This window comes from Sorangium sp. So ce321 (assembly GCF_051530195.1).
Taxonomy (GTDB): domain Bacteria; phylum Myxococcota_A; class Polyangia; order Polyangiales; family Polyangiaceae; genus Sorangium.
Genome location: NZ_CP150329.1, coordinates 12,906,470 through 13,021,510, shown reverse-complemented (window position 1 = coordinate 13,021,510; position 115,041 = coordinate 12,906,470). Strand labels below are relative to the sequence as shown.

General features: G+C 71.4%; 95 protein-coding genes and 1 pseudogene (2 of these 96 only partly in view). 42 read left to right on the top strand and 54 right to left on the bottom strand.

The genetic code is table 11. The features are described 5' to 3' along the window. Together WME89_RS48425 and WME89_RS48420 are read left to right on the top strand one after the other, a co-directional pair. Positions 1 to 65, top strand: partial view of a MerR family transcriptional regulator gene (locus WME89_RS48425; RefSeq protein ID WP_436623253.1) — the 3' end only. 301 nt of this gene lie to the left of the window's left edge; the window shows 65 of its 366 coding nt (coding positions 302-366); the start codon falls outside the window, past its left edge; its stop codon occupies positions 63 to 65. Further along, complete coding sequence (locus WME89_RS48420) at positions 46 to 714, top strand: hypothetical protein (protein ID WP_438006287.1); 669 nt, start codon at positions 46 to 48, stop codon at positions 712 to 714. Before WME89_RS48425 ends, WME89_RS48420 begins: the two co-directional genes overlap by 20 nt. Before the next feature lie 163 nt (positions 715 to 877). Here the strand turns inward: WME89_RS48420 and WME89_RS48415 are convergent, their stop codons facing one another. Then, entirely contained in the window at positions 878 to 1,519 is a 642-nt protein-coding gene (locus tag WME89_RS48415; RefSeq protein WP_438006286.1) for a single-stranded DNA-binding protein, read from the bottom strand. A gap of 178 nt (positions 1,520 to 1,697) precedes the next feature. After that, on the bottom strand, positions 1,698 to 3,083 hold the full coding sequence (mgtE, locus tag WME89_RS48410) for a magnesium transporter (protein WP_438006285.1): 1,386 nt from the start codon (positions 3,081 to 3,083) through the stop codon (positions 1,698 to 1,700). A 649-nt stretch (positions 3,084 to 3,732) separates the two neighbouring features. Here mgtE and WME89_RS48405 point away from each other — a divergent pair. Further along, a complete protein-coding gene (locus tag WME89_RS48405) occupies positions 3,733 to 6,099 on the top strand; it encodes a hypothetical protein (protein WP_438006284.1) in 2,367 nt (788 codons plus the stop codon). A gap of 147 nt (positions 6,100 to 6,246) precedes the next feature. Beyond that, on the top strand, positions 6,247 to 6,939 hold the full coding sequence (locus WME89_RS48400) for a response regulator transcription factor (RefSeq protein ID WP_437305750.1): 693 nt from the start codon (positions 6,247 to 6,249) through the stop codon (positions 6,937 to 6,939). On the opposite strand, the gene WME89_RS48395 is transcribed toward WME89_RS48400, so the two are convergent. Further along, positions 6,921 to 7,853, bottom strand: a complete 933-nt coding sequence (locus WME89_RS48395; RefSeq protein WP_438006283.1) for a M23 family metallopeptidase — start codon at positions 7,851 to 7,853, stop codon at positions 6,921 to 6,923. The two genes, WME89_RS48400 and WME89_RS48395, sit on opposite strands and share 19 nt — an antisense overlap. Before the next feature lie 274 nt (positions 7,854 to 8,127). On the opposite strand from WME89_RS48395, the gene WME89_RS48390 reads away from it, so the two are divergent. Further along, entirely contained in the window at positions 8,128 to 8,811 is a 684-nt protein-coding gene (locus WME89_RS48390) for a HEAT repeat domain-containing protein (RefSeq protein WP_437621700.1), read from the top strand. After that, positions 8,811 to 9,638, top strand: a complete 828-nt coding sequence (locus tag WME89_RS48385; protein WP_437621699.1) for a class I SAM-dependent methyltransferase — start codon at positions 8,811 to 8,813, stop codon at positions 9,636 to 9,638. Before WME89_RS48390 ends, WME89_RS48385 begins: the two co-directional genes overlap by 1 nt. A 72-nt stretch (positions 9,639 to 9,710) precedes the next feature. Here WME89_RS48385 and WME89_RS48380 read toward each other — a convergent pair whose 3' ends face one another. Together WME89_RS48380 and queD are read right to left on the bottom strand one after the other, a co-directional pair. Beyond that, a complete protein-coding gene (locus WME89_RS48380; RefSeq protein ID WP_436623245.1) occupies positions 9,711 to 9,995 on the bottom strand; it encodes a (2Fe-2S)-binding protein in 285 nt (94 codons plus the stop codon). 4 nt (positions 9,996 to 9,999) lie between these two features. After that, a complete protein-coding gene (gene queD / locus WME89_RS48375; RefSeq protein WP_437621698.1) occupies positions 10,000 to 10,362 on the bottom strand; it encodes a 6-carboxytetrahydropterin synthase QueD in 363 nt (120 codons plus the stop codon). Positions 10,363 to 10,553: 191 nt separating this feature from the next. Between queD and WME89_RS48370 the strand changes: the two genes are divergently transcribed. Beyond that, positions 10,554 to 10,679, top strand: coding sequence for a hypothetical protein (locus WME89_RS48370; protein WP_436623243.1), 126 nt, complete (start codon positions 10,554 to 10,556; stop codon positions 10,677 to 10,679). Positions 10,680 to 10,707: 28 nt separating this feature from the next. On the opposite strand, the gene WME89_RS48365 is transcribed toward WME89_RS48370, so the two are convergent. From WME89_RS48365 to hemE, 7 genes are all read right to left on the bottom strand, one after another. Further along, complete coding sequence (locus tag WME89_RS48365; protein WP_438006282.1) at positions 10,708 to 12,282, bottom strand: GAF domain-containing protein; 1,575 nt, start codon at positions 12,280 to 12,282, stop codon at positions 10,708 to 10,710. Positions 12,283 to 12,508: 226 nt separating this feature from the next. Next, positions 12,509 to 13,615: an acyl-CoA reductase gene (locus WME89_RS48360; protein ID WP_438012067.1), complete on the bottom strand. Its 1,107-nt coding sequence runs from the start codon at positions 13,613 to 13,615 to the stop codon at positions 12,509 to 12,511. Then, positions 13,615 to 14,814, bottom strand: coding sequence for an acyl-protein synthetase (locus tag WME89_RS48355; RefSeq protein WP_438006281.1), 1,200 nt, complete (start codon positions 14,812 to 14,814; stop codon positions 13,615 to 13,617). Before WME89_RS48355 ends, WME89_RS48360 begins: the two co-directional genes overlap by 1 nt. A 152-nt stretch (positions 14,815 to 14,966) precedes the next feature. Next, positions 14,967 to 16,328: an aspartate aminotransferase family protein gene (locus WME89_RS48350; protein WP_438006280.1), complete on the bottom strand. Its 1,362-nt coding sequence runs from the start codon at positions 16,326 to 16,328 to the stop codon at positions 14,967 to 14,969. Between the two features lie 44 nt (positions 16,329 to 16,372). Then, the gene (locus tag WME89_RS48345; RefSeq protein ID WP_012241235.1) at positions 16,373 to 17,272 is read right to left on the bottom strand and encodes a GGDEF domain-containing protein; all 900 of its coding nucleotides are present in this window, start codon (positions 17,270 to 17,272) and stop codon (positions 16,373 to 16,375) included. Positions 17,273 to 18,317: 1,045 nt separating this feature from the next. Further along, the gene (locus WME89_RS48340) at positions 18,318 to 19,130 is read right to left on the bottom strand and encodes a class II glutamine amidotransferase (RefSeq protein ID WP_438006279.1); all 813 of its coding nucleotides are present in this window, start codon (positions 19,128 to 19,130) and stop codon (positions 18,318 to 18,320) included. Positions 19,131 to 19,321: 191 nt separating this feature from the next. Further along, on the bottom strand, positions 19,322 to 20,371 hold the full coding sequence (hemE, locus tag WME89_RS48335; protein ID WP_437621691.1) for a uroporphyrinogen decarboxylase: 1,050 nt from the start codon (positions 20,369 to 20,371) through the stop codon (positions 19,322 to 19,324). Positions 20,372 to 20,551: 180 nt separating this feature from the next. On the opposite strand from hemE, the gene WME89_RS48330 reads away from it, so the two are divergent. Continuing rightward, on the top strand, positions 20,552 to 21,181 hold the full coding sequence (locus tag WME89_RS48330) for a hypothetical protein (RefSeq protein WP_438006278.1): 630 nt from the start codon (positions 20,552 to 20,554) through the stop codon (positions 21,179 to 21,181). A 16-nt stretch (positions 21,182 to 21,197) separates the two neighbouring features. Here the strand turns inward: WME89_RS48330 and WME89_RS48325 are convergent, their stop codons facing one another. Then, positions 21,198 to 22,385: an amidohydrolase gene (locus WME89_RS48325; protein ID WP_438006277.1), complete on the bottom strand. Its 1,188-nt coding sequence runs from the start codon at positions 22,383 to 22,385 to the stop codon at positions 21,198 to 21,200. Positions 22,386 to 22,518: 133 nt separating this feature from the next. Between WME89_RS48325 and WME89_RS48320 the strand changes: the two genes are divergently transcribed. After that, positions 22,519 to 23,667, top strand: coding sequence for an FAD:protein FMN transferase (locus tag WME89_RS48320; RefSeq protein ID WP_438006276.1), 1,149 nt, complete (start codon positions 22,519 to 22,521; stop codon positions 23,665 to 23,667). Between the two features lie 467 nt (positions 23,668 to 24,134). Here the strand turns inward: WME89_RS48320 and WME89_RS48315 are convergent, their stop codons facing one another. From WME89_RS48315 to WME89_RS48305, 3 genes are all read right to left on the bottom strand, one after another. Next, the gene (locus tag WME89_RS48315) at positions 24,135 to 24,923 is read right to left on the bottom strand and encodes an enoyl-CoA hydratase-related protein (protein WP_436623232.1); all 789 of its coding nucleotides are present in this window, start codon (positions 24,921 to 24,923) and stop codon (positions 24,135 to 24,137) included. A gap of 67 nt (positions 24,924 to 24,990) precedes the next feature. After that, positions 24,991 to 27,612, bottom strand: a complete 2,622-nt coding sequence (locus WME89_RS48310) for a M1 family aminopeptidase (RefSeq protein ID WP_438006275.1) — start codon at positions 27,610 to 27,612, stop codon at positions 24,991 to 24,993. Between the two features lie 120 nt (positions 27,613 to 27,732). Further along, entirely contained in the window at positions 27,733 to 29,598 is a 1,866-nt protein-coding gene (locus WME89_RS48305; RefSeq protein ID WP_438006274.1) for a bifunctional homocysteine S-methyltransferase/methylenetetrahydrofolate reductase, read from the bottom strand. 91 nt (positions 29,599 to 29,689) lie between these two features. Between WME89_RS48305 and WME89_RS48300 the strand changes: the two genes are divergently transcribed. Beyond that, complete coding sequence (locus tag WME89_RS48300; RefSeq protein WP_438006273.1) at positions 29,690 to 30,571, top strand: hypothetical protein; 882 nt, start codon at positions 29,690 to 29,692, stop codon at positions 30,569 to 30,571. 84 nt (positions 30,572 to 30,655) lie between these two features. Beyond that, positions 30,656 to 31,237, top strand: coding sequence for a hypothetical protein (locus WME89_RS48295; protein WP_438006272.1), 582 nt, complete (start codon positions 30,656 to 30,658; stop codon positions 31,235 to 31,237). A gap of 541 nt (positions 31,238 to 31,778) precedes the next feature. Here WME89_RS48295 and WME89_RS48290 read toward each other — a convergent pair. From WME89_RS48290 to WME89_RS48270, 5 genes are all read right to left on the bottom strand, one after another. Continuing rightward, a complete protein-coding gene (locus WME89_RS48290; protein WP_438006271.1) occupies positions 31,779 to 31,937 on the bottom strand; it encodes a hypothetical protein in 159 nt (52 codons plus the stop codon). A gap of 33 nt (positions 31,938 to 31,970) precedes the next feature. Then, positions 31,971 to 32,315 (bottom strand): type II toxin-antitoxin system VapC family toxin, encoded by a 345-nt coding sequence (locus tag WME89_RS48285; RefSeq protein ID WP_438012066.1) that lies wholly within the window; start codon positions 32,313 to 32,315, stop codon positions 31,971 to 31,973. A gap of 70 nt (positions 32,316 to 32,385) precedes the next feature. Continuing rightward, entirely contained in the window at positions 32,386 to 32,571 is a 186-nt protein-coding gene (locus tag WME89_RS48280; RefSeq protein WP_438006270.1) for a hypothetical protein, read from the bottom strand. 154 nt (positions 32,572 to 32,725) lie between these two features. Further along, complete coding sequence (locus tag WME89_RS48275) at positions 32,726 to 33,952, bottom strand: aminotransferase class V-fold PLP-dependent enzyme (protein WP_438006269.1); 1,227 nt, start codon at positions 33,950 to 33,952, stop codon at positions 32,726 to 32,728. Further along, the gene (locus WME89_RS48270) at positions 33,927 to 35,873 is read right to left on the bottom strand and encodes a YgiQ family radical SAM protein (RefSeq protein WP_438006268.1); all 1,947 of its coding nucleotides are present in this window, start codon (positions 35,871 to 35,873) and stop codon (positions 33,927 to 33,929) included. The genes WME89_RS48275 and WME89_RS48270 overlap by 26 nt, the downstream gene beginning before the upstream one ends. Positions 35,874 to 36,420: 547 nt before the next feature. On the opposite strand from WME89_RS48270, the gene WME89_RS48265 reads away from it, so the two are divergent. Together WME89_RS48265 and WME89_RS48260 are read left to right on the top strand one after the other, a co-directional pair. Beyond that, positions 36,421 to 37,179, top strand: a complete 759-nt coding sequence (locus WME89_RS48265) for an RNA polymerase sigma factor (RefSeq protein ID WP_437656920.1) — start codon at positions 36,421 to 36,423, stop codon at positions 37,177 to 37,179. Positions 37,180 to 37,264: 85 nt separating this feature from the next. Next, positions 37,265 to 38,167 carry an alpha/beta fold hydrolase gene (locus WME89_RS48260; RefSeq protein WP_438006267.1) on the top strand — a complete coding sequence of 301 codons (903 nt, stop codon included), beginning with the start codon at positions 37,265 to 37,267 and terminating at the stop codon, positions 38,165 to 38,167. Positions 38,168 to 38,195: 28 nt separating this feature from the next. Here WME89_RS48260 and WME89_RS48255 read toward each other — a convergent pair whose 3' ends face one another. After that, the gene (locus WME89_RS48255) at positions 38,196 to 39,692 is read right to left on the bottom strand and encodes a PLP-dependent aminotransferase family protein (RefSeq protein ID WP_438006266.1); all 1,497 of its coding nucleotides are present in this window, start codon (positions 39,690 to 39,692) and stop codon (positions 38,196 to 38,198) included. 68 nt (positions 39,693 to 39,760) lie between these two features. Here WME89_RS48255 and WME89_RS48250 point away from each other — a divergent pair, with 68 nt between their 5' ends. The 3 genes from WME89_RS48250 (at position 39,761) to WME89_RS48240 (ending at position 41,764) form a co-directional block, all read left to right on the top strand. Further along, positions 39,761 to 40,237 carry a carboxymuconolactone decarboxylase family protein gene (locus tag WME89_RS48250; RefSeq protein ID WP_438006265.1) on the top strand — a complete coding sequence of 159 codons (477 nt, stop codon included), beginning with the start codon at positions 39,761 to 39,763 and terminating at the stop codon, positions 40,235 to 40,237. Beyond that, the gene (locus WME89_RS48245; RefSeq protein ID WP_438006264.1) at positions 40,234 to 41,043 is read left to right on the top strand and encodes an isocitrate lyase/PEP mutase family protein; all 810 of its coding nucleotides are present in this window, start codon (positions 40,234 to 40,236) and stop codon (positions 41,041 to 41,043) included. Before WME89_RS48250 ends, WME89_RS48245 begins: the two co-directional genes overlap by 4 nt. Before the next feature lie 133 nt (positions 41,044 to 41,176). Continuing rightward, positions 41,177 to 41,764, top strand: a complete 588-nt coding sequence (locus WME89_RS48240; RefSeq protein ID WP_438006263.1) for a carboxymuconolactone decarboxylase family protein — start codon at positions 41,177 to 41,179, stop codon at positions 41,762 to 41,764. 153 nt (positions 41,765 to 41,917) lie between these two features. Here WME89_RS48240 and WME89_RS48235 read toward each other — a convergent pair whose 3' ends face one another. The 7 genes from WME89_RS48235 to WME89_RS48205 all read right to left on the bottom strand — a co-directional run bounded on the left by WME89_RS48235 (position 41,918) and on the right by WME89_RS48205 (position 53,651). Further along, positions 41,918 to 43,084, bottom strand: coding sequence for a hypothetical protein (locus WME89_RS48235; RefSeq protein ID WP_438012065.1), 1,167 nt, complete (start codon positions 43,082 to 43,084; stop codon positions 41,918 to 41,920). A 176-nt stretch (positions 43,085 to 43,260) separates the two neighbouring features. Then, positions 43,261 to 46,671, bottom strand: a complete 3,411-nt coding sequence (locus WME89_RS48230; RefSeq protein WP_438006262.1) for a protein kinase domain-containing protein — start codon at positions 46,669 to 46,671, stop codon at positions 43,261 to 43,263. A gap of 23 nt (positions 46,672 to 46,694) precedes the next feature. Beyond that, a complete protein-coding gene (locus WME89_RS48225; RefSeq protein ID WP_438006261.1) occupies positions 46,695 to 48,266 on the bottom strand; it encodes a sigma 54-interacting transcriptional regulator in 1,572 nt (523 codons plus the stop codon). Between the two features lie 69 nt (positions 48,267 to 48,335). Then, positions 48,336 to 49,811: a hypothetical protein gene (locus WME89_RS48220; RefSeq protein WP_438006260.1), complete on the bottom strand. Its 1,476-nt coding sequence runs from the start codon at positions 49,809 to 49,811 to the stop codon at positions 48,336 to 48,338. A 640-nt stretch (positions 49,812 to 50,451) separates the two neighbouring features. After that, on the bottom strand, positions 50,452 to 51,045 hold the full coding sequence (locus WME89_RS48215; RefSeq protein ID WP_438006259.1) for a hypothetical protein: 594 nt from the start codon (positions 51,043 to 51,045) through the stop codon (positions 50,452 to 50,454). Positions 51,046 to 51,054: 9 nt separating this feature from the next. Continuing rightward, a complete protein-coding gene (locus WME89_RS48210) occupies positions 51,055 to 53,190 on the bottom strand; it encodes a molybdopterin cofactor-binding domain-containing protein (protein WP_438006258.1) in 2,136 nt (711 codons plus the stop codon). Then, positions 53,187 to 53,651 carry a (2Fe-2S)-binding protein gene (locus tag WME89_RS48205; protein WP_438006257.1) on the bottom strand — a complete coding sequence of 155 codons (465 nt, stop codon included), beginning with the start codon at positions 53,649 to 53,651 and terminating at the stop codon, positions 53,187 to 53,189. Before WME89_RS48205 ends, WME89_RS48210 begins: the two co-directional genes overlap by 4 nt. A 254-nt stretch (positions 53,652 to 53,905) precedes the next feature. On the opposite strand from WME89_RS48205, the gene WME89_RS48200 reads away from it, so the two are divergent. Next, a complete protein-coding gene (locus WME89_RS48200; RefSeq protein ID WP_438006256.1) occupies positions 53,906 to 55,576 on the top strand; it encodes an NTP transferase domain-containing protein in 1,671 nt (556 codons plus the stop codon). 275 nt (positions 55,577 to 55,851) lie between these two features. After that, a complete protein-coding gene (locus tag WME89_RS48195; RefSeq protein ID WP_438006255.1) occupies positions 55,852 to 58,287 on the top strand; it encodes a substrate-binding domain-containing protein in 2,436 nt (811 codons plus the stop codon). Between the two features lie 158 nt (positions 58,288 to 58,445). On the opposite strand, the gene WME89_RS48190 is transcribed toward WME89_RS48195, so the two are convergent. After that, positions 58,446 to 58,574, bottom strand: a complete 129-nt coding sequence (locus tag WME89_RS48190; protein ID WP_438006254.1) for a hypothetical protein — start codon at positions 58,572 to 58,574, stop codon at positions 58,446 to 58,448. A gap of 330 nt (positions 58,575 to 58,904) precedes the next feature. Between WME89_RS48190 and WME89_RS48185 the strand changes: the two genes are divergently transcribed. From WME89_RS48185 to WME89_RS48135, 11 genes are all read left to right on the top strand, one after another. Then, entirely contained in the window at positions 58,905 to 59,432 is a 528-nt protein-coding gene (locus tag WME89_RS48185) for a contractile injection system protein, VgrG/Pvc8 family (RefSeq protein WP_438006253.1), read from the top strand. Then, on the top strand, positions 59,429 to 60,706 hold the full coding sequence (locus WME89_RS48180; RefSeq protein WP_438006252.1) for a bacteriophage T4 gp5 trimerisation domain-containing protein: 1,278 nt from the start codon (positions 59,429 to 59,431) through the stop codon (positions 60,704 to 60,706). The genes WME89_RS48185 and WME89_RS48180 overlap by 4 nt, the downstream gene beginning before the upstream one ends. A gap of 11 nt (positions 60,707 to 60,717) precedes the next feature. Further along, positions 60,718 to 63,111 carry a hypothetical protein gene (locus WME89_RS48175; protein WP_438006251.1) on the top strand — a complete coding sequence of 798 codons (2,394 nt, stop codon included), beginning with the start codon at positions 60,718 to 60,720 and terminating at the stop codon, positions 63,109 to 63,111. Positions 63,112 to 63,127: 16 nt separating this feature from the next. After that, a complete protein-coding gene (locus WME89_RS48170) occupies positions 63,128 to 64,429 on the top strand; it encodes a hypothetical protein (protein WP_438006250.1) in 1,302 nt (433 codons plus the stop codon). A gap of 39 nt (positions 64,430 to 64,468) precedes the next feature. Continuing rightward, positions 64,469 to 65,194, top strand: coding sequence for a hypothetical protein (locus WME89_RS48165; RefSeq protein ID WP_438006249.1), 726 nt, complete (start codon positions 64,469 to 64,471; stop codon positions 65,192 to 65,194). 199 nt (positions 65,195 to 65,393) lie between these two features. Continuing rightward, the gene (locus tag WME89_RS48160; protein WP_438006248.1) at positions 65,394 to 65,810 is read left to right on the top strand and encodes a PAAR domain-containing protein; all 417 of its coding nucleotides are present in this window, start codon (positions 65,394 to 65,396) and stop codon (positions 65,808 to 65,810) included. A gap of 11 nt (positions 65,811 to 65,821) precedes the next feature. Further along, on the top strand, positions 65,822 to 66,958 hold the full coding sequence (locus WME89_RS48155; RefSeq protein WP_438006247.1) for a hypothetical protein: 1,137 nt from the start codon (positions 65,822 to 65,824) through the stop codon (positions 66,956 to 66,958). Between the two features lie 461 nt (positions 66,959 to 67,419). Then, complete coding sequence (locus WME89_RS48150) at positions 67,420 to 68,148, top strand: TIR domain-containing protein (protein WP_438012064.1); 729 nt, start codon at positions 67,420 to 67,422, stop codon at positions 68,146 to 68,148. 140 nt (positions 68,149 to 68,288) lie between these two features. Next, entirely contained in the window at positions 68,289 to 68,426 is a 138-nt protein-coding gene (locus WME89_RS48145; RefSeq protein ID WP_438006246.1) for a hypothetical protein, read from the top strand. A 396-nt stretch (positions 68,427 to 68,822) separates the two neighbouring features. Further along, entirely contained in the window at positions 68,823 to 69,653 is an 831-nt protein-coding gene (locus tag WME89_RS48140) for a hypothetical protein (RefSeq protein WP_438006245.1), read from the top strand. Between the two features lie 458 nt (positions 69,654 to 70,111). Then, complete coding sequence (locus WME89_RS48135; RefSeq protein ID WP_438006244.1) at positions 70,112 to 72,025, top strand: DUF4215 domain-containing protein; 1,914 nt, start codon at positions 70,112 to 70,114, stop codon at positions 72,023 to 72,025. Here the strand turns inward: WME89_RS48135 and WME89_RS48130 are convergent. The 6 genes from WME89_RS48130 to WME89_RS48105 all read right to left on the bottom strand — a co-directional run bounded on the left by WME89_RS48130 (position 72,012) and on the right by WME89_RS48105 (position 77,152). Further along, the gene (locus tag WME89_RS48130; RefSeq protein WP_438006243.1) at positions 72,012 to 72,188 is read right to left on the bottom strand and encodes a hypothetical protein; all 177 of its coding nucleotides are present in this window, start codon (positions 72,186 to 72,188) and stop codon (positions 72,012 to 72,014) included. The genes WME89_RS48135 and WME89_RS48130 overlap by 14 nt on opposite strands. A 32-nt stretch (positions 72,189 to 72,220) precedes the next feature. Beyond that, positions 72,221 to 72,628 (bottom strand): HNH endonuclease, encoded by a 408-nt coding sequence (locus tag WME89_RS48125; protein ID WP_438006242.1) that lies wholly within the window; start codon positions 72,626 to 72,628, stop codon positions 72,221 to 72,223. Next, positions 72,625 to 72,840 (bottom strand): hypothetical protein, encoded by a 216-nt coding sequence (locus tag WME89_RS48120; RefSeq protein ID WP_438006241.1) that lies wholly within the window; start codon positions 72,838 to 72,840, stop codon positions 72,625 to 72,627. The genes WME89_RS48125 and WME89_RS48120 overlap by 4 nt, the downstream gene beginning before the upstream one ends. 191 nt (positions 72,841 to 73,031) lie before the next feature. After that, the gene (locus WME89_RS48115) at positions 73,032 to 73,628 is read right to left on the bottom strand and encodes a hypothetical protein (protein ID WP_438006240.1); all 597 of its coding nucleotides are present in this window, start codon (positions 73,626 to 73,628) and stop codon (positions 73,032 to 73,034) included. Then, entirely contained in the window at positions 73,625 to 75,559 is a 1,935-nt protein-coding gene (locus tag WME89_RS48110; RefSeq protein ID WP_438006239.1) for a hypothetical protein, read from the bottom strand. Before WME89_RS48110 ends, WME89_RS48115 begins: the two co-directional genes overlap by 4 nt. 372 nt (positions 75,560 to 75,931) lie before the next feature. Beyond that, the gene (locus tag WME89_RS48105; protein WP_438006238.1) at positions 75,932 to 77,152 is read right to left on the bottom strand and encodes a hypothetical protein; all 1,221 of its coding nucleotides are present in this window, start codon (positions 77,150 to 77,152) and stop codon (positions 75,932 to 75,934) included. A 344-nt stretch (positions 77,153 to 77,496) separates the two neighbouring features. On the opposite strand from WME89_RS48105, the gene WME89_RS48100 reads away from it, so the two are divergent. Next, on the top strand, positions 77,497 to 77,952 hold the full coding sequence (locus WME89_RS48100; protein ID WP_438006237.1) for a hypothetical protein: 456 nt from the start codon (positions 77,497 to 77,499) through the stop codon (positions 77,950 to 77,952). 307 nt (positions 77,953 to 78,259) lie between these two features. Here WME89_RS48100 and WME89_RS48095 read toward each other — a convergent pair whose 3' ends face one another. The 3 genes from WME89_RS48095 to WME89_RS48085 all read right to left on the bottom strand — a co-directional run bounded on the left by WME89_RS48095 (position 78,260) and on the right by WME89_RS48085 (position 81,578). Continuing rightward, positions 78,260 to 79,288 (bottom strand): hypothetical protein, encoded by a 1,029-nt coding sequence (locus WME89_RS48095; RefSeq protein ID WP_438006236.1) that lies wholly within the window; start codon positions 79,286 to 79,288, stop codon positions 78,260 to 78,262. 270 nt (positions 79,289 to 79,558) lie between these two features. Beyond that, the gene (locus WME89_RS48090; protein ID WP_438006235.1) at positions 79,559 to 80,767 is read right to left on the bottom strand and encodes a hypothetical protein; all 1,209 of its coding nucleotides are present in this window, start codon (positions 80,765 to 80,767) and stop codon (positions 79,559 to 79,561) included. A 481-nt stretch (positions 80,768 to 81,248) separates the two neighbouring features. Then, entirely contained in the window at positions 81,249 to 81,578 is a 330-nt protein-coding gene (locus WME89_RS48085; RefSeq protein ID WP_438006234.1) for a hypothetical protein, read from the bottom strand. A gap of 328 nt (positions 81,579 to 81,906) precedes the next feature. Here WME89_RS48085 and WME89_RS48080 point away from each other — a divergent pair, with 328 nt between their 5' ends. Continuing rightward, positions 81,907 to 84,321: a TonB-dependent receptor domain-containing protein gene (locus tag WME89_RS48080; protein ID WP_438006233.1), complete on the top strand. Its 2,415-nt coding sequence runs from the start codon at positions 81,907 to 81,909 to the stop codon at positions 84,319 to 84,321. Positions 84,322 to 84,356: 35 nt separating this feature from the next. Here the strand turns inward: WME89_RS48080 and WME89_RS48075 are convergent, their stop codons facing one another. Both WME89_RS48075 and WME89_RS48070 read right to left on the bottom strand, forming a co-directional pair. After that, positions 84,357 to 86,438, bottom strand: coding sequence for a hypothetical protein (locus tag WME89_RS48075; RefSeq protein ID WP_438006232.1), 2,082 nt, complete (start codon positions 86,436 to 86,438; stop codon positions 84,357 to 84,359). A gap of 33 nt (positions 86,439 to 86,471) precedes the next feature. Then, on the bottom strand, positions 86,472 to 86,612 hold the full coding sequence (locus WME89_RS48070) for a hypothetical protein (protein ID WP_438006231.1): 141 nt from the start codon (positions 86,610 to 86,612) through the stop codon (positions 86,472 to 86,474). A gap of 156 nt (positions 86,613 to 86,768) precedes the next feature. On the opposite strand from WME89_RS48070, the gene WME89_RS48065 reads away from it, so the two are divergent. Beyond that, entirely contained in the window at positions 86,769 to 87,140 is a 372-nt protein-coding gene (locus WME89_RS48065) for a hypothetical protein (RefSeq protein ID WP_438006230.1), read from the top strand. Between the two features lie 16 nt (positions 87,141 to 87,156). Here WME89_RS48065 and aroE read toward each other — a convergent pair whose 3' ends face one another. Further along, positions 87,157 to 87,981, bottom strand: a complete 825-nt coding sequence (gene aroE / locus WME89_RS48060) for a shikimate dehydrogenase (RefSeq protein WP_438006229.1) — start codon at positions 87,979 to 87,981, stop codon at positions 87,157 to 87,159. Between the two features lie 368 nt (positions 87,982 to 88,349). Further along, on the bottom strand, positions 88,350 to 89,303 hold the full coding sequence (locus WME89_RS48055) for a GlxA family transcriptional regulator (RefSeq protein ID WP_438006228.1): 954 nt from the start codon (positions 89,301 to 89,303) through the stop codon (positions 88,350 to 88,352). A 320-nt stretch (positions 89,304 to 89,623) separates the two neighbouring features. Here WME89_RS48055 and WME89_RS48050 point away from each other — a divergent pair, with 320 nt between their 5' ends. After that, positions 89,624 to 90,361: a DJ-1/PfpI family protein gene (locus WME89_RS48050; RefSeq protein ID WP_438006227.1), complete on the top strand. Its 738-nt coding sequence runs from the start codon at positions 89,624 to 89,626 to the stop codon at positions 90,359 to 90,361. A 137-nt stretch (positions 90,362 to 90,498) separates the two neighbouring features. Here the strand turns inward: WME89_RS48050 and WME89_RS48045 are convergent, their stop codons facing one another. After that, entirely contained in the window at positions 90,499 to 92,577 is a 2,079-nt protein-coding gene (locus WME89_RS48045) for an FG-GAP repeat domain-containing protein (RefSeq protein WP_438006226.1), read from the bottom strand. 153 nt (positions 92,578 to 92,730) lie between these two features. Next, a complete protein-coding gene (locus WME89_RS48040) occupies positions 92,731 to 93,609 on the bottom strand; it encodes a hypothetical protein (RefSeq protein WP_438006225.1) in 879 nt (292 codons plus the stop codon). Positions 93,610 to 93,777: 168 nt separating this feature from the next. Between WME89_RS48040 and WME89_RS48035 the strand changes: the two genes are divergently transcribed. From WME89_RS48035 to trpS, 3 genes are all read left to right on the top strand, one after another. Then, the gene (locus WME89_RS48035; protein WP_438006224.1) at positions 93,778 to 94,533 is read left to right on the top strand and encodes a ferritin-like domain-containing protein; all 756 of its coding nucleotides are present in this window, start codon (positions 93,778 to 93,780) and stop codon (positions 94,531 to 94,533) included. Positions 94,534 to 94,672: 139 nt separating this feature from the next. After that, positions 94,673 to 95,188, top strand: a complete 516-nt coding sequence (locus tag WME89_RS48030) for a hypothetical protein (protein ID WP_438006223.1) — start codon at positions 94,673 to 94,675, stop codon at positions 95,186 to 95,188. Between the two features lie 151 nt (positions 95,189 to 95,339). Then, a complete protein-coding gene (gene trpS / locus WME89_RS48025) occupies positions 95,340 to 96,440 on the top strand; it encodes a tryptophan--tRNA ligase (RefSeq protein WP_438006222.1) in 1,101 nt (366 codons plus the stop codon). 144 nt (positions 96,441 to 96,584) lie between these two features. Here the strand turns inward: trpS and WME89_RS48020 are convergent, their stop codons facing one another. Then, positions 96,585 to 97,064 carry an SRPBCC domain-containing protein gene (locus tag WME89_RS48020; RefSeq protein WP_437621625.1) on the bottom strand — a complete coding sequence of 160 codons (480 nt, stop codon included), beginning with the start codon at positions 97,062 to 97,064 and terminating at the stop codon, positions 96,585 to 96,587. A gap of 150 nt (positions 97,065 to 97,214) precedes the next feature. Between WME89_RS48020 and WME89_RS48015 the strand changes: the two genes are divergently transcribed. Next, on the top strand, positions 97,215 to 97,538 hold the full coding sequence (locus tag WME89_RS48015) for an ArsR/SmtB family transcription factor (protein WP_437504896.1): 324 nt from the start codon (positions 97,215 to 97,217) through the stop codon (positions 97,536 to 97,538). 174 nt (positions 97,539 to 97,712) lie between these two features. Here WME89_RS48015 and WME89_RS48010 read toward each other — a convergent pair whose 3' ends face one another. The 3 genes from WME89_RS48010 to WME89_RS48000 form a co-directional block, all read right to left on the bottom strand. Continuing rightward, positions 97,713 to 100,127 (bottom strand): molybdopterin-dependent oxidoreductase, encoded by a 2,415-nt coding sequence (locus WME89_RS48010; protein WP_438006221.1) that lies wholly within the window; start codon positions 100,125 to 100,127, stop codon positions 97,713 to 97,715. A gap of 325 nt (positions 100,128 to 100,452) precedes the next feature. Further along, complete coding sequence (locus tag WME89_RS48005; protein ID WP_438006220.1) at positions 100,453 to 102,570, bottom strand: ABC transporter permease; 2,118 nt, start codon at positions 102,568 to 102,570, stop codon at positions 100,453 to 100,455. Beyond that, entirely contained in the window at positions 102,571 to 103,344 is a 774-nt protein-coding gene (locus WME89_RS48000) for an ABC transporter ATP-binding protein (RefSeq protein WP_438006219.1), read from the bottom strand. A 161-nt stretch (positions 103,345 to 103,505) separates the two neighbouring features. Here WME89_RS48000 and WME89_RS47995 point away from each other — a divergent pair, with 161 nt between their 5' ends. From WME89_RS47995 to WME89_RS47985, 3 genes are all read left to right on the top strand, one after another. Further along, the gene (locus tag WME89_RS47995; RefSeq protein ID WP_438006218.1) at positions 103,506 to 104,219 is read left to right on the top strand and encodes a helix-turn-helix transcriptional regulator; all 714 of its coding nucleotides are present in this window, start codon (positions 103,506 to 103,508) and stop codon (positions 104,217 to 104,219) included. Between the two features lie 242 nt (positions 104,220 to 104,461). Next, complete coding sequence (locus WME89_RS47990; RefSeq protein WP_438006217.1) at positions 104,462 to 105,295, top strand: NAD(P)H-binding protein; 834 nt, start codon at positions 104,462 to 104,464, stop codon at positions 105,293 to 105,295. 349 nt (positions 105,296 to 105,644) lie between these two features. Continuing rightward, positions 105,645 to 106,229, top strand: a complete 585-nt coding sequence (locus WME89_RS47985; RefSeq protein WP_438006216.1) for a beta-propeller fold lactonase family protein — start codon at positions 105,645 to 105,647, stop codon at positions 106,227 to 106,229. 300 nt (positions 106,230 to 106,529) lie between these two features. Here WME89_RS47985 and WME89_RS47980 read toward each other — a convergent pair whose 3' ends face one another. The 4 genes and pseudogenes from WME89_RS47980 to WME89_RS47965 form a co-directional block, all read right to left on the bottom strand. Continuing rightward, the gene (locus WME89_RS47980; protein WP_438006215.1) at positions 106,530 to 108,092 is read right to left on the bottom strand and encodes a DUF1566 domain-containing protein; all 1,563 of its coding nucleotides are present in this window, start codon (positions 108,090 to 108,092) and stop codon (positions 106,530 to 106,532) included. A 263-nt stretch (positions 108,093 to 108,355) separates the two neighbouring features. Next, positions 108,356 to 109,663 (bottom strand): RICIN domain-containing protein, encoded by a 1,308-nt coding sequence (locus WME89_RS47975; protein WP_438006214.1) that lies wholly within the window; start codon positions 109,661 to 109,663, stop codon positions 108,356 to 108,358. A gap of 1,260 nt (positions 109,664 to 110,923) precedes the next feature. Next, a pseudogene (locus WME89_RS47970) lies at positions 110,924 to 111,767 on the bottom strand (serine hydrolase domain-containing protein); the annotation flags it as partial. A gap of 86 nt (positions 111,768 to 111,853) precedes the next feature. Further along, positions 111,854 to 112,702, bottom strand: coding sequence for a class I SAM-dependent methyltransferase (locus WME89_RS47965; protein WP_438006213.1), 849 nt, complete (start codon positions 112,700 to 112,702; stop codon positions 111,854 to 111,856). A 331-nt stretch (positions 112,703 to 113,033) separates the two neighbouring features. On the opposite strand from WME89_RS47965, the gene WME89_RS47960 reads away from it, so the two are divergent. Continuing rightward, positions 113,034 to 113,345 carry a hypothetical protein gene (locus tag WME89_RS47960; RefSeq protein ID WP_438006212.1) on the top strand — a complete coding sequence of 104 codons (312 nt, stop codon included), beginning with the start codon at positions 113,034 to 113,036 and terminating at the stop codon, positions 113,343 to 113,345. A gap of 16 nt (positions 113,346 to 113,361) precedes the next feature. Here the strand turns inward: WME89_RS47960 and WME89_RS47955 are convergent, their stop codons facing one another. Beyond that, positions 113,362 to 113,628, bottom strand: coding sequence for a DUF6999 family protein (locus WME89_RS47955; RefSeq protein WP_438006211.1), 267 nt, complete (start codon positions 113,626 to 113,628; stop codon positions 113,362 to 113,364). Positions 113,629 to 114,426: 798 nt separating this feature from the next. On the opposite strand from WME89_RS47955, the gene WME89_RS47950 reads away from it, so the two are divergent. After that, positions 114,427 to 115,041, top strand: the 5' end (the start) of a protein-coding gene (locus tag WME89_RS47950; RefSeq protein ID WP_438006210.1) for a hypothetical protein. Its footprint extends 777 nt past the window's final position; 615 of the gene's 1,392 nt are visible here — the first part of the coding sequence; it begins with the start codon at positions 114,427 to 114,429; the stop codon falls past the right edge of the window.

Genomic DNA, 115,041 nt, shown 5'->3' with positions numbered 1-115,041 from the left:
GCGCCGCGCTCGTCGAGATCCGCAGCGAGGTGCTCGCGTTGATGGATGAGCTCGACCGCGTCTGAGCTCCACGGCGTCGCGCCGGGGCTCGGGTTGCGGCTCCCGCTCCCCGCCGGGGCGCGCGAGACGCCGCCGGAGGCGCTGCCGGCGATCGACGTCTCGGCGGTCGCGGGGGCGAGGGTGACGCTCCGTCGGGGCGTCGACGCGGACGGGCTCTCGCTGCGCGCGGTCTGCGCGACGGCCCCGTCACGGCAGTGGGCCACCGGCCTGGAGGAGCTGGTGCTCGACCGGGCCTCCGGGCTCGTGCGCGGGGCGCTCGGGGTGGCGATCGAGCGGTGGGAGGCAGGGCCGATCCGCGCGCTCTCGCAGCACGTCGAGCAGCGGTTCGAGGGGGCGGGGAGGGCGGGTGAGCGCGCCGTGGCGATCCGCGGGCGGCACGTGCTCGGCTTCACCGGGAGCGAGCGCGACGCGGCGCTCTGCAGCGTCGTGTGCCTGGAGCCGGCCGAGGAGGCGAACGAGCGCTGCGGCGCGCTGCTCGACGCTACGGAGGTCGAGGGCGCGTTCGTGGCGCCGCCGGAGCCGGGGCTGCTCGTGCGGACGATCTTCGCTGCGGCCGAGCACCCCGCCGCCGCGGCCGCGGCGCTCGGCGTGCTCGCCGCGGCCGGCGTGACCGTCCTGCTGGCGCGGCGGCCCCGACCCCGCCCCCTGGGGTAGTGGGCGGGCGGAGCGCTCGGCCGCGCCGCTGGGTCAGCGGCGGAAGAGCACCCGCCCTCCTGGGTAGTGGGCCGGGGGGAGCGCTCGGCCACGCCGCTGGGTCAGCGGCGGAAGAGGGAGAGTCGTTTACCGGTCCGAGAGCTCGCGCCGGCGGGCGGATCGATCAGAACGGGATGTCGTCGTCGTTGCCGCCGCCGTAGCCGCCGCCGAAGTCGTCCGGAGGGGGCCCGGGATCCGGTGCCGCCGGCGCCGGGCGGCCGCCACCAGCACCGCCGCCGCCGCCGCCGGCGCCGCCGCCGCGGTTGTTGTAACCGCCGCCGGCCGGACGCCCGCCGCTGCCACCGCCGCCACCGCCGTAACCACCGCCGCCGCCGCCGGCGCCGCCGCCGCCGTAACCGCCGCCACCGCCGCTGTAGCCGCCGCCAGGATCGGCGCCGAACGCGCCCGCGTCATCGCCGACCCCGCCGCGGCCTCGGCCGCCGGTCAGCAGGACGTTGTTCGCGACCACCTCGGTCTTGTAGCGCTTGTTGCCGTCCCGATCGTCGTAGCTCGACGTGCGGAGCGAGCCCTCGACGAAGAGCGAGGAGCCTTTGCTGAGGATCTTGCCCAGGGCTTCGGCGCGCTTCCCCCAGATCACGACATTGTGCCAGTCGGTCCGTTCTTTCCGGACCTTGTCGCGATCGAGGTACGATTCGGTCGTGGCGAGCCGCAGGTTCAAGACGGCCTGCCCTCCCTGAGTGAACCGGAGCTCCGGGTCGGCGCCCAGGTTGCCGAGCAGCATCACGCGATTCAAGCCTTCGGCCATCTTGACTCCTTCCCTAGGAGGGGCTCAGCGCGCCTCGCGCTGAGCGAAAGACGCCTGTTTCACTCCCCCATGGGGGCCGACGCGTCAAGGGTCGCGGCGCGCCGAGAGGCGCGTGGCGCGACCGCGCGGCGCGCCGGCGCCGCCTCGGTCGGGGCGGCGAGGCGTCGCTCGAGCCCGCTCACCCGCCCGCGCCGCCCTGCGCGAGGAGGTCGGACAGGAAGAGGCGGGCGATCGTGAAGTAGAGGAGGATCCCGAGGACGTCCACGAGGCTCGCGATGAACGGGGTGGAGCTGGTCGCCGGATCGAGGCCGATGCGCCGGAGCAGGAGGGGGAGCATCGCGCCCACGGTGCAGCCCATGAGGACGATCGCCATCAGCGTCACGCCGATCGTCAGGACGAAGCCGGTGCCGTCGCCCCACAGCCAGACGCGGAGCATGCCGATGGTCGAGAGGATGAGGCCGAGCACGACGGCCTGCCCGAGCTCGCGGGTGAGGACCTTCGCCCAGTCGCCGACGCGCAGATCGCCGACGGCGAGGCCGCGGATGATGAGCGACGAGGACTGCGAGCCGGAGTTGCCGCCGGTCGAGATGAGCAGCGGCACGTAGTAGGCGAGCGTCGCGACGGCCTCGAGGTCGTGCTCGAAGCGCCGGAGCACCTCGCCGGTCATGAACTCGCCGACGAACAGCACGGCGAGCCAGGGGGCGCGCTTCTGGATGAACGTCCAGAAGCTCGTCTTGAAGTAGCTGTCATCGATCGGGCCGACCGCGCCGAGCCGCTGCACGTCCTCGGTCTGCTCCTGCGTGAGGACGTCCATCACGTCGTCGACGGTGATGACGCCGAGCAGCTTCCGGTCGGCGGAGAGCACGGGCAGCGCGTTGAAGTCGTACTTCGCCATGGTCCGCGCGACCTCCTCCTGGTCGGTCTCGGGGCTGACGGCGAAGACGTTCTCGGTCATCACGTTCGCGAGCCTCTCGGACGGCGAGGCGAGCAGCAGGTCGCGCAGCGACACGACGCCGATGAGGTGCCCCCGCTCGGAGACGATGTAGACGTAGTAGATGGTCTCGGCGTCCTCGCCGACGGCGCGGATCCGCTCGATGACGTCGGCGACGGTGAGGTTGATGTTCACCGACACGTAGTCGGTGGTCATGAGGCCGCCGGCGCTGTCCTCGGGCCACTTGGCGAGCTCCTCGACCTCGGCCGCGGCCTCGGGGTCGACCTTCTCCAGCGTGGAGAGCAGGGTGCCGCTGACCTGGTCCGGGAGGGCCTCGATGAGGTCCGTGCGGTTGTCGGCCGCCATCTCGGAGACGATCGGCGCGATGCTCTCGACGCCCATCTGCTCGACGAGCGCCTCCTGGGTCTCGCCGTCGAGGCGCTCGAAGATGGGCGCGGCCTCCTCGGCCCTGAGCGCCATCAGGACCTCCGCCGCCTCGGCGTCGTCCAGCAGGCCGATGAGGTCGGCGAGGTCCTCGTCGTGGATCTCGTCCAGCAGGTCGGAGAGCTGCGCTGGATCCTCGGCGAGGAGCTGCCGTACCTCCGGGACCATGGCGAGGGCGACGCGCAACATGCTGGTCGGGCACTGACCACAACTCGGCCCTGCTGGGAAGCGGCATTCCCCCTGCCGGCGCCGGTCGCTCGACCAGGTCAGGCGGCTCTCCTTGGACCGAGGTTGAGCGGCCGCGGGCCGACCCGGGTTGGGCCGCGGCCGCGGGCCGACCCGGGTTGGGCCGCGGGCCGACCCGGGTTGGGCCGCGGGCCGACCCGGGTTGGGCCGCCGGGGCTGAGGTCCCCGACCCGGGTTGAGGTCCCCGAAGGTCCCCGACCCGGGTTGAGGTCCCCGAAGGTCCCCGACCCGGGTTGAGGTCCCCGACCCGGGTTGAGGCTTCCGCCTACTCAGTTGGCAGATCAGCAATCAGGTTGACGTGGCGATTGCCTGCGCAGAGGAAGCGCCTCGCATCTTGGCGGCGGCATCCCCTTTGCTTTGACGCCCTGTGCGGGCCATCCGGACGCCGGCGGGGCGAATTGACAGCGTTCGGCTGGGGTCCTTAGCATCGGGCTCCGTCGAGCCGCGGATCGCCTGCGGAAGTCGGTCATGAGCCCGTGCATGGCGGGCCTGTTCTGTGGCTTGACCGCCGCGCAACCGGATCGGTGGTCGAAAGGAAAGTCGAATGATGACGCGGATTGAGCGTGAGAGGAGGCGCCCATGGAGGGGCGCGGTGAGGCTCGCCCTGGCGGGCCTCCTGATCGCGGGCACAGGCAGCGCCTTCGGATGTCTGAACCGCCCCATCGCGACGAACGAGCCCCGCACGACGGCGACGATCGTCGAGCGGTTGACTCAGAGCTCGGTCGACAAGATCGACCTCCTCCTGGCCATCGACAACTCCGGCTCGATGGCCGACAAGCAGGACATCCTCGCCTTCGCGATCCCTGACCTCGTTCAGGGGCTCGTCAACCCGCGCTGCATCAACCAGGCCGGGGATTCGAGGACGGTCGGCTCGCCGAACGAGGACTGCCCGCAGGACTTCAAGCGCGAGTTCGAGCCGGTCAAGGACATCCATATCGGCATCATCAGCTCGAGCCTCGGCGGCCACGGCTCGGGCGCCTGCCCGGCGGGCACGAGCCCCTCGAACGTCGACATGGGGCACCTCCTCGCGCGCGAGAACGAGCGCGCCGAGAACAACAGCATCCCGACCTACCTCGGCAAGGGCTTCCTGGCCTGGGACCCCGATCAGAAGCTCGACGGCACGCCCGACATGCCCGGCGAGAACGACGGCGAGGCCGACATCACCGCCGACTCGCCCAACGACCTCAACACCACCTCGCTGGTCGGCCAGCTCACGGCGATGGTCAAAGGCACGGGGCAGGCCGGCTGCGGCTTCGAGGCGCAGCTCGAGAGCGTCTACCGCTTCCTCGTCGACCCGGAGCCCTACGCCACGATCGAGATCCAGGGCGACCTCGCGGTGCCGACCGGCCTCGATGAGGACGTCCTGCGGCAGCGCGCCGAGTTCCTCCGTCCGAGCTCGCTGCTGGCGATCATCATGCTCAGCGACGAGAACGACTGCTCGATCCGCGAGGAGGGACGCAACTACCTCGTCGCGGAGACCAGGAACGGCTTCCGCCTGTGGCGGCCCCGCCCCGAGTGCGCCACCGACCCGGGCAACAAGTGCTGCCGGTCGTGCAGCCAGGACCAGAAGGGCTGCGACCCGGCCCCGGAGTGCACGGGCGCTGACGGCTTCCCGGCGAGGCTGAGCATGGCCGAGGATCCGGTCAACTCCCGCTGCTGGGACCAGAAGCGTCGGTTCGGCTTCGACTTCCTCTACCCGATCGAGCGCTACCGGCGCGCCTTCACCGAGGCGCAGATCGAGAACCGAAAGGGCGAGCTGGTCCAGAACCCGATCTTCAGCGATCCGAACCCGGACGATCTCGACAAGAACATCCGCGACCCCGGGCTCGTCTTCTTCGCCGGCATCGTCGGCGTGCCGTGGCAGGACATCGCGCGCCAGAACGCGGAGGGCCAGCCTGACCTCCTGCGCGGCCTCAACCAGGACGGCGAGCCCGTCGGCGGGTTCAAGAACGCCGACGAGCTCAGCGCCTCGCTGCTCGACGGCGCGTTCAGCAGCACGTGGGAGCTCATCCTCGGCGATCCCGCGACCTACCAGGCGCCGAAGGATCCGTTCATGGTCGAGTCGACGGCGCCGCGCTCGGGCTCGAACCCGATCACCGGCGACACGATCATCCAGCCGACCGAGGCGGGCTGGAACGGCATCAACGGCCGCGAGTACACGATCCCGCAGGGGAGCACGGGCGACCTCCAGTACGCTTGCATCTTCGATCTCCCCGACTCGAAGACCTGCGACGGGATGTCCCAGAGCTGCGACTGCAGAGCGGTGCCCGGCCAGACGAACGACAACCCGCTGTGCGAGCCGGAAGCCGGGAGCGGTGAGGGGGATGCGCAGCCCAGGACGAACGTGCAGATCAAGGCGAAGGCCTACCCGGGCCTCCGCGAGCTGCAGCTCATCCGGGAGCTCGGCCCGCAGGGCATCGTCGGCTCGGTGTGCCCGAGACAGCTCGACGACGACGGCGCGGCCGACTACGGCTACCGCCCGGCGATCGGCGCCATCATCGATCGCCTGAAGACGGTGCTCGGCGGGCAGTGCCTGCCCCGCACCCTGACGCCCGACGCCGAGGGGCAGGTCTCCTGCCTGATCCTCGAGGCGCGCAACACACAGGGCGCGTGCAGCTGCGATACGGCGGCGCGCGCCCCGGTCGCGGCCAACCACAAGGCGGCCGAGGACAAGGTGCTCGACGATCCGATCGCGCAGGCCGCTGGCTGGGACTGCGTGTGCGAGATCCAGCAGCTCGCGGGCGAAGAGGCGAACGCGTGCCGGAACGACCCGAGCGACAACGTCAGGGTCGGCGGCAACCCCGTGAACGGCTGGTGCTACATCGACCCGTCGATCCGGATCGGCAGCGAGGACATCGTCGCGAGCTGCCCGCCCACCGAGCGGCGCATCATCCGGTTCACGAACGAGGGCGAGGCCCAGCAAGGGGCCACGCTGTTCATCACCTGCTCCGGCGAGTAGCCGGCGGCTGATATCACCCGGCGCGCGGGGCCCGATCGCGAGATCGCGCCCCGCGGCGCTTTTTGTGGCCCCGAGCAGGCCCGAGCGGCCCGTCCGGCGGGGCTCTGGCCGGTCCGGGCGGGTTTTGTGCTAGAACCGTGCCCGGTCGTGGCGGCACGCAAGAAGATTCTCATCATCGAGGACGAGCCCCACATCGTGCTGGGGCTGACGGACGCCCTCGAGTTCGAGGGCTTCTCGGTGGCGTCGGCCTCGAAGGGGAAGGACGGCGTGCTGCTCGCGCGGCAGGAGAAGCCGGACGCGATCCTCCTCGACCTCATGCTCCCCGACACCAACGGCTTCAAGGTCTGCGAGGACCTGCGGCGCTGGGACGCGTTCGTGCCGATCATCATGCTGACGGCCCGCGGCCAGGAGATCGACAAGATCCGCGGCCTCGACGCCGGCGCCGACGACTACGTGACCAAGCCGTTCAGCGTGGGCGAGCTCATCGCCCGGCTGCGCGCCCTCTTCCGCCGCGCCGCCCGGCCCGCCGAGGCGCCGGTCGAGGTGTTCACCATCGGCAACGTGCAGGTCAACATGACCGCCCACACGGTCTCGCGGGGCTCGCGCTCGGATCAGCTCTCGTTCTACGAGGTCGAGCTCCTGCGCCTCCTGCACGAGCGCCTGGGCCAGCCGGTCTCGCGCGAGGAGATCCTCCAGAAAATCTGGGGCATCGAGGCCGGGCCGTCGAACCGCACGGTCGACAACTTCATCGTCAAGCTGCGCAAGAAGGTCGAGCGCTCGCCCGACAAGCCGGAGCACATCCTCACGGTCTACGGCTTCGGCTACAAGCTCGCCCCCTGACGGAGCGGCAGCACGTTGCGCAGGTCGCACGGCACCGTCACGGCGGCGTCGGTGAGGCGCCTCGGATCGACGTCCGAGAGGCGCGCGCCCTCGCGGAGCTGCCGCGCCTCCAGGTGCAGCCGGACGAGGCCCGGGCTGCCCGTCTCGCCGGCGTACCCGATCACGTCGCCCGCATCGAGGCGCGCGCCCGCCACGACGCCCGGGCCAGGGCGGTCGAGGTGCCCGTGGAGCAGGACGTACCTGCGCACGCGATCCGCCTCGCGCACGTCGTGCGCCGTGGCGACCGTGATCCCGGACAGCTCGCCGACGAAGACGACCTCGGCCTTCCCCTCCTGGCCGTCGAGCTTCAGCGCCGCCACGCGCTCGCCCCGCGCCGCGGCGAGCTCGACCCCGCCGGCCCACGACGGCGGCTCGGGCCGCGCCGCGCCGACGGCGGCGACGGGGCCGGCCGGAAGCGGCGCGCCCGCCTGGGACGCGGCGTCCTCGACGAGGAGGAACGCCGGCGGCTGGTCCGGCGCGCCGAGCGGGAACGCGTACGCGGCGGCGCTCGCCGGACGTTCCGGGCGGCGGGGGATGCGCTCGTGGGCCTCGCTGCGCGCGCCCGCCCCGGCGGGACGCGCGCCGGCAGGGCCGTAGAGCGCCGCCGCGCCGCCCTCGGGGAGCGGCGCGCCCGGCGCGGGCAGCGGGACGCACGCGGCGCCCTCCGGCACGGTGCGGGGGCCGCAGAGCGCCGCCGCGCCCGCGCCGCCGCGCGCCGCCGCCGCCGGAGGGACGACCGCGGGCGGCGGCGGCCCGGGGTCGTCGAGGCCGCCGAGCGCAAGGACGAGGGCGGACGCCGCGGCGCCGCGCACGAGCGGGGAAGGGGAGACCGCCGCCCTCGTCGGGCGGGGTTGCGATGAGCTGGGCGCGCGCATGCCATGAACGGTCTACCGCATCGGGCGCGGCTGGCGAGGCGGCAGGTGAGCTCGTTGCGAGGGCGCCGCGCTCGCCCTCGCGCCGAGCCCGCGCGGCGATGTCGGCGCGATGTCGACGCGGTGTCGACGCGCCGGCGCCGCACCGACACCGCGCCGACACCGCTGCGCCCGCCGTGGACGGGAAAGGGACGCGAACTGGTCGGGAATTCGCGGGAGCGAGGCCCTTGCTGCCTGCCGGCTTGCGGAGGCGGCGCGCTGTTGATAGCTCCTCTTCGTGCAAAATCGCCAAGCCATCGAGACGACCCTGAACAAGCTGTTCGACGCGGAGCGCACGGCTCGCCGGCTCCACGACGACCTGGCAGCCATGCCCGGCGATGCGCTGCTGGACGTCCTCACCGACGCGATCGCGGGCGCGGGGCGCGAGAGCGACGAAGACGAGGCGGCGCTCCGGCTGGTGCGCATCGCGTCGCTGCTCGGGGAGCACGAGGGCCCGCGCGCGCTCGACGCGCTCATCGACGTGCTCGCGTCGGAGCACCCCGAGGCGCGGCAGGCCGCTGGCGAGGAGATCGAGACGCTCGCCTACGACCGGTTCAAGGAGGTCGCCCAGGCCATCGAGCGGGCGCTGAAGCGGCTGCCCGTCGGGTCGTCGGCGCTCCCGGAGCTGCCGTACCTCATCGCCGAGGTGCCGGAGCCGGGCGTGCCGAAGCTGCTCGGCCAGTTCCTGAGCCACAAGGACCCGGACGCGGTGGCGGCCGCGATCGAGACGCTGGTCGAGATCGGCGACCCGGCGCACGCGCCGCTGATCCAGCCGCTGCTCGACGACAAGCGCACGGTCGAGCTGGCGGACGACGGCGGCGACGACGCGACGTCGGAGGTCACGATCGGCGAGCTCGCCGAGGAGGCGCTCGGCCTCCTCGCGCCCTACGAGGACGAGGAAGAGGCGGACGGGGTCGCCTGATGATCGGCCCGCCGCTGAGCGCGGCGGACGCCGTGTTGTTCGAGCACGCGGTCGTCCCGCGCTACATCTCGTTCTTCGCCTCGCTGGCGGTGAACATGCTGCTGCCCTCCGAGGCGGCGCGGGTCGTCCATTTCGGCTGCCGGAACGGCTTCCCCGATCCGATCGTGGCCGACAAGCTGCCCGGCGCGACCCTCGTGGGCGTCGACGGCTCGGCCGCCGCGCTCGACCTCGCGCGCGCCAAGGCGGCGCTGTTCTCCGGGATGAACGCGAGCTACGTGCTCGCCGACGGCCTGCCGACGCCGCTGCCGGACGAGAGCTTCTCCCACGCGTTCACGCTGCACCCGGTCTGCCGCCCGAGCGAGCGGGCGCAGCTCCTCGCCGAGCTGCGCCGGGTCCTGGTCCCCGGCGGCCAGGCGCTCATCGCGCTGCCGCTGCGCGGCTCGTTCCCGGAGATCGCCGACATCGCGCGGGAGTGCGCGCTCAAGCAGGACCTCTCGGAGCTCGGCGCGGCGGTCGACGCCGCCGCCGTCAGCCGTCCGAACATCGAGACGATCGCCGAGGAGATCGAGGGCGCGGGGCTCGACGAGGTCGAGGTGGATGTCCAGCTCATCGCGGTGTCGTTCGACAGCGGGCGTGAGTTCCTCGAGGACCCCATCTCGAGGCTGCTGGTGATCCCCGAGGCGACGGCGATGCTCGACGTCGAGCCGCAGATCATCGACTCGATGCTCAAGTACCTGCACCACGCCGTCTCGAAGTACTGGTCCGAGGGGGTGTTCGAGCTGACCGTGAACGTCGGCTGCGTGAGCGCGCGGCGGCCGCTCGGCTGACGAGCCGCCGGAGGGCGGGGAGGGCTGTCTCGGGACGAGCGCCGGCGCTGGCCGCGTGGAGCGCGGCCGGCGCTAGCGCTCGTGTCCGCCGCCGCGGAGGCCGAGCTCATCGAGCCCGGCGAGGGCCGCGAGCGAGACCGGGTGGTACGGCGGCCGCGGCGTGATCGGCTTCTGGATGTCGCCCCCGCGCTCCTCGATGAGCCGCGCGCAGAGCGCGAGGCACCACTTGCCCTGGCACCAGCCGGTGCCGAAGCCCGTGTAGCGCTTGACGGACTCGATGTCCTTGTAGCCGCGCTCCATCGCGGCCTCGAGCTCGTGCAGGGTGACGTCCTCGCAGCGGCAGACGAGCGTCTTCATCGACCTAGTCGCCCTCGTACTCGCAGCGGGCGTCGCAGGTCTCGAAGACGGTGACCCGGTTCAAGGACGGCAGCGACGGCGCGAGGCGGTTCCAGATCCACCGGGCGAGCACCTCGCTGGTCGGGTTCTCCAGCCCGGGGACCTCGTTCATGTAGTTGTGATCCAGCAGGTCGTGGAGGGGAGCCCAGGCCTCGTAGAGGTGGCCGTAATCGATGAACCACCCCGTCTCCTCGTTCACGGGGCCGCGGATCGCGACCTCGACCTTGAAGCTGTGACCGTGGAGGCGCGCGCACTTGTGCCCCTGCGGCACCTTGGGCAGGCGGTGGGCGGCCTCGAAGCGGAACTCGTGCACGAGACGGACGTTCATTGGAACAGCGGTCATGGGGCGGGCGCCGTGAGGCGTCAACGCCCCGCGGCCTCGCGCAGGCTCACGCAGAACGCGCGCCGGTAGGCTGGGTAGCCGGGAGCAGAGCGCAGCGCGGCCGGTCGGCGTGCCGGACGGGGTTCCCTCGAGGAGCTCGAGCGGCTATACCCCCGGGCATGCCGCAGAAGCCCGCAGTGAGAGCCAAGAAGAAGCGTCGCGACACCAAGCGCCTGGCGAACTGGCGCGCCAAGAAGGAGCTGCAGAACGCCCAGGGGACGCCGGCGGCGGACCCGACCGCCGCCGCGCAGCCGAGCAGCTGAGCCCGCGAGCACCGGCCCCTGCCGGTGCTCAGCTCGTCGGCTCGTCCTCTCCGTCGTCGTCGCCTCTGTCGTCGCCTCTGTCGTCGCCAGACGCCGGCTCCTGCGGCGCCCACCCCTTGCGCCGCGCCGCGCGGACCGTCGCGACCTCGGCCCGGGAGGGGTTGATCACCAGAAAGCCGTGGTCCGCGTCGAGGAGCGCCACGTCGCCCGGCGACGCCCAGCGGAACGCGCCCGCCACATCGGCGATCGACGGGACGCCGAGGAGCTGCAGGAGCACGAGCGAGCGCGGTCCGGACCGGTCGCTGAGCGCGACGCCCACCGGGTTGGCCCGGGCGGAGATGAGCAGATCGAAGACGGTCAGCTGATCTCCCACGAGGACGGCCTTCGACGGGAGCTCGGCCCGGGCGTCCGGCGTCGCCAGCATCAGGATCGCGTCGCAGAGATCTTCGATGTCGCGGGCGCGATCCTGCAGGAACGGGTCGCCGACGATCCCGTTGGCGGCCCGCGCCACCTCGCGGGCGACCGTGCCGAGCGCCTGCGCGACGCTGCGCCCGTCGGCCACGAGCTCGAAGGCGCGCGCGCGCAGGCGGCCGTCGCCGATCATCAGGAGGTAGGCCGAGAGGAACGCCGCGTCCCGCGCGATCCCTCGCTCCGCGGCGCGGGTGTTGAGATCGACGAGCGCCTTCTCCGCGGTGTCGAAGGCGAACCGGAGGAGCTTCGGATCGCCGCGGCCCTGCTGCGCGCCGAGCGACGAGCTGGCCGGCCGCCGCAGGGCCGCGATGGCGCCGAGCGCGCGCCCCGGGATGACGGGCAGCCCCGGCAGCGTGACCTTGCGCGTGCCCCCGCCCGTGCGGCGCCGCCGCTCGCGCAGCTCGTCGAGCACCTGCGCGTGGCGCGCGCCCGCCGCGATCGGCGCCGTGAGGGCCATGAGGAGCTCGACGTCCCGCGCGGTGAAGGCATGCTCGCCCGCCCGCTGCACGACCAGGGCGCCGAGCGGGCGGCCGCTGCCCAGGATCGGGGCGGCGAGGAAGACCGGGAACCGCTCCTCGCGGAGCTCGGGGAACGCGCGGTAGCGCTCGTGCTCCGTCGCCTGGACGACCGAGATCGGGCGCAGGCACTCGACCGCCATGCCCGTGATGCCCTGCCCGACCGACAGCCGCACCGTGCCGCGCGCCTCGCGCGGGAAGCCCACGTTACCGCGCAGCACCAGCTCGTCGCCGTCGCCCTCGAGGAGGTAGAGCGAGGCCACGTCGGCGCCGAGGATCGCGGCGATCCGCTGCGGCGCCTCATCGAGGAGGAGCGACAGCGGCATCGGCTTCGCCACGAAGGCCAGGTACTCGATGACCAGATCCAGGCGCTCGTCGCGGCGCACCTGGATCCTGGCGGAGGCGACCGATGGCGGCGCGCCGTCGTCCTCCGGGTCCGCGCTGCCGGGCGGATCGCTCGGCGCGGCGGAGCCCCGGTCGGCATCGAGCCCCGCCGACGCGCCGTCCAGGAGCCTCTCCCGTGAGCCCTCCGCGCCGGGCGTGGCCGCGGACGGGCTCGCGATCGTCTCGAGCTCCGCGGGCGGATGGGTCGCCTTCGGATCGGTGCGCGACGACATACGACGATCGCTATCACACACGGTCGCTCGAGCGCACCTCGCACGCGCGAGGGCCCGGGTCCCTCCGCGATCCGGGCGGTACGGGCGGTATGGCGGCGCCGACGACGCCTCGGCGGCGCATGGTCGGCGCGTGGTCGGCGCGTGGTCGGCGCGTCGTCGGCGCGTCGTCGGCGCGTCGTCGGCGTTCCGTTGCGTTCCGGCGCAGGCCGGCAGCCGGACCCGGCCGTCAGAGCGCTCGCAGGTCGACGGGGCCGTCCAGGGGCGGGCGCTGCATGCACCCCAGCGCCGAGACCCGGGCGCGCGGGGCCATGGTCGACGCCGCGCGCGCGAGCTGCCCGCCCCCGCCGGCGCCGATGGCGGTGATCGCGCCGCGGATCGGCGCGAGCAGCGCCGGCGCGGCCTCGGCGCTGCTCGCGACCACGTGGACGACGCGCGCCGCGGGCGGCAGCAGCAGCGACCGCGGCGCCGGATCCAGGCCGATCCCGTGCCCTTCGCCTTCGTGGAACGAGCCCACGGCCTCGAGCGTCGCCCGGTACATGGCGATCTCGGCGCGCGCCGCGCCGTCGAGCGGCCCGCGCGGGACGCGCGCGCCGGCCCGCCCGAGCGCCTCGTGCAGGGCGCGCGCGAGCGCCTCCGCGCGCTCCGCCGGCCCCTCCACCAGCACGAAGCGCGGCGACAGACAGCCGCGCTGATCGAACGGCACGACGTCGCCCGCGATGTCCAGCGCCGCCTCGGCGAGGCGCGCGCCCGGGCCGACCAGGGCGAGCCCGAGCCCGGCGCCGTGCCCGCGCACGAGCACGCCCCGGCCAGCCCGGGCCCGCAGCGTCGCCACCGTCTCGTCCGCGCCGTAGACGTGCAGCTCGGCGCGCGGCTCCTCGCCGGACGCGACCTCGCCGCCGTCCTCGCGCTCGAGGTCCGCGATCAGCGCGATGGAGCCGCCGGCGCGAGCGAAGCCCTCGTCGGCCTGCAGCGCGCGCACGAGGAGCTCCGCGACCACGGGATCGCGGCGGGAAGGCCGCACGAGGACCTCCGGCGCCGTCGCCACCGCGACGGCGATGGCCCGCAGCGGCGCGGTGCAGACGTTCGCGGCCAGGACCACCTGGCAGCGGCGCGCGCGCCCCGCGGTCGCCACGAGGGCGTCGAGCTCGCCGCCGCTCGGGGCGACCTCGAGGTGGCGGCCGAGCGCGAGCTCCACGCCCTCGGGGGAGAGGCCGCTCGTGGAGGGCAGCCGCCGCCGCGCCTCCCCGCCGAGCGGATCGCGCGGATCTGCGATCCGCGCCGCCGCGGCGATCGCGCGCTCGACCCGGCCGCGCCGCGCCGCGCCGGCGTCCATCACGGGCCGCCGCCGAGCATCTGGTCGATCGCGATCGAGCAGCCGCGCGGCGGCGCCCCGGACGCGCGGCCGAGGAGCTCGACGCCCTCGTCGGTGACGCGCACGCGGTCGGCGGTCTGGATGGCGACGGCCGAGTCGACGTTCGCGAGATCGACGATCCGCGCGAGCCCGACCTCGCCCGCGGGGAGCGGCGCGAGGGTCTCGGGGTCCACCGCGGTGACGCGCGTCCAGGGCGGCGCGAGGTAGAGCCCTGGCGCGGTCGACCCTGGCCAGCCGAGCGCCGCCGCGAGCGTGCCCTCGTAGAGCTGGCTGGAGAGCTCCGTCATGCCGTACTCGCCCACGACGTGCGCGGGTGGCACCCCGAGCGACCGCGAGATCGCGGCGCGCAGCTCGTCCGCGGGCACCTCGCGCGAGCGGCCCTTGTAGCCGCCGGTCTGCATGACGCGGCTCCCCGAGGGCAGCAGCGTCGCGCCGCCGGGCAGCGCCGCCTCGAGCAGGTGCACGAACGCGAACGAGGTGCCGAGCACGATGGCCGGCTCGCCCGCGGCGCGCGCCTCGGCGCACGCGCGGGCGAACCCGTCGGCGTCGAGCTCGCCGCCGCGCACGTGCCAGCTCACCGGCCCCGACAGGCGCGCCGCGAAGCGATCGATCATGAAGCCGAGCGACGAGTCCGGCACCTCGTCGAGCGGCGGCGCGAGGACGATCACCCGGAGCCGCGCGCCGTCGGGCCACAGGAGGCGCTCCCCCCACGCGAGCGCCGCGAGCTCGTACGTCGCGGTCGTGCGGAACGGGTGCTCGCCACGGGACGCCGCGCCGAGGGAGGTCCCGCTCGTGCGGAAGACGCGCTCGTCCGCCTCCGGCGGGTGGGATGCGACGCGCGCGAACCGGAAGACGTCGCACGGCACCGCGGGGATCTGGTCCGCGCGCTCCATCGCGGCGGCGTCCGCGCCTCGCGCCTTGAAGAGGCGGGCGACCGGCGCGCACCGCGCGGCCTGGTGCCGGGCGAGGGCGACCGCGAGCTCGTCGAAGGCCTCCGGGAGCGCCGCGCCCTCGCCCTGCGGAGCGCGCGGCCGATGCGGGGGCAAGACCGCTGCGGCCCGGCCTTCGCCGGGCGGGGCCGCCCCGCCCGCAAGGAGCGACGCCTCGATGAGCGCCCGCGCGCGGCGGTGCAGCGCCTCGCTCTGGTCTATGGGTCCCACGGGGGACGGGGATAGCACGCGTCGCCGCGCGCGCGTGCTCCACCGCGAGCGGACGCGGGAGCGCGAGCCCTGCGCGCGGGCCAGGCCGCGAGCCTGCGCGCGGGTCAGGCCGCGAGCACGCGCGCGGGTCAGGCCGCGAGCACGCGCGCGGGCTAGGCCGCGAGCACGCGCGCGAGCGTGTCGGCCGCGGCCGAGAGCAGCGCCTCGGGGATGGTGAGCGCCGGCGTCAGCGTCAGCGTCTCGCCGCGCACCCCGCCCGTGAGGACCAGGTAGCCCTCGGCCAGCATCCCGCGCATGGCCCGGAGCCCGAGCTCGGCGCTCTCGAGCTCGACCCCGACCATGAGCCCGGCGCCCCGCACGTCGACGACACCAGGCACGCGCGCGAGCGCGCCCCGCAGCGTCGCCTGGAAGCGCGCGCCCACGTCGCGCGAGCGCGCGGCGAGCTGGCCTGCGTCCAGGGCGTCGAGCGTCGCGAGCGCGGCGCTCGAGGCGACGGGCGACCCGGAGTGCGTCGAGGTGTGCACCACCTCGGCCTCGCGCGCCCACGCGCGCATGATCGGCTCGGGCGCCACGCACGCGGAGATCGGCAGCCCACCGCCGAGCCCCTTGCCGAAGCAGAGGATGTCGACGGGCGCCCCGATCTCTCCCGTGCGCGTCATGGCCCCCGACCGACCGAGGCCGGTCCAGATCTCGTCCGCGATCACGAGCGCCCCGCGCCGGTGCGCCGCCTCGCACACCGCGCGCAGGAACCCTTCCGGCGGGACGACGCAGCCGCCGCGCCCGAGGATCGGCTCGAGGAGCACCGCGCCGACCTCGCCGCCGCGCAGCGCCGCCTCGATCGCGTCGACCGCCCGCGCGGCGCCGGCCCCGTCCCGCGGGTAAGGCGCGAACGTCACCCGCCGGTTGAGCTGCTCCGCGAACGGCGCCCGGTAGCTCTCACGCAGCCCGCACGCCGCGAGCGGCGCGTACCCGAGGCCGTGGTAGGCGCCCTCGAACGCGACGAGCCCCGGCCGCCCGGTCGCGAGCGCCGCCGTCTTGATGGCCGCCGTCACCGCATCGCTGCCGCTCTGGCCGAGCAGCGCCATGGGCGAGGGCCCGGGGTGCAGCGCCGCGAGCCGCTCGAGCAGCGCGATCTTCACGTCGGCCGAGTACACGTCGCCCAGGGCTAGCGTCAGCCGCGCCATCTGCGCCTCGGTCGCGCGCCGCACCGGCTCCGCCGCGTGGCCGAGCAGCAGCGCGCCGAAGCCCGCGCACAGGTCGACGTAGCGGTTGTCGTCGACGTCGCAGACGTTCGCGCCGCGCCCGCGCGACAGCACGATGGGCAGCATGTCGGCGCCGCTCTTCTGCGCGCGCGCCTCGCGCCGCCGGCCGAACGCCGGGCACTCGACGCGCTCGAGCCGCTCGAGGGCGCTCCGCGACAGGGGACCCGGCGGCGGCACCCGGACGTCGGGCATCTGGTCGCCGCCGTCGCCCGCGCCTTGCGCCGCCGTCAGCGGCAGGTCGCTGTTCGGCATCGTTCTTCCTCCGCGCGGACCCTAGCGCGCCCGGGGCCCCGAGCTCAGGCGCACACCCGGTTTCTTCCGCTGTTCTTCGCGTGGTAGAGGCGCTCGTCGGCGCGCTTGATGAGGTCGTTCGCGGTGCGATCGCCCTCCTGCAGCAGCGCCACGCCGACGCTGATCGTCACGCGGATGCTGTCGGCCTGGAACACGAAGAGGTGCTCCGCGACCTTCTGCCGCAGGGTCTCGCCGAGCGCCGCCGCGCCCTCGATCGACGTCTCCGGCAGGATGATGGCGAACTCCTCGCCGCCGTACCGCGCAAAGACCTCATCGCGGCGGATGCGGCTCTGCACGATGCGCGCGACCTCCTTCAACACGAAGTCGCCGGCCAGGTGGCCGTGGACGTCGTTGATGCGCTTGAAGTGGTCGATGTCGAACAGGAGGATCGCGAGGTCCCGCTCGTGGCGGCGGCCGCGGATGATCTCGCGCTCGAGCGCCTCGTAGAGGTAGCGCTTGTTGTGGATCTGCGTGAGACCATCGATGATGGTCATCCGGTAGATCTCTTCGTGGTATTGCGCCTCCACGTCGGCGCCGGACAGGAACTTGAAGATCGTGGGGCCGATCTTCACCCGGTCTCCGTTCTTCAGCACCACCTCGCGGGAGATCTGCTCATCGTTGCAGTACGTCCCGTTGGTGCTCCCGTCGTCGACGACCATCCAGGCGCTCGGCCGCTGCTCGAAATGGGCGTGGCGGCGTGACACGGAGTCGCCGTCGAGCACGATGTGGTTGTCGGCCCCACGGCCGACGCGCGTCGGGTTGTTCTCGAGCACGAACCGCTTGCCGAGCAGCGTGGGCTCCTTCGTGTAGATCACGACCAGGCAGTCGGTCGTGTTCTTGCTGCCGCCGCCCGGTGGGGGCTGGACCACCTGCGTTACACGAGTCTTTTCGTCGAAGTCGCTCACGCGCGCTCAGCCCAACCCGTCGTGCGACCTAGCCTCGACACGTTTCGAGCTCCTCCGGAGACGGAACCTACCCGGGCGCGGCGCTTCGGTCGCGATCCGACGGCTCGATATGCCCTAGCTCGCCCGAGATCAAAGCGTACTGACATGTACCGACTCCCGTCAAGACGCCCATCCGCGTGGAGCCGTCTTCGGTGCTTCCTCCGCCCTCCTGACCTGACAGCGGCATACGTCGCCCTCTGCGCTCCGTCGCACCCTTCCACGTTCTCGGCTTGTTCCCGCACGCTGTGTGCCCCCTGCCGCCGCTCACTCCGCACCAATCCCTGTGCTCGCTCACGCGCATTGTGGGGCAGTGTGCGTGTTCATCGCAGTTGACGCGTCGCCCCTTTTCACTCGTGCAGCCGGCGCTGCCGTCGATGCGGCTCTCTCTATGCGTTTCCCGGGCGCGCCGCCACCCGTCCGGCGAGCGGTTGCGCCGGCAAGATGGAGGATGGTTCGCTGGAGCACGATGTGTCTGTTCGGCCGGCATGCCCGCTGCGGGACGAGGCTCCGTGAGTTCTGCCTCAAAACCAGGGCGCATCACAACGCTGAACTGAGCGCTGCACACGCGCGCGCTGTGCGCGCCGCGACCGCGCGCCGCGCGCGGGGTTGTTGCCGAGCAGCGCCGGTTGGTTGACTTGGCATACGGGGTGCGTAGGATAGACCTGCGTCGCGGCGGAGACCTTCCCCCCCCAGGTCCGTCGCGACGTTTTTCATTTCAGCCGCCGGCGCTCGGCCTTCAGCCCGGTTCCAGCCCGGTACGGCCGCGTGCCTCGCCTTCTGGGATGATCCACGGAGCAAGTCGTTCCGCGGCCTGTATCGGCAGCTATGCTCCGTCGCTGCTGGAATCCTATGTCCCGGAGCGGGGCAACAAGGAGCCGAGCCCAGCCGCGCAGAGGCGACGAGATGCCGAGCCCAGCGGTGAAGAGGGCGTCGAGAGACCGAGCCGGATCGCGACAAGGGTATTGACGGCGGGCACCCGGGCGGGAGAGCCCGCGCTGGGCCTCGGTCACGCGCGCGAGGGGAGCGTCGCGCGCAGCTCGCCGCCGTCGAACACCCAGAGCTCGCCGGGCTGCCCCTGGGTCCATGTCTCGTTGGCGGTGAGCGGGGCCGTCGCGACCACCGCGACGCGGTCCTTCGGGGTCGTGACGGTGGAGAAGTCGACTCGGACATCGTCGTCGACGAGCGTCGCGACGCCGAACGGGGCTTTGCGGACGATGTAGCAGAGCCGGGTCGCACAGCGGGCGAAGAGGTGGCGCCCGTCGCCGAGCAGGAAGTTGAACGTGCCGTCCTGCCCGAGCTCGCCGCCGAGCGCCGCGATCGCCTCCCAGAGCTCGCTGGTCCGGCGCGGGTACCCGGGGAACGCGCTGCGCAGCCCCTCCATCAGGTAACAGAAGGCGTGCTCGCTGTCGGTCGTGCCGATGGGGTTGAAGCGGCCCAGCGCGCGGCGCCGCACGCGGGGCAGCGTGCCGTTGTGCGCGAAGACCCAGTGCCGCCCCCAGAGCTCCCGCACGAACGGGTGCGTGTTCGCGAGCAGGACGTCGCCGCGGGTGCGGCGCCGGATGTGGCCGATCGCGAGCAGCGTCTTGATCGGGGTCTCGCTCAGGAACCGCGCCAGCGGGCTCTCCGCGGCGGGGCTCGGGTCGAGGAAGACGCGCGCGGCGCGCCCCTCGAAGAACGCGAGGCCCCATCCGTCGCCGTGGGGGCCGGTGCGGCCGCCCCGGTGCCGCAGCCCGTTGAAGGAAAACACGACGTCGGTCGGGACGTTGCACTCCATGCCGAGGAGCTCGCACATGCTCGCGGCCGGACGATACCACCGCACGGGCGGCCTGAGGCCGCGACGTGGAGGCGCGGCCTTGCGATCGTGCGCGATCCCGGGCGCCAGCGCGGCGCGCGATCCCGGGCGCCAGCGCGGCGCGCGATCCCGGGCGCCAGCGCGGCGCGGGATCCCGAGCGCCAGCGCGGCGCGCGATCCCGGGCGCGAGCGCGCCGCGTCAGCGCCGAGGCGCCGCGTCAGCCGCCAGCGTCGGCCTGCAGCTGCGCGCGCGGGATGGAGTGGACGACGTCGATGACCGCCTTCACCGTGTCGACCGGCGTCTCGGGGATGATCCCGTGGCCGAGGTTGAAGATGTGACCCGGGCGCCCGCCGGCCTCGGCGAGCACCGCCCGCGCGCGGCGCTCGGCGACCTCGCGCGGCGCGCAGAGCAGCAGCGGATCGAGGTTGCCCTGCACCGCGCGGTCGTGGCCGATGCGCTGCCACGCCCGGTCGAGCGGCGTGCGCCAGTCGACGCCGATCACCGTCCCGCCGGCGTCGCGCTGCGCCTCGAGCAGCGCCCCCGTGTTCGTGCCGAAGTGGATCACCGGGACCCCGGTCGACTCGAGGTCGCGGAGGATGTACCGCACGTGCGGCTGCACGTGCTCGCGGTAGTCGTCGATCGAGAGCGCGCCGACCCACGAGTCGAACAGCTGCACCGCCTGGGCGCCCGCGGCGACCTGCGCGCGGAGCAGGCGGCGGACGACCTCGGAGATCTTGCCCATCAGCGCCGACCACGCCTCGGGATCGCTCCACATGATCTGCTTCGTGAGCCGGTAGTCGCTCGATTTGCCGCCCTCGACGAGGTAGCTCGCGATGGTGAACGGCGCGCCGGCGAAGCCGATGAGCGGCGTCTTGCCGTCGAGCTCCTTCCGGATGAGCCGCACGGCGTCGAGCACGTAGCCGAGGCCCTCCTCGGGCTCGAACACGCGGAGCCGCTCGATGCCGGCCCGGTCGCGCACGGGCTCGTGGATGACCGGGCCCTCGCCCTTCGCGAACTCGAAGGGGGCGCCCATCGGCTCGAGCGGCAGCAGGATGTCGGCGAAGAGGATCGCCGCGTCCATCCCGAGCCGCAGCGGCTGGAGCGTCACCTCGAGCGCGAGCTCGGGCGTCTTGCAGATCTCGAGGAGCGTGTGCTTCTTCCTGAGCTCGCGGTACTCGGCCATGTACCGGCCGGCCTGGCGCATGAACCACACGGGCGTGACATCGGTCGGCTCACGCCGGCAGGCGCGCAGGAAGCGATCGTGCATGGCTGGCTCCGGGATGGGTCGAGGGGGCGCCCTCGGGGCTTTCCTTCATGTCCGTTCAGCCATCGCCCGGCAATCTGTTTCTAGGAGCGCCCGGGGGCGCGGCGGCCGGCCCGGCGGCGCCGCGGCGGGGGCCCAGGGGGGACCCAAGCGCCGGCTCGTGTGCCGTGTAGACTTGGGAACATGGCGCGTCCTTCCAGACCTCCCGGCTTCGACATGACGTACAGGCCCGAGAAGCGCATCGCGTTCGGGCCGCCGCTGAAGGAGCGCATCCCGGCGCTGCTTTACTTCGGCTTCGCCATCGTCGTCACGGCGGTGATCCTCTACGGCCAGAACGCCCCCTCGAGCTCCTGGCTGTTCCAGTACGTGGTCGAGGGGGACCGGCACCGGATCGTCCCCTCGAGCGTGTGCGCCATCATCCTGTTCTTGAGCGCGCTCGCGGCGGTGCTGCGCGAGCAGATGCGCGGCGTCATCGTGCACCCGGACGGGATCGAGCTGCGCGAGCTGTTCGGGCTCGGGCTGCCGCGCGTGCGGCGCTTCGCGTGGTCGCAGATCGACCGGATGTCGGTGCCCTCCGCGCGCACGGGCGCCGGCGGCGCGGGCGGCGGCGGCGCGGGCGGGGAGGAGGGCAAGCCGCTCGGCAACATCCGGCTGGATCTCTGGGATGGGTCCCGCACCTGGCTGCCGGACGTTGGGGACAAGATCGCGCTCTCGGTGATGCTGGAGCGCGTGGCGCTGGCGCGGGCGATCCCGATCGAGGGGGGGAGCGGGCTGATGGACGACCTCGGGAACCCCCTGCAGGACGACGGCTGACGACGGCTGAGGCGCCTCAGGCGGCGCTCGCGCCGGCCTTCCGCTGCGCGAACTCCTCGCGCACGCCTCTGCGCAGCTCGGGGTCGAGCAGGAGATCCACGCACGTCATCGCCATCGCCTTGGCGGCGATCAGCATCGAATCCTGGCCGGCGTGGCTCGCGGCGCGCGCGGCGAACGCGTGCTGGTGACAGGTCGTCTCGCCCTTGCCGCAGATGGCGATCCACGGGTGGATGGCGGGGAGCGCGTGGGACACGTCGCCCATGTCGGTCGAGCCGGTGCCGACGAGGGGGTCCATCTCGACAGGCGAGCGGCCGAGGGCGCGCAGGTGCTCGCCGAAGCGGCGCGCCATCTTGCGGTTGTTGACCATGTTCTTGTAGCCGCCCTGGTCGACGAGCGTGAGCTCCACGCCGCTCGCCATGGCCGCGCCGCGGGCGCAGCGCTCGACGATCGCCCGCACGCGCGCGAGCTCCTCGGTCTCGAGGGCGCGGACCGAGAACTCGGCCACGGCGAGCTCGGGGATGATGTTGACCGCCTGGCCGCCGTTCTTGATGAACCCGTGCACCCGGACGCCGTCGCGGAAGTGGACCCGCTGGCCGTCGATGAGCCGGAAGGTGTCGAGGCAGGCGGTGAGCGCGCTGTTCCCGTCCCACGGCGCGAGGGCGGCGTGCGACGGCTTGCCGCGGAACTGGAGCTCGAGCCAGGTGCTGGCGAGCGTGTCGTGGGCGAGCAGGTCGCGGTCGAACGGGTGGAACATCATCGCGGCGTCGACGCCCTCGAACGCGCCGGCCTCGAGCAGCCTGATCTTGCCGCCGCCGCCCTCCTCGGCGGGCGTCCCGACCAGGTCGATGGTGCCGGCCACTGCGTCCTTCTGCCGCGCGAGCGCGAGGAAGGCGCCGAGCGCGCCCGCGGCGATGAGGTTGTGCCCGCAGGCGTGGCCGATCTCCGGGAGCGCGTCGTACTCGGCGAGGATGGCGAGGTGCGGGCCCTTGCCCTGGCCGATGCGCGCGCGCAGCGAGGTGGGCATGCCGGCGAGCCCGCGCTCGACCTGGATGCCGTGCTTCTCGACGGCCTCGGCGACCCACGCCGCGGCCTTGTGCTCCTCGAAGCGGAGCTCGGGGTTCGCGTGGATGCGCGCGGCGATGTCCCGGAGCTCGGGGGAGAGATCGTCGATGTCACGCTGGATGCGGCTCGGATCGAGGCTCATGGGCGGGCGATACTACCCTGGATCCCCGCGGTGCGCCTGGGCCATGGTGGCGCTGGCGGAGGCGCGCGGCCGGCCCGTACGTCTGCGACGCCGCCGCGCCTGCCAGGCCCTCTCACGGAGTCAGGATCCTCGAATGCACGGACCGCGCTGCCCCTCGCGCCCTCTCCTCTGCTTCTGTCTCGCGGCGCTGCTCGCGCCCGCCGCGTGCGACGTGCCCGGGTGCGCGCGAGCGCGCGAGGAGAGCGCGCCGGCCGCCTCGACCGGGACGTCTGCGCCTGCGGCGATCGCGGGCGCGGCGGCGCAGGCAGGGCCCGCCCGCGTCGTCGTCGAGGCGCGGGCGATGGGCACGAGCCTGGTCGTCGCCGCCTACACGAGCGAGGCGATGGATGAGGCGGCGATCAGGGGCAGGCTGGACAAGGCGATCGCCGAGATCCGCAGGCTCGAGGGGCTGATGACGACGTGGCGGCCGGAGAGCGAGCTGTCGAGGGTGAACGCGGCGGCGGGGAGGAGCGCGGTGGAGGTGAGCCCGGAGTCGCTCGAGGTGATCGAGAAGAGCCTCTGGATCGGCGAGCGCTCCGGGGGGGTCTTCGACATCACCTTCGAGGCGATGCACGGGCTCTGGAAGTTCGACGAGGACATCGACGACAACGTGCCGCCGAGGGACGACGTCGAGCGCGCGCGGGGGCTGATCGATTACCGGCAGATCGCGATCGACCGCGCGCGGCGGACGGTGATGCTGGCGAGGCCGGGGATGCGGATGAGCCTCGGCGGGATCGCGAAGGGGTACGCGGTCGACGCGGCGGCGCGGGTGCTGCGGGGGGAGGGGCTCGGGTCGTTCTTCGTGCAGGCGGGCGGCGACCTGTACATCGCGGGGAAGAAGCCGGACGGGTCGCGGTGGCGGGCGGGCATCCGGGATCCGCGGGGCAAGGACGCGAGCGACTACTTCGCGATGGTGGAGGTGGAGGACCACGCCTTCTCGACGGCGGGCGACTACGAGCGGAGCTTCATCAAGGAGGGCCGGCGCTATCACCACATCATCGATCCGCGGACCGGGTTCCCGGCGTCCGAGAGCCGGAGCGTGACCGTCTGGGCGAGGGACGCGCTGACAGCGGACGCCGTGGATGATGCGGTGTTCATCCTGGGGGCAGAGAAGGGGCTCGAGCTGATCGAGTCGATCGAGGACTGCGGGGCGGTGATCGTCGACAGGAACAACAAGGTGTGGGTGTCGAAGCGGCTGGAGGGGAAGGTCGAGGTGCTCCGGCAGCCGACGGACGGGGTGTAGAAGAGGGGCTGCCGCGCCGGGGGCGGAGCTGCACGCTCGATTGTGCAGGACGCTCGGCGCCACTTCGAGGGACGCAGGGTGAAGGGCGCGAGTCTTCGTGGGCGCCAACGTGCGTCGACTGACAGCGAGCTGGTGCAACTCGCAACCATCCTGCCATGGCGGGAGAGGTTCGTTGCCTCACGCCGGGGCTCCTTTGATGGGCTCAGTAGCTCGACGGCAAGCGAGGCTCTACGCCTGATGCGTACTCACCGTGTCGCTCGAGAGGCGACGGCGAAGCCAGCGCAGTGCGCCTGCGAAGTGACGTGATCTCGGAAGCTCGAGGCGCGACCGCGCGCTCTCTGAAGAGCTTTGGGCCATCAAGCATCAACATCACATCCATGCCGCGCTTGATGGCATCACCGAGGGAGGCAAGATCGACGCGCTCTTATCACCTCCGGCTCCACGAGCTGCTCCTCCGCTCGCGGCCCTCACCGCCCCTTGTACACCGGCCTCCGCTTCTCCGCGAACGCGCGCAGCGCCTCCAGCCGGTCCTCGCTGCGCAGCGTCTCGTCGTAGTGCACCCGCTCGATCTCCAGCCCGAGCTCCAGCGGCACGTCGTAGCCGTCCTCGATCGCCCGGAGCGCCGCGGCCTGCGCGATGGGCGCGCCGCTCGCGATCGGCTCGATCCACGCGATCGCGTCGTCGACCACCGGCGTCCCCTCGGGCGAGACCCGGTTCACGAGGCCCCAGGCGAGCGCCTCGGGCGCGGTGAGCCGCCGGCCGAGCAAGATCATCTCCTTCGCCCGCGCCTCGCCCACGACCCGCGGCAGCCGCTGCGTGCCGCCAGCGCCCGGGATGATCCCGAGCGACGTCTCCGGCAGCGCGAGCTCGGCGTGCGGCGCCGCCACCCGGAGATCACAGAGCAGCGCGAGCTCGAGGCCCCCGCCGAAGGCCACCCCGTTGATCGCCGCGATCACCGGCTTCGGGCTCCGCGCGAGCACGCCAAGCTCGGTCCGGTACAGGCCGACCTGACGGCGGACGTCGTCCGGGCTCATGCCCTGCCGCTCCTTCAGGTCGGCGCCGGCGCAGAACGCCTTGTCCCCGGCGCCCGTGACCACGATCGCCCGCACCTCCGGGTCGTCCGCGAGCTCGCGCCCGAGGCGCCCGAAGGCGAGCAGCGCGTCGCGAGAGAGCGCGTTGCGGCGATCCGCGCGATCGATGGTGAGCACCGCGACCGCGCCGCGCCGGTCGAGCTTCACAGGAGACGCTTCCGACATGCAGCTTCCTACCCGACCTCGCCGGCGCGGCAAGCCGGCGCGGCGGCCGGCGCGGTGAAGAGACCGCTCACCTGGCGTCGCCCGCCTTCTTGGCCTTGTTCCCCCCCGCCTCCAGCTTGCCGAGGCGCGACCTGATCTCCGCGTGGTCGCGCCGCAGCGCCTCGAGCTCGTCCCGCAGCCGGTCGAGCTCGCGCTTGCCCGCCCCGCCCAGATCGCGGAGCACCTCGCGGATCCGCCGCCGCACCCGGCCGTCGAGATCGCGGTCGAGCTGCCGCTGCAGCGCGCCGCGCGACCGGCCGTCGCCGAGGTCGCCCAGCGCGCGCGCGACGTCGACCCGGAGGTACGGATCCGGCTGGTCGAGCAGCTCCTCGAGGAGCTCGCGCGTCCGCCGGTCGCTGGAGAGCTTCGGCAACGCCATGATCGCCGCCCGGCGCCCCCGCGTCGGGACGCCGTAGCGCGTGCGCGCCGTCAGGTGCGGCACCGCGCGCTCGTCGCGCAGGTTCGCCAGCCCGTCGATCACGCCGCAGCGGAGCACCTCGCCCCACGAGGGGCGATCGAGGAGGTCGACCAGCGTCTCGAACCCCGAGCTCTGCCGCGTCGCCCCGAGCGCGCGGGCCGCCTCGGCCTGGACCAGGTAGCTCGCGTCGCGCAGCGCCAGCTTGCCGAGGATCTCCGCCGCCTTGGCCGACCTGAAATTGCCGAGCGCGCTCGCGACGGCGCGGCGCACCTTCGGGTGCTCCACGCCCGCGCTCCCCTCGAGCAGCGCGAACGCCGCGCTCGACTGGAGCGCGCCGAGCGCGCTCGCGGCCGCCGCGCGCACCCCCCAGAACTCGTTCGCGTCGGCGAGCGACTGCCCGAGCGCCCGCGCCGTCGGCGGGTCGTCGCGCCGCGAGAGCGGCTTCGCGGCGAGCATGCGGCCGCGCGCCGTCGGGGCGTGGGCGAGCTGCGCGCGCAGGAGATCGCCGGGCGCGTCGAGCTTGACCTCGCCCAGGATCCTGAGATCCGGATCGACCACCACGAAGCGAGGGCGCCGCGGGAGCGGGATGACGAAGGTGTGCGCCTGCTGGTCCACGCGCCGCACCTCGCGGCGCACGGTCGAGGCCTTGCCGTCCGCGAAGCCGAAATCGAGCACGAGGTCGAACGCGAAGACCGGCGGCGTCGAGGCGTCCGGCTGGAGCGCGTGCTCCCGGCTGGGGTGCTGCCCGGGCGCCTGCGTCTGCTTCACGGTCACGGTGCACTGGTCGCCCTCGAGCTCGATCTTCACGTCGAGCTCCGGGTGACCGGCGCGGAAGACCCACTGCTCGAAGAAGCGCTCCAGCGACTTGCCGCTCACGTCCTCGAGCGCGCGGGCGAGATCCCGCGTCTCCGCCACCCCGCGCGCGTGGCGCGTGAGGTAGGTGTTCACGCCGCGCCAGAAGAGCTCGTCGCCGAGCTCCCGCCGGAGCAGGTGGAGCACGAGCCCGCCCTTCTCGTAGAGGTGCCGATCGAAGACGTCGAGCGGCGCGTCGTAGTCCTGACAGACGATCGGGCGCCGGTAGCGCCCGCGCGCCTCGCCCAGATACGAGTCGAGATCGCCCTTCACGCTGTGGTCGTACTCGTCGGCGCCGAGGTGGTGCTCCCGGTAGACGTGCTCCATGAACGTCGCGAAGCCCTCGTTGAGCCACCCGTGCGACCAGTCGCGGCAGGTCACGAGATCGCCGAACCACTGGTGCGCGAGCTCGTGGGCGATGAGGTCATCCGACGAGATGTCGATCGCCGCCCGCTCGTCGAGCAGGATGTGCTCGTACATCGTCGTGGCGGTCGTGTTCTCCATCCCGCCGAAGATGAAGTCGCTCACCACCACCTGCGCGTAGCGGCGGAAGGGGTACTTGACGCCGAGCTTCTCGCTGAAGTGACGGACCATGTCCGGCGTGCGCGCGAACGTGCGGCGGCCGTCCTCCTCGCGCCCCTTCGGCACGAAGTACGCGAGCGGGATGTCGAGCGCCGCCTCGTCGATGCGGGCGAACTCGCCCGCGACCAGCGTGAACAGGTAGCTCGGGTGGGGCTCGTCGAGCCGGTAGCGGTAGACGCCCGCCTTCTGCGACTTCGCGTCGCTCTCGAGCTCGCCGTTCGACAGGCAGTACCAGCCCGGCGGCACCTCGGCCCGCAGCTCGGTCGTCTGCTTGATGTGCGGCTTGTCGATGCAGGGGAAGATGTGGCGCGCGTCCTCGTCCTGACACTGCGTCCAGACCTGGCGCGGGCGGTCGGGGACGTGCTCGTCCGGCTGGAGGAAGTAGAGCCCCCGCCGCGGCGTCGCCCGGTACCGGACCAGGATCGACGCCTCGGCCTCCTCGAGCGGCACGGCCACGCGGAGCGTCTCGCCGTCGTACGTGTACTCGGCCGGCTGGAACGCGCCGCCCGCCGCCTTGCCGGCGCCGCGCCGGGGCTTCGCGGCGCGCCCGGCGCCGGCGCTGATCTCGACCGCCTCCAGGTCGAAGCCGATGGCGTCGAGCGCGATCTCGCGCGCGGCGGGGTCGACGCGGACCGCCTCGAGCCGCGCCGTGCCCCGGATCGAGCGCTCCGCGACGTCGAGCGCGAGATCGAGGGCGATGTGCCGGATCGTGAAGGGGCGGGAGCGCTCGTAGACGCGCTTCGTCCCGGCGAGCGTGAAGGGCCGCGACGCGAGCGCGAACTCGGACGACGACAGCACGGAACCGCAAGCACAGCGCGAGTGAAGCCGGTACTCTAGGGACATCCCGGCCGAGTTTCCCCGCGCGGCGCCCGGCCCTGCAAGCGAGAACTGGCGCGCTGGAGCGAGCGGCCGTGCCGCTCAGCTCGTCTTGAGGCCGTCGAGCACCTCCAGCGCGAGCTCGTACTTGCCGAGCGGCGGCATCAGGTAGGCCCCCTGCACCCGGTCGCGCACCGAGAAGAGCATCTCGCGGGCGATCTTCACCCCCTCCTTGCGCGCCTCGGGGCCGGCCGGCACCTTGCGCATACGCTCGCGGATCTCCTCGGGGATCTGCATGCCGGGCACCTCGTTGTGGAGGAACTCGGCGTTCTTGTAGCTGACCAGCGGCAGCACGCCGACGAGCACCGGCATCCCCAGGTGCTCGATGCGCCGCAGCACCTTCTCGAGGAGGTCGTGGTGGAAGATCGGCTGCGTCATGATGATGTCGGCCCCCGCGGCGCGCTTGCGCTCCAGGCGCGCGATCTCCTTGTCGAGGTCCGGGGCGCCGGGCTCGAGCCCCGTGGCGAGCAGGAACGACGTCTTGCCGCCAGGGATCGGCTTGCCGGCCGGGTCGAGGCCGCGGTTCATCGTGCTCGCCATGTGGAGCAGCCCGATCGAGTCGAGGTCGTAGACCGCCGTCGCCTCCGGGTAGTCGCCGACCTTCGGCGGGTCGCCCGTGATGATGACGAGGTTCTTGAGGCCGATCGCGTGGGCGCCGAGCAGGTGCGCCATCTGGCCGATGAGGTTCCGGTCGCGGCCGCAGACGTGCAGGATCGGCTCGATGCCGAAGCGCTGGAGCAGGAGCGCGCAGAAGGCGAGGTTGGTCATGCGCGCGGTGGCGCGCGGGCCGTCGGCGACGTTCACGACGTCGACGCCGCTGTCGATGAGCATCTTCGCCGCGTTCAGCGCGCTCTCCGGGCTGAGGCCGGGCGCCGGGTTCACCTCGACCGAGACGACGAACTTGCCCGCCGCGATCTTCGCCGCGAGGGGGCTGCGCTCGCCGAGCGGCGTGGGCTCGATCCCCGTGGGCGCGTCCATCGTGATCTGCGGGCGCGAGGTGGCCTCGGGCGCGGCGGCGCCCCGGAGCATGCGGGCCGACTTGGCCATCCACTTGACGTGCTCCGGCGTGGTGCCGCAGCAGCCGCCGATCATCACGGCGCCCGCCTGGATCAGGCGGCGGGCGAAGACGTCGAAGTACTCGGGCGTGGCCATGTAGAGCAGGCGGCCGTCGACGGTGCGGGGCAGGCCCGCGTTCGGCTGCACGCAGAGCGGCAGCCCCGCGGTCGCCATCCGCTCGGCCATGGCGAGCGACAGCTGCGGGCCGTCGCCGCAGTTGACCCCGAGCAGGTCGACGCCCCAGTCCCGCAGCGCCCGGGCGACGCGCTCCGGCTCGCTGCCGTCGGCCACGACGCCGCTCGTGTCGAACGTCATCGACGCGAGGACCGGCAGCCCCGGCGCCGCCTTGCGCGCCGCCTCGATGGCGAGCTTGATCTCGTCGAGGTGGCGAAATGTCTCGAGGACCAGGACGTCGGCGCCGCCCTCGGCGAGGGCGGCGGCCTGCTCGGCGAACGTGGCGGCCGCGGCGGCGAGGTCGTCGCGCGTGGCCACGCCGGGCACGAGCCCGGTCGGGCCGATCGAGCCGGCGACGTACGCGTCGCCGCCCGCGATCTCGCGCGCGATGCGCGCGCCCGCGAGGTTGAAGTTGCGCACCTCGTTGACGAGCCCGTACCGCTCGAGCCGGAACCTGTTCGCGCCGAAGGTGTTGGTCTCGATGACGTTCGCGCCCGCGGCGACGTAGTCGGCGTGGACCTTCTTCACGAGGTCGGGGCGCGTGACGTTGAGCTGCTCGAAGTTCTGGGTGACGAACACCCCACGCTCGTAGAGCAGCGAGCCCATCGCGCCGTCGAACACGAGGACCGAGCGCTGGATCGCGTCGAGGAGCGGGGTTTCGGGTCTCGTGCGGGGCATGGGGCGCATCGTAGGGGCGCGCCGGCTTCTCAGGAAGGGGGGCGCGACGCGGTTGACGGCGCGGCCAGGATCTCGGTAGGCAGATCTCGAGATGAGCACGTCCCGATGGCTCCGCGCATTCGCCCTGGCGGTCTCCGCCGCTGCCCCTCTCCTCGCCGCCGCCCCCGCGGCGCACGCCTGGGATCCTCCGGTGCACCGCTCGGACGCGGGCGTGGATCTCTACCTCTGGAGCGCCGAGTACTACGGCACGTCGCTCGCCGCCGTGCCGTTCATCCAGTTCGAGCCGACGCCCGACCTGTTCATCAACCTGCAGTTCCCGGTCGCGCTCTCGATCGACAGCCGGCGCGGCGGCATCGACCTCAGGAGCGAGTCGCGCGCCGGCCTCGGCAACCCCACGTTCGCGCTCTACTACTCGGACATCGACGGCAAGCTCACGTGGTACGCGGGCGGCCGCCTCTCGCTGCCGCTCGGCGCGGTCGATGACGCCGACTGGCGCTGGGCCACCTCGTCCGCCGGGTGGGCGATGGCCCTGTACGACGCGCACCTCTGGGCGACGGACACGCTCCCGATCGGCGGGTTCGGCGGCATCGAGTACCGCTTCGGGCGCCCCTTCGTGCTCAGGGCGGGCGGCGATCTCACGTTCTTCCCTCCGCTCAGCGACGGGCCGCGCAGCATCGGCTACGTGCCCTCGGACGATCTCGACGTCGTCTTCCAGACGAAGGTGGAGCCCGAGTTCCAGAGCCGCGCCGGCTTCGGCGGCGGCGTCTCGCTGAGGATGGCGTGGATCCCGACGGCGCCGGATCTCGTCGACGACGCGCAGGTCTCGCTGATGCCGTACTTCGTGTACGACAGCCAGAAGACCTTCTTCATGCGGGCCGGCCTGCTCCTCGCGCTGGACGAGCCGGCGGGGCCTGCGTTCGACAGGGGGCAGGTCGCGTCGCTCTACCTGCAGTTCGGCGGCCACCTCGACTAGGCCCTCTCCTGGCGCCTCGGGCGCGCGAGCCACGCGCTCGGGCCTGCGCCGGGAGCTCGCCCTCGCGCTCATGGAGGCTCCAGCATGACCCGTCGCCGCGCCATCGCCTGGGGCGCCGCCGCCGTCGCCGTGGTGGCGCTCCTGCTCTTCTGGCGCAAGCTGAACCAGTTTCCGCCGGACACGACGCCCGAGGGCGCCTATCTCCGCATCGCGTACAACATCGGCGCGAGCGATCCGCGCGCGTGCTTCCCGTACCTCGAGGATCGGGCGCAGCACGCGGCCTACACGATCCGGGATTACCGCCGGAAGGCGTTCGAGCGGATCGAGGCGAGCTACCCGGAGCCGGAGCGCACGCGCCTGCTCGACCAGTACCGGGCGCACGCGATGGCCGAGGACGGGGCGGACGTGTGGGTCGACCTCGCCGCGAAGCAGGGCTTCATCGCGCGCCTCCGGCGCGACCTGTCCGGCATCGGCAAGGTGGAGGTGACGGGCGAGCGGGCGACGGTCGAGACGGCGCGCGGCACGCGGTACCCGTTCCGCCGGCGGGACAACGGCATCTGGGGGCTGACGCTGTTCACGGCGGACCTCGTGGCCGAGGCGGAGCGGGCGGCGAGGGACTGGGATGTCGTGGAGAAGGCCGCGCTCGATTATGAGCGGGGGCGGTGAGGGGGATCGAGGGATCGTCTCCGGAGCGGACGCCGGGTAGCTGGTCGCCAATGCGCCCCGCTCGCCATCCTCCGTAATTCGTCTCCCGTCTCCCGTCTCCCGTCTCCCGTCTCCCGTCTTCCCTCTGCGTGCGCGTGCGCGTGCGCGTGCGCGTGCGCGATGTGTCGAAGTGCTCTCGGCCCGGAAAACGCTTGTCAGGATGGTGACGACTCAGGCCTGAAGGCGATGAACCGATTCAACTGGGATGGAGCGCGCACGCGCACGCGCACGCGCACGCCAGACGAGCACGCCAGACGAGCACGAGAGACGGGAGACGAGAGACGAGAGAGATAAGACGGAAGACAGAGGAGGCAAGTCGGAAGAGGCAAGTCGGAAGAGGCAAGTCGGAAGAGGCAAGTCGGAAGAGGCAATTCGCAAGGACTGGCTCCTGCAGCCCGCTCGGCGTCACGATGAGCCAACGATCCCCGTCAATCAGCGGGATCCCCGCACTCCCCCATCAAGCCGCGTCCCGATCCCCTCTTCCGCCCTCCCGCCCCGCGACTCACCCCTTCCGAACCCTCGCCAGCGCCTCGTCCGTCGAGAGCAGCACCTGCTCCCACTCGTCCAGCGCGTTCGGCCAGTGCGGCGAGAAGCGCAGCACGCCGTCGGGGATCGCGCAGGCGATGCCGAGGTGCGTGAGCTCGCGGTGCAGTTCTACCACCTGGCAGCGCCCTCCAGCGCCGCCGAGGCGCGTTCAGGCGACGACCCGCTCCAGCTTGAAGTCGAGGACGGCTCGGATCGCATCGAAATGCTCGTCGGCCGTCAGGACGGTGGCGCCGAGAGAACGCGCCGAGAGCGCGATCAACACGTCATTGACCAGCGAGGCTCGGCGCACCTCACGCCCCGCCTCACGGAGCCGGCGCAATGTTCGTCCGGCATGGTCGAAGACCTCGGCGTCCGGGGCGACGATCCGCCCGGCGCTCCGGTACGCGCGGCCGAGATGATCGACGGCCCGCCGCGCCGGGAGGGTCGTGGCGCCGGCGCGGAGCTCCATCTGCACGACGGCGGAGAGATACCGGACCAGGCCCGGCCCTATCATCAGGTCCTCGTGCATCCCCGGTTCAGCCAGCCGATGTACAGGTTCGTATCGAGGAGCACCTTCCGGAGGATCATCGAAGAGCATCTTCGTAGCCGCCGACCGCCTTGACGCGCCGGTGGACCTTCAGGATCGGCTCCTCGCCGAGGACGAGATCGAGCGCCCGCTCGATCGTCTCCTGCTCCGTCTTCGCACCGAGGAGCTTCTTGGCTCGATCGATCTTGGACTGGTCCAACTTGAGGTGCTTGTGCCGCGTCATGTTCACGCTTCGGGCTAGCGTGAACATACCCAGTCCGCCAGCGCGCTAACATCGCAATGGAACCGTACAGAGCCATGCGTTGCGGAGTCTCCGCGCACAGCTCTCTCTGATCTCATCGCGATGGCTCGCCCGACGCGCCACGGGCGACGCCGACTCACCCCTTCCGTACCCTCGCCAGCGCCTCATCCGTCGAGAGCAGCACCTGCTCCCACTCGTCCAGCGCGTTCGGCCAGTGCGGCGAGAAGCGCAGCACGCCGTCCGGGATCGCGCAGGCGATGCCGAGGTGCGTGAGCTCGCGGTGCAGCTCCACCACCGAGGCGCCGCCCGGCGGCCTCACCCCGAGCGCGCACCCCCTCAAGGCCGGATCCTCCGCGCGCAGGCTCTCCCAGCCGCGCTCCCGGAGCGCCTCCTCGAGCGGATCCAGGAAGCGGTTCGCGTGCTCGTGGATCCGCTCGACCCCGATCTGCAGGATCAGATCCACCGCCGCCTCCAGCCCGGCGTAGCCCGCGGCGTTGAGGTTGCCCCCCTCCACGAAGTCGGCGCGCTGCCGGATCGGCCGGTCGTACCGGAGGTGCCCCGGACCCTGCAGCAGGAAGCTCACCCCGTCCTCGTGGCTCAGCCAGCCCGCCACCGCCGGCCGCAGCGCGGGCAGGCGCCCGCGGCGGATGTACAAAAACCCCGTGCCCTCCAGCCCCATCAGCCACTTGTGGCCGCCGCAGGCGAGGTAATCGATGCCCGCCGCCTCGACGTCCACCGGCGTCGCGCCGACCGCCTGGACGCCATCGACGCACAGCTCCGCCCCGTGCGCGCGACAGAGCGCCCCGATCGCGGCGAGCGGCATCTTGAGGCCCGTCTGGAACTGCACCGCGCTCACCGCGACGAGCCGCGCCCCGCGCCGGAGCTCGTCCGAAAGCCGCGCGAGGCCCGAGCCGCTGCCGTCCGCGAAGCCGCCGAGCGGCAGGAAGACGACCTCCAGATCGAACAGCGCGGCCGCGCGCTGCCACGGGGTCACGTTGGCCGGGAACTCCCCCTCGAACAGGACCACCCTGTCGCGCGGCCGCCACGGGTAGCACAGGGCGATGTCGCTCAGCCCCCGCGTCGTGCTCTGGACCAGCGCGATGTCCTCAGCCGCCGCCCCGACGAGCCGGCCGAGCTTCTCGCGCAGCCGGACCCGCTGCGCGTACCACGCCGGGAACGCGGCCGCCCCCTGCGCGGCGTAGGCGTCGAGCAGTGCGATCATCGCGAGGCGCACCGGCCGCGAGGGGGGCGAGATCCCCGCGTGGTTCACGTAGACGAGCGGCGCGAGGTGCGGGAACAGGCCGCGGTCGCCGAGCTTCGCGGCGAAGGACCGATCGCTATCGAGTTCGGCGGTGTGTCGCATCGGCTGGCTTCCCCCGGCGCTCGCCGCGGACCTTGGCGAGGTAGCGCGGCGGCGCCCCCTTGCCGGCCGCCGGCGGCACCAGGCAGTGCGGCTTCGTGCCGATGAGATCACCGCGGCCCGCCTTGATCAAGGCCTCGCGCGCCTCGTCGTGGTGCGCCGGATCCCAGTAGAGGAGCAGCGCCTTCTGCAGCTTCTTCTCCCGCAGGTCCTTCGCCGTGTACACCGGCTCGCGCGTGAGCGGGTCGATCCCCGTGTGGTACATGCACGCCGCCATCGACATCGGCGTCGGGATGAAGTCCTGCACCTGGCGCGGCCTCATCCCGCTCTTCTTCAGGTACACGGCGAGGTCGACCATGTCCCGCAGCGTCGAGCCGGGGTGCCCCGAGATGAAGTAAGGCACGAGGAACTGGTTCTTCCCCGCCTCCTCGCTCGCGCACCGGAACTGCTCGGCGAAGCGCTCGTAGCTCTCGATGCCCGGCTTCTTCATCTTGTCGAGCACGTCCTTCTTGTTGTGCTCGGGGGCGACCGAGAGCTGGCCGCCCGTGTGGTGCGCGGCGAGCTCCTCGATGAACTCGGGCGACCGCTCGGCGAGGTCATAACGCACGCCGGAGGCGATGAAGACCTTCTTGATCCCCTCCTCCTCGCGCACCGCCTTCATCAGCTTGAGCAGCGGGCCGTGGTCGGTGTTCAGGTTCTCGCAGACCTCGGGGAAGACGCAGGAGAGCCGCCGGCAGGCGTTCTCGATCGCCTCGTCCTTGCACCGCATCTGGTACATGTTCGCGGTCGGCCCGCCGAGGTCGCTGAGGACGCCGCGGAAGCCATCCATGCGCCGGAGCGCCCGCACCTCGCGCAGGATGCTGTCCGCCGAGCGCGACTGGATCACCCGGCCCTCGTGCTCCGTGATCGAGCAGAACGTGCAGCCGCCGAAGCAGCCGCGCATCGTGACCACCGAGTGCTTCACCGTCTCGTACGCGGGGATCGGCGCGTCGTACGACCAGTGCGGCACCCGCGTGAACGGCAGGTCGTAGAGCGCGTCCATCTGGGACGTCTCCAGCGGGAACGCGGGCGGGTTGAAGTAGACCGCCTCGGCGCCGTGCGCCTGGAGCAGCGGGCGGGCGTTGCCGGGGTTCGTCTCGAACTGGAAGGCGCGCGACATCTCGGCGAAGGCGCGCCTGTCCGCGGCCACCTCCTCGTAGCTCGGGAGGATCACCGCCTTGCCGTCGGCGACGTAGCGCGAGCCCTCGATCTGCTCCCACTCGCCCTTGCGCATCGGGAAGGCCGTGCCCCGGACGTCGCGGATCGAGCGGACGGGCTCGCCCCGCCGGAGCCGGTCGGCGACCTCCCAGACCGCCTTCTCGCCCATGCCGAAGAGGAGCAGGTCCGCCTTGGCGTCGAGCAGGACCGAGCGGCGGACCTGGTCGGACCAGTAGTCGTAGTGCGCGATGCGCCGGAGCGACGCCTCGATGCCGCCGAGGATGATGGGGACGCCGGGGAACGCCTGCCGGCAGAGGTTCGAGTAGACGATCGAGGCCCGGTTGGGGCGCAGGCCCACCTGCCCGCCCGGCGAGTACTGGTCCTCGCTGCGGACCTTCTTCTGGGCGGTGAGCTTGTTCAGCATCGAGTCGAGGTTGCCGGCGGTGACCCCGACCATGAGCCGGGGCACCCCCATCCGCAGGAGGTCGGTCGTGTCCTGGTAGCGGGGCTGGGAGATGATCCCGACACGAAAGCCGCGGCCTTCGAGGAAGCGGCCGATGATCGCCGCGCCGAACGCGGGGTGGTCGACGTAGGCGTCGCCGTTGACGAGCAGGATGTCGAGCGCGTCCCAGCCCCGCGCGCGCATCTCCTCCCGGGTCGTCGGCAGGAAAGCGGTGAGGTCGCGGGGGGCGGCGCCGGCGCTGCGGCGGAGCTGGAGGAGGGACACGGCGCCGTCACCCTACGGGCCGGGGGGGAGATCGGCAAGGGGGCGGCCCCGGCGGCGTCCGCCGGAGAAACCCCGCCGCCAAGACCGGGCACCGGGCCGAGGCGGGGCACCGGCGCGGCGCCGAGGCGGGGCACCGGCGCGGCGCCGAGGCGGGGCACCGGCGCGGCGCCGAGGCGGGGCACCGGCGCGGCGACCGAGGGCGGCGGCGCCGCGGAGCCCGGCGGGCGCCGCCAGGCGAGCGCCTGAAGGCCAGAGAGCGCACGGCCGAGGCCGGCGCCCGGGCGCGAGGGCGCCGGCCGCGTTTTCCGGGGCGAAACGCACAAATTGCACGACACCGCTCCAGCTGGTCACGAATTCGGGGAGTCGGAACATCGAATTTCAGGGTGCGACATGAGGGCTGGCGCGCCGAGGGCGGGTCCCGGCGGCCCGGGAGTCGCTCGGCGCGAGTCGCTGGTCAGCGCAAAAAAAAACGCGGCAAAAGCCGTGGGTTTTGGCGCATGGCCGCGGTTCCCAAACGACCCGGAATGAGCGTTCGTAAAAATTATATGTGGAATCACGATCAGATAATGCCCTCCGCGACCGACATCGCAGCTTCGCCGTGCTGCACGAGGTGGGTGTTCCTTTCCTTCGCAGGTTGCTCCGCGGGTATGGCGTCGGGCCGCACGACCTCGAGGACGTGCTGCACGACGTCCTCCTCGCCGCCTACCGCGGTCTGGAGAGCTTCGACGCGAACCGCCTGCTGCGCGCCGCGCAGGGGACGCGCGAGGAGGACGAGGCCGGCCCCCAGGAGCGGGTGTCGCTCAGCAAGGTGCTCCCCTACCTCGCCGGGCTGCCGGCGCGGCGGGCGTGGGACCCGCTTTACCGGTGGCTCTTCGGAATCGCGCGGCGGCAGGCGAGCCACTACCGCGACCGGGCCTTCCGGCGCCGCGAGATCCCGGTGGGCCTCCAGAGCAGCGCGATCTTCGCCGGGGTCGACCGGCGGCCCCGCCTGGAGCTGCAGGTGGAGGCGACGGAGCGGGCCGAGGTGATAGACCTGCTGCTCACGAGCCTCCTCCCGCAGCGGCGGGTGATGCTGGTGATGCACGACATGCTCGATATCCCGGTCGTCGAGATCGCCCGCGAGCTCCAGCTCAACGAGAACACGGCCCAGAACCGGCTCCGGCTGGCCCGGGAGGACTTCCGGGCGGCGGTGAAGCGGCTCGGCACGGAGCAGCGGAGCGCCCTGCGCCTCGGCGACAGGCCGTTCGCCGGCGAGGCGACCACGCGGCGCCGGCCGGCGCCCCGGCGGCGCGAGCCCGGGACGTGAGCCGCGCGGCCCCGCGCCGGGCCCCCCGTCGTGCCCGAGCGGAGCCGCGTTGACGACCGACCGGGAGGGCTCAAGGAGGAGAGCCATGAAGGCCGCTGGAAGCTCACCGAATGGCGCCCACGCGCGCGATCTCGAGGTCCGCCATCGCCACCTCGCGATCGACGGGGTCCGGATCTTCTACCGCGAGGCCGGTCCGGCGGACGCGCCGGTCGTCCTGCTGCCGCACGGGTACCCGTCGTCCTCGTTCCAGTACCGCAACTTCATGCCTGCCCTGGCCGACCGCTGGCGGCTGCTCGCGCCCGACTACCCGGGGTTCGGCTACAGCGACACGCCCGCGGGCTTCCCGTACACCTTCGACGGGTACGCCGACCTGCTCGAGCGATTCGCGCGGACGCTGGGGGTCGAGCGGTACGCCCTTTACCTGCACGACTACGGCTCTCAGATCGGCCTGCGCCTGGCCATCAAGGCGCCCGAGCGGGTCGCCGCCCTGATCATCCAGAACGGCGACATCTACGAGGACGAGCTCGGGCCCAAGTACGAGACCCTGAAGGCCTACTGGGCGAGCCCGACGCCGGAGGGCCGCGAGAAGCTGCGCGAGGCCGTCAGCGAGGAAGGCTTCCGCGACGAGTTCGTGGGCGAGATCGACGAGCGGCTCGTGGAGAGGGTCCCGCCCGACCTCTGGAAGCTCTCCTGGCCGCTCATGACCAGGGAGCGGCGCGAGATCATGGTCGGCCTGATGGAGGGGCTGAAGGAGAACCTCGCCTGGTTCCCGCGGTACCAGGCGTACCTGCGCGAGCACCGCCCGCCGGCGCTGATCGTCTGGGGGCCGCAGGACGGCTTCATGCCCGAGGGCGCGGCGCGCGCTTACCTCCGGGACCTTCCGGACGCCGAGCTTCACCTCCTCGACGGCGGACACTGGGCGCTCGAGACGAACCTCCCGGAGATCGTGGCGCTCTCGCGCGACTTCCTCGGGCGCGTGCACGCCTGAGCGCGCCAGCGCGGCCCCGCCGCGCCGCTCAGCGTCGCCCGACCCTGGCCGGCCCGGCCGGCGGCGGCTCCGGGGCGCAGGGCGGCGGCGCCTCGCGCGCCTGCTCGATCGCCTGCGCGAGGCGGGACACGGCCTTGCGCGCGCGGGGGGCGGGCAGCGCGGCGAACCCGAGCAGCAGCCCCTCGAGCCGGCCCCGCGCGGCGCGGACCTGGTAGCTCGACAGGGCGCCCGGCGCGAGGCCCAGCAGGGCCGCGCGCTCGACCACCTCGCCGTCGCGGGCGCCGGTCAGGCGCACGGTCAGGTGCAGCCCGCCCGCCCCGGGATCGAGCTGGAGGTGCGGCGACGCGAGCTCCTCCAGCGCGCGCGCGAGCGCGCCGCGCCGCTCTGCATAGAGCGCGCGCATGCGCCGCACGTGCCGCGCGAAGTGCCCCTCGCCGAGGAAGTCGGCGACGGCCCGCTGCACGGCCAGCGGCGGGGGCGGGTGCAGCAGGCCGGCCGCGCGAGCGAGCGCGCCGTGGGCGCCGTCCGGGACGACGAGGAAGCCGAGGCGCAGCGCGGGGAACATCGACTTGCTGAAGGTCCCCGCGTAGATCACCCGGCCCTGGTCATCGAGGCTCTTCAGGGCGGGCAGCGGCGCGGAGGCGTGCTGGAACTCCCCGTCGTAGTCGTCCTCGACGACCCACGCGCCGGCGCCCCGCGCCCAGGCCAGGAGGGCGAGCCGGCGCGGCAGCGAGAGCGCCATGCCCAGCGGCATCTGGTGGCTCGGCGTCACGAAGGCGAACCTGGCGCGCGGAGCGAGCGCGACGCCGCGGGCGACGACGAGCCCCTCGGCGTCCACCGGCACGGCCGCGAGCCGCAGCCCGGCGAGCTCGAGCGCGTCCCGCGTCCGGTGGTAGCCGGGGTCCTCGAGCCACGCCCGGTCCCCCGGCCGCGCGAGCGCGCGGGCGAGCAGGCCGAGCGCGCCGTGGTAGCCGCCGGTGATCATCACCTGCTCGGCGCGCGCGACGACGCCGCGCGAGACCGCGAGGTGCGCGGCGACGGCCGCGCGCAGGGCGCCGTCGCCGCACGGGTCGGAGCGCGCGAGGTCGGAGGCCCGCGCGCGCCGCGCGTGCCGCCCGAGCAGCCGCGACCACGTCGCGACGGGGAACGCGTCGACCGCGGGGACGCCGATCTGGAACGGCCGGAGCGCCGCGCGGCCGTGGGGCGCGGGGCGCGGGTCCTTCGCGGGCGCGGGCGGCGCGCCGCGCGGGGTGATGGGGAGCGGGCTCGTGACGAAGGTGCCGGCCGCGCCGCGCGTCACGAGGAACCCCTCGACCGCGAGGCGCGCGTACGCGACGTCCACCGTCCCGCGCGAGACGCCCGCCTCGAGCGCCATGGCGCGCGCCGAGGGGAGCCGGGCGCCCGGGGAGAGAGCGCCGGAGAGGACGGCCTTCCGGATCCGGTCGTACAGCTGCGCGTGCAGCGGCCTGTCGCTCCGCTGCCGCCCGCTGCCCACGGAGGGAAGCGCGGCGCCGCGCGCGCTCACGATGGCCCAGTCGGTTTCGCGGTTCTTGGCACTGTCGCTGGTCCATCATGAACGTATCCTGCCGGGGCATGGCAACCGAAATTCCCCGGCTCGACTTCCCTGCCTTTCAACAGCTCGCCCCGGAGACCGTCCGCGCGCTGCGCGCGGTCACGGCGGCCACGAAGCAGAGCGCCCTCGGCGCGGAGCTCATCGAGCTCGTCAAGATCCGCGCTTCCCTGGTGAACCGCTGCCCCTTCTGCGTCGCGCTCCACCGGCGCGAGGCGCGGGCGCTCGGGATCTCGGCGGAGCGGCTCGAGGCGCTCGCTGGCTGGCGCGAGTCGCCGCACTTCACGAAGGCCGAGCGCGCCGCGCTCGCCTGGACCGACGCGCTGACGCAGCTCAGGGACGGCGACGTGCCCGACGCGGTGCACAGCGAGGTATCGGCCGCGTTCTCCGGCGAGGACCTCGCGGCGCTGACGTCGGTGGTGGCGACGATCAACGCCTGGAACCGCATCGCCATGGCCTACAGGTTCCCGGCGGAGCCCGACGCCGAGGGCGGCCGATGAACCCGCCCCCGTCCACCGCCGCGCGGTTCCGGGCGCTGCACGCCCCGGGGCAGGTCCTCGTGCTGCTCAACGCGTGGGACGCCGTGAGCGCCAGGCTCGCCGAGGCGGCCGGGGGCGCCGCCGTCGCGACCAGCAGCGCCGCGGTGGCCTGGGCGCACGGCGTGGCCGACGGCGAGCGCCTGCCCCTCCACCGGCTGCTCGCCGCGACAGGCGACGTCCTCCGCGCCGTGCGGGTCCCGGTGAGCGTCGACCTCGAGCGAGGCTACGCCGCGAGCGCCGAGGACGTGGCCGACGTCGTGTGCCGCCTCGCGGAGGCCGGCGTGGCGGGCGTCAACCTCGAGGACGGCGCCGAGCCGCCCGAGGCGCTCGCCTCGAAGCTGCTCGCGGCGCGGGGGGCGCTCGAGCGCGCCGGGCTGGACCTGTTCCTGAATGCGCGCACGGACGTGCTCCTGCGCCGCGCGCTGTCCGGCGCCGAGGCCCTCGACGAGGTGGTGCGCCGCGCGAGGCGCTACGTCGACGCGGGCTGCGATGGCCTCTTCGTGCCGGGCCTCTCGGCGGCCGAGGGGCTCTCGCGCGTCGTCGCCGAGGTGCGCGTGCCGCTCAACGTGTGGGCGTCGCCGGCGCTGCCGTCGATCGAGCAGCTCCGCGCCCTCGGCGTGCGCCGGGTGAGCGTCGGGCCGCGCCTCGCCTTGACGGCCCTCTCGGCCGCGCGGCGCGACGCGGAGCAGGTCATCGCGGGCCGGTGGGCGCCGCCGTCCGACGGGGCGCCGCTGACCTACGCCGAGGTCAACGCGTGGTTCGCGTGAGGGCCCGCCATCTCTCCTGCGCATCCAGGACCTGACAATCCCAGGATAGGATCTGCCATGGTCGCCGCCCGGCGGCGTGCTTTCCTTCGTCCCGTCGACGGCGACGGGCGCCGTCGCTGGAGGAGCGCATCGCATGGGACAGTCGCAGAAGATCGGGTCACGGGGGCGCCGCGGCCGCGCGCGGCGGCTCGCGGCGGTGGCCCTCGCGATGGCCGGGGCGGCGCTGGCCGGGTGCGCCGCGCCCGGCCCCGCTCGCCCTGCGTCCCCGGCCACCGCGGCGCCAGCCACTGCGGCGCTAGCCATCGCGGCGCCGGCCACCGCGGTGCCAGCGCCCGCCGAGGCAGGTGACCGCTTCGCCCGAGGCAAGGCGGTGCTCGGCCGGCTCGACCCGGCGGCCCCGCAGCGCGTGATGGACGTGTATGCGGGCCTGGCGCCGGACTTCGGCCGTTACGTGATCGAGTATCCGTTCGGCGATATCTACGCTCGCCCGGGCCTCGACCTGCGGACTCGGTTGCTGACCGCCGTCGCCGCCCTGGCGGCCGTGGGCGACTCGGAGGTGCCGCTCGGGAATCACATCCGCTACGCGCTGAACGTCGGCTGCACGCGCGAGGAGATCGTCGAGACGATCATGCAGACATCGGTCTACGCGGGGTTCCCGCGCGCGGTGAAGGGGCTCGCCGTGGCCGAGGAGGTGCTGGCGGAGCAGGGCGGCGGGCAATAGCCGCTACGGCCGCGTCTCCAGTTGCCTGACTGCAGGTGATGGCTCCTCACCCGCAGTCCTTTCCTCGATGGGACCGCCGTGAGCGCGGGACTGACCGGATGCGCCGCCGGCCGCGCCAGGCCGCGCGCGACAGGCGCCCGCGGCCGGGCGCGCTCACTCGATGGTCGAGTCGGTCACCGAGATCGGCGTGTCGTCGTGGTTCGAGATCTGCGGGTAGGTCGGGTACCAGGAGCCGCCGACGTTGCCGGTGATCACCGACCTGTCGATCACGATGTTCCCCGTGTGGTCGTTGCTCACGAAGAAGATCGCGCTCCCGTGCGCGTTCACCTCGTTCCGCTCGATCCGGGTGCCGCAGAGCGTGAGCGTCATCGTGTCGCCGTCGTTGTAGATGGCCCCGCCGCTGCCGCCGCCCGGCGTCCCCGCCTCGGCGGGGTTGCCGCCGTTGCCGAGCGCGCGGTTGTGAGAGAAGAGGCTGTTGATGACCGTCCAGGAGACGCCGATGCTGCTGATGCCGCCGCCGTTCGCGCACGCGTTCCCGTACCCCTCGGCGCCGCCGAAGGTGCTGTTCACCACGTAGACCGGCAGGCCCTCGTACTGCATGAACGCCCGGATCCCGGCGCCCCCGAGGTCGGGGCCGGTCGGATCGCACGCGTTGTTGAAGAAGCGCGAGTTGACGACCTTCAGGCGCCCGCCCTGCGCGAAGATGGCGCCGCCGCCCTCGTCGTCGTCACCGGTCGAGTCGCCCTCGATGAACGTGAGGTTCTGGACCGTCAGCCGCGGATGGTCCTGGTTGTCGCAGCTCGGCGTCGTCCAGACCTGCGCCTCGTCGCAGGTGTTCATGTAGAGGATGCGCCGCGCGCCGCCGCCGCTCAGGGTCACGAGCCCGCCGCCGTCGATCACGATCTCGGGACCTGTGTCGTTGAAGATCTTCGCGGTCTCCTCGAGCGTGATGGTGATCGGGTCGGGGCCGCAGTCGAACGCGATGACGCCGCCGCCCGCGACAGCGGCGACGACCGCCTCCGACGTGCAGCTCTCCGGCGTGCCGTCTCCGATCACCGTGGTCGGCGAGGAGGTGTCGGCCGCCTGCGCCTCCGCCGGCACGGCGCAGCTCCCGTCGGGGTTGCCGGCCGCCGGGCCGCCGCCGGCGTGCGCGGGAGAGCCCGGGGTCGCGCCGCCCGAGCCCGCGCCGCCCCCCGAGGCGCTCGCCGCGCCGGCGCCGCCCGCGCCGGTCGTTTCCCCGCCCCCGCGCTCGTCGTCCCCGCAGGCCCCGAGCACGGCCGCCACCGACAAGCACAGGGTCAGCTCCAGCGATCGTCGCATCATGTCCTCCTCGCCCCGAAAGCAACCTCGCAGCGGCGCGGGCTGCTCTCGGGCCCCCTCGCCGCGAAGCGACGGCGACGTGCCGCGCTCCGGACCTCAGTATCGCGGGGAATCGCGGGAAAAGGAGCGAGACGGCGGCAGGTCGCAGGTCGCACACCCGGCGACCCGGGTCGCCCTCAACGGGGCCTCGCGAGCCGCCGCATCTCGTCGAGCACCGGCACCGGCTCGTCCGCGATGGCCCACGCGTCGAGCACCTGCCTCGCCAGCGCCCGCGCCTCGTCCACGGCGCCGCGCCGCGCGGCCCGGCGCGCCGCGCGCACCGTGGCGAGGCTCGCGCCGCCGAGGTGGCTCTCGCCCCCCGCAGCGGCCTGCTCCAGCCGCTCCGCGAGCTCCGACTCGCCGGCCCGCTCGAACACCGCCGCCATGCCGTCGGCCATCACCGCCGCGAAAGGCCCCGGGTCCCGCAAGAGCGGCCGCCACGCCCTCGCCGCCCCGGCGTGGTCCGCGCGCGCGTGGCGCTCGGCGCCGTCCGTGAACGCGTCCGTGCCCGGGAGGACGCCCGAGAGCTGCGGCCGCAGCGCGCGGAGCCGCGCGAAGCACCGCCGCGACGCCGCCGGCGTGGCGCGGGCGCAGATCGCCGCGACGCGCAGCGGGACGTCGATGTGGTGGGCGCCGGCGAGCGGCGGCGGCTCCGGATCGAGGAGGCGCTCCACGGCGAGATCGGCGACCTCGCCGGCCCGGCCCAGGATCAGGCCGAGCTCCAGCGCGCGCCACGCGATCTCGAGCCGCTGGACGCGCACCCACCCGGCGTCCTCGGCGGCGGGGACCATCGCCCGCCGCGCCCGCGCGAGCGCGGCGCCGAAGCGGACCTCGCTCGCCTCGACCCGCACGAGCAAGAGCTCGCCCTCGACCTTCTGGCTCGGGTATCCGCCCGCGGCGAGCGCGAGCGCGATGCCGCGCGCCTCGCTGCGCGCGCCGGCCGCGAGCAGCCGGCTCGCGAGCACGTCGGCCACGTAGGCGTCGAGCGGCGACAGCGCGTGAGCGCGCCGGGCGAACGCGAGCGCCCGCCCGGCGTCGCCGGGCCCTGCCTCCTCGAGCAGCCACGCATAGCCGTCCCAGGGCGCCCACGCCTGCATCGCGCGGAGCGCGCTCTCGGCGCTCGCCGTGCCCCGCGTCACCGTGGCGAGCTGCACCCACGGCGCGCAGAACTCCCCGGTCGGGTTCTTCGGCTCGACCTGCACCGAGAGGAGCGAGAGCTCGGCGGCGCGGCCAGGATCGAACGGCTGGAGCAGGCACGACGCTGTCGCCGCCAGCGTCGAGCGCCCCCACGACGACGGCTCGCGCTCGAGGCGCCGCACGAGCTCCTCGGCGAGCGCCGGGCTCTCCACGCGGTGGGCGAGCTGCTCGAGCCGCGCGCGCGCCGCGAGCGCGCCGGGCGAGGCCGCCTCGGAGGGCGGGAGCGCGACAGCGGGCGCGGGGAGGCCGAGGACGAAGGCGCACCGGGTGCGCTCCCCCGGCCCCATCTCCGCGAGCGCGCCGCCCAGCGCCTCGACGCGCGCGCACTCGTCCGGGACCCCGCCGGCGTTGTGCACCATGGCCATCGAGAGATCGAGCAGGGCGAGGGCCCCGTCGGCGTCCCCGGCCCGCGAGAACTCCGCGACCGCGGGGTCGAGGCGGGCCGCCCGGGGCAAGTGCCCGGCCTGCACCATCGGGGTCATGGCGTCGCGGACCGCCTCGAACAGCGCCCGTCCGGCGCCCTGCGCGCGGGTGAGCTCGGCGCCGTCCGGTCCGTGCAGCCGCAGGGCGACCCGGAAGGCCGCGCCGTCGCGGACCACCTCGCCGTCGACGTATGCGGCGGCGCGGCGGCGCGCCGCCGCGACGGAGCGCGCCCGGGCCTCCGGCGCGGCGTACGGGTCGAGCGGGAAGCGATCCACGGGCTGCCGCGGGAGCGAGAGCAGCTCGGCCGGCACCAGGGTGCGCGCCGTGCGGCCGCCGAGCAGGATCCGCGCTCGCTCGCACACGGTCGCCGCCGCAGCGGCGCCGAGCCAGCCTGCCGGCTCGTCGACGCCCGCTGCCTCGAGGACGGGGCAGGCGAGCACCGCGTCGGGCGCGGCGAGCGGCGAGGGGGGCGCGGTAAGGGGCGGCGCCGCGGGAGCTGCCGAAGGGGACGCCCCGGGGGGCGCCGCGCGCGGCGCGGCGAGCGAGGCTGCGAGGGCGAAGGCGCCGAGCGCCGCGGCGGCGCCGCCGAGCCCGAGCCGCCAGCGCGCCCGCGCGCCGGACCGAGGCGGCGCGGCAGGGGCGGCCTCCGGGGCGAGAGGAGCGGCTGACACGGCGAGAGGAGCGGCTGACGCGGCGAGAGGATCGGCTCCGGGCGCGAGAGGATCGGCCCGGGGCGCGAGAGGATCGGCCCCGGACGCGAGAGGATCGGCCCGGGGCGCGAGAGGATCGGCCCGGGGCGCGAGAGGATCGGCTCCGGGCGCGAGAGGATCGGCCCCGGACGCGAGAGGATCGGCCCGCGACGCGGCAGGATCGGCGCCCCATCCGCCTTTCTCGCCCCCGTCGGCGGTCCTTGTCGCGCCCTCGCCCTCCTCGCCCCCGTCGGCGGTCCTGGTCCCGACCTCGCGGCCCTCGCCCCCGTCGGCGGTCCTTGTCGCGCCCTCGCCCTCCTCGGCCACCGCCCGCGGGGCGGACGAGGCTCCCTCGAGCGGCAGCTCGACGCCGGGCTCCCCCAGCGCTCCGGCCAGCGCCGTCACCGCGGCGACCGCGCTCGCGAACCGGGCGGCGGGATCCACCGCCGTCGCTCGCGCGAACCACGCGTCCATCCCGGGCGGCAGCGCGACGCCGCGCCGCGCCGCGCGCGCCGTCGCCGGCTCCGCGGGGCCAGAGGAAGCGGCCAGCGCGAAAGCGATCGGGTCGTGGCCCCGCGTCGCCTCGTCCTGCCAGTAAGGGCTCCCGACGAGCAGCGTGAAGGCGATCATCCCGAGCGCATGGATGTCGGCGGCCGGCGTGAGCTTGCCGCCGCGGAACTGCTCCGGCGCCATGTAGACCGGCGTGCCCGCCGCGCCCGTCGACTCGAGGCCGGCGCCGGCGTCGAGGACCTTGGCGACGCCGAGATCGAGGATCTTGAGGCGCTGCGCGTCGTGCTCGCGCCGCTCCAGGAAGAGGTTGCTGGGCTTGAGGTCGCGGTGGACGACCCCGAGGCCGTGCATCTTGTCGAGCCCGAGCGCCGCCTGCCCGAGCCAGCGGAGCGCCTCGGCGGGCGCGCAGCGGCCCGCGCGCGCGAGCCGCTGGGCCAGCGTCTCGCCCTCCAGGAGCTCCATCACCAGGAAGGGCGTCGACGTCGCCCGGTCGACCCCGGCGTCGAGGACGTCGACGAGGAACGGGCTGTCGACACGGCCCGCGACCCGCGCCTCCAGCGCGAACCGCCGCCGGAGATCGGCGCGCTCGATCGCGTGCGCGTGCATCACCTTGAGCGCGCGCCGGCGGTCGGTCTCGATGTCGAGTGCCTCGTACACCGCGCCCATCGCGCCAGCGCCGAGGCGCCGCACGATGCGGTAGCGGTCGGCGATGAGCGTCCCCCGGACCACAGCACCTCCGTCCGGAACGCGGTCTAGCGCCGGAACTGCTCGGGGTCGATCCGGTATCGCTTGAGCCAGCGCTGGATCTGCATCCGGGCCTTGCCCGCGGCGCGCGCCACGGCGGTGATGTTCCCCCGGTGCTCGACGAGCAATGCCACGAGCTCGCGCCGGCGCGCGTCGTCCTCCGGCCGCGTATCGCCATCCCGGCGCGCGTCGCCCCCCGGGGCGTCGCCCTGCCGGCCCGCGCCGCCCTCGTCCCCGCTGTCGCCGCCGCCCTCGCCGCCGCCGCCCTCGTTCCCGCCGTCGCGGCCCTCGCGGGCGCCCTCGTTCCCGCCGTCGCGGCCCTCGCGGGCGCCGCCCTCGCTCCCGCCGCCCGCGCCATCGGCCGCGCGCGCGACCGCCTCGGGCAGGTGCGTCGGCTCGATCGTGCCACGCTGCGCGAGCACGACCGCGGTCGTCACGCACTGCGCGAGCTCGCGCACGTTGGCGGGCCAGCCATACATCAGCATCCCGCGCGCGGCGCGCGGGTGGAGCGCCACGCGCGCCGCATGCTCCGGCGCCGCGCGCTCGAGGAGCGCCCCGAGCAGCAGGCCGAGGTCCTCGCGGCGCTCCCGGAGCGGCGGCAGCTCGACGACGTAGCCCGAGAGCCGCGCGAGCAGATCGGCGCGGAACTCGCCCAGCGCAGCGAGGCGCTTGAGGGGGCGGTGCGTCGCCGCGACGACGCGCAGATCCACCCGGACGGGGCGCGTGGCGCCGACCGGGCGCACCTCCTGCTCCTGGAGCACGCGCAGCAGGGCCGCCTGGGCGGACGCGGGCAGGTCGCCGATCTCGTCGAGGAAGAGCGTCCCGTGATCGGCGCTGCGCACGAGCCCCGGGCGGTCCTCGGTGGCGCCCGAGAAGGCGCCCTTCCGGTGCCCGAACAGCTCCCCCTCGACGAGCTCGCGCGGCAGCGCGCCGCAGTTGACGGCGACGAGCTCCCCGGGCCGGCCCGACAGCGCGTGGATCGCGCGCGCCATGACCTCCTTGCCCGTCCCTGTCTCGCCCTGGAGCAGGACCGGGATCGCGGAGCGCGCCACGACGGCGAGCTGCTCGAAGAGGTCGAGCAGGGCGGGCAGGAGCGAGGCGAGGCCCGGCGCGGCCGCCGCCTCGGGCGAGGCCTCGAAGAGCGGCGGCGCGCCGGACGGGTAGGGCAGGGCGGCGCGAAAGAGGAAGAACGTGCGGCCGAGCTCGATGAGGTCGCCGTCCGCGAGCCCCGCGTGCCGCTGCGGGACCCCGTTGACGAGGCTGCCGTTCTTGGAGCCGCTGTCCTCGACGACCCAGCGGCCGAGGAGCCGGACCACGCGGGCGTGCCTCGAGGAGAGCCACGGATCATCGAGGCGGAGCTCGAGCCGCCGGACCCCCGCGCCCCGCGCTGGCTCGATCTTGCGGGCCGCGCCGCGCCCGATCGTCACCTCGTCGAGGTCGTCGAGCGCGATGCGCATCGGCGGCGCGAGCGGCCGGTGGCCCTCGAGGACCAGGAACAGGAACGGACCGCTGCGATCCCCGTCCGCCGCCTCCGGTCCCCGGCTGACGGAGAGGGTGCTGCTCTCGAGCCCGCCTGCCACCGATCCTGGGTACAGACCCGGGCCGGCGCGGTCAATCCTCGCGGCGCGACGCGACCCGCGCGGCGGGGCTCAAAGCCTGTTGGGCGAGAACTGCGCGTACGCCCTCTGGCATTCGTTCAAGTTGCTGGCGAGGTCGCACGGGTGGTTGAGGTACACGGTGACCACGTGCTTCGAGCGCGTCGGTGCCGCCGGGACGCCGCCTTCCTCGGGGGCGTCGTCTTCCTCCGGGGGAGGGGCGCAGCCATAATAGCTCCCGTCGAGCTTTCCCTGGCAGAGCCCGTCGGGAGGCACCACGCCGGTGTTCAGGCAGGGGCCGGGCGGGTTCGCGAAGCAGCCTTCGTCCGGACGGGCGCACAGCCGGTCGGCCATGTGAGCCAGCGGACGGGTCCAGACATCGCTGTAGCAGGCGTACTGGGCGCCCGAGAGCATCGCCGTCACTGAACCGCCCGAGATCGCATTCACGAAGAGATTCCCGTAGAACGCGCCTTCCCGGACGGTGAATACCTCCGCTTCGGACGCGGGGTATCGCCGGAACCCCCCGGCGGTGCGCAGGGCCACGTCCGCGGTCGCGGAAAGAGGCGTCGAGAGCGAGGGCGGAGCCACCATCACCGCGAACGACCACGGGCCGGCGCCGCCCGAGCTGGGACAGATGAAGCTCAGCTCGGCGGCAGCGCCGGAGGACGTCCTGACCAGTGGGTCCGAGCTCAGGATGCCCTCGGCGACGTGGCCCGCGTACCAGCGTCCCGTCGGGCTCGACGCGCTATCACAGCCGTGGATGCCCTTGCACACGCGCACCATGAGCGGGGCGGTGGTGGCGGGGCTCGGGTGCAACGTGACCCGCTCCCCGGGCGTGCATGTGCCGACGCTGCGCCCGCTCCAGCCACACTCGCGAGCGGAGCTCCACTCGGGGGTGCCTCCTGGGCAGGCGCTGAAGCTCCTGGCGCTACCGGCGCCACGCTCGCGGTACTCCTTCTCTACCGGGACGACCGCCGCGAGCTTGAAGAGCTCGCGGTCCCTTCCGTCTTGCGTGCTGCGCGCCGAGATGCGCACGCTCTTCCCGAGGGAGTTGACGCGCGCGAGGACGCAAGCCGTCACGGCCTCGTGGCAATCCCGGCTCGGCGCCGCCGTGAACCAGTTGCCGTGAGCGACACCCGACGCGCCGCACAGGCCGAACTCGCCCTTCGACCCCTGGACGCTCCGGCCTGGATCCAGCGCGCAGGAGACGACGTACTCCAGAAGCTCCTTCTCGCTGGCGCGCAGCGGCCGCCCCGCGAGGAAGCGGTTCAGCGAGTCGTTGTTGAGCGGGCTCGAGGCGAGGTGGCGGAGGAGGGCTTCGTTCTCCAGGAGCGCGCCGGCGGAGAGCACCGCGCTATGCAGGCTGTTCCGCGGCATCATCCGCTCGAGCGCCTCGGCGATGGGCTCCGGCGGCGCGCCGTCCTCGGTCCACCCGTCGTCGGGCCCCGCGGCGGCGCAGCCGGCCGCGCCGAGGGCGGCGCAGATCGGGAGCGGTGAGACGATCTTCATCCACGAAGCAGAGGTGTTCATCGCAGCTTCCATCTCGTCGATCCGGCGATGGGCGCGCCGGAGAAAAGGCCCGAGTAGCTCGCCATGACGCTGACACGCATCACCATCACACCACGGCGCTCACCGAACACTGAAACAGCTGAATTGCAATCGTTGCATATCGCAACACCCGTACCATGCGATGACGACCACGGAGCGGCGTGGTGGTCACGCCGGGCGAGCGCAGCGCAGCGATGGGCTCCGGGATCGATCCCGAGGCGTCGCCGTGCTGTCGCGGCGGCGCCGTGCGCGAGCAGCTCCGAGGCGGTGGGCTCGCCGGGGGTTGCCGGGAGCGGCCGCGCGAGGCCCGCCTGCAACAGGCGCCGAGCGCGCGAGAGGCGCTGTTGCAGGTGTTGCACCCTGTTGCACCCCGGGAGGCCTGTCGGCCCGGGACCTCCCGGAGCGGCTCGGTCCTCTCCGGATGCGTCATGTCAGCCGACGAGCCGGCGCCGAGCGAAGGCGAGATCGCGACCGCCGAGGCCGCGACGCTTCAGGCCGCATCACGTCGTCCCTGATCGACCTCGGGAGCTCGTTCCTGGAGAGGGTCGGCGTGAGGACCTACGTGCAGCGCTGCGAGTCGGCGTGGGCGGTGATCCGCTCGGTGACGTGTCTTCTGTTTCGATCACCCGCCCGGGCAGGGCGCGCCGGCGCGGGCCCAGGTCTCCCAGGCGGCGACGAACTCGGCATAAGGCGTCGGGATGGGCGTGCGGCCGGCGCCGGGGTTCCAGCCCCAGGTCACGAGGGGATCCTCGAGGTGGACGCGCAGCGCCGCCATGTCCTTGCCGCCGTTGCGCGCGGGGTCCTTGACCTGCTCGCACAGCGCGCGCGGGGCGACGCCGACGAACACCATGCGCATCTCGGGCGGCGGCATGTGCCAGCCCTTCAAGACGCCGGGCGGCACGTTCACGCCGAAGCTGTTGGGCGGGTTCGTCGGCCCGTGGCACGTCGTGCACTCGGCGCCGGCCATGCCGTGGCCGGTGGGGCCGCGGAGCACGAGCTGGTTGTGAAGACGGCCCTCTTCGCCCTGCAGCGGGACGTCGCCCGCGGGGTGACAGTTCTGGCAGCGGGGGTGCTGGAGGACGCCCCGCACCGTCTCGAACGCGGCGAGGCCTGCCTCGCGATTGGCTGGCGACGGCGAGGGCGCCTCCGGGGCGCCGGGCGCGTGCCCCCCGCACGCGGCGAGGAGCAAGGCGAGCACAAGAGAGGATCGGATCATGGTCAGCACCTAGGCGAGGCGAAGCGGGAGAGAGCGCAGCCGCTGCTTGGTCAAGGCGAACACCGCGTTCGCGACGGCGGGCGCGATCGGCGCGGTGGCGGGCTCCCCGATGCCGCCCATCTTGGCCTGGCTCGGGATGATGTGGACGGCGATGCGCGGCATGTCGAACATCCGGAGCATGGGATAGTCGTGGAAGTTGCTCTCCTGGACCACCCCGTCGGCGATGTTGAGCTTGCCATGGAGCGCCGCCGTGAGGCCGAAGGCGACGCTGCCCTGGATCTGCGCCTCGACGCCGAGCGGGTTCACCGCGGTGCCGCAGTCGACGCTGCAGGTGACCTCGTGGACGCGGATGCGCCCCCGCTCGATCGAGACCTCCGCGACCTCGGCGATGATGGAGCCGAACGACTCGTGCATTGCGAGCCCGCGCGCCCGCCCCGGCGCGGGCGCGGTGCCCCAGCCGGCCTTCTCGGCGGCGACCTTCAGCGCGTTGGCGTGACGCGGCTTGTCCTTGAGCAGCTCGAGGCGGTACGCGAGCGGGTCCTTGCCGGCGGCGTGCGCCAGCTCGTCGACCATGCTCTCCACCGCGAAGGCGGTGTGCGTGTTGCCGACCGAGCGCCACCACAGCACGGTGATCGGCGTCCTCGGCGAGTGCAGCGACACGCGGAGCGCGGGCGTCTTCTCGACATAGGGCGACTCGGCGACCCCCTCGACCGAGGTGTGGTCGATGCCGTTCTTCATGACGAGCGACTCGAGCGGCGTGCCGGCGATGATCGACTGGCCGACGACCGTCTGATCCCACGCCGCCGGCATGCCGCGCGCGTCGACGCCGACCTGGATCCTGTGGACGAACGCGGGGCGGTAGTAGCCGCCGCGCATGTCGTCCTCGCGCGTCCACACGACCTTGACCGGCACGCCGGCGGCCTTCGCCACGATCACGGCCTCGGCGACGAAGTCCGCCACGGGGCTGGCGCGCCGCCCGAAGGCGCCGCCGAGGAACATCGTGTGGATCTGGACCTTGTCCGGCGTCGTGCCGAGGATCTTCGCCGCGGCCATCTGGTCGCCGGTCTGGAACTGCGTGCCGGTCCAGATCTCGCAGCGATCGCCGTCGATCTTGGCCGTGCAGTTGAGCGGCTCCATCGGCGCGTGCGCGAGGTATGGCACGTCGTACTCCGCCTCGATCCGGGACTTGGCCGCGGCCATGGCCTCCTCGATCTTGCCGACCTGGGCGGAGACCGTGCCGGGCTTCCGCGCCTGGGCGCGGAAGTCGGCGAGCAGCTTGGCGCTGTCGGCGCCGCCGCCCTCGGGCTTCGTCCACTCGGCGCGGAGCGCGTCGCGCCCGAGCTTGGCGGCCCAGAAATGCGCGGCGACGACGGCGACGCCGTTCGCGGTGGGGACGACCTTCTCGACGCCGGGCACCTTGAGGGCGTCGGCGGCGTCGAACTTGACGAGCTTCGCGCCGAAGGCCGGCGGGCGGAGCACCACGGCGGTGCGCAGCCCGGGGAAGTGCACGTCCATCCCGAACTGCGCCTTGCCCGTGATCTTCTCCGGCGTGTCGATGCGGCGCACGACGGTGCCGATCAGCTTCCAGTCCTTGGGGTCCTTCAGCTTCACCTTCGCCGGCGGGGTCAGCTTCATCGCCTCCTCGGCGAGCTGGCCGTAGGTCAGCTGGTCCTTGCCGTGGGTGATGACCCCCTTCGCGGCGACGCACGTCGCGGGCGCGACCTTCCACCTGGCGGCCGCCGCGCGCACCAGCATGTCCTTCGCCATCGCGCCGACGGTGCGATACCGCTCGAACTCACTGCTCGTGGACATCGACCCCCCGGTCATCTGGAAGTGCATCACCGGATGGCCGTAGACGGGCGCGGCCGGCGCGTGCTCCGACCGCACCTTGGACCAGTCGCACTCGAGCTCCTCGGCGATCAGCATCGCGAGCCCGGTCCAGATGCCCTGGCCCATCTCGGAGTGCGCGAGCACCACGGTCACGGCGTCGTCCGTCCCGATGCGCACGAACGCGTTCGGCGAGAGCGGCGGCGGCTGCGCCGCCTTCGGCGCGGCGCGGACCCCCTGCGGAACGTAGAAGCTGAGCAGGAGCCCCGCCGCCGAGCCCGCGGCCGCCTGCAAGAAGTCACGCCGGGAGACGGTCACTTGCCACCTCGCTTGACGAGCCGCGACGCGAGGTGCACCGCCTCGCGCACACGCACATACGTGCCGCACCGACACACGTTTCCGGAAAGCGCAGCGTCGATGTCGGCGTCGGTCGGATCAGGCTTCTGCTCGAGCAAGGCGACCGCCGTCATGATCTGGCCGGACTGGCAGTACCCGCACTGGACTACGTCGGCCTGCGCCCACGCCTGCTGCACCGCGTGCGACCCGTCGGCGGAGAGGCCTTCGATCGTCGTCACCTTGCGCGCCCCGACGTTCGAGACCGGCAGGACGCAGGAGCGCGCGGGCTTGCCGTCGATGTGGACCGTGCAGGCGCCGCACTGGGCCATGCCACAGCCATATTTGGTGCCGGTCAGTCCCAGGAGGTCCCGGATCACCCAGAGCAGAGGCATCTCCGGAGTGGCCTCCACCTCGCGAACAACGCCGTTGATATGGAGCTTCATGGCCGTTCAGGGCATAGTTTTGGGCTGGCGCGCCGTCAAGCGACGGCACCTGGGTTTATTGTTTCTTCAACGTCGACTGGCGGCTCGCTGTCGCCGCCGCGTCGCCGCGCCGCCGCGAGGGCGACGCGTGTCGCCCGCCCTTGTGAGGGCGGCGCGTGTCGCCCGCACCCTTGTGCGGGCGAGGACGACACGCGCGTCCAGTCACAGCGAACGCCCTGGCGAGGGCGTCGTGAAACGATGATGATACCCGGCGCATGAACGAGCTTGAGCGGATCGTGCGAGAAGCGGCGACATTGGTGGCGGATCGGTCCCCGTTTCTGCTCGCGACCGTCGTGCGGGTTTCGGGGTCGTCGTACCGGCGCCCGGGCGCGCGGATGCTGGTCGCCGGCGATCGCTGGCTATCGGGGTGCGTGAGCGGCGGTTGCCTCGAGGGCGACGTGATGCTCCGGGGAGAGCACCGGTGCCGCGATGGCGCCGTGGTGGTCACCTACGACTCGACCACCGAGGACGGCGAGCCGTGGGGCGTGGGGCTCGGCTGCAACGGCGTCGTCGATGTCCTGCTCGAGCGCGTCGAGGTCGGGGCGGCCCACGACGCGCTCGCGTTCGCCGGCGCCTGCTTCGCCGGGGAGACCACGGGCACGCTGGTCACGGTGATCCGCTCGACGACCGGCGCGGTCCGGGTCGGCGCGCGCCTCGCCTTCGGTCCGCCGTGCGCCCTCGCGCACCCGGTGACCGACCCTGCCGCGCGCGCCGCGATCGAGCGCGCGGCGCGCGGGCCGGCCGGGGTCGTCGAGCTCGACGGGCCGGGGATCACCGTGCTCGTCGAGAAGATCGCGCCGTCGCCGCAGCTCTTCGTGCTCGGGGGCGGTCACGACGCGGTGCCCGTCGTCGCGCTCGCGAGGTCGGTCGGCTTCCGGGTCACGGTGGCTGGCCCGAGCATCCGCCAGGGGGCCCGGTTCGTCGCGGCGGAGCGCGTCGTCTCGACCGGCGGGGCGATGGATCGGCTCCGCGCGCTCATCGACGCCGCGGCCGAGCCGTACGTGGTGATCATGCACCACCAGCGCACGCCGGATCGCGACGCGCTCGAGGTCGCCCTCGCGTCGCGCGCCCGCTACATCGGCGTGCTCGGGCCCGCGCGCCGCACGCGGGAGCTCCTCGCCGAGCTCGGGCGCAGCGCCGGCGACGATCCGCGGCTCCACGCGCCGATCGGGCTCGATCTCGGCGCGGAGACGCCCGAGCAGATCGCGCTCTCGGTCGTGGGCGAGCTCCAGGCCGTCGCGCGCCGGGCGCAGGGGGGCAAGCTGCGCGACCGCGTCCGGCCCCTGCACGCCGGCCTGGCGATGGTCGTGCTCGCCGCCGGCGGCTCGCGCCGCCTCGGGCGCCCCAAGCAGCTGGTCGAGCTCGGCGGGACGCCGCTCGTCCGGCGCGTGGCGACGGCGTGCGTCGAGGCGCGGTCCGGGCCTGTCGGCGTGGTGCTCGGCGCCCACGCCGGCGCTGTCGCGCGCGCGCTCGGCGATCTCGCCGTCGCGCACATCGCGAACGACGAATGGGAAGAGGGGATCGCTTCCTCGATCCGCGCCGCGGTCCGGTGGGCGGAGGCCTCGAAGGCCGACGCGCTCCTGATCGCGCTCGCGGATCAGCCGCTGATCACGGTCGAGCACCTCACCGCCCTGCGGAATGCGTGGCTCGCGGGCGCGCCGGTCGCGGGGTCGCGGTTCAGCGGGGTCGTGGGCGCGCCGGCGGTCTTCGATAGATCGCGCTGGGAGGCGCTGTCGCGGCTCGAAGGGGACCAGGGCGCCGGCAGGCTGCTGCGCGCCGAGAGCGTCGCGGCGATCGACTGGGAGGGCGGGGCGATCGACGTGGACACGGCCGACGACGTGCGCGCGCTCGGCGGGCATGCGCCGGTGGAACAGCCGAGCTGCTGATCCCTTTTCGTGGCGCCGGCAACCTTCCACATCAACCAGCTCACCCGCGGCGCGGCTCCGCGATGGCGTCGAGCGGAAGCGAAGGCCGCGGCTGTCTGGCGCGGGAGCGTCGGATAGCTCAGGCGCTGACGCATGTGGGACTGCAATATCGTGTGAGGTCCTTGATGTCGCCGCCACCATGGCGATACGATCGCTTGCTCATTCGGCAGCGGAGCGGTATCCCCCGCCGCGTTGAGCGAGCGCCGCGCCCATGATGGAGGCTCGGAACGAACCGCATGCTCAAGGTGTCTGATGTCTCCTCCGCGCTGCAGCAGATCGTGCGGCGGGCGACAGCCATCCTCCCTCGCACGACGCGCGGCTGCCTGCTTGTCCGCGAGGGCGAACGCCTCGTGGCTCGAGCGCTGGTGGGGTTCGATGCTCCGCGGCGGCGATCCCAGGTCATGTCGGCAGCTGCAGCGCTCGGCGGCGAGCGCGCCCTGCTCGACCCCGAGGCGGCGCCCGGAGCGGGATGCGGGGTATACGTCGTCGCTGCGCACGCGTGGTACCGGGCGCACCTGCCACTCGCGCTCGAGGCCGACATCGCTGTTCCCGAAGGTGCCGGCATGCTGATCGCGCCCATCCATCGGCGCGGCGAGCCGGCTGGCTACCTCGCCCTCGAGCAGGCGACCATGGAGTCTCCGGACGAGGAACGCCGCGTGATGATCGAGGTCCTCGCGGACGCCGCCGGAGACGCGCTGGAGCGCCACAGGCTCCATGACGAGAAGGCGGGGGCAGCGCAGGAGATCCGCCTGTTCGAGCGGCTGGTGAGCGCGGTGGGTACGACCGTGGCGCTGCATCACCTCGTCGAGACCATCGCCCACGGCATCAGGAGCGTGCAGCTCGAGCCGGACTGGAAGGCGGTGGAGCTCTGGCTTTTCGAGGAAGAGAGCCTCGGGGACGGCTCGGCGCCTGCCCGGGGTGACCTGCGCGCCCGCGTGTACAGGACTCCGAGCTACGAGGCGACGACCTACTGGCAGAACATCCGCGCCGGCGCCGTGACCGCCGGGCGTACCCTCGGGATCGACGTGGAGTACCGGATCGGTGAGGGCGGCCGCGGCGAAGGCTCCCAGATCGACCTGCTCGACGAGGCGATCCGCCGCCGCATGTCCGGGATCGTCATCGCGCCGAGCAACCCCGAGAGCGCGGAGGAGGGGTTCCGGCGGGCAGAGGAGGCCAACATCCCGGTCATCGTGATCGACAGGCTGCCGATCCCGGGCACCCGGGCGCCGCTCTTCATCGGGACGGACAACGTGGCCTCGGGCAGGCTGGCGGCCGAGGTGATGAAGCGGTTGCTCCCGGGCGGCGGCGCCGTCGCGGTCCTCGGCGCCGTGGGGCTCGCGAGGAACGTCCGGGAGCGCGTCGAGAGCTTCCGCGATGCGGCCCTCGGGTCGAACCTCGCCGTCCTGCCGACCATCGCGTGCGACTGGGACCTGGAGGCCGCGACGAAGCTCGCCATGGCGGCGATCGGGGGGAGGCCCGACGTGGCCGGCGCCTTCGGGGCCGCCGCCGACCACGGGCAGTCGTTGGGCCGGTCCGCGCGGGCGCTCGGCAGGAGCGGGGAGCTCAAGATCGTCGGGTTCGACCTCCTGGCTGGCACGGTCGCCCTGCTCCGGCAGGGCGTGATCCACGCGACGATCGTCCAGCGCGAGTACGACATGGGCTTCCGCGCCGTCGAGGCGATGCATCGGATGATCGCACGGGGCATCGCGCCGACCGTCGCAGAGCTGCCGCCCTCGCGCATCCTCCACATCGGCGTCGACTGCGTCACCCTCGAGCCCACGCCCTGGTCCACGGCGCTGAGCGACTACCTTACGCTCGACGCGGTCCGCCAGGCCGCGAGCAGGCAGGTCGATGGGCGCGGGACCGCCCACCATCCGGCCGAGATCATGATGATCGCGCTCACGCCCCCCGCGCACACCGTCGTCGATGACCAGGTCGCGGTCCTGGCGCGCTCGCTCGTGGGCCGCGCGACCGAGGCAGGCGCGGCGCTCGTGATCGACCCGACCGAGGGCGAATGGCGCGCGGACGCCGCCCTGCCCCCGTGCCACGCGGGCGCGCGCACGGTCGTCGCCGTGCCCCTGCAGGCCCGGGGGAACACCCTCGGCGCCCTCGTCCTGAGCAGCGATCGCAGCGGAGCGTGCGGGCAAGGCGACGTGTCGTTTCTCGTCCGCGTCGCCGACACGGTGGCGGTCGGCATCGAGAACGCCCGGCTGTTCCGCCGGATCTCGGAGCGGAGCGCGGCGCTCGAGCGCGCCAACCAGCAACAGGCAGAGATGCTCCAGACGATCCGCGAGCTCGAGAGCCCCGTCGTGCCGATCGCGGACGGCATCCTGGTGATGCCCATCGTGGGCGTCATGGATGCCCAGCGCTCCCGCCACTTCATCGAGTCGATGCTCCGGGAGATCGACGCTCAGCGGGCGCAGGTCGTGCTGATCGACGTCACCGGGATGGCGAGCGTGGACGCGGCGGCGGCGTCGCAGCTCGTCCAGGCGGCGCGCGCGGCCGCGCTGCTCGGCGCCGAGGCGGTGCTCGTCGGCATGAGGCCGGATGCCGCGCGGATGCTGGTCGATCAAGGGCTGGACGTCGGTTCGATGGTGACGCGGGCCAACCTGGCGCGCGGCTTCAGCTATGCGCTGCAGAGGGTGCGCGGGCGCGCGTCGAAGCACGGCTGACCGCGACGGGGTTGTCTGACCTGCTCCGGCGGCGGGAGGGGATCGATCGGGAGGTGGGTGGTGAGGTCTCTTGATGGCCATCGCGGGCTGTTGTCGCTCAAGCTCGCTGACAGGTTCCCTTGGCGACCGGATGATGGCCATCGCTGGCGGTCGCCGGCTCACCGCAGCCAATCCTTGCTCTCCTCGAGGAGCTCTTCTTGCGTGGGGCCCTCGTAGTCGGGAGTGACCAGGATGAGCTGCGCCATGAGCCGCCCGACAGGGCTCTCGAAGCGCCCTGCCTTCGCCATCTCCGGGCTATTCGGCCGAGCGCGTCGGGCCGTCAACCGTCCGTGGTGGCGTGGTCTCACTCCGCCTCCGCCTGGCAGGAAGCGGTAACGCGCCGACAGGGCCAGCCGCGTGGAGTGGAGCCGGAACGCGTCGCCGTGGCGCTCCACCACGGCGCTCTCGAGATTGTAAGACAGCGTAGCGCTGGAGGAGAATTTCTACTGCCCCTCACCACGCGTCGATACGGCAGACATTCGGGGCCCGCGCGCGGGAAAGATGCTGAGAACAGAAGGACGCCCGCCACCTCGTGATAGAAGGGCTGCTCCATGTCGACCGAGGTGCCTCATCCATCCGTGTTCGAGCTTCGGGCTGGCGCTCTCGCCGCGCAGGACCTCACCGTGCTCGCGTTTCGCGGTCGCGAGTCCATCTCGCGCGGCTACCGGGTCGACATCGACGTTGCGGCGCCGATCGCCGATCCGGCGGCCTTCGCGTCGCAGATCCTCGAGCAGCCGATGCGCCTCGCGCTCCAGGGCGAGGGCGCCCCGCTTCGCGTCATCCATGGCGTCTGCACCCATGTGACGTGGCGCGCCGCCCTCGACGACGGCCGCAGCGTCTACCGACTCCGCCTCGCCTCGCGCCTCTCGCTGCTCGGCCGGCGCCGCACGAGCCGCATCTTCCAGGACAGGACCGTCGACGCCATCGTGGCCCTCGTCCTCGACGAGTGGCGCGTCCCCCGGCGCTTCGCGCTCGTCCGCGCCTCGCCGAAGCGCGCCTATTGCGTGCAGTACCGCGAGACCGACCGCGACTTCGTGACGCGCCTCCTCGCGGAGGAGGGGCTCTTCTACTACTTCGAGCACGACCCGGGCATCGTCCGCTCGTGACCGGCTGCGTCGCCAACGCGGTGAACCGCGCGCCGTTCCAGCTCCCCGAGGCCAGCACCCGGAGCGGCGTGAAGACGCGGAGCAGCCCGAACGGCGGCGGCCACAACGAGCTCAGCTTCGAGGACCGCAAGGGCAGCGAGCTCGTCCACCTGCGCGCCGAGCGCGAGCTGGACGTCCGCGTCGGGACCGATCAGCGGGTCGGCGTCGGAAACGACCGCTCCGTCATGGTGGCCGGGCGCGACGCGCTCGACACGGGCGACCGGCTCACGAAGGTCCGCCGCGACGACGACCTCGAGGTCGAGGGCCGGCGGAGCGCCCGCGTCTTCGGCGAGAGCGAGGAGCACGTCGTCGGCAATCGCGCGCTGCGCGTCGACGGCATGGACACGGCGAGCCTCCTCGGCGGCTCGGTGCTCACGGTCGAGGGGCCGTCCATCCTCCGGATCACGGGCGAGTACAGCGTCGACGTCGGCGCGGGCGACGACGCGGGCGCCGCGCAGATCAACGTCTCGGGCTCGCTGGTGCTCGGCGGCTCGAGGTCGCTGCGCCTGGTGACGCAGGGCAGCCTCACCCTCTCCGCGGGGGAGAGCTCGATCGAGATCGACCCGGAGGGGATCCGGATCACGGCCGGCAAGGTGGAGATTGCCGGCGCGCAGACGCTGTCGCTCTCGGGCAAGGGACCGACCCTGTCGCTCGGCGAAGAGGCCGAGATCGCCGCCAAGCAGGTCCGCATCCTCTCCAGCGACGCGGCGCTCGAGCTCGGCGAGGACGCCGCGCTGTGGGGCCGGCTGGTGAAGCTGAACTGCTCTCGCGACGAGCCGCCGCCCGGCGGCGGCGACGACGAGCCGAAGACGAAGCCGTTCAAGGTGCAGCTCACGGACGAGGAGCTCGAGCCGTACGGAGGCAAGCGCTACCAGCTCGTCGCCGAGGGCCGGCGGTTCGAGGGCGAGACCGACGTGGACGGGGCGATCGCGGTGGACATCCCCGAGACGACGCAGCTCGTCGAGATCACGATGTGGCCGGGGAAGTACCCGACGGGCCCGAAGAAGAAGTGGACAGTGCGCGTCGCCGCGCTGCCCGAGGCGACGAAGGTGGAAGGGGCGCTGCGGCGGCTGAAGAACCTCGGTTATTATGAGGGGGCGATCAAGGACGACGCTCCGGCGGACGAGGGGTTCCGGGCGGCGCTCGCGTGGTTCCAGAAGGATCACGAGCTCGGGGAGACGGGGGAGCTCGACGCGCAGACGGCGAGCGAGCTCGCGCGGGTACACGGCGGCTGAGGAGCATCGAGATGGCGGACGGGAACCAGGGCGGTGGTGGGCCGGCGCAGGCGCCGGCCGGCGATTTCCTGACGAAGCTCTCCGAGGCGTACCCCTACGGGGACGAGCCGCCGCGGCTGACGGTCGCGATCAACGACATGGCCGCGGGGGCGCCGGACGGCACCGTGTTCGGTGACGACGGGGTGCGCCCGGTGAGCCATGTGCTGCCGGACGACGCGATGAAGCGGCCGGAGACGATCGGCGATGTGCTCGCGTGGATCGACCAGCGGATCCGCGTCTTTCCGATGGATCAGGTGTGGCTCACGCAGGTCGGGCCGATGATGAACTGGTGCGCGGACCCGAAGGAGGAGCAATGGGCCCAGGCGGTCACGGAGATCCTCTTCGGCGCCACGTACGGCGGCCCCGGCGGCAGCTACGACATGGGGACGAAGAAGGGCGTGGCGCGGTTCCCCGCTTCGGAGAACTGGGAGACGTACATCTTCAGCCGGATCCAGCGGCGGTACCGGAGCACGCTCGCGCGGGAGTCGAAGAGGTACAAGGTCACTTTCGGGCATTACAACATCGGATCCTGGCTGAAACCAGGCCCGATTCAGGACGACCTGGGGGTGGCTTCGCCGACCGAAGGAGCATCGAGCCCTCCCGACGGCTCGGCGCCTCCTGAGGCGTCGCTGCTGGCTGAAGACGAGGAGGCGCCGGTCGTTGGCCCGATGAAGGACGACAGGCTGCTCGAGGACCCGATGGGGCCCCGCTGGAGAGAGCAGAAGAACGACGATCCGGCCGTGCCGATCGTCGTCGCCTGCCAGCACCTTGCGACCTACGGAGCGCTGACGCGAGGTTTTCGCGTCGAGCACCTGGACAGCGCCGGGTACGCGGCCCAGTTCGCGACCGGAAGCCTGGCCATCTTCTCGGGAAGGCCTGCAACCCCGAGCGATGAGCCGCCCCCGCAGGGCGGGCGCTGGTACACCCTGCATTCCGCTGCTGCCGACAAGGCGAGCGCGGGGCCAGCTGCAGGGGCATCGTCTCCGCCGGTGGCGTACGAGGACCTGCTCAAGATCGAGCGCGCCAGGCAGCTCTCGCCGCCGCTCACGCCAGGCACCATCTTCGTGTTCGATCCCGACGCCGGAGCTCAGAAGGTGACGCTCTACCTGAGCAGGTACGAGGACGAATGCCTCCGTGAAAAGATCCTCCTGAAACATTTCGCAGCGCGCAAGACGCCCGGTGCGCAGGACGTCGAGAGCCCTTACTCGCAGAAGGACAGAGTCGCCCCTGATTACCAGCGAGAGCTGGAGCTCACGAAGCCGAAGGAAGATCCCAAGCTCCTCGAGGATCTCCGATATTTCGAGAAGAGAAGGGAGGCGGCCAATGCGGATATCACGCGCGCCAAGATCCACGCGAAGCTCAAGGAGGATCTCGCGACCTGGGAGTCTCAGAAGGCGCTGGCGCTAGACACCAAGACGAGCGCCGTCGTCATCGACCTCAAGAAGCAGCTCGACGGCTCGCACATCCACTACATCCTCCGCGTGCACAAGGACAAGCCGCTCGTGCAGCTCATGGACACCGGCAACGGGGCCAACTTCTGGGCGAAGATCGACAAGGAGAGCCCGGGGCGGGGAGCGCTCGTCGAGTTCATGCAGGCCGGCATCGTCGACGGCAGCGCGCAGAACAAGGTCGGCCCCGGGCAGATGCTCGGCTTCTGCGGCATGGGCGTCACGCCACCTCCTCCCGAGGACCTCGGCGAGATGGCTGCGTTCATCAAGAAGGCACGTCCGATCGGCTTGTTTCGCCTTGTCTTGACGATGCGGCCCAGCAAGGCGGCGATGACGCCGAGCGACGTGCTCTATGTGAGCCGGCTCGCCCGCATGTACGGCAATTCCCCGGAGCAGAACTACACCGTCGCGCAGATGCTCTGGGGGATCCGGAACACTCCCGGCTTCACCAACCTGCAGCCGTGGGTGATCTTCTTTATCCCGCGCGGGGCCCTCGCCCGGTCGATGTGGGCACACGGTGGGCGCGAGATGACGCTGAGCATGTTCATGTCGGAAGTCGCACCCAACTACGAGGCCGAGTTCGGCCGCCCTGCGAGCCTGAAGTTGCACAAGAACTACTTGCCCGCCGTGGCGATCACGAACAGCGGGAGGCAGTTAGCGGACTACGCGGGCAAGGCACAGTTCCAGTGCCGATGGAAGTACATGACGGGTGGCTCAGGGAAGGCAGAGCCGAGCGCCGCCTGGCCCATGGCGATCGAGAACAGGCTCAAGGAGACCGCCTGGAATGATATCTACTGGCATCCAAGGTTCGGCACAGGGGCAGAGGCCAAGGAGCGAATCGACGCGCTCACGCCCGCGATGTTCCTGGACGGCGCGACCTCGCTCATGGGAGACGGCGATGCTCAAGCTTCTGTCTGAGGGCTTGGTGTTCGCCATGGTGGCCCTCTCGGCCCTGCTTACCGGATGCGGCGCGCCGAGCGCGCCGTCGAGGAGCGCCGAGGTACGGCAGGTCGTCGTGCTACCGCCGCCGCCGCCGAGCGCTGCGCCGCCCGAGCCTGCGAAGGCTCCGGACATCGTGCTCTTCTCCATGCCGGCCGCGGAGGATCCCTCGGCGGACCTTCTGCGCTGCGAGCGGGGCGACATGGAGGGTTGCCGCGCTGCAGGCTGGCTCTTCCTCCACGGCTTCGGCCTGGCGGAGGACGCGCCTCGCGCGGATGATCTGTATACGAAAGCATGCAAGGGCAAGAACACCAGGGCGTGCATGGAGTTCGCCGTGGAGTACTACCACTGGCACGACTGGCCGATCAAGGCGACGGAAGAGCTGGTGGAGGCGGTTCAGCACAAGCTGGCGTGCGATCACGGTGAGAAGCAGGGCTGCCTGGCGCTCGCCCTGGATTTTCTCCGCCACCCAGAGGAGCTGGACGCATATTACAAGGACACGGTGGGCAAGACCGCGCAGAAGGCCGCGGAGGATGCCTGCGCGGCGTCCCATATCGCCGCATGCTCGACGCTGATGGACGTGGCCCAGCGGAGCGGAGACAAACCCCGCGCGGAGGCCCTGGCGACGAAGCTCCTGGCGATGTGCCGCGCGGGCGAGATGGGCGCGTGTGGGCGCGTGCTTCGCTACCCGTGGTCGGACAGGACACCGGCCGAGCGGAAGAGCCTCACGAAAGACCTCGGCCTCAAGCTGTGCAAGTTCTCCGAGGCCGAGTGCCGCGCTGGCAGGGGAGCATGCTCGCTTGCGATCGGATGTGTCGGGGAAGACAGCTTTGATCCGCAAGGACCGGAAGCCGTGGCGGAGTTCACCTACCGCGCGTGCGCCGTCAGCCGCGACTTCAAGCGATGCGAGGAGCTCGCGGACATGTTCGAGCGCGGCAAGGGCGTGCCCAAGGACCCGGAGAAGGCGAGCTTCTTCGATATGGCCGCCTGCCAGCATGGCCGCGACCTGGCGTGCCGGCGCACGTTGGGGCGTATCCGGAAGCAGGGGAGCGGGCCCGAGGTCGACAAGAAGATCTTCGAGGTCACGAAGATCGGTTGCCGCGTCGACAAGCGCGACGTCGGCTGGCTGATGAGCTGCGAACGGCTCGCGGAGATGTACGAGACCGGCACCGGGACGCAGAAGGATGTCGAGAAGGCGGTGGAGATCTTCACGGCCGTATGCCCTCATCGAGAGGAGTCGTGCGACGAGCTCCGCCGCCTGAAGAGGCCCGTCCCGCCGGACGCGGACGGCCCGTGACGAGGGAGGTCAACCTGGATCGGAAAGGGCGAGAGCGTCATGCGTCTTGAGCGATATGCCGAGGTCCTGGCCCACGTGGTCTATTTTCGCGGCGAGGACCTCTACGAGGTGCTCGCGCGCCTCGGCGTCGCGCCGGCGGAATGGGAGCGGGCCGACGCCGAGCATACGGCGGAGCTCGCGCTCTCGGCGAAGCGCAACCAGGGCATCCAGGCGCTGCGCTTCAGCTCGGTCTTCGCGAGGACCCGGCGCAGCCTCGAGGCGAAGCGGCCCTCGCTCGCGTCGCTCGGGCCGCCGCAGCGCCCGGCGACCGAGAGCGTCGCGCCGGCGCGTCCCGTGCCGCCCGCGCCGCCGCAAGGCCCGGCGTACGCCTCGCCGCGCTCGCCGCCGGACCGCGACGAGGTCTCCCCCTGGGCTGCGGGCGCGCGCGCCCGGTCCGCCGGTGCGGGGAGCTGGGGGCCGGCACCGCCCCGCCTCGAGGGGGCCCCGGCGGCGGCGAGCCCGCCGGCGCCACCTCGACCCGCGGAGGCTGCGACCGTGTCGCCGAGGCCCGCCGCCGGCGCCGCCGTCCCGCAGGGCACGGCGGACATCGCGGAGTTCGTCCCGCGGCCCGACCTGCCGTTCCAGGCTCGCCCGGCGCCGGCCGCAGGGCAGAGCGCGCCGGAGGGGAAGCGGCTCCAGCGGTTCGACCCACAGACGGGCAAGCCGCTCGATCCACCGCTCTGGGCCGACGCATCGCCAGCGCCGGGAGACGAGGGAAAGCGCTGAGACCCGCGGACGCCCGCGCGCTCGACAGACGTGCGCGACAGCACCCGTTCGCCCGAGCAACACGCCGGAGGATGCCGCTTGCTCGTGCCCACGCGGGTCGAACGCGGCAGGCTTGTCCGCGCACCATGGGTCCACGCGACGAGGGAGACACGCTCGGCACGTGGCGCCGGCCAACCAGCACAGGAAAGCACGGAGGTTCATGCGATCGCGATCCCCCAGCCCAGGCAAACCCGCCGCGAAGCAAGGCGACAGGATCATCGGCATCGATACCCACGTGGTGATGATTCCCTCACCCGGCGGGCCGGTGCCAACGCCGACGCCGCTGCCCTTCAGCGGAGCGTTGAGCGGCGGTCTGAGCGAGGACGTCCTCGTCGAGGGCAAGCCGGCCGCGATCCAGGGGAGCACCGCGACGAACGCCCCCGCCCACGTCCCCGCGGGGGGCACCTTTCAGCGCCCGCCGTCGAACCAGGCGCGGATCCAGGCGGGCAGCAAGACGGTGCTCATCAACGACAAGCCCGCCGCGCACCTCGGCGATGCGGCGCTGACCTGCAACGACCCGGCCGACGCGCCGAACGGGAGCGTGCTCGCCTCCGGGACCGTGCTGGTGGGCGACTAGGGGCCAAGGGCATGGGACCAGGGGCCAAGGGCATGGCGGCCATCACGGAGCCCGCCGCGGGGGCGCAGGAGGCGAGCGAAGGGGTCTCGCTGGCGCAGTACGCGGCTGTCAGGGCGGCGATGTCGGAGGGGTTCCCGCTCGCGGACGTCCTCGCCGTCGAGGGCTTGAGGCCGCGCGCGTTCGCGCGGGCCGATCTTCACTGGAAGCAGCGGCTGGCTGCGGAGCCGGAGCTGCTCGCGGAGTTCGAGGAGGAGCTGGCCCGCGCGGAGGACTGGCTGGACCGACCGATCGAGCCGCTCGCGGACGACGCAGCCGCGTGGGCGAGCTTCCTTGCGGCCTTCGGTGCGCATCCGGCGCCGTTCGAGCTGCTGCAGGAGCAGCGCGTGGGCATGAACGACATCGCGCGGCTCCGCCGCCGCTGGGCTCGACGCGCCGAGGAGGACGCGGAGCTCGGCGAGCTCCTGGCGGAGCTTCGCGCGAGGCCCGGGGAGCTGGGGCCGCTCCGGGTCGGCCCGCAGGTGCTGCGGCCGTCGAGGGTGGCCGGCGCGCGGGGACTGGCGGACGCGCGGACATCCCAGCCGTCGGCGCCTGGTGCCTGGCCACGACCGCCGCGAGGACCCCGGGATGTCGCGGAGGCGTTACCGGTGCAGGCTCCCCCACGGGGCAACCCGGGGATCCCCTTCGCAGCGGCGGAGCCCGCGAGGCCTGCCGGAGCTCTGGCATCGTCGAGACGCGCTCCGCACGCGCCCGATGAGCTCGGAGAGACGTCGCTGAGCGTCAAGGTCCCTCGCGAGCTGCTCGGGCAAGCGTACGCGCAAGCCGCCGTGACCGGAACGGCCCCCCAGGGCTCCATGGCGGCACCGTCGAGCGAGGCCGGCGGCGGCAGTCGAGCGCCCCTCGCCGAGCCGAGCGAGATCTCGTTACCGCTCGCCCAGTACGCCGCGCTCTGCGCCGAGCTGGTCTTGTTCCCTGACGCTTCCGAGGCGATCTTCCAGCGGTATGGCCTGGGTTCGACCGAGAGGCGGTCGGCGGTCGATGCGGCCTGGAAGGAGCGGTTCAGCGAGCGCCCCGCGGAGTACGCGAGATGGCAGGAGTTGTACCGGCGTTATCATGCGCACTTCACGAAGCGGGGCGCGCCCGCGGAGTGATCCACACCAATCTCGCCTTGGCCCCCGGCGCTTGCTCACCCAGCCATTCGGCGATCCGATCAGCTGGACCGGCCGGCGTCGATGAGCTGTCGGGCGCAGCGGGCGTCAGCGTGAGCGTCGGACTCGACTGCGGGTGGGGCTTGCTCGCATCTGCGCTGATGGCGGCAGGTCGAGCAGCCGACCGATCGCCTCGTGAATGACCCGCGCTCCTCCTGACCCGCGAGGGCGACGGCGCGAGTGAGCGTCTCGGGGGGCGAGGCGCCCATGGCTGGTACCGGGTTCGATTCCCGGCGCCTCCACCAAGAAGACACGGTGAGAACCGTGTCTTTTTGCTTTTGTGTGCCCTGCGTGTGACCTGGCAAAGTTTGGCGGGGGTCCAGGAGCGGGCGAACGGTGTGGGGTAGACCACCGGGCAAGAGCGCGCCGGGGTGAACCGGCGGGACGGAACGGTACGCGGCGGGATGGGTGACAGGCGACCGGCGGGACTGATTCCGGAGCCGCCTCATGTGCCTGATGCCGTACGGACAGCCTCCGAGGGCTCGTACCGCTGGCGCCTCCTGCAACTGCGAACGCTGAAGACGAGACGCGGCTCATGTGAGACGCAGGTTGGACTGGTCCCCTGCAACGCGGCGAGATGGCCTGGTTGCTGGAACCCAGCAGAGCTCAGGCGTTGGCTAAGGCATTTGCGACTCGATCGCGCTCATGATATTCATGTGCTCATGTCTCCGACCCCTGCCCCGACCGACGTATTTATCTCATACGTAGCCGCTGACGAGGCACACAGAAATGAGCTCATAACGCATCTCGCCGTATTGAGGCGACAGGAGAAGCTTCGCATTTGGGATAGCCCACACACCGACGTCAGCAACGGACAGGACACCGATGTTGTCTCAAAAATTGAGACGGCCAATACAATCATACTCCTCGTCAGTGCCAAATATCTCGCGGACGACAAACGGTGGCACGAAATGGAGCGAGCTGTTGCACGTCACTCTGCCCGAGAAGCACACGTGCTCCCCGTTATTTTAAGCGCTTGTGACTGGACAAATACTCCGCTTTCCTGCTTAGGGACACTGCCCAAAGAAAGAACTATCCTGGCATCGTCAAACCAGTTCGAAGAATGGGCATCCGTCGTAAGCCACATTAGAAACTTGTTGAGAGGCAGTAGTCCAACCTCCCGGGTGGAGTAAATCACGGCCTCCCTTCGGCGCGTAACTGCTACCCCGCAGGTGCCACACGTGACCCTCACCAGAGCGCCACCCAGACGAGCCCGCTGCCATCGTAGCGACCCGCACGCAACCGACACCGCCGGCTCGTCGATACCCTGGGCATGATCGACCCTGACGAGCTCGACGCCATCGCTGAAGCTGTTCTCGCGGAGGAGGGCGAAACCTTCTCCCTACCCGTCGCGCCCGGCTTCGTACTGGAGCTCGCCTACGACAGCTCCGGGCTGTTCGCCGCGACCTGACGGGCCGGCTCATGGTGGCGGGCGATCGACATCGGGGAGGCATAATGCCCTGTCTCGCGTGCCTGCGGCAGGCGGGAGACGGGGATCCGCGTACGCCCACAACGGAACAGCCCACGAGCCGCTCGCCGGTAGCACGGCGGCCGGGTGCAAGCCCTTGCGAGACGACCGCCGTCGACTTCTCCATGGGGCGACAGTACGCGGCCGGTGACGTAGACCCGCGGATCCGGGACAGCGACTTAGCGGCGATGGGATGCCACCTGGTTACCTTTCGCCACATTCGCCTAGCACACCGGTAGCGCTCGCATCGCTTCCACACCACCGGTGGGCGATCTACCCTAAGGCTGCGACATGACTAATGCTGATCAGGCTCTAGCTCGCATGCATCGAACTAGTGGGATGACCCCGCTTGGGGTGATCGCCACCTTTGTCATGCTGTCCGAAGTAGTTGCCGGGGTAGCGGCTACTCAGACCTCGGGAATGGTTCAAGTTGCGTTTTGCTCCTTTGCAATTGCCTTCCCCCTGCTGGTGGCTACGGCGTTTTTCATGATCCTGTGGCGCCGCCCATACGTCCTGTACCCCCCACAGGAATTCGGGGCCCAAGTTGACGTCAAAAACTACGTTGAGGCGATGCGAGCCCAGACTCTGGGAACTCAGGAAGTGATCACATTGGTTCGCACCTCGATCACAGAAGCCCTTGAATCACGTGAAGCTCGGGAGGCTCTGCTTCGATCCTCCGCTGCGGCAAGCTCGGCTGCTTCTGCGACTGCTCTTCATGAGGCTTCCGACGCGCTCATCAGAAGAGCAGTACAGAGCATTCAAGCGACCACGGTAGGTGTTGATCTGTCGGAGTTCGGAGGCACCACCGAAATGATCGTGCCGTACGACCAATCACAAGAATCTTTCGTGTTTATAAACGCTATATACTATCAAATCAGCCATCAAGTGCCTCCTTACACATACGGACAGAGCTGGGGACTTCAAGAGTCTGACTCCGGCGCGATCGTCCTTCCATCACGAGCTGATTGGAGAACCAGCCACATCGGTGATATGGGCATCAAAGCGGGGATGCGCTATCGAGCTGTCGCCCTTTCGATCGACCCGAGTACCAGAAAGCTGCGAGCAACAAAGACGAGTCTCACACGTCAGCCGTCTCAACCTGGATCACCGGTCCCGGCACCACCGCCTAAGCACGGTCGAAAGTTGCCTCCGTCCGCGGCGGAGCCGTGAGAACGCGGTCCCGATCGGCAACCCGAGGCTTCTTGCGGCCTCGCTCACCAGCTCGCCGGCGGCTCACGGCATCGCGGCGCTGACGTTGAACCACGTCGCTCCCGCAGGAGAGGGCGTCGCCCAGGGCTCATCCCTGGTTCATGGGAAAGCAAACCACCGAGGCACACAGGGCAGAACAAAGCAACTCCGTGCCTCGGTGGTTGAAATTTCCCATATCACGCAACAAGCGACGAGCTCTGGGGCCGCGGCGCTCGTTGGCAGACACCGCCTGACGATCCGCCCTCGTGAGAAGGTGACGCTGTATCCGGATTGTTCCACGCCTCACGCTGGTCGACTTCAATCCACGTCCGACCGGGCGGCCGCTCGCGAACGACGGGCTCGAGCTCAGGGCATCCGCGTGAGAGACTGTGGTCACTTCACGCCCCCGAGCGGTCCCGGGCGACCAGAAGGAGGAGATCATGCATCCTTGTGCTCCGCGGCTTGGTTCGACGATCTTCATCGCGAGCTGTCTCGCCCTGGCGGCGAGCTGCTCTGCGTCCAACGACGGCACCCCCGGCGGAGAGGGCCCGGGCGGCGGTGACAGTCCCGGCTCCGGCGGCAATGGCGCCAACGGCGCCAACGGCAGCACGGGGACCGGGGACGACATAGGCGTCGGCGACAACGGCGGCACGTTCCGTTGCGGCGACGGAGTCCTCACCTCGGACGAGGCCTGCGACGACGGCAACGCCGCGGGCGCGGACGGCTGCGCCGCGGATTGCCGCTCGGTCGAGCTGGGCTGGTCCTGCCCCGCGGCTGGAGCCACCTGCTTTCGCGTCGCCCGCTGCGGGGACGGCGCCGTCGTGTTCCCGGAGCTCTGCGACGACGCCAACACGGATCCGGGGGACGGCTGCTCGCCGACCTGCAAGGTCGAGGTGGGCCACAAGTGCGACGGCAACCCGAGCGCCTGCACGCCGACGGCCTGCGGCGACGGCGCCCGGGAGGGCGCGGAGAGCTGCGAGGACGGCAACACGCTGCCCTTCGACGGCTGCTCCTCGAGCTGCCAGGCCGAGCCCGATTGCTCCGCGGGCTCGTGCGCGTCGAGCTGCGGCGATGGCCTCGTGCTCGCGGAGGACTGCGACGACGGCAACACCATCGATGGCGACGGCTGCTCCGCGGCCTGCGTCACGGAGCCCGGCTACGACTGCGCCGTGCCCCAACCTTCGGGCTCGATGGCGGTGCCGGTGGTGTTCCGCGACTTCCGGGCGTCTCATCCCGACTTCCAGCCGGATGGCCCCGACCGCAGCGCGCCGGTCTTCGGCATGGTCGCCCCCCGGCTCGACGCCGAGAAGAAGCCTGTGCACATGGCGGTCGCGAACAGCCTTGTCACGAGCGCGCAGAGCTTCGCCGCCTGGTACAACGACGTGCCCGGCACGAACAGCACCACGGTCACCACGCTGACGCTGTGGGACACCGGGGACGGCCGCTTCGTGAACCGCTGGGGCGAGGACGGCGCGCAGTGGTCCCTGCTGTCCCCGGAGAGCGCGCATTACTGCGGCAACGTGGGCAACGAGGTGGACGGGGAGCCGTGCACCTCGACGGCCGAGAACACGGCGTCCTGCGGCGACATCCACAGCCCCGAGTTCCGCGGCTGCGAGGAGCGCGGCGGGGTCTACTGGGCGAGGTACATCGAGGCCTCCTACGACGGCAACCCGCTGTTCTTCCCTGTCGACGGCGACGCGTTCACCCCGGCGGCCGAGCGCGTGCCCGCCGATATCTTCCCGAGCTACGGGGATGGAAGCTGGCTGAAGGAGGAGGGCACCCCGGACCACAACTTCCACTTCACGAGCGAGATCCGCTACTGGTTCCAGTACACGGCGGGCCAGGAGTACGTGCTCGACTTCACCGGCGACGACGACGTGTGGGTGTTCATCAACGATCGCCTCGCCGTCGACGTCGGCGGCATCCACAGCGCCGTCACCGGGCACCTCGTCGTCAACGCCGCGGGGGCAGGCAGGGTGACCTACGCCGCGGAAGGGGACGAGGTCATCCCGGCGCGGAACGTCGACCTCGGCCTCGTGGACGGCGGCGTGTACCAGATCGCCGTGTTCCACGCCGAGCGACAGACCGCGGCGTCGACGTTCAAGCTCACGCTGCAGGGCTTCGCGACGGCGCGCAGCGAGTGCACGCCGGCCTGCGGCGACGGCATCGTCAGCCTGGGCGAGCAGTGCGACGACGGCGTGAACGACGGCGGCTACGGCGAGTGCGGGCCGCGCTGCCAGCTCGGCGAGTTCTGCGGCGATGGCGTGGTGCAGGACGTGGAGGAGTGCGACGACGGCAACAACCTCGACGGGGACAGCTGCGGCAGCGGCTGCCGCAACCTCACGCCCCGCTGAGCCGGCCCTGAGCGGCCGCCCGACGGCCGGCCGCCCGGCGGCGCTGCGCGATCTGCTCGTCCAGGGCGGTGAACGCCTCGTCGAGCTCCTCTCGTGAGCTCAGGCGTCCCTTCTCGGAGAGCTGGTAGCCGAACTCCAGCGCGCCCTTCTCGATCTGAGCCATGGCATGGTCGGCGTATTCAAGGACGGGCGACCTCACGGATGCCGGCCTCGGCGCAGCAGGAACGCACGCAAGCGAGCTCGATCTTCGTGGTTCATGTCCAGGAGCTGGACGGTCGCGCGCCCCTCCGCCGTCAGCCCGTTGATGGAACCATTCGACGCCGCGGCGAAGTGCTCTCCCCACGATGGATGCCTGGGATGATAGAGAGGCACGACAAGTCTGGTCTCGGGGTCAATCGACGCGAACTTCGGACCCTTCTTCAAGTTGCAGCGGATGCAGCACAGACACAGGTTGGAGACATCATCTGATCCACAATGTTGCCTTCCGATGATGTGGTCGATGGGATGGGGTAAAATCGATGCGTCCTGCGGAAGACGGCAGTAATCACATGCCCCCTGCGCGCGCCGCTGGACCAGCTCCCGCGTGTCGGTCGGGAGCTTCACGAGGCCGCGCGCATGGTCCACAACTCCTCAGCCTGAAGCTTGAGGAGGCTGATCATGTCGTTCAAGCGGACGACCTCGGCATACTCTTTGTGCTCTTCAGGCGTGAGGACGCCGCTGGTGCTCTTCCGAGCGAGCTCCTCGACGCGGGGTGCCAGGTCCTTGCTTACGGCGTCTAGCGCCGCCTCGAGTTGCTCAAGGGTTCGCTTATCCATGAGTTTCTCCTTCTTCAGCGCCTCGCGTCAGGGTGCCACCCGCCTGCCGTCAGGACAAGCTTCGCCACGGACCGGCCGCCGTACAGCTCAGGCGCCGGGCAGGCTCGCGCGAGGGGCGCGAGGGACCGACGCGTTCGTGTCCCATGCCCCCTCGCCGAGCCGGACACGCGCAACAAGGCGCCGGACGGGGCTCAGAGCAGGCCCACGATCGGCCCCGCGTCGCCGTCGAGCCATTGCTCGGAGATCACGAAGGCGGTCGAGACCCCGAGCTCGCCGCGGTATCCCCCGGTGGCCGAGAGGATCTCGATCACCCGCCGGTCCCCGAGGCGGACGGGGAAGACCACGGAGACGCCCGTCGCGAGCCCGAGCGGATCGCGCTCGCTGTTCTTCTGGTCCAGCCAGAGCCACTCCTCGCCGGCGCTCGCGCCGAGCGTCCTCACGACGGCCACCGAGGGCATCGCGCAGTCGACGCGCAGCCACTCGCGCCGCATCCGCGCCTTGCACGCGGCGCCGCCCCTGTCCCTCGCGAGCCGCACCGGCTCGGCGGCGTCCCACTCCGCCGCCTGGGGCCGCGGCGTCCGCTCGGGCGCAGGCGGCGCCTCTTCCAGCACGCGCACCTTCGGCGCCGCCGCGCCCTCGCCCCCGTCCGGGAGGGCTGCCACCGCCTCCGCCGGAGCCCCGGCCGCGGCGCCGTCCGGCGCTGCGGGCGCGGCGCTCGGTGGCTCCGCGGCTTGCGCCGGCGCGAGCGCGCCGAGCAGGACTGTCCCTATCCACAGGAGCTTCTTCATAACGTCCTCAGGAAGGCGACGAGCGCCGCCCTGTCCTTCCTCGACATGTGGCTGGTGCGGCCCATGCGATCCTTGTTGTTCTCGACGAGCTCCTCGAGCGTCCTCGCGGAGCCGGTGTGGTAGTAGGGCGCCGTCCCGGCGATGAAGCGCAGCGATGGCGTCTTGTACACCTGGCCCTTCTTCTCGCTGTAAAACCCGAGCGGGATGGCGAAGTCCGGCATCGGATAGCCCATCCGATCGGTGTACTCGGTCTCGGGCACATGGCAGCGGGAGCACTGCGCCGCCTCGCTCGTGAAGAGCGCGAAGCCGTGCTTCTCCTCCGGCGTGAGCGGCCGATCCTCCCTCGGCGGGGGCACGAGCCCCTCGCGCAGGAAGCTCGCGAGATACCCTGCGCGCACCGCGAGCTCGCCGTCCGAGCCGCCGCCCAGCCCCCATCGGTGCAGGCCGAAGCCCTCCCGGACGCGCGCGGCGAGGCTCTCGCTCTGGGCGTTCCAGCCATAAGGGCCCTCGGCCGACACGCGCCCTGCGAGCATGGGTGTCTGTCGCGCCACGCCGCCCGCGAGGCCCTCCATCGGCCGGTTGTCGGCGGATCCGAAGAAGTTGGCGAAGCTTTCGCCGCTGACCTCGTGCCACACATGGCCGTCGTCGCGCCCGTCGGGGTGACACCCGGCGCACCCGAGCCCGCCGCTCGTCATCCAGTCGGTCGCGTTGTAAAAGAGCTTCCGGCCGACGGCGGCCTTCTCGTGGAGCGGAGGGTCGGCCAGCCGGATGAACGGCACAGGCCCCTGGTCGTAGGGACCCGCCGCCTTGTGCTCGTCGAGGCGCACGATGGCGAGCGTGTCGGTCGAGCGGCAGTACACCCACGCCATGGACTCGTCCCCGGAGAGGGCGACGCCGGTCGGCGCGCCGCACAGGGTCGCCACGCCGACCTGGCGCGAGAGGGCGTCCAGCGACCCCGGCGCCGGATCGCCGAGCGCGGGCGCGCTGAAGAGCGGATAGGTGCGCAGCGGCCGGAGCGTCGGCTCGACGGAGAGCGCGTCGAGCTCCACCAGCGTGTCGGTGCCCTCGCTGGCGACGAGCAGCGTGCGGGTGCTCTCGCGGTACACGAGGGCGCGCGGCTGGACGAACGGGGCGAGCTCACTCCGGGGCGCTTCGCGCTCCGGGTCACCGGTGATGTCGAGCTCGAAGTCGCGTGCGATCCGGATCGGGGCGCCGTCGCGGCGGCGCGGCGCGAGGGGCTCGTCGTTGCCCGTGCGCAGGACGTCGACCGTGGCGGCGCCGAACCACGAGAGCTCGCCCAGCGCGCCGAGCGCGTGGCGCGCGACGAAGAGGCGGCGGCCGTCGGGGGAGAGCGCGGCCGCGTAGCCGAGCGAGGCGGCGCGCGGCGCGTCCGGAGTGGCGCGGTACGGCGACGGGGGGAGCGCGATCGGCCTCGCCTGGGGCGGGGAACGCAGCTCGACCCGGGTGAGCGCCGAGGACGTGAGGTGCGTTATGTACGCGGCCGCGCCGTCCTCGCGGACCACGACGCCGCGGGGCTCGCGCGGGACGTCGATCGACCACGACCGCGTGGCGGTCGCGAGATCCACGGCGGAGACCTTGCCGGTCCACGCGCTGGTGACGAGGGCGGTGCGCTCGTCCGGCGTGATCGCCAGCCCCCACGCGTCGGCCGGCAGCGGCACGCGCGCGGCCTCCACGAGCCCCGCCGTCGGGTCCGGGCGCATCACGAGCAGCAGCCCGGGATCGCGGATCGTGACGAGCACGCGGTCGGCGAGCGCGAGGACCTGCGCGGGGCGGCCCGGCAGCGCGATCGCGGTCGGCGGGGCGCTCACGTCGACGGGCAGCGGGATGCGCCGGAGGACGGCGTGGTCCTCGTCGGCCAGATACAGCGCGTCGTCCTGCGGGGAGCGCACGAGGGCGCCGCCGGCCCGCATGACGGCGCGGAGCTTCGGGGGCGGCGATGGAGGAGGGGACGGCGGTGGTGGAGGAGAGGGCGGGGGAGTCGCCGTCTCCTCGGCTCCGGCATTCCGCTCGTCCGGCGCGGTTTGCCTGGAGGGGCTGGAGCAGGCCGCGGAGAGGACCGCGGTCAGAAGGAGAGTCGGTGTTTGCGGCTTCATCGGGCGCTTGCGACAACGACACGGCGCACCGGAGTTATTCCAGGGTTTGCCGGTTCCGGTGACGCGGCGACCCGAGCCAAGGGAGACCCGACCCAGGTTGGGCATGGGTCAGCCACCTCCAGCATGAGCTCAGCAACACCGCGAGGTCCTCGCGCGCGGCCACGCGCTCGAAGAGCCCTGGAACGCCGCTCAGAAAGACCCCGCGACGCCGCCCGGACCCACGGTCCATCGCAGCGCCGGGCGCGCAGCAGCCTTCGGCGGCGCGACCGGGACGAGCGCCGGCTCGGTGCTCGGCCCAGCGAGCGTCTTGACGGTCAGCCCGACACCCCCGAGTCCGATCGCGGCGCCCAGGACCGCCAGCACGGCGCGCCCGGCGAGCGCTTCCAGGCTGCCCCCGATGGCGGATGTCGATTCCGGTCCAGTGCTGGGGGGTGAGCCATCCACAACGATCGCTGTCGTGACGGCCGCGGCCCCGAAGGCGGTCAGCGCCAGGCCGAGCCCGATCGCGGGGCCCTTCGAGGCTGCGACATGGCGAACCTGCGCGGTGACGGGAGCATGGCCACGCGGCGATGAAGGCAGGCTCCGCAGCCTCACGGATCGATCAGGCGACCTGACGGAGATCACGAATCCATGGTCGAGCCCCGCGGGCATGAGCCAGCGCGAGCACGGGAGCTGGCAGCGCACCCCCTCCTGCGACTCGAGCTGCCAAGGCTCGGCGGAGCTCGGGGGGAGGAGCCGCACCTCGGTCGCGCAGCCGACGCGACCTCCTGGACTGTGGCCCGGCGCGGCTCGCTCGAGGGGGGCGAGCGTCACCTCGACCGGCGATACCTCGCGCGAGCTCGTGCCGAGGGCAGACCACGCGCCAGCGCTGTTCGAGACCAGCGCATCGAAGCTGCCCACGCCGATCGCCGCGACGACGTGGGTCGCCTCGGCGCAGGGGGGAGCGCTGAAGGAGGCGGGCAGGACGCCGTCATCGAGCTCTGTGACGTGGAGCTCGCGCTGGATGCGCGTCCGGAGGATGAGCGGACGCTGGGGCGCGAGGGACGGGAGGAGCGACTCGCCGCCGGCCGGAAGCTCGCGGAAGAGGCCTGTAGCGTCCTCGACTGAAACCGTCTTTTCCTGCGCATGACGCAGGGGCCGCGCCGCGAAGCGGGCCTTGATTGTACAGGCGTCGAGGAGGGTGAGACGGCCACCCACGTAGCGAGCAGCAGGGGAAAGGCCGGCGTCGGCGAGGCGCGCGAGGCTCGCCCGACGCTCGACGGGCCAGGCGCCGATGTTCACCTGAGGAAGGCTCTCTCGTGGCGGGCAGGAGCCGGTGCTATCGACGTCGAGCTGCTGCACGGATGACGCGCACCCGCTGCAGGCGACGAGCAGGGCGACGGTCCAGCAAGACGTGAGGAGAGCCGTCATGGAGCGCGAGTATATCAGGGCGACCCGTCATGATCGTGGGCACTCCAGCGTCCGGACCACGCTCCGACCGGAGCCGGGCCGCGGCGACGCGGTGCTCTCAGCGCGGACGGTCACGACGGCGCTGGGCAGGTGTCGTCCGTACTGTAAGCGAAGGTTCCCCTTGCCGAGGGGCTGCCCCATGACAAGCCGTCTTCAGGATCTCCTGCTCGCGATCATGGACCGCAAAAAGCACTGGGCCTGGACGCACCTCACGGGCCCTGCCCTCGGGGGGCGCGTTCGACAGGTCCCTCATCCTGCTCGTGGACGAGTTCCATTCTCTTCCGCCCGCAGTCCTCGACCGCCTGGTGAGCGCTTTCCGCAAGATCTATCTCGCCCGCGAAGCCTACACGCTGCACGGGCTCGCGCTCATCGGCGTCCGGGCGGCGCTAGGGGTCGACAGCCTCCGGGGCTCGCCCTTCAACGTCCAGCGCTCGCTCCACGTCCCGAACCTCACGCGCGACGAGGTGCTCGACCTCTTCGCTCAGTACCAGGCCGATAGCGGGCAGGCGATCGAGCCCGCGGTGGTGGAGCGCGTCTTCGAGGTGACGCGCGGCCAGCCGGGCCTCGTGGGCTGGTTCGGGGAGCTCCTCACCGAGAAGTACAACCCCGCTCCGGAGGAGACCATCGGGCTCACCCAGTGGGAGCGGGTCTACATGCTCGCGTGCCAGGTGGAGCCCGCGGGCGCGCGAGCAGGCGGCGCGCTACGCGCAGCAGCAGGGGCTCACGACGGCGACGCTGGCGCTGTTCGTGCAGTCGGATGACGAGGGGGTGCTCGCAGCGCTGTCAGGGGAAGAGGTGATCTCGGGGCTCAGGGGGACGACGGTGGCGATCGGGTGGAGCTGAGCGGCGAAAAGGTCGTGGCCGAGATGAGGCCGCGGCCGGTCGTGGCGGCTGCGGATAGCAGTGCCTTACTTGTCGACGGATGTCATCGGTGTACGTAGGCATGCTGCAGTCGGTGCCGCGGACGATGAGCGCCGCCCCTGCTGAGCGCTAGCTAGCGCTCCCTATATGTATTGAATGGATGTAGCTTTTCATTCGACAGGATGTCCGAGCACGATAATGGCTCACTCACAGTGCCGTGTTTTCGCCTACACGCTTCTCGATCGCGGTGGCTAATCCGATGCCGAGCTCTTGGTGATAGTCGTGTCGCAATTTTCGGGCATCGGCAAATGGATTCGGAAAGAACTCGAGGACGTCCTGGTGCAGCGTGATCACACCACATAGATCGGACGGGGGTGGCTCGCGGGCGAAAAAGCCGGGTTCACGTATGTAGTGTCTCTTGGTCGCGTCGTAGCCAAGGGACAGCAACAAATCTCTCCAAGGCGTCTTCAGTCGTTCTTCGACGATCTCTGGATATCGTACGGCTGGCGAGCGTCGTTCATCGGGTCCCATCCAGGGGTTGAAGGTGGACGGACCATAGAGCACACGCGCAAAAGCGTCGTACTGTCCCAAGGTCTGTTGTGCGTCGACGGCGACAAAGTACGGGTGATGCTGCTTTGTCTCCGGCCAGCAGCTCGGCTTTGCAGCCTTTTTGACCAGGCGTGCGACGAGCTGATTGTCGTAAGATTCGTTCGGAATGAAGGTCGCTGCGGTGTTCCAACTACCCAGGCGCCCACGGCCGGGCTCGCTGCGCATGAGATCGATCTGCGCGCCACGAATTGTGGTCTGGAAGGGCAGATTTGAGGGGTCGAGCTCTTGAACTAGAGCGATGATCTCATCCGCGATGGCCTCGATCAGGCGCTCCCGCTCCGTTCTCTCGTCGTGGCGAACAACGAGACTCGAAAGGCCCTCTGGGAGGGACATGCGAAGGACGAGGTCTCTTTCTTCCAGCACGGGTGCCAAGCGCTCATGCAGTTGAGACCCAGTATCATCAGGGCTCCAGCGGAACACTTCGACGTATGCTCGGTAATCCCGGTGGTAAAGGACAAGGTCTGGAGGCGAAGTGGGCCATTCTGGCCTCGCATCGTCTGGCAAGAGCTCTACAGAGTGTCCACGTTGCGCGAACGCCACTGCGACACGCACCTCGGAGAGAGCCGAGACGATTTTTTCTTCGGAACGCGCGTCGGCCAGCTTCCGTCGAAGTCCCAGGATGGACATTCCGCGTGTTGCTAGCAGAAGCTCCTGGCAAGGCGTCCAGAAGGCCGCTCGAGCGTAGGGAGAAGCCGAGCAGTAGAGTGGTGCGAAGTCAACATTGCCAGCGAAAAAATCCTCGAGGATGGAGAACGAGGAGCGGTCTAGGTCGGCTACTTTCATGTGAACCCACACTTGCGAGCTTGTCTGGGTGTAAGTGCGGTCCGGATATGCGCGAGGTACGATCTCTCCGTCGCTCGCAACGATTCGGTGCCATGTGTCATGCCCCCAGAATGTTCAGAATCCCGCGTATACGACATCGCTGTTCGAGAAGGCAGTGAGGCCGCCGTCAGACGATATTTTCAAGCCAACACCCAGCTTTGATAACTCGAGTGCCGCGGCGCGACGGCCCCCGCCTTCGCTTCCCCCTGGAACTCGCACAATCGCGCCTGCGGCCAGGATCGCACCCGTATGGGACAGGATCACTGCGCCGTCCAGTGCGAGAAGATCCTGGCGCACTGCGCGATCAAGTTCCTGGAACGAACGTCCACTGATGATCGTGCGCAGCGCCGCGAGCTTCGCGTTGTCCCCGGATGAGGCCAAAATGTCTTCGTCAGCAACAAGACTTCTGACATTATGAGAATTCGCCATGGTCACCATTGCTACGCACGCACCTGTTCGGGCAAAGGATGCGTCGAGGCATGATTCGTAGACGCTTGCGCGCAATGAAGTAGAATGAATTTTCCAGCGTCGGATTGTGCTTGCCTGATCGAAGTAGATCCACGAGCCGCGCCGCCGCGCGAAGCGCAACTCTCCGTCCGTAAAGAGCAAAATTTCACCACGGCGGCTGAGGCACAGCGATAATCTGTTTTCCTCTGCCCATGCAGCTGCGCCGGAAAAGCGAAGAGGAGCACGGGCGCTGTTGTTACCACCAGATAGAGAGTGGAGTCCACGTACCTGCCCGGTGCTGTCGAATACCATCAGACTGCTAACGCCATCACCAAGCACCTTGGCGACGTCGAGCCTCCGGTATTCTTCAAAGTTGACACTAGATGTTTCTGATGATTCATCGCGCGTCGTTAGAAAACCTAACCCGGCGGTAACTTCTCGCCCCTCGTACGTTTGCACTGCCCAATGCTCGAGAGTGGCGAGTGCATTTCCAAGCAATTCAGAAGGTGCGTGCTTGACGGACTCGATTACTACAAATCGACCCAATGAGCGAAGTACCTCTGTTTCGTACGCTTGACCGATTGCGCTATCGACGTCTTCGCACGCTTTCACGAATGCGTCTATGAGTCCTCGTTCTGCCGGGCTAAAGCTCTGGCTTCGCGATACCGTGAGTCGCTGCTGCCAGGACTTGTCGAGCTTGAAACTGACCTGTTGTGATCCGCCCACCCACGCGACTTTTGCGTCACGCGAGGAGGATTTGCCTATCTGGAGGCTTGATCCTGGAAACATTGGCAGTAAGTGTTCTATGGCAAGCGTTTGAGCCTTATCAATGTCCATGTAATCTCCCGCAAAGCACGATGGGCATGTTCGTTCTCCGGTAGTCTTCACATATGCATAGAACGACGTGCCGGTCTGCCGCCGTGTAAGGCATGGACCCGAACACGCTCACCCTTTTCTCTGCCGAACCCCCCAGGAGTCGTCTCTCTTATGCCGACGTCACTGGTCTGCCTAAAGTGCCGTCCAGACATCGGGGCCACGCTCCCTGAACTGATCTATGTGGACGACTCTACAGAAATTTGGTGCTTGTGTAAGCCCGATCTGCCGAGCGCGGCCGAAGCAGGTGCGTCTCGTGCTGACGAAGCCACAGGTGAGCAACGCCGCAGCCGCGAGCCTCGCATCCAGCCTATAGTTCCTCGTCGTGGCCGGGAGCTCCGCTCGAAGTGTACCTGGAGCAAGAATGCCGTCCAGGTTCGAGTGCCGCAGGTCGCAGCCGTACACCGGCGCTCACGCGCGCGGAGAGCTATCCTCCTGCGAGGGGTCACGATTGGCGGAGCGGCTCCGCAAGCCAGCGAACCAGCGCCTCGCCCTCGAGATCGAGCAAGGCATCCTCGACCTCGCCCGGACCCATCGCGCGGGCCCGCTCGATGATCGAGCGCTCCTCGTCGTTCGTCGTGCGTCGCCCGAGGCGCCGCGCGAAGAGGCGACCGAGCAGCTCCGCGATCGCCTTCTGCTCGCCTCGTTGCTCGGCCTCGATGATCATCTCCCCGATGATCGGCGTGCGCCGGAGCAGCCCCTCTTCCTTGTCCTCCACCATCTTGATGAGCTCCTTCCGCAGATTATGCCCCCAGGGATCGATGGTCGCCATCACCAGGAGCGCCGTGTACAGCTCGGCCCGGCCAGCCTTCAGCAGGAGTTGGCCTCCACGAGGCCGAGATCAGCGCGAGCGGCCGCTACAAGCGAATGTCGACGGCGAAGGGCGTCGACCTCGGCGCCAGCGCCCCTGCCGATCTGCCGGACGGCGCACGATCTGACGAAGGCCGCCCTGCCCCGGCAGCATCCATGCGAGGGTGATCCGGACGCGAACGGTCCCTCTGCAAGAAACCGATCAGGACGTCGGCCAGAGAACCGCTCATGTGAAAGCCTCCATGGCCTCCACCCCTTCGCCCCCATGCCTCCCGGCGCCGTGTTCTGCTCCGATGCTCGCTCGGCCGCCGTTCCGCTGCGCGGCGATGGGCGTCCTCCGGCGCTCCACGGCAGCCGCCGCGCTGCTCGCGAGCACGCTCGCGCCGTGCCGCGCCGTCGCCGCGCCCGACCCACCGCCGCCCGGCGAGGCGCCGCTGGCGGAGCCGTCCCGCGAGGCGCCGCCGGCGGAAGGGCTCGTCCCGCCAGCGCCGATCACGCCGCTCGCCGCCGGCTACCCGGACGGGGCGCACGGCGACGCGACGGTCCGCCTCGTCCTCACGGTCAACGCGGACGGGACCGTGCGCTCCGCGGTCGCCGAGGAGGGGCCGGAGCCGTTCGCGTCGGCCGCCGTGGCCGCCGCGACGTCGTTCCGCTTCGCGCCGGCCACCCGGAACGGCGCGCCCGTCGCCGCCAGGATCCGCGTCGAGGTCCGCTTCATCGAGGCCGCGCCGCCGCCGCCTCCTCCTGGCGCCACGCCGCCCAGCGCCACGCCGCCTCCCCACGCGCCCGCGCCCTCATCCCCGGCCCCCGGCCCGCCCCCGCGCGAGCCGCCACCCCTCGAGGTCACCGTCCACGGCGAGCAGACCGCGCCCGGCGTCTCCACCTTGAGCCGCGGCGAGGTCCGGCTCGTCCCCGGCGCGTTCGGCGACCCCTTCCGCGCGATCGAGATGCTCCCCGGCGTCACGCCCATCGTCTCGGGGCTGCCGTTCTTCTATGTGCGCGGCTCGCCGCCAGGCAACGTCGGTTACTTCCTCGATGGCGTCCGCGTCCCCTACCTCTATCACCTCGGGCTCGGGCCCTCGGTCGTCCATCCCGGCATCGTCGATCGCGTCGACCTCTATCCTGGCGGCTACCCCGCGCGTCACGGGCGCTACGCCGGCGGGATCGTCGCCGGCGAGACGACTCCGCCGCTCCCGTACTGGCACGGCGAGGGCACGCTCCGCCTCCTCGACGCGGGCGCGCTCGTCGAGGGCCCCTTCGCCGGCGGCCGCGGGGTCGCGCTCCTCGGCGGCCGCTACTCGTACACGGCGCTGCTCTTCTCGCTCGCCGCGCCCGGCGTGGCGCTCGACTACTGGGACTACCAGGCCCGCGTGTCCTACGAGGTCGCCCCGGGAGGCCGGGTGAGCCTCTTCGCGTTCGGCGCCCGCGACTACCTCGCGGAAGAGGAAGGCCGCGAGACGACGACCCTCTTCGATACGACGTTTCACCGGGTCGATCTCCGGTACGACCATGCCTATGGCCGGGGCAGCGCGCTCCGCGGCGCGCTGACGCTCGGCCACGACGAGACAGGGATCCAGGACGGCCAGAAAGCGCTGACGCGGACCCTCGGCGCGCGCCTCACGCTCGATCATCGCCTGCGCGACGAGACCCCGATCCGCGCCGGCCTCGACGCCGTGCTCGAGGACAACGCGATCGATCTCGGGACCGAGGTCGGGTCTCCCCCGGGCGGCATCGACCAGGACGACGACGACGAGATCACCGACATCCTCCTGTCCCGCGTCGACTTCACCGTCGGCGGCTACATCGAATCCGATATCGCGGTCACGCCGCGCCTGCGCGTCACCCCGGGGCTCCGGCTCGATCTCTACCACTCCGACGACACCGTCGCGCTCGCCGTCGATCCGCGCCTCTCGGCGCGGCTCTCCCTGGCGCCCGGCGTGACCTTCGTGCAGGCGCACGGCCTCGCCTCCCAGCTGCCGAGCTTCGTCGTCCCGATCCCCGGCGTCCGCCCGCGCCTCGGCGACGGCCTCCAGCGGAGCTTCCAGTCGAGCGCCGGCGTCGAGCTCGAGCTGCCGGAGGACATCACCGCCACAGCCTCGGTGTTCCACAACGCGTTCTTCAACATGACCGACGCGATCGGCGCCGCAGGCTTCGATGGGGCCGACGGCGCCTTGACCCGCCGCGCGCTCGGCGCCGCGACAGGCCTGGAGCTGTCGGCCCGCCGGCGGCTCACGCGGCGTATCGGTGGATTCGCTTCCTACACGCTGTCGCGCTCCACGCGGAGCTTCGGCCGGGCCAGCCAGGTCACCTCGGTCGACCGGACCCACGTGGCGAACCTCGCGCTGACCTACGATCTCGGCCGCGGGTACAGGGTCGGCGGGCGCGCCGTCTTCTACTCCGGGCTCCCCCAGGGGAAGGTCGACGGCCCGAGCTCCCCGCCGGGGAGCGGCGTCCCCGGCGGCCCGGAGGCCACCGCCGGCAGCCCGGTCCGGTGGGAGCGGCTGCCCCCGTTCTTGCGGCTCGACGTCCGCCTGGAGAAGCGCTGGTCGATCGGGAAGACAGGCTGGCTGTCGCTCGTCCTCGACGTGCTCAACGCCACGCTGTCGAAGGAATACATCCCGGTGCCCTGCTACGGGTTCTCGTCGTGCGAGCCCGAGGAGATCGGGCCTGTCACCGTCCCGATCCTCGGGCTGGAGGGCGGCTTCTGACGCCCCGTCGCGAGCTTCTGCTGTGAAAGCCCGGGCTACGGCAGCCACCGGCCCACGTCGGCGATGGCGCGGGCGACACCCACGAGCGCCGCCGAGCCGCCGAGCCGCCGCACGAGCGGCGAGAGCTCGGTGAGGCCGCCGTACCCCACCAGCATTCCGGGGAAGTCGCTCGTCCACTCGTTGCCGAGCTCGTCGCAGAGGACCATGGCTGCATCGACGAGGGCCATCCAGGGCGCGCAAGCCGCCAGGACGCGCAGGGCCAGCCGGTCGCCGTGCTCCCGGTAGGCCGCCATGACCTCGCGCACGGCCCGCTCGCGCATCTCCTCGGGAAGATCGGGCAAGATGCCCGCGAACGCGACCATCCGCGATTCCCCTTCTCGGCTCTCCGCCAGGCGCCACGCTTCCTCGGGCGAGAGGCCCGTGGGGCGAATCACCGTATCCCTCGCCAGGTACCCGTCGAGCTCCTCGTGCGTCGCGCCCGCGCGGATCCGACGGGCGCGCTCGGGGTCCGCCGCGCTCTGGTCGTCTGTCACGCAGGGGATCGGTAGGGGGAGGACCTCGTCGAGACCCGCGCGCGCCTCGGTCGCCCACCGCCGAACCAGCCGCTGTTCCGGTCCTGTCAACGCGGAGGCGAGCGTCACCAGCGCTTCGGCGCGTTCGCGCGTAGCGCCAGTCGACTTCTTCAGATCGACGGTTGGTTCCACGTACGGCTCCGCGCGATAGTCCACGTCCTCGCGGCTTCCCTCCTTCGCGAACAAAGATCCTTCGACCAAGGCGCAACGAACGACGGCGCATAGCAGAGTCGTCCTTTCTTGCTCGGTCACTCCAGCGCGCGCTGGACTGCAGGCTTCGATGAGCGCGTCCTCGGCGGCGTGGCGGGCGCGACGAGCGTCGCTGGTGAACCCGACCAAGCCGCCGGGACGGCTCATCCAGATCCGGAGCCACTCGGGCGACACGAGCGTCATCAAGTCAGACGCAGAGGCAGAACGCCGCTTCATGTGGGCGCCCAGGTACTCCACAAGGTAGGATGGCCACCCCTCGGGCAAGACGCGTCCGCATGTGAGCGCCGCCAGCCCCCTCTCTATGAGAGCATCTTCCACGGACGCGACCTTGCTCGCCTCCATCATCCAGCTCGCACGAGCCGCGTCATCACGGAATGAATACTTCCCATCGTCGCTCAGAAGGACGAGCTCATGGGCAGAATTGGGCCCGCTCTCGAGAGCTTCAAGCTCGGTCGCGTTCAGACCCGCTGCCGAGACGAGATCATCGCTCGATACGGGAGCGAGTACCGCACCAAGTGTATCGAAGAAGCGGACCAGCGAGGGTTCCATGTCGCCGGCTTCCTCAACGGCTCGCCGCGCCTGCGTCGTTCTTTCCGAAGACTCGCCCTCGCCGGCAAGCAAGAAGAGGCTCGTCTGCTCCGGAGACCAGGCGAGGCGTTCACGCAACCCCAGGCCGCGCGCGGAGGAGCTCTCTGGACAGGTGGATACAACGATGTGCGCCCCGTCGCAGCCTTCACCTGAGAAGGGCATTCGCCCATGCGGCCATCCGTCCGCCGCCCGCTCGATCCCGTCCACGATCACGAGCAACTGGGGACATTCCTCGTTGGGAACCGAGGAGACCGAGCCGACATCCCGCAGCGCCATCCGGATCGACAGCATCAGCTCCTCGGGGCTCCGGGGCCGACTGAAGACCGCCGTCGCTGAGCTCCGAAACAAGCCGAAGAACAGCTTCAGCATGTCGCGCTCGACCGAGGTTCCAAAGCACGGGCTTACCGGCACGAAGATCACCTCGGCTGCCTTGCGCTCCACGATCGATAGAGCCCATCGCGCCAGGAGGGCCGTACGTACCCCGGGATCGGCGCTCGCCACCAGGGCGCAGGCGGGTCCGCCAGCAAGCCAGCCGTCGAGCTGCGTGAGCAACGGGACGATCTCCGGCGGGGTCGGCCGAGCGACGACGTCTTCCGCGATCGCCCGCCAGAACGAGGCGAGCCCGCGATGCGATCGCGCATAGCCTCCCTCCGGGCCGCGCAGGGATTGAATTGCATCTCGTCTCGCGGCGAGCTCCTGATCGCCAGTCGAGTCGTCGATCCACTCCGCGCACGTACGTGTGTTCATCGTGCTCCCTGAAAAACCTTCGCGGTTGCAGGATCACAGGTCGAGCGCGACTCGCCTCCCCTGGGCGGCGGTGTTCTTCGCCTCGAAGGCGGCGATGCGCCGGTCCCGCCCGCGCAGCACGTGGACGACGCGCCCCGAGGCGCCCGTCACCTCGAGGAAGGCGCCGGGGTTCATGGCAGGGATGTCCGGGACCGGGGCGGTATGCGCAATACCCCGAGGCTACTTCAGCGGAGCGAGCCGGGGCCAGGCCCCAGGGCGAAGGCGGGCAGGGGAGCGCTTCGCCGTCGGACCACCTTGCCCGCGCGCGGACGGCGTGCCTTGATCCGGCGCGTGACAACGGCGTTCTTCGAGGCAGGTGGCTTTCGTTTCCGGCTCGACCGCGAGGGCGCCGAGGTGAGCGAGGCGCCGGCGCGCCCGGTCCAGGCCAGCATCGACCCCGACGAGGCGGGCCTCGGCGGGGACGAGCCGCTGGCCGAGCTCCTCGGCCGCCGGCTGTCGGCGCTGCTCGGCGCGCCGGTGAGCGACGAGGAGGGGATCTTCGACCTGGCGGTCGAGCGCGAGGGGGCCGTCGTCGCGGCCGTACAGCTCTCGTGCGGCGAGGACGACGAGGACGTGCTCGAGCTGCTGGGCGAGCGCGCGCCGTCGGTGCAGGTGCGCGCGCTGGTCGAGGCGCTGGTCGAGGCGCTGCGGAGCCCGGGCTGACGGGCAGCCGCTCCTCTCAGGCGGCCCGCAGGGCGGCGATCACCGGCGCCGTGTCGGGCCGGATGCCGCGCCAGAGGGTGAAGCTCTCGGCGCCCTGCTCGACCACCATGCCGAGGCCGTCGGCGGTCTGACCCACGCCGGCCGCGCGCGCCGCCTGCACGAAGGCGGTCGGCTCCTTCCTGTAGGCCATGTCGTAAGCCAGCGAGCCCCGGTCCCACACGCCGGCGGGCAGGGGCGGCACGTCGTTGGTCATGGACGAGGCCGAGCCGTTGATGACCACGTCGAAGCGCCCGACGATGTCGGCGAAGCCGCCGCCGGCGAGCTTGACGGCGCCGGCCTGCGCGCCGAACGCGGCGGCGAGCTCCACGGCCTTGCTGGCGGTGCGGTTGGCGATGAAGATCTCGGCCGGCCGCTCATCGAAGAGCGGCAGCAGGGTGCCGCGCACAGCGCCGCCCGCGCCCAGCAGCAGCACGCGCGCGCCCTCGAGAGCGCGGCCGAGGTTGTGCGTTATATCGCGCAGGATGCCGAAGCCGTCGGTGTTGTCCCCGAGGATCGTGCCGTCGGCGCGGAAGGTGAACATGTTGATCGCCCCGGCGGCGCGGCCGCGCGGCGTCAGCTCGTCGGCCATCGCGAAGGCCTCGAGCTTGAAGGGCATGGTGATGTTCATGCCCTTGCCGCCGCTCTTCTGGAACGCGCGCACGCCGGCGACGAAGCCGTCCAGCTCGCCCAGGATCGCGCCATACACCATGTCCTGATCGCGCTGCTTCGCGAAGGCGGTCTGGAGCGCGGGCGACTTGGCCTGGGCGATGGGGTTGCCGATGATGGCGTAGCGGTCGGTCATGAGAGCCTCCGGGAGGCATCGGTAGTCGATCGGAGCTTCATCGTCCTCATCTGTGGTCGCGCCAGGCCTGCGCGCCGCGCCGGCGCCCCGCGGACGCACCCCATCCGGCGGAGCGCGCAGGGCCGTCTCCAGCTCCGCGCGCCCCGCCGGATGCGCTCCACGCTGCGCTGCGCTTGTCGCACGACTCAGCAACGCGCGGGCCACACGCGAGCTCGCCCGCGGTCGCCGCGGATCTACGGCCCCGTTCATCTATTTTGCCAGGAGCGCACGGCGGCGCCCCCTCGGGCCGAGCGGCCCGCCCGGCGCCGTCACGCGGGGCTGTACACAGCGTCAACCGGGAGTTGACGCGGCGGGCGCCCGGCGCCGGCTCACGGTCGCCCGAAGCGCCGCCGGTACTCCTCCGGCGTGACCTGGAGCGTGCGCTGGAATGCGCGCCGCATCCGCTCGTCCGTGCCGAAGCCGCAGTCGCGCGCGAGCTGCTTGATCGACGCGCGTCCCCCCTCCAGGCAGGAGCGCGCCTGCTCCAGCCGCGCCGCCTCGACGAACTTCGCGGGGGTCGTCTGCAGCGCCTGCGTGAACGTCCGCGCGAAGTTGCGCGGGCTCATCCCGGCCTTCTCGGCCAGCACGTCGACGCGCAGGTCGGCGTCGAGGTGCCGCAAGGCCCACTCCGTCACGCGCCGCAGCGGCCCCGTGGCGGCCGTCTGCGCGAGGAGCGGGCGGCTGAACTGCGACTGTCCGCCCGGGCGCTTGAGGAACACCACCATGCCTCGCGCCACCTCGAGCGCCACGTCGTACCCGAGATCCTCCTCCACCAGCGAGAGCGCGAGATCGATGCTCGCGGTCGTGCCCGCAGACGTGTAGATCTTCCCGGATCGCACGAAGATCGCGTCGGGGTCGACCTCGACGGCGGGAAACTGGCGCGCGAGCGTGGCCGCCGCGCCCCAGTGCGTGGCGGCTCGGTGCCCCGCGAGCAGCCCCGCGGCGGCGAGGATGAAGGCGCCAGTGCAGACGGCGCCCATGCGCCGCACCTCGGGCGTCGCCGCGCGGAGCCAGCCGAGCAGCCGGGCGTCTCGCATCGCTTCACGGGTGTCGCCCCCCGCGACGAGCACCGTATCGGGGCCGGGGGCCACTTCCTCGAGCGCCTTGTGGGCGACGATCTGCGCCCCGGATATCGTCCGGATCACGCCGCCCGGCACAGCGGCGATCTCGACGGCATAGGCCGGGGGAGCCCCAGGGCCTTTCGGGCTCGCGAGCTCCGAGGCGAAGGCGAAGACGTCGACGGGCCCGACCACATCGATGGCGCTCGCGCCGTCGTAGGCCACGACGACGATCCTGCGCGTCGGCGCATGGCGGCTCGCGCCCGGCGAGCCTTGCGGAGCGCGCTTCGAGGGACGGGTCCGCTTCACGCGACGACGGTACCCGCCGCGCGGCTGGCCGCAATGACAAAGCACCTGCATTTCCTGCCATGCCTCCCGCCGAGGCGCGGAGCAGGGGGCGCCGCGCGCCCGGCGCGCCGCGCGGCGCGTGGCAGGAAATGCAGGTGCTCTGTCCTTCTGCCTTCCCGCGCCGGGCGCATGGTCACGGGCGCCGCTCGCCGAGCGCGCCCCCCCGGCCCTCGCGCGGGACAAGAAAGGACTCCAGGATGAGCGTCCACGAAGAACCCACGTTCACTGTGCCCCTGAGCCTCACCACGCAGCGCAAGCTCCAGGTGGCGCTCTTCGTCTGTCCCGGCTTCTTCTTGCCCGACAACATCGGCCTGCAGACGGTGTTCGGGATCCTGCCCAACGTGGACCTGCACCTCGTATGGAAGAACAGGGACGAGATCGAGGGCATCCCGCGCTTCACGACGCGGGCCACCACCCTGTTCGGCGACTGCCCGAAGACGCTCGACATCCTCCATGTGCCGGCGATCCCGCCCCACGCCATGGAGGATGAAGAGTCGCTCGCGTTCCTCGCGGAGTACGGCGGCCGCGCGGCGTGGCTGTCCGGCGTCTGCGGGGGCTCGCTGATGCTGGGCGCCGCGGGCCTGCTCAAGGGTTACCGGGCCACCACGAACTTTCACATGCACGACCAGCTCGCCTATTACGGCGCGATCCCCACCAAGGGGAACGTGGTGGAAGACCGGAATCGGATCACCTCGGGGCCTGTCTCCGGCGGCTTCGATATTGCGCTGCGCCTGCTCGGGCGTCTGTGGGGAGACGAGATTGCCAGGGAGTGCGAGCTGGACATGGAATACGCGCCGGAGCCGCCCTACGGCACGGGCAGCCCCGAGCTCGCCGGGCCAGAGCTGACGGAGCGGTCGATGCAGAGGATGGCGCCGCTGATCGAGGAGGCGCGCCTGGTAGGCGTCCGCGCTTCCCGGCGGCTCGGGATCGCCTGAGCCGCGCTCCCGCCGCGTCCACTTCGCCCTCGGTCTCCTCCAGGACGCAGAGATCTGCGGATCACGAGCTCATCGACGCGGTCCTCGCGCCGTTCGCTCCGTGATCGCGTGAGGCGGCGCCCCGCCGTGGCGCGGGCTCAGAGGTTGATGACCAGCACGGTCACTGCTTCACCGTCGTCGTACACGATGTCGGGCTTGCCGTCCCCGTTGAGGTCGCCGACACCTACAGCGTTGCCCCAGCTGACGATCGTCTCGTCGAAGACGTGGTCCTCGCCGAACGCCGCTCCCTCGCTGACGAGCAGGTGGATCACGCCGTCCCTGCCCCAGTTCGCGACGACATCGTCCTTGCCGTCGCCGGTGAAGTCGGCCATCTCGACCGCGGAATACTGATTGGCCGACACCTGGTGCTCGGGTCCCTGGGAAAAGCCGCCCGCGCCGTCGCCGACGAGCACGCGCAGCCTCCCGTCGAGCATGGTCACGACGAGGTCCTCGTCGCCGTCGCCGTCGAAGTCCCCGACGGCCACCCACGATGCCTTGGAAGGCATCGCAAAGAACGCCGGCGGATCGAAGCTCCCCGCCCCGTCGCCGAGCCAGACGCTGACCTTCATCTGGTCCCAGTGGGCCGCCGCCAGATCCGCGTTGCCGTCGGCGTCGAAGTCCCCCAGGGCGAGCTTGACCGGATAGTCGGCGTCCACCGTCGATGCTGCCACGAACCCTCCCGCGCCGTCCCCCAGGTACACGGTCACGGTGGAAGCCTCGCCGGCCGCGACATCCAGATGCCCATCGCCGTCGAAATCTGCGGCCACCATGGAGAGCGCGCCCAACCACGGGTCGACGTCAACGCGGGGTAGAAACGTCGCTCCCGACCCACCCTCGTTGAACATCAGGCCAAAGGCCCCGTCCACGGCGTCGAGATCGCCGTCTTCGTTGAAGTCGGCGACGACCATCTCGCCATAGTAGCCGCTGAGCGGCGGAGCCCAGACGGGATCCTCCAGCCGCCCCGTGCCCTTGCCTCGCAGCACGCCGATCCCGTCGCCGGCGGCGCCGACGATGACGTCGGCGAGGCCGTCCTGATCGGCGTCGCGGACGAAGATTTGCTCCAGACCGCCGCCGGGGAAGGGCCTGGAGGCATGGATCGTCTTGACCGAGCAGATCGCGTTCAGCGGCGCCTGGCTCGGGTTCGGGACGAGACGGCATGTATCGGAGGCGTCGTAGAACCCGTCCCCGTCCTCGTCGAAGAACCTGTCGATGTCCGGCACCTCGGCGGGCGAGCCCAGCTCCTCCAGCCGATCGCCGAGGAGGTCCATCACGTCGTATCGGTCGATCGCCGCGGCCGCGGCGGCGAGCTCCGCGACGAGCGCGGGGTCGAGCGCGCCGTCGCTCGCCAGGTCGAGCGAGAGCCGGTTCACGAGCTGCTGCATCGTCGCGTCCACGGATCCGTGCTCACCAGCGGCGAGGAGGGCTGTCTTGAGCACCACGGCCCCGACGGCGAGGAGGTACGCATTGGCGTCGCCGTCGCCTCCGAGCGCGTTCATCTCGACGCCGCTCGCGTGGGGGTCGAAGCCTTCCGGGCCGATGCCCAGCGCGGCGCGGAGCTCGCCCTCGGCCTGCGCGACCGCCGCGGTGAGGTCCCCGGCGCCGTCGGCGAGCACCCTGGCCCGCTCGTAGGCCAGGTGGGTGATCAGGTTGACGTACGCGGTCTGCTCCGGCGCGCCGCCGGCGACGTCGAACAGCGCGCGCAGGGTCAACGGGGCGCCCGAGAGGCGACCGGTGACCTCGTTGTAGTAAAACCCTTGGCTCTCGATCGAGACAGGGCCGGGATTGGCGAGCTCCACGCCGAAGTGTCCGAGGTCGTTGTCCGTCGCGGTGAGGAACACATGGCCCGTCGGGGTCAGGTCGTGACGGAGGGCCGAGATCGCCACCGACGAGCCGACGATGAACGGCCCCTTCTGGACGGCTCCCGTGAGCTGCACAGGCCCCGCGCCGCCGGCCCCAGCGCCGGTGGCGCTGCTGGTCGCCTCTGTGCCTGTGCCCGCGCCGCCGGCCCCAGCGCCGGTGGCGCTGCTGCTCGCGTCCGCGCCTGCCCCCGCGCCGCTGGCGGTCGAGCTCGCCGTTCCGCTCGTCTCGGGGTCGGGGGGCGCTGTTTCCCCCCCGCACGCGCCAAGCAGCGCAGCGGCGGCGAACGCGGAAAGGGAGCGGTTCGGCCACTTCATCATGTTTGCAACGTAGCATGGCTGTGGAGAGCAGCGGGAAGCGCCATCGACCGTCGCGGCCGAGCGGTCCGCCTCCACGCGCACGGGCTCGGTGGGCGCCCATTGCCACGTCGCAGCCCGGCCGAGCGCGCGTCGTCGCACGGCATGTCCGGCCGATCAGGGCGTGGGCGCGGCGCCGACGATGTACTCGACCGAGAGGCCGAAGTTGCAGGCTCCGTCGAGCTCGTAGTTCTTGATATAGAGATCGTTGGTGACGGTCAGCTCGCCGATCTCGGCGCTCTCTCCGTTCGGGATCGAGACGGCGGGCTCGCCGTCGACCGACACGGTCATCGCGTGCTCCTCGTGGGCACACAGATTATCGTCGCTGTAACACTCACGCTCGCCGGCGCCGAGGGTGAGCCCGAGGGGATCGCTCTCGCCCGCGGCGACCACGAGCTCTCCTTCCCGCTCGAGGCGAATGCGGCTGATCTTTTGTTTGCCGATCTCGATTATCTGATCGTGAGAGAAGTCGAAGTCGAGCGTGTCGCCCACGGCGACGGCGCTGGACGCGAAGCCCGGAACCGTGAAGCCCACGGTGAGCGCATTCCCTGCCTCGTCGACGAGGTCGATCATGACCTCGGGCGCGCCGCCTCCGATCTTGTAGGTGTTGCGCGCGCAAAGCTCGTCCGCGCCGGGCGGGCGTACGGCGGTCACCGTCCCGGAGAACGCGAACGTCCGAAGCGCGAGCGGGTCCTCCACCTCCGGGAACTCGATGTCGGCGCACGCGAAGACCCTGGGCTCGCGCGCCTCGCAGGCAGGCCCGCCCCCGGCGCCTGTGTCACCGCCGCCGGTGCCTGTGTCACCGCCGCCGGTGCTCGTGCCATCGCCGCCGGTGCCTGTGCCATCGCCGCCAGCGCCTGTGTCACCGCCGCCGGTGCCCGTGCCATCGCCGCCGGCGCCCGTACCGCCGTCGATGATCTCAACGCTGCACGCGGCGAGGGTGACGAGGAATGTCATGAGGGAGACAAGGAGAGGCAAGCTGGTTCGTTGGTTCATTCCTTCATTGGCAGCACACTATGTGCCAGCCGGGCGTTGTGCCGTGGCGCTGGTCCTGTGCTTGCCATTCAGGACCGATGACCGGCCCGGCAGCCCTTTGCCACGCGGATGCTGCCAGGTCCACGTTGTGCCATGATGTGCAATCTGACTCACCCGCGAAGGTAACCCATGCGCCAGACGCCGACCGACTTCGCCATCGATTTCGCCGCCCTCGATCCGGGCGCGCTTCCGCCGGCGCTGGTCGAGCAGGCGCGCCTCGTCTGGGCCGACCGCGTGCGCACCGAGTACCAGTCCATCCAGATCGCGACGCGCTTCCTCGGCGAGTCGCTCGCGGCGGGCGAGCCGCTCGACGTGGCCCGCGCCGTCGCGGGAGCCATCGACGAGGAGATCCGCCACGTCGAGCTGTGCGGCCGCATGTGCGCGGCGCTCGGTGGCCGCGTCCCCGCGCCGCGCGAGGTCGCCGCGCCGCTCGCGGACCTGCGCGAGGTCCCGCTCGACGAGCGCGTGCTCGCGAGCGCCATCTCGCTCTTCCTTGTCGCCGAGGCGTTCTCGGTCGGCTACCTCCTCGACCTCGAGGCCCGCGCGGATCACCCGGTCACGCGCGCCGTGCTCGGCGCTATCGCGGGCGATGAGGCGGAGCACGAGGCCTTCGGCCCCGAGCTCGTCGCCCGCAAGCTCCGCGATGTGCCCGCGGCGAAGCGGGCCGGATGGCGAACGTTCACGGGCCGGCTCGTGCGCGGGCACCTCGATCGCGCCGAGCAGGTCCTGTCGCGCCTCCCGGCGGAGGACCTGTCGCTCGACCGATGGCCCGAGCCCGAGCGGGCGACGCTCGGGCTGCTCGGCGAGGTCCGGCTCGCGCTGCTCTGCCAGCGGACCTACAAGGAGCGGCTCGCGCCCACGCTGGAGAGGCTCGGCCTCGGCTGAAGCGATCGCGCGCGGGAGCACGGCTAGCCGATCCGTCCGCCGCCGGCCGCCGCCGCGCGCGCCTGGCGCCCGGCGCTGCGCGTGCTGTACCTTGCCTCCCGGCAGCCCCTGCGGCTCGCTCGAGCTCGAAGAGGAAGCGATGTCCACGCAGCACCCCCTGGCGGCGTTCTCGATCTACATGTCTGGCCGACACCAGGTCCTGCTGTCGATCGCGAGGGAGATCATCGAGCGCCTCGACGCGTGCGCCTCCAGCGAGGGAGGCTTCTCTCACGAGGCGAGGACGCGCGCCTCGGACCTGATGTGGCTGTGGACGCTGGGCGCCTACGAGGTGATCAGGACCATGTGCCAGGCTCACAGGTGCTTCTCGGAGCGCTTTTTCCGGGAGATATCGAGCCTCAAGGTCGACCTGGAGCGGGTCAGGGTACCGAACACGAAGCTGGAGCGGGTCAAGTACGACCGGCGGGAGAGGAGCATCCCGGTGGCGTCGGATCGAGGCCCGGACGTATGGGACGACGCCAGCAAGGACCTCCTGGTGGGAGATCCCGCGGACGCTGTATCGGCTCGCCTGCTGCTCAGGAGCTACGAGAGCGTCATGTCTTCCCTGACCCTGGAGGATGTGACGATGAGCCACGAGGGCTCGTTCGAAAGGAAGTAGGGCGACCACCTTGGCGATGGCGAGCCGCCGCGCTCCGAGGCGACCTCGCGGACCCGCACCGCATCGGCTGAAGAGCGGGCGCCATCCCCTCACGGGCCCGCCAGGCGCGCGATCTGCTGAACCAGCGCCGTAGAACGCCGCAGGAAACGATATGGAAACAACAGCACTCGAGAACGAAGACAAGGTTGAATACGGAACGTTCGAAGCCACCGTCGAACGAAGCCGAAAGATCGAGGAGGACCTCCCCGTCAACCCGAAGAAATATCGGGTGTTGACGGGCGACAGGCCGACCGGGAAGCTCCACGTGGGCCACCTGTTCGGATCGCTGCAGAACCGCGTCAGGATCCACGAGCTCGGGGTCCCCACGTACATCGTCATCGCCGACTATCAGGTGCTCACGGACAGGGATACCTTCGAGAACATCGCCGAGAACGTGCATCAGCTCGTCATCGACTACATCTCGGCCGGGCTCGACCCTGAAGCCGGCAACCTCGTGATATTCCCTCACAGCCATGTTCCGGAGCTGAATCAGCTCATCCTCCCGTTCCTCACGCTCGTGACGAACGCCGAGCTCGACCGTAATCCCACCGTGAAAGAGGAGATCCAGGCGGCAGGGCTCAAGAGGATCAACGCGGGCATGTATGTGTATCCCGTGCATCAGGCGGCGGATATCCTCTTCTGTAAAGGTAACCTCGTCCCGGTAGGGAAAGACCAGCTCCCTCACCTCGAGATCACGAGGACGATCGCGCGTCGGTTCAACGACCGCTTCGCGAAGAAGCGGTCGGTCTTCCCCGAGCCGCAGCCGCTGCTCAGCAAGGCTCCCGTCATCCTCGGGCTCGACGGCTCCCAGAAGATGAGCAAGAGCCGGAACAATGCCGTGATGCTCAGCTCCACCGAAGACGAGACCGTGGCGCTGATAAAGAAGGCGAAGACCGACGCCGACCGCGTCATCACGTTCGATCCCGAGAAGAGGCCGGAGGTGTCCAACCTTCTTCTTCTCGTGTCCCTCGCGACCGGTGAAGAGCCAGAAGCGGTCGCCGCGCGGATCGGTGACGGCGGAAGCGGCAAGCTCAAGGCGATCCTCTCCGAGACCCTGAACGAGCACCTTCGCCCCATCAGGGCCAGGCGCCGTGAGCTCGAGGCTGCCCCCGACTATATCAAGTCCGTCCTCCGCAACGGGATCAGGGACGCGCGCGCGGTGGCTGAACAGACCCTCGGCGAGGTCCGCCGCGTGATGAACATGGAGGTATAGCCATGGCCTGACGCGTGCTCCGTGGCCGCCACTACATTGCCGGCGCTGTCCACGGCGAGCCCGCCGCGAGCCCTGTCATGATCGCCATCGAGAGCCTGGCCCCACGGCAGGTTGATCGCCAGCCGCGGCCGTCTGGCATCCAGCTCAGAACGAGCCCTCGCGCAGGTTGATGCCGTGCTCGAGGTACGCCTTGAGACAGAGGGACATGTGCATCCATCCCCCGCAGTTCCCGTAGGAGGCCTGCAGTGCCTTCTCGCTCTCCTTCCAGCCTGACTCGGCGATCCGGATGAGCGTCGAGCTCGGGCCCAGGGCCTCGAAGTGCATCTCCACGGTCGTGTTGTAGGGGAGCTCCTTCACCGGCTTCCCGCTGCTGTCATCCGTCTCGGCGGCCGCCCACTCGAAGACGATGAGCTTGTCGGCGACGACCCGCTTCACGGAGACGGGGAAGGGCTTGCCCCCATCGAAATCGGCGAAGCCCCACATGACGGTCGTCCCTTCGTCGAGCGGCCCGCTCGCGCCGGCCGTCGTGAAGTACCCGCTGAGCTTCTTCGGGTTGTAGACCGCATCGAATACTTCGTGGACGGGCTTCTGGATCTTGGTCTGTACCTGAAATTTGAGCTCCATGACGCCTCCTCTTTCGCGGCAACACCCCGGCCGCGCGCGACGTGACGACGCACCGGCGCGCCGACGCACCGACGTGCCGGCGCACAGGCCGCATAGATCGACCTGCGCGCGTCGATTGACCGCTGGTCCATCATGTTATATTATAACAACATGTCAAGCGCCGATCCGGACGACCTCGTCTTCAAGGCGCTGGCAGACGGTCGGAGGCGCGAGATCCTCGACCTGCTCACGGACGGCCCGAAGACGACGGGCGAGCTCTGCGCTCATTTCGTCGATTGGGATCGCTGCACGGTGATGCAGCACCTCGGCGTGCTGGAGAAGGCCGAGCTGGTGATCGTCAAGCGCGAGGGCCGCCACCGCTGGAATTACCTCAACGTGCTCCCGATCAAGCGCATCCACGACCGCTGGATCAGCCGTTACGCGACCGCCGCGGTCGACCTCCTCGCCCGCCTGAAGCGCGACCTCGAGACATGAAACAAAAACCGTAGGCCCCCGGAGAGGGTGTTCACGGCGCGGGGTGGGGGATGGGCCGAACCGAGGCCGACGAGACGACGGTCACCCTGCGCGTGCCCATCGCCAGGCCACGCGACGGATCTCCCATCCCGGACTCGGATCACGTCATTGGGAGCAACAGGACGGCGAGCACGCCTAGCGCTCGCTCTGCTCCACGGCGCGGCGGAGCCGGCAGGGTACGTGCTTGTGGTGAGGAACCCCCGTGAACGGATCCCGGTCCTTCGCGTCGGTGAGAATGTTCACGTTGACTCCGTCCTCGCGGAGGGCGCCCGTGGCCGGATCCGGATAGAGCTGCCCGAACCCGTGAGGGAGCGACACGTGGCCGATCTGCAGGCGATCGTCGAGACCGCACGGCACCTCCAGGTGTCCGGCGTGGGTCTCGACCCGGACGCGATCGCCGGATTGTACGCCAACCGCCTTGGCGTCGTCCGGGTGGATGCGCAGCACGCAGTGGGGCCCCTTCCCCTTGCGCCATGCCGGATCACGGTGAATGGTGTTGCTGTTCCACCAGAGTCGCTCGCCGGTGTACAGGGTGAACGGGAAATCGCCGAGCTCGGCCGGCACGGCGCGAAGCGCTCGGTCGACCTCGCGCAGCATCTCCGGGAGCGCGAGCCGGACGCGGCCATCCCGGAACGTGCAGTATGTCTCAAGGTTCTTCGCAGGATCCAGGCGCGCGATCTCGACGCCGCCGGGGTTCTCCAGGAGGCGCTGGAACAGGCGCGCGCCTAGCTCCCAGGGCTGGGCGGGCTTCTCTCCCGGCGGGAGCGAGCGCAGCACGTCATTGCGGTTCGTCAGCGCGAAGAGGTGGCTGAGGAGCCAGAGGCTGGACAGCGACGGCGACGGCAGGCCGGGGCCGATGAGGCGATAGCTGGAGAACACCACGGAGGAGAGCGCGCCACCGAGCACTCCCGCCCGGAGCGCGCCGGCCCGGAGCGCGCCACCGAGCGCCCCCACCTGGAGCGCGCCACGCGCGCCGGCGAGCGCCTGGAACAGGAGGGCGGCGCCGCCAGACGCGGCGCTGCGCGCGAGCGCTCGCTCAGCCCGCGAGGGGCGCGGGACGAGACCGGTCTCCACGGCCAGCCGGTAGTAGATCTCCGCCTCCGGGAGCGCCTCGGGCGGCGGCGCCACGACCGGCGGGCGGACCTGCGCATAGATCCCGGGGTACCCGTTGGGGAAGGCAGACCACTCCCACTTCTCGTAGGCAACTGGCGTGGGCAGCACGTAATCCGCCATCCTCGACGTTTCGGTGAACGCCGGGTCGATCACGACGAGGAGGTCGAGCGCCTCGAACGCAGCGCGGAGGCGATCCGTGCCCGCATAGGTCAGGAGCGGGTTCGACCCCTCGACGATGAGCGCCCGGATCCGCGCCTCTCCGTCGACGGAGATCTCTTCCGGCAGCAGGTTGGGGGAGAAGGCCCCGATCGGACCGAGCACGGGGATCGCCTCGATCGACGAGACCCGCGCGCGGGGCTGGGGCAAGGCGTCGAGGAGGTCGAGCCGCGACGCCAGCGGTCCTGCGGTGTACACGTTCCCCCCCCGCCTGCCGAGGTTGCCCGTGATCGCGCTGAGCAGGCGAATCAGGTAGGCGTTCAGCGTGGAGAACGGCGTCTGCTCGACGCCCAGGTCGAAGAACAGCGAGGCCGGCCGCGCCGTGGCGAGCGCCCAGGCGACGCGGCCGACGTCCTCCCGCCGGAGTCGGCACCGGGCGGCCAGCGCCGCGACGTCGAGGCGCCGCAGCACCGCCGAGATCTCCTCGAAGCCGCGGGTTCGCTGCCGGATGAAGTCGAGATCGTGCAGGCCCCGCTGGACGATGTCTGCGCAGAGCGCCAGCAGGAAATAGCAGTCCGCGCCGGGCTTGATGGGCAGGTAAATGTCCGCGCGTGCGGCAGTCTCCGTCCGCCTGGGGTCGACGACCACGAGCGTCCGGCCCGGATCGTCTTGAAGCGCGCGGATGAGGTCGCGCGGGCGGCGCCCGCGGTGGCTCAGCCATGGGTTCGTGCCCAGCATGACCACGGTTCGACTCTGCTCCGCGTCCGGTACGAGGTAGGCGGTCGGCGGTGCCCGTACCATCCACCGATCGACGAGCGGGTGTTGCGTCTTCTCCTGGGCGAGCGCCGGAAACCAGTTCGGCGAGCCGAGCCCCTGGAGAAAGGCCAGCGCATAGGCCGCATCCAGGTGGTTGCCCTGGCCTCCGCAGCCGGCCAGTGCGATCGATCGTGGCGAGTACCGATCGCGCAAGCTCCGCAGCCTCGCGCCGATCTCGCGGACGGCCTGGCTCCAGGAGATGCGCTCGAAGCTGCCGCCCGGGGTGCGGCGGAGCGGGTGCGTCACGCGCTGCGCGTGATCGACGTAGTGGGCGAGGCTGTAGCCTTTCTGGCAGATGTAGCCCCTGGTGTTCGGGTTCTGCGCGTCGGCGCGTATGGCCGCGATCCGGCCGCTCTCGACGTCGATACGAATGCCGCAGTTGTGGGTGCAGAGGCAGCAGGCCGAAGGGAGATCGCTCCTCGTCGGCGCCGTGGGGCGACCCGCCGGCCAGTCACCGTGCCACATACGTTCCTATCCTTGACTCCATGCGCTCCGTCGTCAGCGCCATGGGTATGCGCTCGCCTCAGCGCGGGTGTGCACGAAGATCCATGAGCGCGTAAACCGGTTGAATCTTCTGGTTTTCTGTTGCCAAATGAGTGGATATGCTTTGATCGTCATGTCAACTGCTGGTCGTCGACGGCTGAGAGCTGAATCACGTCTTCACTCATTTCCTGAGGTTCCTGCGGAAGACCGCTCGCGGTTCGCGCCTTTGTTCAGCGTGTAGCCGCCGATGACGCAGCGGAGCGGGTACGGGCGCCGCCGTCCCCTGAAGAGCCCCTCGCGGCCGCTCCTACTCGTACTGGACCGACTCCGCCGCGTTGCTCCGCCCCGCGCTCCGCGCCGGATAGAGCGACGCCCCGAGCGCCACCGCCGTCGCCCCGAGCGCCGTCAGCACCCCGTACTCGGGCGGGATATGGAACTCGACCTCGAACGTCGACACGGTGCGCAGCGCCCCGAGCGCCGCCGACCCCAGCGGCACCCCCAGCAGCACGGCCAGCGTCCCGCCCAGCGCCCCCACCAGCGCCCCCTCCATCAGCACCATCCGCCGGACCTGCCCCGCCGTCATCCCGAGCACCCGGTGCAGCGCGAGCTCCCGGCGCCGCGCGTGCAGCGCCAGCACCATCTGGTTCGCCACCCCGATCGCGGCGAGCACCGTCGTGAAGCCGAGGATCATGTCGAAGATCACGAAGTCGCGCCCGGTCGCCTTCCTCCGGATCGCCTCGATCTCCACCCCCGTCTGCATCCGCACGTCGCGCGCGCGCGGCACGTCGGCGAGCAGCTCGTCCCACGGCGGCGTCGCCGGCCCGCCCCGCGCCGCCGCGGCGCCCGTCACCGGGTCGGCGACCGCCACCGTGTGCCCGATCGCGCTCGCGTACGGCGAGATCACCGGGAAGTCGGCCGCCTCGATGATCGCGTACGTGCGCAGGTTGCGGTAGGCGCCCGGCGCGTGGACGTAGCCGAGCTCGTCGGTCACGCCGACGACCTCGACGCGGCGCGTGCCGGCGCGGCCGCCCACCTCGAGCAGGTCGCCGGGGCCGACGTCGAAGCGGCGGGCCATCATCGTGGAGACGATCGCCTTGCCCGGCCCGAAGCGGCGGCTCACCGCGATCGGCTCGGGGCGGCCGGTGGCCTCGGCGAGCGCCTGGAGCTCGTCGGCCGGGGCGGCGTAGACGACGTTGGGCCACGGCGTGCGGCTCGAGAAGCGCGCCGCGACGAGGCGCGGCGGCAGGCTGGGCAGCATGCGCTGGGCGTGGCCGAGCGGCTCGTCCGGGTAGAAGAACGTGTAGGGCGCGAGGGCGCGGCCAGCCCAGGCCGAGACCTCCTGCTTGAGCGCCGCCGTCGCGATGTGCAGCGCGAGCAGGAGGGCGAAGACCATCATCACGCCGCCGACGCTCCAGGCGAGCTCGTGGCCGCTGTGCTCGACGCGGCGCCGGAGCAGGAGGCGCTCGGCGGCCCAGCGGCGCGGCGCGAGGCGCACGGCGAGCGCGCCGAGGCGCGCGACGAGGTCGGGGACGAAGACGATGGCCGCGAGGAACGCCGCGCAAACGAGCCCCGCCTCGAGGACGAAGAAGGCGAACAGCGGGACCGACTCCTGGAAGAAGGGGCGGAGCAGGCCGTAGACGAGCACCATGAATGGCAGCGCGAGCAGCGTGACCCCGCGCAGGCGGCGCCGCTGCTCGGCCCCGCCCTCGAGGAAGCGCGGGCGCAAGGCGCGGGCGATGTCGAGGCGCAGCGCGTCGCGCACCGGGCGGAGCACGCCGAGCAGCGCGGTGAGGGCGCCCGTGCCGCAGACGAGCAGCATCGCGCTCCACGGCAGGCGGATGGCGTTGAGCGGGATGCGCGCGCGGCCGGTGGTCGTGATGCCCGCCTTCGCGGCGAGGTACGCGAGCGGGATCGACGCGAACAGGCCGAGCGCCGCGCCGCCCAGGCCGAGCATCAGGGCCTCGAGGACGAAGACCGCGGCGACCTGCGGGGGCAGGGCGCCGGCGCTGCGCAGGAGGGCGATCTCGCGGCGGCGCCGCTCGACGGCGACGTTGAAGGTGAAGAACACGATGAGCGCGCCGACGAGGAACGCGGAGAGCGAGCCGAGGCGGATCGCGGACCGCATGATCTCGTAGTCCTCGTGCGTCTCCTCCTGGGCGTCGGCCGCGGCCGTGGGCTGGCCGTCGGGGCGGAGGCCGCGCAGGGTGACGGTCTGGTCGGTGAAGACGGGGAGATCGGGGTTGGTGACGGAGCTCCTCGCCTCGACAGCGCGCGTGCCGACGTCGAGGATGAGGACGACGTTGACCGTGGCCGTGCCGAGGGCGACGCCGAGCAGGGCGGCCATCGCGCCGAAGCGGTCGGCGCGCAGGTTGCGCAGGGCGAGCATGCGGACGAGCGGCTGGAAGAGGGCGCGGAGGAGGAGCATTCAGATGCCGAGCTCCTTCAGCCGGTCGTGGACGGCGGCCGACGTGACCGCGGGGCCCGCGAGGGCGGCGTCGTGCAGGAGCAGGCCGTCGCGCATGAAGACGACGCGGTGGGCGCGGGCGGCGTCCTCGGCGTTGTGCGTGACGAGGAGCATGGCGCTGCCGGCCTCCTTCAGGGCGTCGGCGAGCAGCGCCATGATGCGGCGGCCTGTCGCGACGTTGACGTTGCCCGTCGGCTCGTCGGCGAGCACGAGCGCGGGGCGGCGGACGAGGGCGCGGGCGATGGAGATGAGCTGCATCTCGCCGCCGGACATCTGCGAGGGCAGGTGCTCGGCGCGGGCGCGCATGCCGACGCGATCGAGCATGCGCGACGCGGCGTCGTGGTCCGGCGCGGCGCCGTCGATGAGGTAGGGGAGGATGATGTTCTCGTAGCCGTTGAGCGTCGGGACGAGGTTGAAGAACTGGTAGACGATGCCGATGCGGCGGCGGCGCAGGAGGGTGCGCCCGTCCTCGTCGAGGGCGGCCATGTCCTCGCCGAGCACGCGCACCTCGCCGCGGTCGGGCGACTCGAGGCCCGCGACGCACGAGAGCAGCGTGCTCTTACCGACGCCGGAAGGGCCCATGATCGCGCACATCTCGCCGGCGTGGATGTCGAGGTCGACGCCGCGGAGCACCTCGATCGGCGTGGCGCCCAGCGCGTGGGCCTTGTGGAGGTTGCGGACGCGGAGGACGGGCTCTTCGGAGGTCACGGGCGGCTTTCGGAGTGTGTACAGCATCTGCGCGCGGCGTTCATCCAGAGCCGCGCCCGCCGGAGGGGGCGATGGCGGCGGGGGCGGCGCGGCCGAGCGCCGAGCAGCGCGCAGGCAAGGTCGAGCGCCGGCGCGGGGGCGGCGCGCCGGCTCGACGCTGGCCGCGCGCTCTGCGATCGTCGCCGGCGATGGACAGGACCGAGCGCCTCTTCGCGCTCATGGACGCGCTCCGGCGCCACCGGCGTCCGGTCACCGCGGCGCAGCTCGCGGAGGAGCAGGGCGTCTCGGTGCGTACGATCTACCGCGACGTGCAGACGCTGATCAGGCTCGGCGCGCCGATCGACGGCGAGGCGGGGGTCGGCTACGTGCTGCGGCCCGGGTTCTTCCTGCCGCCGCTGATGTTCACCGCGGAGGAGCTCGAGGCGCTCGTCCTCGGCGCGCGCTGGGTCGGCGCGCAGGCCGACGAGGGCCTCGCGGGCGCCGCGACGAACGCGGTGGCCAAGATCGCGGCCGCCTCGCCCGACGACCTCCGCGGGCGCATCGACGACACGGGGCTCTGGCCCGCCGTGCTGCGCGGCTCCGGCGCCGCGCCGCAGCCCGTGCTCGGCCTCGTGCGGCAGGCGATGCGACAGGAGCGCGCGCTCGCGATGCGCTACGAGAGCGAGGCGGGGAGCAGCACCGAGCGCGACGTCTGGCCGGTGCAGATCGCGTACTACGAGGGCAAGCAGATCATCGCCGCGTGGTGCTGCCTGCGCGCCTCGTTCCGGCACTTCCGCGCCGATCGCATCGCGAGCATCGCGCTCACCGCGCAGCCCTACGGCAAGCCGCGCCGGACGCTCACGAGGGAGTGGCAGCAGGCGTGGGAGCAGGCCTGGGCGCGCGAGGGCAAAGCGCCGGCGTGAGGCCGGCGTGAGCCAGGCGCGAGCCAGGCGTGAGCCCGGCGTGATCGCGGCGCGATCGCTGCTGCCACGGGTTGTCAGGAGGGGTGGCGCAGGCTCTCGGGTGCAGCCGCCGGGAGGAGCCCACGAGGGCGCGGGCGCGGTTCACCCGCTCCGGGCGCTGAAGAGCCGCTTCGAGCCATCGAGGCCAACCATCGACAGGCCGCCGGGACATCGGCGGCGTTCACATCTGCACGGGAAAAACCATGAAGATCCTTGTCACAGGCGCGACCGGCACCGTCGGCCGCGAGATCGTCAAGCAGCTCGCCGAGGGCGGTCACCACGTCCGCGCGCTGAGCCGCACTCCGGGGAGGGCGAAGCTCCCCGACGGTGTCGAGGCCGTGGCCGGCGATCTGGCCGCGCCGGAGACGTTCGCGGCCGCCTTCGATGGCGTCGAGGCGCTGCACCTGATCAACTTCGGCGGCGACGACTACGCGCCGCTGCAGACGGGGGAGCAGCTCGTCGCGCTCGCCAGGCAGGCCGGTGTGCGGCGGATCACGGTGCTGCTCGGCGGCTCGTCCACGCCGCTCGACGCGGCGGTCGCCGCCGGCGGGGTCGGCTGGACGTTCCTTCAGCCGGTGGAGTTCATGGCGAACCACCTCGAGTGGGCGGCGTCGATCCGCGGCGAGGGGGTGGTACGCGAGCCGTTCTGCGACAGGCTGAGCGCGGTGGTCCACGAGGCCGACATCGCCGCCGTCGCTGTCGCGGCGCTGACCCAGGATGGCCACGCCGGGAAGAAGTACACGCTCACGGGGCCGGAGGTGCTCAGCGTGCGCCAGAAGATTGGCCTCCTCGCCGCCGCCGCCGGGCGCGAGATCCAGCTCGTCGAGCTGACGGAGCAGCAGGCGCGCGAGCGGTGGGCAGCGGCGGGGTTCTCGCCCGAAGCCATCGAGTTCTTCGTCGAGATCTACGGGAACACGCCGAAGGTCGGCTATACCGTCGTCCCGACCGTCGCGCAGGTGACCGGGCGGCCGGCCCGCACGTTCGCGCAGTGGGCCCGAGAGCACGCGGCGGCGTTCGCGGCGCAGCCGGCGGCGTGAGGCGCTCGCGGCGGGCGGCGCGCTGGTATCGCGCGTCAGAGATCCCGCCAGAAAAAAGGTCGATTTCGAGCGGTCGCCGGAAACAGTAGCGATTTTCATAGTTTTTGCCTGTTTTGCCGCCGAGGGCGGCGCCGGTGTGGCCCAACGGGGCGCCCTGCGCCGCCGCGTCGTCCGCGGTGAAGGGCACGCGGCATCACCGGGTCCCACCGTACGGCCACGGTGCACGCGCTAGTTTGCATAGAGAACCTTCGCGATCCGTTCCCTCCTGGAAAAGTGATGCACCATCCCGCCGTCGCTCGGCGCGACTTCGGGTCAGATCGGGTTCGTCCCGCACGGCGAGGCGCTGGCTGTGGCGGGCAAGGGGTCGAACCAGATCCACGTGTTCCCCGTGAGCGACCGCGGCCTGCCCAGCGACGCGCCAGTAACGACGCTTTCCAGAGGTCTGGTCCCATTCAATTTCGCCTTCGACCGGCGCGGGCACCTCATCGTGGCGGAGGTCGGCGGCGACGGTATGCCGGCGACCGGCGACACGAGCGTGGTGTCCTCGTACGGCATCCGGTCGGACGGGAGCCTCGCTGTGATCAGTGACACGGTCGACACCTTTAATAAGAGGGCGACCTGCTGGATCGCCGGCGCCCCCGGGAGCCGGTATGTCTTCACGGCGAACACGGGCAGCGACACGCTCTCCGGGCTCCAGGTCGACGCGCGCGGCGCACTGACGCTGCTCGACGACGGCGTGGCGGCCTCGTTCCCCGCCGGAACGCCGCCGATAGACCTCATGATGACGCGCGACGGCCAGTTTCTGTATACCCTTAAGGCCGGCACCGGGAGGATGGCGGCATTCCAGGTGAGCCGCGACGGTAGCCTGCTCCCACGGGGCGAGGCGGGGAGATTGGCGCCTGGAGGCAGCGCGCAGGGGATCGCTGTGAGGTGAGGATCGTTCCTCGAAGAGTGGTCCCCCCGTGCGTCGAGGGGCGACCCGACCCAGGTTGGAGTCGCCGGGAGGTAACCCGATCATGGGTCCAGGCGCCCCGTGGGCTGCCTCATCCCATCTCGAGGCGGTGCGATCCGTCGTCACTCCCTCCCCAAAGCCCCGGGCATACGACGCATCGCGACGGTTCGCCCCCGCGGAAGAGTCCCGCCAGAAAAACCGGTCGATGACGAGCAGTCGGCCAAAACATCAATGATCTTAATGGCTTATGGATGTTTCGTCACCGAGGGTGACGGGCGAACTTCAGCGCACGCACCTCGCCCAGGCTGCCGTGAAGTGATTCCACTTGCCGCTGGCGCCGGCATTGAACCCGGTGAAGCCGTCGTCGAAGTTGAGCGCCCACGCCGCCGACGCGTTCCGCGCGGCCGCGTGGGAGCCCCAGTACCAGTCGTTGCTCCGGGCGCCGTACTGCGTGTCGGGGAATATCGTCCGGTGGATCGAGGGCGCCACCAGCGCCTCGTCGACGAGGGTCGCCAGCTCCCGGATGCTCGGCAAGCGCCAGGCGTGGTCGTTCAGGCCGAGCGTCGCACAGTAGCTCTTCGCCTCCTCCCACGTCATCGTGATCGGTGAATACCCCTGCTGCCAGATCAGCCCCGTGTAGTTGTCTCTCACCTCTCCTCGCGACACGACGGTGTACTGGTCGGGCGGCGCCACGGCCGGGCTGCTCGGCGCCTCCCCCGCGCCGTTGCCCCGCACGCAGCGCAGGCTCGCCGCCGTCGCCTTGGAGTAGGCGTTGCTGGCGATCCCGTCGCTCAGGTTGAAGGCCCAGGCGAAGTCGCGATCGCGACCGGCGCCGGCCTGCCGGATCGTGAGGATCCAGTCGGACGACGTCTTGTGGAAGCCACCTCGCGCTCCCGGGAACGCGGTCCTGTCGATGGCCGGGCTCCGGGTGAAGTCCACGAGCGACGTCATCTCGATGCGCGTGGGAAGACGCCAGTCGGAGAACCCGCCGAGCGTCAGAGAATCGCAGTAGCCGATCGCCTGGTCCCACGTGTAGACGTCCGCGGGAGGGCTTTGCTGCCAGTCGAGGCACGTGACGTCGTCGTGCACCACGCCGCCGCCGAGATCGGTGTAGCTCGCGGGGTTGGGCAAGCCGCTGCCCGCCGGATTCGGCATCGGCCAGCACGCCCATTTGTGCGAGCCGCACGCGGCGGCCCTGCCGCAGGTGTCGGTTGCTCCGCCCGCGCCGCCGCCGCCCGCGCCGCCGCCGCCGCCCTCTCCCGGCGCTCCGCCGTCCCCTGGCCCGCCTCCGCCCGCGGCCCCCGTCCCGCCGCCGCCCGAGCCGGCGCCCTCCACCGGCACGAGTTCAATGTAGTCGACCTTCAGGTCATAGCCCGACGCGGAGGAGCTCTTGCCCGTGACCTGGAACGAGAACTCGATATTGCCGGAGAGCGCCTTCTCCCCGAGCGTCGCCGTCGTCCAGCTGTCGCCCGTGGACGAGCTGTAGGCGTCGAGGCTCCCCACCGTCGAGCCGGCCACCTTGACGTCGTACTTGCCGTATACGTTCCGCTTGGCGTGGCGGAGGACGATCTCGTACGTGCCAGCCTCGACCGACTTCGAGAACTTGAAGAAGTCGCCGCTCTGGCTGGCACGGAGCTTCACGTTGCCCGAGTTGGTCTCGATCCTGTCTCCGGAGGAGATCGACCACGACTGCGCCTCGGCCTCGACCCTGACGGCGCTGATTGCGTCGCTCAGCGAGTCCACGTCCATGGTGTGCGCGTCCACGGAGCCATCGTCCGCCGCGACGCAGCCGGCGAGACCGATCGACAGCAATGCACCGAAATCGTAAGCGTACTTGAAGTTCATGGTTTCACTCTTGAATGATTTAAGGATACGCGAGGCCGAGCTGCTCGTTCAAAGTCGTCCGGCACTGCAGGGTCGCTGCGCTCCGGCTCGACCAGCGGTGCACGCCGACCCTCTATATAAGGAGCTCGCGCGTGTGCCCCCGCGGCCACGCGTGCGCCTTGTCGCTCTCGTGGCGCTGGTGCCACAGCTGAACGATGTCGAGGGTCGGCGTGCACCGTGAGCGAGCCGGGCTCGACGGGCATCCGGCCCGGGGCGCGGCGGCTTTACTTCAGGTAGGCCGCGAGCGGCAGGTCGAGATCGTCGATCCCGTCGGCCACGGCGCCTGCCATGATCCGGGCGCCGTGCTCCTGGAAGTGCGTGCCGTCGCTCACGCCGTTGCTGTACGCGCCGGTGTACTGACCAGCAGAGACGAAGAGGAAGAACTGCGCCGACGCCGCGCACCCGATTGAGTTGAGGTGGTCGAGCGTCCTCTGGTTCAGGTCGACCAGCGCGACGTCCCGCTCCGTGGCGACCGCCTTCATGGCGCTGGCGTACGTCGCGAGGCCGTTGCCGAAGGGCTTTCTGTCGTTGTTGACATCGCAGCTGCGACGCGGTGGGGGCGTCACGAGCACGGGGATGGCCCCGCGATCGCGGGCGCCTGTCACGTACTGCCCGATGTACCCCTTGAAGTCCTCGGGCGAGACGTATTTCGGCTCTCCGTCGCTGTAGGTCCTCGTCCGGTCCCCATCGTTGTGACCGAACTGCACGAGCAGGTAATCGCCGGGGCGGATGACGTTCAGGATCTCGTCGAGGCGCCCCTCGTTGATGAACCGCCGGGAGCTGCGGCCGCCGATGGCCTTGTTGACGATCGTCGCGTTGCTCCCGAAGTACTCCGGCAGCATCTGACCCCAGCCGGCCTGCGGCTTGTAGTCCGCGCGGTAGCTCGAGACCGTCGAGTCCCCGGCGATGTACACCTTGACGGCCGGCAGGTCCCCGCCCCCCGCGCCGGGAGTGACTCCCCCGGCGCCGGTCGCGGCCGTGATCAGCTTGAACTGCTGGTTCGGGCCCGCCCTCCAGGACCACTGCGCGACCGTCGTGCCGTCCGCCTTTCCCCGCCCGGTGACGTCGAGCACCTTGCCGCTGTGGCGCGCCGTGAAGCGCACGGCGCCGCCGCTTGTGTCGGCGATCGCCCATTGCTGATTGGGGCTGCCATGGCAGTCGTACTGCACGATCGGCGCGCCGTCGGTCGTGGACCTCGCGTCGACGTCGAGGCACTTGCCGCTGCCCACGTTGCGGACGGTGTAGTACCCGTCCGACGTCGCCTGGACGCGGAACTGCTGCGCCGGAGACTGCTTGCACGTGCCGATCTCGACGCGGGCCCGGTTGGCCGCGCTCGCGCCGGCGATCTGGACGCACTTGTCGCTGTCGACGCCCACGATCGCGTACGTCACGCTGGGGTCGACGCTCAGGCCCGCGGTCGACGCCTCGCCCTCTTCCCCGGCGTCGGCGTTCATCGCCGGATCGAGCGCGCACGCGCCGGCCAGGGTGGCGGCGAGGACGATGAGCAGGGAGTGAAGTGAAGAAATTCGCATAAGACATCCTCCAGGGATCGCGGCGCGCGTGGGCAGCCCACGGCTCGCTCGTCGCCCCTCGCCCTCTGGTCCGGGCGGTTCACCTGCCGTCGCGACCGGGAGCAAGGGAACGACCTGTCCTCCCTGGTTGCGCGACCGGCGCCGACTCAATCATCGGAAACGACGGAGAGGACGTTTTCCTGGCCGACGGGAAGATTCGGAGCTCACCGGAACGGCAAACGTCCTCCCTCCGGTCGCGTGCGCCGCAGGTGGGAGGCCAGCGCTCTTCGCCACAGCGCCCACGTGGCCACGATCCTCCATGCGCGGCGCTCCCTGGCCGTCGAGCGCGCCGACGTACCAGGTCGAAGCATCGCTGACCCGGCCGCCCGCCGCGTGCTCGCAGGCCCGACGACGTCTCCTGTCGGGTTGTTCAGTTCTGGGGCTTGCGCGGAGGTCATCCGTACTTCATGGCCTGGGTGTGAGCGTTTCATGGGGCAGAGGCGTCATGCGGAGATTTGGTCCGCTTTCGGCTCTCCTGGGCGGTCAGCTCGTTTGGAATCTTGTCCCCTCGCCTGTACTCCGCGAGTTTGTTGCCAGGGTCCTTGTTACGAACTGCTTCCAAGTGCCAGACTGGCTGCCCTTTACGCGGGATACCCACTACACCGACGCCCGCTCGGCCGCAGTCCACAAGCAGTTCATCAAATGCTCGGGACCGGCGTATTGCGTCCTGAGCAACGGCAAGCCAGCGCTCGTTGCCGGGATAACGGGCTGATTGTGCGATTGCCGGAGCAGGCGGCATCAGACTGTTTTTCTCGTTCGAAGCGTCGGTTCGCGCGAGCGTGCAACCACCTCGATCCAGGCCCGGCGCAAGGCGGTGACAGCCGTTGTGCAGCCAAGAAAAAGAATGCCAGGAGCGCTTCTCTAACCCTCCCGTCGCCCAACGGACGAGGACGGGCGTATCACGTCGTCGCGCCTCGTCGCCCCATGGACGGAGGGCCCCTCGGCGCGCCTGGCGCTGCGCCGCCCCTCGCCCGCCTGGCTCGGGCCGGCGTCGTTCGGCGCCCCGCACGGTTTGAATGCCTGTATTGGCCGTCTTATCGAGCCGCCTGCGGCCTTTCAACGGTATCAAAACAGCAAAATTGAGGCGACGCGCCGGAGCAGCCCGGGGTCCCGCCGCCCGGCGCAGCCCGAAATAGGCCGCGTTGGGTTGCTGGTACGTCGAGGCGTTCTGCGCCATGGCCTCCTCCGGGTTGGGGCCGGCGCCGATGAGGCGCGCCCCTAGTGACCGTGACGCGACATCCAGAACTGGTAGCCGTACCCGCAAAGTGCGTCGGGGTTCTCCGACCAGTCCTCGATTTGTAGGGGACCGATGTGCCGTCTGGTCGCGAGCTCCACCCATTCGCGCGGGACGAGCCGCCGGTCGCCCCAACGGCCTCCGCGCAGCAGCAGCTCGCCGAAGGCGGCGACAGCCTCGGTCGTGAGGTGCAGTCCGTGAAGTCCGAAGGCGGCACCCGCTCGCCACCCGGTCCCATTCGGCGTGGTCGACGCCCATCGGCTCGAAGAGGCGCTCGTCGAGCATCTCCGGGAGGCCGCGGCCGGTGACCCGTTCCACCATCCGGGCCAGGACGAAGGTGGTCGGATTGTCGTATGCGTGCCGTGTTCCCTCGGCCTCGGGAAACGGTACGCGCAGGAAGCCCTTCACCAGGTCGCCCGGTTCCAGTTGCCAGGCCCCGGCGAGGCTGTCCGTGCGGTGTCCGGCCGTCATCGACAGCAGGTGGTGAACGGTGAGGCGGCGCCCCTGCTCCGAGATGTCGGCCGGAACGTGGTCGGGCAACACGTCCACCACCCGATCGTCCAGCGAGAGCAGCCCGTCGGCGATCGCGAGCCCCACGGCGACCGAGCCGCCGCTGCGCCGCCTCGTCGCGGGCCGCCTCCCCGGGCTGCACCAGCCGCGGGTGCCCGCGCGTCTCGAACAGCAACGCGGGGCCGTTTCTGTGTTGGGCGGTGCCTGGTCGCGCATCATGGGATCAGACATCCGAGAGCCGCCTTTTGCCGGGCTGAGAGCCGCCGCTCGCCGCAGCAGCGGTCGTGGTCGCGCCCTACCTCTCCGCCATGGCGCCGCCAGGTCCCGCCGGCTTTCGTCCCGCTGAATTCCCCGCGGAGCACGAGTGGCCCGTGTTTCGCTCGCAGCCGCCGGGATGCTCACCCAATTCAGGAGAGGCGATCCGCCGTTACGATGCGCAGGTGCTTCGCCGCCGTCGTCGCGCGGCCGACGTCGGGAGACAGCGCGGCGCCGATACCGTGGATGTCCTCGTCCGCGGTGACGCCGAAGCCGTGCTTGGCGAGGAGCGCGCGCATCGCGTCGGCGGTGAACGCGGAGCGCAGCGGCTCCCCGAGCCGGCGCACGAGCAGGCCGATCACGCGGAGCATGAGCGCGGGGCTGTGATAGACGATGACGAGGCGGCTGCCCGCGGCCGATCGCCGCGCGAGGGCGGCGAGCGTCGCCTCGACGTCGGCCGGGGTCAGGTACATGACCACGCCCTCCCAGATCCAGGTGGTCGGGCGCGCGGGATCATGGCCCGCCTTCGCGAGCGCGCCGTCGAGGGCGTCGCGCTCGAAGTCGACGGGTACCCAGCGGATGTCCCGTGCGCACGGGGAGAGCGCCCCGACGCGCGACCGCTTGTCGCACTGCGAGTCTGGGTGATCGACCTCGAAGACGACGACGTCGCGCAGCTCGGGCATGCGCCACGCGCGGCCGTCGAGGCCGGCGCCGAGGATGACGAGCTGCGGCGACGTGGCCCCTCGGATGGCGTCGTCGATCGCGACCGTGCGCGCGACCATCACCTTCGACTGGCGCTCGAGGTACGCGCGGCCGAGGCGCCCGCGTAGCCCCTTCGGCGTGACGCCTGCACGGAAGCGCTCGACGCGGGCTCGCGCCTCGTCGGGCAGGAGCGCCATCGCGGTCGGATCGGAGAACCGCGTCACCGTCGTCGCGCCGTGCGCCGCTGCACGTCCCATGCACACGAGTTCCGCGGTCCGGCTTGCGCGCCCAGGCTTCATGCGCGGAAAGATAACGGCGCAACCATCACCCGCCAACCCTGCGGATAGGTGCGGTCGTCGATCAGCTGCCTTCTGTCCTGGCTACTGGGAACATCCGCTGCGAGTGTCGGCGGATCGAGCACCGCACAGCGGCCGTCGGCCGAGGCGCATCCGCAGCCTCTTGCATCGCGCGATCGAGCACGGCCTCGCCGAGAAGCTCGTCACCGCGGTCGGGAAACCGGCGCTCGCCACCGCGATGGCGAGCGCCGCGATCCATGGCGCGGCCGAGGCGGAGCGTAGGTAAAAGAAGCCCGACTCAGCGGTGGTGCGCCGCATCCTCGATCATCTGAACTTGCCCTCACAGCCCCGAACGGCAGCACCCGCGCGCGATCATGCCGACTGCCGGCGGCAGCTGCTCGCGCTCTACGGGCGCGGCCGCTCGCTCAAGGGCGACGACCTCGCGCCGCGCATCGCGCGGACCGAGGGGGTGAGCGCGGCGTTCATCCGCGAGCTCCTGAGGCGGGCGGCGCTGTTCGCGGCCGACGCGGGGCGCGGCACGGCCGTCGACGAGGAGCACCTCAAGGAGGCGCTGCACGAGCTGCTCGTCGACGGGGGGCCGCTCACCCGGAGCCTCCTCGGCGCTCACGCTCACCGCCCCTCGTGATCACGTGATCACGTGATCACCGTTTGCCCCGGACCGCCTCTCTCTTCGCCTCTGCCTTCAGCTTCCTCAGGTGTCCGTGCAAGGTCTCGGAGTCGAGGCCGTGCAGCGTCAACCGAAAGCCGGCCTCGAGCGTCGATCTGGGCACCATGAGGTGATGGTTGTGCACCAGGGCGACAGGCAGCGGGTTGTTCAGGATCTTGCCGACGTAGAGCGCGATGATCTCGTCGAGCTGCAGCGAGTTGCTCGCCCGCTCCGCACCTGTCCTATCCGGGCGCCTCGTCAATGCGGCTTGCTACCGTCGGCGCGACCTTGCTCTCCCCTCCGGTGCTGGCACCGGGCCGAGCAGCCGACCGATCGCCTCGTGAACGATCCGCGCCGCCTCCTCATCCCCAAGGACGACGGCCCGGTTCAGGGTGCCGGCGAGCGAGGCAACCACGACGGCCCGAGGCGACGCGTCGGCCGACGCGAGCTTCCCAGGATCGAGGCTCGCCGGTTGGGCCCGGGTTGGGCCCACCCTCACCGACGGGCTGCGATCCGTCGTCAGGCCTCCCTGAAATCCCGGGCAAAGCACCGGATCGCGACGGTTCGCCCCCGCGGAATCGTCCCGCCAGGATTTCTCCGGCAGCGAGGAGGGACCATGACAGCGGCGTGATCGGCGCGCACAGCCTTCCTCGGGATCGCGCGCTCGGCATTCCGGAGCTCCCAGCGCGAGCCCAAGCCGCGCGAGGACCTCCCTCACCACCGCTGGCCCGGTCACAGCACCTGAAAGACGCATCTTCCCGCCACAGCCAGTACAGGAGAGCTCGTCATCTCGAGGTGTCGCGCCACGCTGGCCCGGGTTCATCGCCTTCACGGCGACGGGCCCGGCTGCGCATGTGCGCGGGATTCATCGTGCTGATCGTCACCGGTGCGGCGCCGGGAGCATCGGCGCGGCGCTCCGGGAAGGCCTGGCGCAGCCGCGACCGGGGCGGCCATGGGGTGGGACAGCCGGCGCGGTCCGCAAACTGTCGCGTACGCCTGACGTCGCTTCGGGGTATGCTGCCGCGGCCAGGCGCCGTGGCTCGCGCGCAAAGGACACCTCATGAGAACCGGCGTCGCTGCTACCCTCCTTGTCTCCTCTTCGTTCCTCGCTGCCTGCTCCGACGGCGGCTCTTCGGCCGGAGACGGCGGGACCGGCGGAACGGCCGAATCCGGCGGCGCCGCGGGGACGGGCGCCGCCGGCACGACCGGGACGGGCGGCGGCTCAGTGGGCGCGGGCGGCGCGGGCGGCGCGGGCGGCGCGGGCGGCGCGGGCGGCGCGGGCGGCGCGGGCCCGGGCGAGACGATCGATCTTTGCGCGGGTCTCGTGCAGGACAAGGAAGCGCACCCGATGACCGAGCTCGCCAAGCCGGCGCTCGGCGAGGCCGTCACCGACGCCGAGTTCGGCACCACGATCCGCCGGATCACGGCGGTCGCGCCGGACGGCGGGAACGCCCCGGTCATCAAGCCGATGTACTCGACCATCTCGGCGTGGAACGCGGACGAGTCGAGGCTTATCCTCTTCTCGGTCGCAGCCGGCGAGCACCAGCTCTACGACGGCAAGACGTACCGGCTCATCGAGGCGCTCGACATCTCGCCCGCGGACATCGAGCAGGTGTACTGGCACACATCTGATCCCGATGTCCTGTTCTACGTTGACGGCAAGGACCTCATCCGT

Excerpts from the sequence above, each read along its gene's own strand:
- WME89_RS48420 (WP_438006287.1), top strand. The coding sequence starts at position 46 with ATGAGCTCGACCGCGTCTGAGCTCCACGGCGTCGCGCCGGGGCTCGGG.
- WME89_RS48415 (WP_438006286.1), bottom strand. The coding sequence starts at position 1,519 with ATGGCCGAAGGCTTGAATCGCGTGATGCTGCTCGGCAACCTGGGCGCC.
- mgtE (WP_438006285.1), bottom strand. The coding sequence starts at position 3,083 with ATGTTGCGCGTCGCCCTCGCCATGGTCCCGGAGGTACGGCAGCTCCTC.
- WME89_RS48395 (WP_438006283.1), bottom strand. The coding sequence starts at position 7,853 with ATGCGCGCGCCCAGCTCATCGCAACCCCGCCCGACGAGGGCGGCGGTC.
- WME89_RS48385 (WP_437621699.1), top strand. The coding sequence starts at position 8,811 with ATGATCGGCCCGCCGCTGAGCGCGGCGGACGCCGTGTTGTTCGAGCAC.
- WME89_RS48380 (WP_436623245.1), bottom strand. The coding sequence starts at position 9,995 with ATGAAGACGCTCGTCTGCCGCTGCGAGGACGTCACCCTGCACGAGCTC.
- queD (WP_437621698.1), bottom strand. The coding sequence starts at position 10,362 with ATGAACGTCCGTCTCGTGCACGAGTTCCGCTTCGAGGCCGCCCACCGC.
- WME89_RS48365 (WP_438006282.1), bottom strand. The coding sequence starts at position 12,282 with ATGTCGTCGCGCACCGATCCGAAGGCGACCCATCCGCCCGCGGAGCTC.
- WME89_RS48360 (WP_438012067.1), bottom strand. The coding sequence starts at position 13,615 with ATGGACGCCGGCGCGGCGCGGCGCGGCCGGGTCGAGCGCGCGATCGCC.
- WME89_RS48350 (WP_438006280.1), bottom strand. The coding sequence starts at position 16,328 with ATGCCGAACAGCGACCTGCCGCTGACGGCGGCGCAAGGCGCGGGCGAC.
- hemE (WP_437621691.1), bottom strand. The coding sequence starts at position 20,371 with ATGCACGATCGCTTCCTGCGCGCCTGCCGGCGTGAGCCGACCGATGTC.
- WME89_RS48330 (WP_438006278.1), top strand. The coding sequence starts at position 20,552 with ATGGCGCGTCCTTCCAGACCTCCCGGCTTCGACATGACGTACAGGCCC.
- WME89_RS48325 (WP_438006277.1), bottom strand. The coding sequence starts at position 22,385 with ATGAGCCTCGATCCGAGCCGCATCCAGCGTGACATCGACGATCTCTCC.
- WME89_RS48320 (WP_438006276.1), top strand. The coding sequence starts at position 22,519 with ATGCACGGACCGCGCTGCCCCTCGCGCCCTCTCCTCTGCTTCTGTCTC.
- WME89_RS48315 (WP_436623232.1), bottom strand. The coding sequence starts at position 24,923 with ATGTCGGAAGCGTCTCCTGTGAAGCTCGACCGGCGCGGCGCGGTCGCG.
- WME89_RS48305 (WP_438006274.1), bottom strand. The coding sequence starts at position 29,598 with ATGCCCCGCACGAGACCCGAAACCCCGCTCCTCGACGCGATCCAGCGC.
- WME89_RS48300 (WP_438006273.1), top strand. The coding sequence starts at position 29,690 with ATGAGCACGTCCCGATGGCTCCGCGCATTCGCCCTGGCGGTCTCCGCC.
- WME89_RS48295 (WP_438006272.1), top strand. The coding sequence starts at position 30,656 with ATGACCCGTCGCCGCGCCATCGCCTGGGGCGCCGCCGCCGTCGCCGTG.
- WME89_RS48285 (WP_438012066.1), bottom strand. The coding sequence starts at position 32,315 with ATGATAGGGCCGGGCCTGGTCCGGTATCTCTCCGCCGTCGTGCAGATG.
- WME89_RS48280 (WP_438006270.1), bottom strand. The coding sequence starts at position 32,571 with ATGACGCGGCACAAGCACCTCAAGTTGGACCAGTCCAAGATCGATCGA.
- WME89_RS48275 (WP_438006269.1), bottom strand. The coding sequence starts at position 33,952 with ATGCGACACACCGCCGAACTCGATAGCGATCGGTCCTTCGCCGCGAAG.
- WME89_RS48260 (WP_438006267.1), top strand. The coding sequence starts at position 37,265 with ATGAAGGCCGCTGGAAGCTCACCGAATGGCGCCCACGCGCGCGATCTC.
- WME89_RS48250 (WP_438006265.1), top strand. The coding sequence starts at position 39,761 with ATGGCAACCGAAATTCCCCGGCTCGACTTCCCTGCCTTTCAACAGCTC.
- WME89_RS48245 (WP_438006264.1), top strand. The coding sequence starts at position 40,234 with ATGAACCCGCCCCCGTCCACCGCCGCGCGGTTCCGGGCGCTGCACGCC.
- WME89_RS48240 (WP_438006263.1), top strand. The coding sequence starts at position 41,177 with ATGGGACAGTCGCAGAAGATCGGGTCACGGGGGCGCCGCGGCCGCGCG.
- WME89_RS48235 (WP_438012065.1), bottom strand. The coding sequence starts at position 43,084 with ATGCGACGATCGCTGGAGCTGACCCTGTGCTTGTCGGTGGCGGCCGTG.
- WME89_RS48220 (WP_438006260.1), bottom strand. The coding sequence starts at position 49,811 with ATGAACACCTCTGCTTCGTGGATGAAGATCGTCTCACCGCTCCCGATC.
- WME89_RS48215 (WP_438006259.1), bottom strand. The coding sequence starts at position 51,045 with ATGATCCGATCCTCTCTTGTGCTCGCCTTGCTCCTCGCCGCGTGCGGG.
- WME89_RS48205 (WP_438006257.1), bottom strand. The coding sequence starts at position 53,651 with ATGAAGCTCCATATCAACGGCGTTGTTCGCGAGGTGGAGGCCACTCCG.
- WME89_RS48200 (WP_438006256.1), top strand. The coding sequence starts at position 53,906 with ATGAACGAGCTTGAGCGGATCGTGCGAGAAGCGGCGACATTGGTGGCG.
- WME89_RS48195 (WP_438006255.1), top strand. The coding sequence starts at position 55,852 with ATGCTCAAGGTGTCTGATGTCTCCTCCGCGCTGCAGCAGATCGTGCGG.
- WME89_RS48190 (WP_438006254.1), bottom strand. The coding sequence starts at position 58,574 with ATGGCGAAGGCAGGGCGCTTCGAGAGCCCTGTCGGGCGGCTCATGGCG.
- WME89_RS48175 (WP_438006251.1), top strand. The coding sequence starts at position 60,718 with ATGGCGGACGGGAACCAGGGCGGTGGTGGGCCGGCGCAGGCGCCGGCC.
- WME89_RS48170 (WP_438006250.1), top strand. The coding sequence starts at position 63,128 with ATGGTGGCCCTCTCGGCCCTGCTTACCGGATGCGGCGCGCCGAGCGCG.
- WME89_RS48165 (WP_438006249.1), top strand. The coding sequence starts at position 64,469 with ATGCGTCTTGAGCGATATGCCGAGGTCCTGGCCCACGTGGTCTATTTT.
- WME89_RS48160 (WP_438006248.1), top strand. The coding sequence starts at position 65,394 with ATGCGATCGCGATCCCCCAGCCCAGGCAAACCCGCCGCGAAGCAAGGC.
- WME89_RS48155 (WP_438006247.1), top strand. The coding sequence starts at position 65,822 with ATGGGACCAGGGGCCAAGGGCATGGCGGCCATCACGGAGCCCGCCGCG.
- WME89_RS48150 (WP_438012064.1), top strand. The coding sequence starts at position 67,420 with ATGGGTGACAGGCGACCGGCGGGACTGATTCCGGAGCCGCCTCATGTG.
- WME89_RS48145 (WP_438006246.1), top strand. The coding sequence starts at position 68,289 with ATGATCGACCCTGACGAGCTCGACGCCATCGCTGAAGCTGTTCTCGCG.
- WME89_RS48140 (WP_438006245.1), top strand. The coding sequence starts at position 68,823 with ATGACCCCGCTTGGGGTGATCGCCACCTTTGTCATGCTGTCCGAAGTA.
- WME89_RS48135 (WP_438006244.1), top strand. The coding sequence starts at position 70,112 with ATGCATCCTTGTGCTCCGCGGCTTGGTTCGACGATCTTCATCGCGAGC.
- WME89_RS48130 (WP_438006243.1), bottom strand. The coding sequence starts at position 72,188 with ATGGCTCAGATCGAGAAGGGCGCGCTGGAGTTCGGCTACCAGCTCTCC.
- WME89_RS48120 (WP_438006241.1), bottom strand. The coding sequence starts at position 72,840 with ATGGATAAGCGAACCCTTGAGCAACTCGAGGCGGCGCTAGACGCCGTA.
- WME89_RS48115 (WP_438006240.1), bottom strand. The coding sequence starts at position 73,628 with ATGAAGAAGCTCCTGTGGATAGGGACAGTCCTGCTCGGCGCGCTCGCG.
- WME89_RS48110 (WP_438006239.1), bottom strand. The coding sequence starts at position 75,559 with ATGCGGGCCGGCGGCGCCCTCGTGCGCTCCCCGCAGGACGACGCGCTG.
- WME89_RS48105 (WP_438006238.1), bottom strand. The coding sequence starts at position 77,152 with ATGACGGCTCTCCTCACGTCTTGCTGGACCGTCGCCCTGCTCGTCGCC.
- WME89_RS48095 (WP_438006236.1), bottom strand. The coding sequence starts at position 79,288 with ATGTCCATCCTGGGACTTCGACGGAAGCTGGCCGACGCGCGTTCCGAA.
- WME89_RS48090 (WP_438006235.1), bottom strand. The coding sequence starts at position 80,767 with ATGGACATTGATAAGGCTCAAACGCTTGCCATAGAACACTTACTGCCA.
- WME89_RS48080 (WP_438006233.1), top strand. The coding sequence starts at position 81,907 with ATGCTCGCTCGGCCGCCGTTCCGCTGCGCGGCGATGGGCGTCCTCCGG.
- WME89_RS48075 (WP_438006232.1), bottom strand. The coding sequence starts at position 86,438 with ATGAACACACGTACGTGCGCGGAGTGGATCGACGACTCGACTGGCGAT.
- WME89_RS48070 (WP_438006231.1), bottom strand. The coding sequence starts at position 86,612 with ATGAACCCCGGCGCCTTCCTCGAGGTGACGGGCGCCTCGGGGCGCGTC.
- aroE (WP_438006229.1), bottom strand. The coding sequence starts at position 87,981 with ATGACCGACCGCTACGCCATCATCGGCAACCCCATCGCCCAGGCCAAG.
- WME89_RS48050 (WP_438006227.1), top strand. The coding sequence starts at position 89,624 with ATGAGCGTCCACGAAGAACCCACGTTCACTGTGCCCCTGAGCCTCACC.
- WME89_RS48045 (WP_438006226.1), bottom strand. The coding sequence starts at position 92,577 with ATGATGAAGTGGCCGAACCGCTCCCTTTCCGCGTTCGCCGCCGCTGCG.
- WME89_RS48040 (WP_438006225.1), bottom strand. The coding sequence starts at position 93,609 with ATGAACCAACGAACCAGCTTGCCTCTCCTTGTCTCCCTCATGACATTC.
- WME89_RS48035 (WP_438006224.1), top strand. The coding sequence starts at position 93,778 with ATGCGCCAGACGCCGACCGACTTCGCCATCGATTTCGCCGCCCTCGAT.
- WME89_RS48030 (WP_438006223.1), top strand. The coding sequence starts at position 94,673 with ATGTCCACGCAGCACCCCCTGGCGGCGTTCTCGATCTACATGTCTGGC.
- trpS (WP_438006222.1), top strand. The coding sequence starts at position 95,340 with ATGGAAACAACAGCACTCGAGAACGAAGACAAGGTTGAATACGGAACG.
- WME89_RS48020 (WP_437621625.1), bottom strand. The coding sequence starts at position 97,064 with ATGGAGCTCAAATTTCAGGTACAGACCAAGATCCAGAAGCCCGTCCAC.
- WME89_RS48015 (WP_437504896.1), top strand. The coding sequence starts at position 97,215 with ATGTCAAGCGCCGATCCGGACGACCTCGTCTTCAAGGCGCTGGCAGAC.
- WME89_RS48010 (WP_438006221.1), bottom strand. The coding sequence starts at position 100,127 with ATGTGGCACGGTGACTGGCCGGCGGGTCGCCCCACGGCGCCGACGAGG.
- WME89_RS48005 (WP_438006220.1), bottom strand. The coding sequence starts at position 102,570 with ATGCTCCTCCTCCGCGCCCTCTTCCAGCCGCTCGTCCGCATGCTCGCC.
- WME89_RS48000 (WP_438006219.1), bottom strand. The coding sequence starts at position 103,344 with ATGCTGTACACACTCCGAAAGCCGCCCGTGACCTCCGAAGAGCCCGTC.
- WME89_RS47995 (WP_438006218.1), top strand. The coding sequence starts at position 103,506 with ATGGACAGGACCGAGCGCCTCTTCGCGCTCATGGACGCGCTCCGGCGC.
- WME89_RS47990 (WP_438006217.1), top strand. The coding sequence starts at position 104,462 with ATGAAGATCCTTGTCACAGGCGCGACCGGCACCGTCGGCCGCGAGATC.
- WME89_RS47980 (WP_438006215.1), bottom strand. The coding sequence starts at position 108,092 with ATGAACTTCAAGTACGCTTACGATTTCGGTGCATTGCTGTCGATCGGT.
- WME89_RS47975 (WP_438006214.1), bottom strand. The coding sequence starts at position 109,663 with ATGCGAATTTCTTCACTTCACTCCCTGCTCATCGTCCTCGCCGCCACC.
- WME89_RS47965 (WP_438006213.1), bottom strand. The coding sequence starts at position 112,702 with ATGAAGCCTGGGCGCGCAAGCCGGACCGCGGAACTCGTGTGCATGGGA.